This window comes from Arthrobacter sp. S2(2024), from assembly GCF_036662515.1.
In the GTDB taxonomy this organism is placed as follows: domain Bacteria; phylum Actinomycetota; class Actinomycetes; order Actinomycetales; family Micrococcaceae; genus Arthrobacter.
Map to the genome: position 1 here is coordinate 1 of NZ_JAYKZI010000003.1, position 114,021 is coordinate 114,021.

The 114,021-nt window shown below is 64.4% G+C and carries 99 protein-coding genes, 1 tRNA gene and 2 pseudogenes (1 of these 102 only partly in view); 48 read left to right on the top strand and 54 right to left on the bottom strand.

Annotation, left to right across the window (positions count from 1 at the left end; genetic code table 11):
• Positions 1-574 (top strand): annotated as a pseudogene (locus tag VLA65_RS06555) (DUF3417 domain-containing protein); the annotation flags it as partial.
• Positions 575-677: 103 nt separating this feature from the next.
• Positions 678-1,997, top strand: a pseudogene (gene glgC / locus VLA65_RS06560) (glucose-1-phosphate adenylyltransferase); the annotation flags it as partial.
• On the opposite strand, the gene VLA65_RS06565 reads toward glgC, so the two are convergent.
• The 9 genes from VLA65_RS06565 to VLA65_RS06605 all read right to left on the bottom strand — a co-directional run bounded on the left by VLA65_RS06565 (position 1,993) and on the right by VLA65_RS06605 (position 15,009).
• A complete protein-coding gene (locus VLA65_RS06565; protein WP_332602068.1) occupies positions 1,993-5,424 on the bottom strand; it encodes an error-prone DNA polymerase in 3,432 nt (1,143 codons plus the stop codon). The pseudogene glgC and the gene VLA65_RS06565 sit on opposite strands and share 5 nt — an antisense overlap.
• A gap of 35 nt (positions 5,425-5,459) precedes the next feature.
• Positions 5,460-7,082, bottom strand: coding sequence for a DNA polymerase Y family protein (locus VLA65_RS06570; protein ID WP_332602069.1), 1,623 nt, complete (start codon positions 7,080-7,082; stop codon positions 5,460-5,462).
• Positions 7,079-7,735, bottom strand: a complete 657-nt coding sequence (locus tag VLA65_RS06575; RefSeq protein WP_332602070.1) for a hypothetical protein — start codon at positions 7,733-7,735, stop codon at positions 7,079-7,081. The genes VLA65_RS06570 and VLA65_RS06575 overlap by 4 nt, the downstream gene beginning before the upstream one ends.
• 31 nt (positions 7,736-7,766) lie before the next feature.
• Positions 7,767-9,509 (bottom strand): ABC transporter permease subunit, encoded by a 1,743-nt coding sequence (locus VLA65_RS06580; protein ID WP_332602071.1) that lies wholly within the window; start codon positions 9,507-9,509, stop codon positions 7,767-7,769.
• Positions 9,509-11,035 (bottom strand): ABC transporter substrate-binding protein, encoded by a 1,527-nt coding sequence (locus VLA65_RS06585; protein ID WP_332602072.1) that lies wholly within the window; start codon positions 11,033-11,035, stop codon positions 9,509-9,511. Before VLA65_RS06585 ends, VLA65_RS06580 begins: the two co-directional genes overlap by 1 nt.
• A gap of 34 nt (positions 11,036-11,069) precedes the next feature.
• Positions 11,070-12,332: an MFS transporter gene (locus tag VLA65_RS06590; protein ID WP_332602073.1), complete on the bottom strand. Its 1,263-nt coding sequence runs from the start codon at positions 12,330-12,332 to the stop codon at positions 11,070-11,072.
• On the bottom strand, positions 12,329-13,129 hold the full coding sequence (locus VLA65_RS06595) for an ABC transporter ATP-binding protein (protein WP_332602074.1): 801 nt from the start codon (positions 13,127-13,129) through the stop codon (positions 12,329-12,331). The genes VLA65_RS06590 and VLA65_RS06595 overlap by 4 nt, the downstream gene beginning before the upstream one ends.
• Positions 13,126-14,004 carry an ABC transporter ATP-binding protein gene (locus VLA65_RS06600; protein ID WP_332602075.1) on the bottom strand — a complete coding sequence of 293 codons (879 nt, stop codon included), beginning with the start codon at positions 14,002-14,004 and terminating at the stop codon, positions 13,126-13,128. The genes VLA65_RS06595 and VLA65_RS06600 overlap by 4 nt, the downstream gene beginning before the upstream one ends.
• Positions 14,005-14,163: 159 nt before the next feature.
• Positions 14,164-15,009, bottom strand: coding sequence for a phosphotransferase (locus VLA65_RS06605; RefSeq protein WP_332602076.1), 846 nt, complete (start codon positions 15,007-15,009; stop codon positions 14,164-14,166).
• Between the two features lie 87 nt (positions 15,010-15,096).
• Between VLA65_RS06605 and VLA65_RS06610 the strand changes: the two genes are divergently transcribed.
• The 3 genes from VLA65_RS06610 (at position 15,097) to VLA65_RS06620 (ending at position 16,771) form a co-directional block, all read left to right on the top strand.
• Entirely contained in the window at positions 15,097-15,699 is a 603-nt protein-coding gene (locus tag VLA65_RS06610; RefSeq protein WP_332602077.1) for a cadmium resistance transporter, read from the top strand.
• A gap of 88 nt (positions 15,700-15,787) precedes the next feature.
• Positions 15,788-16,351, top strand: a complete 564-nt coding sequence (locus tag VLA65_RS06615) for a hypothetical protein (RefSeq protein ID WP_059389348.1) — start codon at positions 15,788-15,790, stop codon at positions 16,349-16,351.
• Between the two features lie 48 nt (positions 16,352-16,399).
• Complete coding sequence (locus tag VLA65_RS06620; RefSeq protein ID WP_332602078.1) at positions 16,400-16,771, top strand: sec-independent translocase; 372 nt, start codon at positions 16,400-16,402, stop codon at positions 16,769-16,771.
• Positions 16,772-16,775: 4 nt separating this feature from the next.
• Here the strand turns inward: VLA65_RS06620 and VLA65_RS06625 are convergent, their stop codons facing one another.
• Together VLA65_RS06625 and VLA65_RS06630 are read right to left on the bottom strand one after the other, a co-directional pair.
• Positions 16,776-18,497 carry an amidase gene (locus tag VLA65_RS06625; RefSeq protein WP_332602079.1) on the bottom strand — a complete coding sequence of 574 codons (1,722 nt, stop codon included), beginning with the start codon at positions 18,495-18,497 and terminating at the stop codon, positions 16,776-16,778.
• Positions 18,494-19,540 carry an agmatine deiminase family protein gene (locus VLA65_RS06630; RefSeq protein ID WP_307052958.1) on the bottom strand — a complete coding sequence of 349 codons (1,047 nt, stop codon included), beginning with the start codon at positions 19,538-19,540 and terminating at the stop codon, positions 18,494-18,496. The genes VLA65_RS06625 and VLA65_RS06630 overlap by 4 nt, the downstream gene beginning before the upstream one ends.
• 100 nt (positions 19,541-19,640) lie before the next feature.
• Between VLA65_RS06630 and VLA65_RS06635 the strand changes: the two genes are divergently transcribed.
• Positions 19,641-20,306, top strand: a complete 666-nt coding sequence (locus VLA65_RS06635) for a TetR/AcrR family transcriptional regulator (protein ID WP_307052959.1) — start codon at positions 19,641-19,643, stop codon at positions 20,304-20,306.
• Here VLA65_RS06635 and VLA65_RS06640 read toward each other — a convergent pair.
• From VLA65_RS06640 to VLA65_RS06655, 4 genes are read right to left on the bottom strand one after another with little or no spacing between them, the layout of a single operon-like run.
• Entirely contained in the window at positions 20,303-21,142 is an 840-nt protein-coding gene (locus tag VLA65_RS06640; RefSeq protein WP_307052960.1) for a ribokinase, read from the bottom strand. The two genes, VLA65_RS06635 and VLA65_RS06640, sit on opposite strands and share 4 nt — an antisense overlap.
• A gap of 46 nt (positions 21,143-21,188) precedes the next feature.
• On the bottom strand, positions 21,189-21,683 hold the full coding sequence (locus VLA65_RS06645; RefSeq protein WP_284988296.1) for a nucleoside deaminase: 495 nt from the start codon (positions 21,681-21,683) through the stop codon (positions 21,189-21,191).
• A gap of 11 nt (positions 21,684-21,694) precedes the next feature.
• Positions 21,695-22,672, bottom strand: coding sequence for a nucleoside hydrolase (locus tag VLA65_RS06650; protein WP_307052961.1), 978 nt, complete (start codon positions 22,670-22,672; stop codon positions 21,695-21,697).
• A 37-nt stretch (positions 22,673-22,709) separates the two neighbouring features.
• Positions 22,710-24,143 (bottom strand): MFS transporter, encoded by a 1,434-nt coding sequence (locus VLA65_RS06655; RefSeq protein WP_306959475.1) that lies wholly within the window; start codon positions 24,141-24,143, stop codon positions 22,710-22,712.
• A gap of 159 nt (positions 24,144-24,302) precedes the next feature.
• On the opposite strand from VLA65_RS06655, the gene VLA65_RS06660 reads away from it, so the two are divergent.
• Positions 24,303-25,088 (top strand): GntR family transcriptional regulator, encoded by a 786-nt coding sequence (locus tag VLA65_RS06660; protein ID WP_306959477.1) that lies wholly within the window; start codon positions 24,303-24,305, stop codon positions 25,086-25,088.
• Positions 25,089-25,193: 105 nt separating this feature from the next.
• Here VLA65_RS06660 and VLA65_RS06665 read toward each other — a convergent pair whose 3' ends face one another.
• Entirely contained in the window at positions 25,194-25,973 is a 780-nt protein-coding gene (locus VLA65_RS06665) for an SDR family NAD(P)-dependent oxidoreductase (RefSeq protein WP_284988292.1), read from the bottom strand.
• A gap of 91 nt (positions 25,974-26,064) precedes the next feature.
• Positions 26,065-26,682, bottom strand: a complete 618-nt coding sequence (locus VLA65_RS06670) for a TetR/AcrR family transcriptional regulator (RefSeq protein WP_059389342.1) — start codon at positions 26,680-26,682, stop codon at positions 26,065-26,067.
• Between the two features lie 163 nt (positions 26,683-26,845).
• Between VLA65_RS06670 and VLA65_RS06675 the strand changes: the two genes are divergently transcribed.
• Positions 26,846-27,733: a ScbA/BarX family gamma-butyrolactone biosynthesis protein gene (locus VLA65_RS06675; protein WP_284988291.1), complete on the top strand. Its 888-nt coding sequence runs from the start codon at positions 26,846-26,848 to the stop codon at positions 27,731-27,733.
• 1 nt (position 27,734) lies between these two features.
• On the opposite strand, the gene VLA65_RS06680 is transcribed toward VLA65_RS06675, so the two are convergent.
• Complete coding sequence (locus VLA65_RS06680; RefSeq protein WP_332602080.1) at positions 27,735-28,433, bottom strand: ScbR family autoregulator-binding transcription factor; 699 nt, start codon at positions 28,431-28,433, stop codon at positions 27,735-27,737.
• Between VLA65_RS06680 and VLA65_RS06685 the strand changes: the two genes are divergently transcribed.
• On the top strand, positions 28,424-29,374 hold the full coding sequence (locus tag VLA65_RS06685) for an NAD-dependent epimerase/dehydratase family protein (RefSeq protein WP_306959484.1): 951 nt from the start codon (positions 28,424-28,426) through the stop codon (positions 29,372-29,374). The genes VLA65_RS06680 and VLA65_RS06685 overlap by 10 nt on opposite strands.
• A gap of 251 nt (positions 29,375-29,625) precedes the next feature.
• Positions 29,626-29,701: transfer RNA gene (locus tag VLA65_RS06690), tRNA-Ala, on the top strand.
• 73 nt (positions 29,702-29,774) lie between these two features.
• Here the strand turns inward: VLA65_RS06690 and VLA65_RS06695 are convergent.
• Entirely contained in the window at positions 29,775-30,152 is a 378-nt protein-coding gene (locus VLA65_RS06695) for a cupin domain-containing protein (protein ID WP_059389338.1), read from the bottom strand.
• Positions 30,153-30,361: 209 nt separating this feature from the next.
• On the opposite strand from VLA65_RS06695, the gene VLA65_RS06700 reads away from it, so the two are divergent.
• Entirely contained in the window at positions 30,362-31,501 is a 1,140-nt protein-coding gene (locus tag VLA65_RS06700; RefSeq protein WP_442880269.1) for a class I SAM-dependent methyltransferase, read from the top strand.
• 3 nt (positions 31,502-31,504) lie between these two features.
• Here VLA65_RS06700 and VLA65_RS06705 read toward each other — a convergent pair whose 3' ends face one another.
• Positions 31,505-32,395 (bottom strand): aminoglycoside phosphotransferase family protein, encoded by an 891-nt coding sequence (locus tag VLA65_RS06705; protein ID WP_332602082.1) that lies wholly within the window; start codon positions 32,393-32,395, stop codon positions 31,505-31,507.
• Positions 32,396-32,524: 129 nt separating this feature from the next.
• Here VLA65_RS06705 and VLA65_RS06710 point away from each other — a divergent pair, with 129 nt between their 5' ends.
• The 4 genes from VLA65_RS06710 to VLA65_RS06725 all read left to right on the top strand — a co-directional run bounded on the left by VLA65_RS06710 (position 32,525) and on the right by VLA65_RS06725 (position 37,043).
• Positions 32,525-33,778 (top strand): ROK family transcriptional regulator, encoded by a 1,254-nt coding sequence (locus VLA65_RS06710; protein ID WP_284988286.1) that lies wholly within the window; start codon positions 32,525-32,527, stop codon positions 33,776-33,778.
• A 104-nt stretch (positions 33,779-33,882) separates the two neighbouring features.
• Positions 33,883-35,238, top strand: coding sequence for an extracellular solute-binding protein (locus VLA65_RS06715; protein WP_332602083.1), 1,356 nt, complete (start codon positions 33,883-33,885; stop codon positions 35,236-35,238).
• Between the two features lie 111 nt (positions 35,239-35,349).
• Entirely contained in the window at positions 35,350-36,168 is an 819-nt protein-coding gene (locus VLA65_RS06720; RefSeq protein ID WP_332602334.1) for a carbohydrate ABC transporter permease, read from the top strand.
• Positions 36,169-36,188: 20 nt separating this feature from the next.
• Entirely contained in the window at positions 36,189-37,043 is an 855-nt protein-coding gene (locus tag VLA65_RS06725; RefSeq protein WP_284988320.1) for a carbohydrate ABC transporter permease, read from the top strand.
• An 18-nt stretch (positions 37,044-37,061) separates the two neighbouring features.
• On the opposite strand, the gene VLA65_RS06730 is transcribed toward VLA65_RS06725, so the two are convergent.
• Positions 37,062-37,265: a hypothetical protein gene (locus VLA65_RS06730; protein WP_113990700.1), complete on the bottom strand. Its 204-nt coding sequence runs from the start codon at positions 37,263-37,265 to the stop codon at positions 37,062-37,064.
• 451 nt (positions 37,266-37,716) lie between these two features.
• On the opposite strand from VLA65_RS06730, the gene VLA65_RS06735 reads away from it, so the two are divergent.
• Both VLA65_RS06735 and metE read left to right on the top strand, forming a co-directional pair.
• Complete coding sequence (locus tag VLA65_RS06735) at positions 37,717-38,685, top strand: methylenetetrahydrofolate reductase (protein ID WP_332602084.1); 969 nt, start codon at positions 37,717-37,719, stop codon at positions 38,683-38,685.
• A gap of 66 nt (positions 38,686-38,751) precedes the next feature.
• Positions 38,752-41,085, top strand: a complete 2,334-nt coding sequence (metE, locus tag VLA65_RS06740) for a 5-methyltetrahydropteroyltriglutamate--homocysteine S-methyltransferase (protein ID WP_332602085.1) — start codon at positions 38,752-38,754, stop codon at positions 41,083-41,085.
• An 86-nt stretch (positions 41,086-41,171) separates the two neighbouring features.
• Here the strand turns inward: metE and VLA65_RS06745 are convergent, their stop codons facing one another.
• Together VLA65_RS06745 and VLA65_RS06750 are read right to left on the bottom strand one after the other, a co-directional pair.
• The gene (locus VLA65_RS06745; RefSeq protein ID WP_059389332.1) at positions 41,172-41,678 is read right to left on the bottom strand and encodes a DUF2004 domain-containing protein; all 507 of its coding nucleotides are present in this window, start codon (positions 41,676-41,678) and stop codon (positions 41,172-41,174) included.
• Between the two features lie 51 nt (positions 41,679-41,729).
• Entirely contained in the window at positions 41,730-42,707 is a 978-nt protein-coding gene (locus VLA65_RS06750; RefSeq protein ID WP_306959498.1) for a LysR family transcriptional regulator, read from the bottom strand.
• Between the two features lie 486 nt (positions 42,708-43,193).
• Here VLA65_RS06750 and nrdH point away from each other — a divergent pair, with 486 nt between their 5' ends.
• From nrdH to nrdF, 4 genes are all read left to right on the top strand, one after another.
• On the top strand, positions 43,194-43,436 hold the full coding sequence (gene nrdH / locus VLA65_RS06755; RefSeq protein ID WP_028267421.1) for a glutaredoxin-like protein NrdH: 243 nt from the start codon (positions 43,194-43,196) through the stop codon (positions 43,434-43,436).
• 56 nt (positions 43,437-43,492) lie between these two features.
• Positions 43,493-43,963 (top strand): class Ib ribonucleoside-diphosphate reductase assembly flavoprotein NrdI, encoded by a 471-nt coding sequence (gene nrdI / locus VLA65_RS06760; protein ID WP_059389331.1) that lies wholly within the window; start codon positions 43,493-43,495, stop codon positions 43,961-43,963.
• An 11-nt stretch (positions 43,964-43,974) separates the two neighbouring features.
• On the top strand, positions 43,975-46,122 hold the full coding sequence (gene nrdE / locus VLA65_RS06765) for a class 1b ribonucleoside-diphosphate reductase subunit alpha (RefSeq protein ID WP_307053035.1): 2,148 nt from the start codon (positions 43,975-43,977) through the stop codon (positions 46,120-46,122).
• Positions 46,123-46,240: 118 nt separating this feature from the next.
• Positions 46,241-47,215, top strand: a complete 975-nt coding sequence (gene nrdF, locus VLA65_RS06770; RefSeq protein ID WP_059389329.1) for a class 1b ribonucleoside-diphosphate reductase subunit beta — start codon at positions 46,241-46,243, stop codon at positions 47,213-47,215.
• A 97-nt stretch (positions 47,216-47,312) separates the two neighbouring features.
• On the opposite strand, the gene VLA65_RS06775 is transcribed toward nrdF, so the two are convergent.
• The 7 genes from VLA65_RS06775 to VLA65_RS06805 form a co-directional block, all read right to left on the bottom strand.
• Positions 47,313-47,981, bottom strand: coding sequence for a DNA alkylation repair protein (locus VLA65_RS06775; RefSeq protein ID WP_059389328.1), 669 nt, complete (start codon positions 47,979-47,981; stop codon positions 47,313-47,315).
• Between the two features lie 118 nt (positions 47,982-48,099).
• Positions 48,100-49,773, bottom strand: coding sequence for an HNH endonuclease signature motif containing protein (locus VLA65_RS06780; RefSeq protein ID WP_332602086.1), 1,674 nt, complete (start codon positions 49,771-49,773; stop codon positions 48,100-48,102).
• Between the two features lie 76 nt (positions 49,774-49,849).
• Positions 49,850-52,987: an efflux RND transporter permease subunit gene (locus VLA65_RS06785; RefSeq protein WP_442880226.1), complete on the bottom strand. Its 3,138-nt coding sequence runs from the start codon at positions 52,985-52,987 to the stop codon at positions 49,850-49,852.
• Positions 52,988-53,027: 40 nt separating this feature from the next.
• A complete protein-coding gene (locus tag VLA65_RS06790) occupies positions 53,028-53,492 on the bottom strand; it encodes a hypothetical protein (RefSeq protein WP_307052976.1) in 465 nt (154 codons plus the stop codon).
• On the bottom strand, positions 53,489-56,683 hold the full coding sequence (locus tag VLA65_RS06795) for an efflux RND transporter permease subunit (protein ID WP_332602088.1): 3,195 nt from the start codon (positions 56,681-56,683) through the stop codon (positions 53,489-53,491). The genes VLA65_RS06790 and VLA65_RS06795 overlap by 4 nt, the downstream gene beginning before the upstream one ends.
• 275 nt (positions 56,684-56,958) lie before the next feature.
• Positions 56,959-57,951, bottom strand: coding sequence for a hypothetical protein (locus VLA65_RS06800; protein WP_284988270.1), 993 nt, complete (start codon positions 57,949-57,951; stop codon positions 56,959-56,961).
• Between the two features lie 404 nt (positions 57,952-58,355).
• Positions 58,356-62,042 (bottom strand): PAS domain S-box protein, encoded by a 3,687-nt coding sequence (locus VLA65_RS06805; RefSeq protein ID WP_332602089.1) that lies wholly within the window; start codon positions 62,040-62,042, stop codon positions 58,356-58,358.
• 105 nt (positions 62,043-62,147) lie between these two features.
• Here VLA65_RS06805 and VLA65_RS06810 point away from each other — a divergent pair, with 105 nt between their 5' ends.
• A complete protein-coding gene (locus VLA65_RS06810) occupies positions 62,148-63,122 on the top strand; it encodes a dienelactone hydrolase family protein (RefSeq protein WP_332602090.1) in 975 nt (324 codons plus the stop codon).
• A 28-nt stretch (positions 63,123-63,150) separates the two neighbouring features.
• Positions 63,151-63,807 carry a DNA alkylation repair protein gene (locus VLA65_RS06815; protein ID WP_332602091.1) on the top strand — a complete coding sequence of 219 codons (657 nt, stop codon included), beginning with the start codon at positions 63,151-63,153 and terminating at the stop codon, positions 63,805-63,807.
• A 61-nt stretch (positions 63,808-63,868) separates the two neighbouring features.
• Here VLA65_RS06815 and VLA65_RS06820 read toward each other — a convergent pair whose 3' ends face one another.
• Positions 63,869-65,023, bottom strand: coding sequence for a PDDEXK nuclease domain-containing protein (locus tag VLA65_RS06820; protein WP_332602092.1), 1,155 nt, complete (start codon positions 65,021-65,023; stop codon positions 63,869-63,871).
• Between the two features lie 198 nt (positions 65,024-65,221).
• Between VLA65_RS06820 and VLA65_RS06825 the strand changes: the two genes are divergently transcribed.
• From VLA65_RS06825 to VLA65_RS06845, 5 genes are all read left to right on the top strand, one after another.
• Positions 65,222-65,416, top strand: coding sequence for a DUF1918 domain-containing protein (locus tag VLA65_RS06825; protein ID WP_059389323.1), 195 nt, complete (start codon positions 65,222-65,224; stop codon positions 65,414-65,416).
• Positions 65,417-65,488: 72 nt separating this feature from the next.
• Positions 65,489-65,977 (top strand): DedA family protein, encoded by a 489-nt coding sequence (locus VLA65_RS06830; protein ID WP_059389322.1) that lies wholly within the window; start codon positions 65,489-65,491, stop codon positions 65,975-65,977.
• A 32-nt stretch (positions 65,978-66,009) separates the two neighbouring features.
• Positions 66,010-66,813: a thioesterase family protein gene (locus VLA65_RS06835; protein WP_059389321.1), complete on the top strand. Its 804-nt coding sequence runs from the start codon at positions 66,010-66,012 to the stop codon at positions 66,811-66,813.
• Positions 66,813-67,589 carry a lipoate--protein ligase family protein gene (locus VLA65_RS06840; RefSeq protein WP_332602093.1) on the top strand — a complete coding sequence of 259 codons (777 nt, stop codon included), beginning with the start codon at positions 66,813-66,815 and terminating at the stop codon, positions 67,587-67,589. The genes VLA65_RS06835 and VLA65_RS06840 overlap by 1 nt, the downstream gene beginning before the upstream one ends.
• Before the next feature lie 56 nt (positions 67,590-67,645).
• Positions 67,646-69,946 carry an FdhF/YdeP family oxidoreductase gene (locus VLA65_RS06845; protein WP_332602094.1) on the top strand — a complete coding sequence of 767 codons (2,301 nt, stop codon included), beginning with the start codon at positions 67,646-67,648 and terminating at the stop codon, positions 69,944-69,946.
• 29 nt (positions 69,947-69,975) lie between these two features.
• Here VLA65_RS06845 and VLA65_RS06850 read toward each other — a convergent pair whose 3' ends face one another.
• Entirely contained in the window at positions 69,976-70,233 is a 258-nt protein-coding gene (locus VLA65_RS06850) for a mycoredoxin (protein WP_059389319.1), read from the bottom strand.
• 126 nt (positions 70,234-70,359) lie between these two features.
• A complete protein-coding gene (locus VLA65_RS06855) occupies positions 70,360-70,749 on the bottom strand; it encodes a hypothetical protein (RefSeq protein WP_059389318.1) in 390 nt (129 codons plus the stop codon).
• Between the two features lie 205 nt (positions 70,750-70,954).
• On the opposite strand from VLA65_RS06855, the gene VLA65_RS06860 reads away from it, so the two are divergent.
• Complete coding sequence (locus tag VLA65_RS06860; RefSeq protein ID WP_059389317.1) at positions 70,955-72,154, top strand: MFS transporter; 1,200 nt, start codon at positions 70,955-70,957, stop codon at positions 72,152-72,154.
• On the opposite strand, the gene VLA65_RS06865 is transcribed toward VLA65_RS06860, so the two are convergent.
• From VLA65_RS06865 to trxB, 3 genes are all read right to left on the bottom strand, one after another.
• Positions 72,144-73,391 carry an APC family permease gene (locus VLA65_RS06865; protein ID WP_332602095.1) on the bottom strand — a complete coding sequence of 416 codons (1,248 nt, stop codon included), beginning with the start codon at positions 73,389-73,391 and terminating at the stop codon, positions 72,144-72,146. The genes VLA65_RS06860 and VLA65_RS06865 overlap by 11 nt on opposite strands.
• 4 nt (positions 73,392-73,395) lie before the next feature.
• A complete protein-coding gene (locus tag VLA65_RS06870; protein ID WP_059389316.1) occupies positions 73,396-74,646 on the bottom strand; it encodes an Nramp family divalent metal transporter in 1,251 nt (416 codons plus the stop codon).
• Positions 74,647-74,818: 172 nt separating this feature from the next.
• Positions 74,819-75,796, bottom strand: a complete 978-nt coding sequence (gene trxB / locus VLA65_RS06875) for a thioredoxin-disulfide reductase (RefSeq protein ID WP_307052987.1) — start codon at positions 75,794-75,796, stop codon at positions 74,819-74,821.
• A 66-nt stretch (positions 75,797-75,862) separates the two neighbouring features.
• On the opposite strand from trxB, the gene VLA65_RS06880 reads away from it, so the two are divergent.
• Positions 75,863-76,381: a GNAT family N-acetyltransferase gene (locus VLA65_RS06880; RefSeq protein WP_332602096.1), complete on the top strand. Its 519-nt coding sequence runs from the start codon at positions 75,863-75,865 to the stop codon at positions 76,379-76,381.
• 32 nt (positions 76,382-76,413) lie between these two features.
• Here the strand turns inward: VLA65_RS06880 and VLA65_RS06885 are convergent, their stop codons facing one another.
• Positions 76,414-77,106, bottom strand: coding sequence for an NUDIX domain-containing protein (locus VLA65_RS06885; protein ID WP_306959544.1), 693 nt, complete (start codon positions 77,104-77,106; stop codon positions 76,414-76,416).
• A gap of 46 nt (positions 77,107-77,152) precedes the next feature.
• On the opposite strand from VLA65_RS06885, the gene VLA65_RS06890 reads away from it, so the two are divergent.
• Positions 77,153-77,911 carry a DeoR/GlpR family DNA-binding transcription regulator gene (locus VLA65_RS06890; RefSeq protein ID WP_332602097.1) on the top strand — a complete coding sequence of 253 codons (759 nt, stop codon included), beginning with the start codon at positions 77,153-77,155 and terminating at the stop codon, positions 77,909-77,911.
• A gap of 12 nt (positions 77,912-77,923) precedes the next feature.
• Here the strand turns inward: VLA65_RS06890 and VLA65_RS06895 are convergent, their stop codons facing one another.
• The 3 genes from VLA65_RS06895 to VLA65_RS06905 form a co-directional block, all read right to left on the bottom strand.
• Positions 77,924-78,520 carry a TMEM175 family protein gene (locus VLA65_RS06895; RefSeq protein WP_332602098.1) on the bottom strand — a complete coding sequence of 199 codons (597 nt, stop codon included), beginning with the start codon at positions 78,518-78,520 and terminating at the stop codon, positions 77,924-77,926.
• Between the two features lie 73 nt (positions 78,521-78,593).
• Positions 78,594-79,637 (bottom strand): NAD(P)-dependent alcohol dehydrogenase, encoded by a 1,044-nt coding sequence (locus VLA65_RS06900; RefSeq protein ID WP_306959550.1) that lies wholly within the window; start codon positions 79,635-79,637, stop codon positions 78,594-78,596.
• Between the two features lie 125 nt (positions 79,638-79,762).
• The gene (locus VLA65_RS06905; protein WP_306959551.1) at positions 79,763-81,325 is read right to left on the bottom strand and encodes a CehA/McbA family metallohydrolase; all 1,563 of its coding nucleotides are present in this window, start codon (positions 81,323-81,325) and stop codon (positions 79,763-79,765) included.
• A 232-nt stretch (positions 81,326-81,557) separates the two neighbouring features.
• Between VLA65_RS06905 and VLA65_RS06910 the strand changes: the two genes are divergently transcribed.
• A complete protein-coding gene (locus VLA65_RS06910) occupies positions 81,558-81,800 on the top strand; it encodes a hypothetical protein (protein ID WP_284988254.1) in 243 nt (80 codons plus the stop codon).
• Positions 81,801-81,890: 90 nt separating this feature from the next.
• Here the strand turns inward: VLA65_RS06910 and VLA65_RS06915 are convergent, their stop codons facing one another.
• The 4 genes from VLA65_RS06915 to VLA65_RS06930 form a co-directional block, all read right to left on the bottom strand.
• A complete protein-coding gene (locus VLA65_RS06915; RefSeq protein ID WP_306959555.1) occupies positions 81,891-82,502 on the bottom strand; it encodes a DUF305 domain-containing protein in 612 nt (203 codons plus the stop codon).
• Between the two features lie 136 nt (positions 82,503-82,638).
• On the bottom strand, positions 82,639-83,070 hold the full coding sequence (locus VLA65_RS06920; RefSeq protein WP_332602099.1) for a hypothetical protein: 432 nt from the start codon (positions 83,068-83,070) through the stop codon (positions 82,639-82,641).
• 93 nt (positions 83,071-83,163) lie between these two features.
• A complete protein-coding gene (locus tag VLA65_RS06925) occupies positions 83,164-83,991 on the bottom strand; it encodes a slipin family protein (RefSeq protein ID WP_059389307.1) in 828 nt (275 codons plus the stop codon).
• Positions 83,992-84,198: 207 nt separating this feature from the next.
• Positions 84,199-84,384, bottom strand: a complete 186-nt coding sequence (locus VLA65_RS06930) for a hypothetical protein (protein ID WP_059389306.1) — start codon at positions 84,382-84,384, stop codon at positions 84,199-84,201.
• Between the two features lie 98 nt (positions 84,385-84,482).
• Between VLA65_RS06930 and hrpB the strand changes: the two genes are divergently transcribed.
• The 3 genes from hrpB (at position 84,483) to VLA65_RS06945 (ending at position 90,310) form a co-directional block, all read left to right on the top strand.
• Positions 84,483-87,197, top strand: a complete 2,715-nt coding sequence (gene hrpB / locus VLA65_RS06935; RefSeq protein ID WP_332602100.1) for an ATP-dependent helicase HrpB — start codon at positions 84,483-84,485, stop codon at positions 87,195-87,197.
• A gap of 69 nt (positions 87,198-87,266) precedes the next feature.
• Positions 87,267-88,019: a M50 family metallopeptidase gene (locus VLA65_RS06940; RefSeq protein WP_284988318.1), complete on the top strand. Its 753-nt coding sequence runs from the start codon at positions 87,267-87,269 to the stop codon at positions 88,017-88,019.
• Positions 88,020-88,132: 113 nt separating this feature from the next.
• Positions 88,133-90,310, top strand: coding sequence for an elongation factor G-like protein EF-G2 (locus VLA65_RS06945; protein WP_332602101.1), 2,178 nt, complete (start codon positions 88,133-88,135; stop codon positions 90,308-90,310).
• Between the two features lie 21 nt (positions 90,311-90,331).
• On the opposite strand, the gene VLA65_RS06950 is transcribed toward VLA65_RS06945, so the two are convergent.
• From VLA65_RS06950 to kynA, 8 genes are all read right to left on the bottom strand, one after another.
• Positions 90,332-91,009: an alpha/beta hydrolase family protein gene (locus tag VLA65_RS06950; protein ID WP_332602335.1), complete on the bottom strand. Its 678-nt coding sequence runs from the start codon at positions 91,007-91,009 to the stop codon at positions 90,332-90,334.
• Between the two features lie 2 nt (positions 91,010-91,011).
• Positions 91,012-91,632: an L-threonylcarbamoyladenylate synthase gene (locus VLA65_RS06955; protein ID WP_059389303.1), complete on the bottom strand. Its 621-nt coding sequence runs from the start codon at positions 91,630-91,632 to the stop codon at positions 91,012-91,014.
• Positions 91,633-91,659: 27 nt separating this feature from the next.
• Positions 91,660-92,460 carry an ABC transporter permease gene (locus VLA65_RS06960; protein ID WP_306959564.1) on the bottom strand — a complete coding sequence of 267 codons (801 nt, stop codon included), beginning with the start codon at positions 92,458-92,460 and terminating at the stop codon, positions 91,660-91,662.
• Positions 92,461-92,536: 76 nt separating this feature from the next.
• Positions 92,537-93,523 (bottom strand): ABC transporter ATP-binding protein, encoded by a 987-nt coding sequence (locus VLA65_RS06965; protein WP_332602102.1) that lies wholly within the window; start codon positions 93,521-93,523, stop codon positions 92,537-92,539.
• The gene (locus VLA65_RS06970; RefSeq protein ID WP_332602103.1) at positions 93,520-94,605 is read right to left on the bottom strand and encodes a LolA family protein; all 1,086 of its coding nucleotides are present in this window, start codon (positions 94,603-94,605) and stop codon (positions 93,520-93,522) included. The genes VLA65_RS06965 and VLA65_RS06970 overlap by 4 nt, the downstream gene beginning before the upstream one ends.
• Positions 94,606-94,691: 86 nt before the next feature.
• A complete protein-coding gene (locus VLA65_RS06975) occupies positions 94,692-95,546 on the bottom strand; it encodes a PaaX family transcriptional regulator (RefSeq protein WP_332602104.1) in 855 nt (284 codons plus the stop codon).
• Entirely contained in the window at positions 95,543-96,781 is a 1,239-nt protein-coding gene (kynU, locus tag VLA65_RS06980) for a kynureninase (RefSeq protein WP_332602105.1), read from the bottom strand. Before kynU ends, VLA65_RS06975 begins: the two co-directional genes overlap by 4 nt.
• 43 nt (positions 96,782-96,824) lie before the next feature.
• Positions 96,825-97,709: a tryptophan 2,3-dioxygenase gene (kynA, locus tag VLA65_RS06985; protein ID WP_332602106.1), complete on the bottom strand. Its 885-nt coding sequence runs from the start codon at positions 97,707-97,709 to the stop codon at positions 96,825-96,827.
• 119 nt (positions 97,710-97,828) lie between these two features.
• Between kynA and VLA65_RS06990 the strand changes: the two genes are divergently transcribed.
• The 4 genes from VLA65_RS06990 to VLA65_RS07005 all read left to right on the top strand — a co-directional run bounded on the left by VLA65_RS06990 (position 97,829) and on the right by VLA65_RS07005 (position 100,561).
• Entirely contained in the window at positions 97,829-98,326 is a 498-nt protein-coding gene (locus tag VLA65_RS06990; protein ID WP_059389298.1) for an HAD domain-containing protein, read from the top strand.
• 169 nt (positions 98,327-98,495) lie between these two features.
• Complete coding sequence (locus VLA65_RS06995; RefSeq protein ID WP_059389297.1) at positions 98,496-99,710, top strand: inorganic phosphate transporter; 1,215 nt, start codon at positions 98,496-98,498, stop codon at positions 99,708-99,710.
• Positions 99,707-99,928, top strand: a complete 222-nt coding sequence (locus VLA65_RS07000; RefSeq protein WP_059389296.1) for a hypothetical protein — start codon at positions 99,707-99,709, stop codon at positions 99,926-99,928. Before VLA65_RS06995 ends, VLA65_RS07000 begins: the two co-directional genes overlap by 4 nt.
• A 36-nt stretch (positions 99,929-99,964) precedes the next feature.
• On the top strand, positions 99,965-100,561 hold the full coding sequence (locus VLA65_RS07005) for a dihydrofolate reductase family protein (protein WP_284988242.1): 597 nt from the start codon (positions 99,965-99,967) through the stop codon (positions 100,559-100,561).
• On the opposite strand, the gene VLA65_RS07010 is transcribed toward VLA65_RS07005, so the two are convergent.
• Positions 100,514-100,981, bottom strand: coding sequence for a hotdog fold thioesterase (locus tag VLA65_RS07010; RefSeq protein WP_284988241.1), 468 nt, complete (start codon positions 100,979-100,981; stop codon positions 100,514-100,516). The two genes, VLA65_RS07005 and VLA65_RS07010, sit on opposite strands and share 48 nt — an antisense overlap.
• Positions 100,982-101,162: 181 nt before the next feature.
• On the opposite strand from VLA65_RS07010, the gene polA reads away from it, so the two are divergent.
• The 4 genes from polA to rpsA all read left to right on the top strand — a co-directional run bounded on the left by polA (position 101,163) and on the right by rpsA (position 107,820).
• A complete protein-coding gene (polA, locus tag VLA65_RS07015; RefSeq protein ID WP_332602336.1) occupies positions 101,163-103,805 on the top strand; it encodes a DNA polymerase I in 2,643 nt (880 codons plus the stop codon).
• An 89-nt stretch (positions 103,806-103,894) separates the two neighbouring features.
• Positions 103,895-105,199, top strand: coding sequence for a GNAT family N-acetyltransferase (locus VLA65_RS07020; protein WP_332602107.1), 1,305 nt, complete (start codon positions 103,895-103,897; stop codon positions 105,197-105,199).
• Positions 105,200-105,244: 45 nt separating this feature from the next.
• Positions 105,245-106,177, top strand: a complete 933-nt coding sequence (locus tag VLA65_RS07025) for a polysaccharide deacetylase family protein (protein ID WP_332602108.1) — start codon at positions 105,245-105,247, stop codon at positions 106,175-106,177.
• Positions 106,178-106,344: 167 nt separating this feature from the next.
• Positions 106,345-107,820: a 30S ribosomal protein S1 gene (gene rpsA, locus VLA65_RS07030; RefSeq protein WP_284988238.1), complete on the top strand. Its 1,476-nt coding sequence runs from the start codon at positions 106,345-106,347 to the stop codon at positions 107,818-107,820.
• A 181-nt stretch (positions 107,821-108,001) separates the two neighbouring features.
• Here the strand turns inward: rpsA and VLA65_RS07035 are convergent, their stop codons facing one another.
• Positions 108,002-108,691 (bottom strand): IMPACT family protein, encoded by a 690-nt coding sequence (locus tag VLA65_RS07035; RefSeq protein WP_332602109.1) that lies wholly within the window; start codon positions 108,689-108,691, stop codon positions 108,002-108,004.
• Positions 108,692-108,713: 22 nt separating this feature from the next.
• Between VLA65_RS07035 and coaE the strand changes: the two genes are divergently transcribed.
• The 5 genes from coaE to VLA65_RS07060 all read left to right on the top strand — a co-directional run.
• Positions 108,714-109,934, top strand: coding sequence for a dephospho-CoA kinase (gene coaE / locus VLA65_RS07040; protein ID WP_332602110.1), 1,221 nt, complete (start codon positions 108,714-108,716; stop codon positions 109,932-109,934).
• 2 nt (positions 109,935-109,936) lie between these two features.
• On the top strand, positions 109,937-110,254 hold the full coding sequence (locus tag VLA65_RS07045) for a hypothetical protein (RefSeq protein WP_284988235.1): 318 nt from the start codon (positions 109,937-109,939) through the stop codon (positions 110,252-110,254).
• Between the two features lie 41 nt (positions 110,255-110,295).
• Positions 110,296-112,383 carry an excinuclease ABC subunit UvrB gene (uvrB, locus tag VLA65_RS07050; protein ID WP_059389294.1) on the top strand — a complete coding sequence of 696 codons (2,088 nt, stop codon included), beginning with the start codon at positions 110,296-110,298 and terminating at the stop codon, positions 112,381-112,383.
• A gap of 179 nt (positions 112,384-112,562) precedes the next feature.
• Positions 112,563-113,597 carry a TerC family protein gene (locus VLA65_RS07055; RefSeq protein WP_059389293.1) on the top strand — a complete coding sequence of 345 codons (1,035 nt, stop codon included), beginning with the start codon at positions 112,563-112,565 and terminating at the stop codon, positions 113,595-113,597.
• Positions 113,598-113,679: 82 nt separating this feature from the next.
• Positions 113,680-114,021: the start of an MFS transporter gene (locus tag VLA65_RS07060; protein ID WP_332602111.1), read on the top strand. 1,014 nt of this gene lie beyond the right edge of the window; only the first 342 of its 1,356 coding nucleotides appear in the window; it begins with the start codon at positions 113,680-113,682; its stop codon lies beyond the right edge, outside the window.

Here is a 114,021-nt window from a genome sequence, read left to right on the forward strand (position 1 = left end):
CGGCGCGGCCGGGCCCTCGCAGTCCGGCCCGGAAGCCGTGCCGACACACTGGGTCTCGATGATCAAGCACACCCTGGCCCACCTCGGCCCCGCCGTCTCGGCCGACCGCATGCTCCAGGACTACGTCAACACCCTCTACCGCCCCGCGGCTGTCGCCGGGAGGCAGGCGGGAACGGCGTCGTTCAAGGAAGCGAAGGAGCTCGCGGCCTGGACCACCAAGGTCCGCACCGCCTGGCCACAGCTGATCGTGGAACACGTCGATTCCATCGGCGTCTCCGAGGAGCCCCAGATCGGCGACACCCTCCAGGTCAACGCCTACATCGCCCTGCACGAACTCACGCCCGAGGACGTGTCGGTTGAGGTGGCGTATGGCCGGGCCCAGGACGGAGACGAACTGGAAGATGTGGCCCTGGTCGAGCTGACCGAAACGGAGGACCTTGGCAACGGGCGCCACCTGTTCACCGGGTCCATCCTGATCAACCGCTCCGGATCCTTCGGTTACACCGTCCGGGTCTTCCCGAAACACCCCTCCCTGGCCTCCAAGGCCGAACTGGGGCTGATCGCGAACGCCTAGGAATGCGCCCCCGCTGCTGTTCGAGCAGCGGGGGCGCGTTCCACCCCGAGCTTCATCGCAACGCGCGGTGAGTAGTTCCACGGCCAACATCAAACACAAGGGAGTGACGATGGCTTCGAAGAAAGTCTTGGCGATTGTGCTGGCCGGCGGTGAGGGAAAACGACTCATGCCGCTTACCGGAGATCGCGCCAAACCAGCCGTCCCGTTCGCAGGGAGTTACCGGCTGATCGACTTCGCCCTGTCCAATCTGACCAACTCGGGCTATTGGCAGATTGTGGTGCTGACCCAATACAAGTCCCACAGCCTGGACCGGCACATTTCAGAAACGTGGCGGATGTCCGCACAATTGGGCAACTATGTAGCGTCGGTTCCGGCTCAACAGCGCGTCAGTAAAAGCTGGTTCCTAGGCAGCGCAAATGCGATCTACCAGTCGCTCAACCTCATCGAAGACGCCCGTCCTGACATCGTCGTGGTCGTGGGTGCTGACCACGTCTACCGGATGGATTTCGAGCACATGGTGCGTAGCCATATCAGCTCCGGCGCAAAGGCCACTGTGGCGGGCGTGCGTCAACCTCTGGCCATGGCCGACCAGTTCGGCGTGATCGAGGTGGACGAGGCCGCTGGTTCCGATACCGCGAGCGGCGGCGCGGCCAAGAGGATCGCAGCATTTGTGGAAAAGCCGGCTTCGGCGCGTGGGCTTCCTGAAGACCCTTCCCAGTTCCTGGCATCGATGGGGAACTACGTTTTCGACGCCGATGCCTTGGTGGGGGCGCTTGAACACGACGCCACCCGGCAAGACACGAAACACGACATGGGCGGTGACATCATCCCCTATTTCGTTTCCCGTGGCGAAGCGTTCGCCTATGATTTTTCAAGCAATGATGTCCCAGGGGCCACGGATCGTGACCGCAACTACTGGCGCGACGTCGGTACTATCGACTCATACTTTGAGGCACACCTCGATTTGATTTCGCCGGATCCGGTGTTCAATCTCTACAACTCCGATTGGCCGATCTACACACGGCAAAGCGCTTCGCCTCCGGCCAAGATGGTTCGCGGGGAAGGCGGAACCGTCGGCACGGCCCAGGACTCGATTGTTTCCAACGGCGTCATCGTATCGGGCGGTCTCGTGGAAAATTCGGTGCTCTCCAACGATGCGTTCATTTCCAGTGGTGCCCGCGTTATCGACTCGGTGCTGTTGGACAACGTCACCATCGGCGAAGGGGCGGTGGTCAAGCGGGCCATCCTGGACAAGAACGTCAGGGTTCCAGCCGGCGCAACCATCGGCCTGGATCCGGACCTGGACCGACGGCGCGGCTATAACGTCACGGATTCGGGCATCACGGTCCTGAGCAAAGGTCAACACGTACCTCTCCCGGATGAACACGACCGGGAACTCGCCCGTGCGGCACGCCTGGCTACCTGAAGTCGCGGGAGTTGGACTTCACTGTCAGGACCAGGGGTTCCAGCTTGTCCGCCACGAGATTGGTGACTCCTTCCGGCGATCGTTCGAGGAAACCCCGGACGACCAGCGCGGATGATTCCCGGGCGACGCGGCGATGCCTCTTCCAGAGGCCAACGCTGCAGATGACATTGAGGATGCCGCTCTCGTCCTCCAGATTCACGAAGGTGATCCCTTGCGCGGTCTGGGGGCGTTGGCGGTGGGTCACGACGCCGGCCACTTCAACACGCGTGCCGGACTCGACCTGGGAGAGCCGGTCCACCCGCAGCACCCCCCTCGAATCCAGGGCCTCGCGGGCATGGCGCATCGGATGGTCATCGGTGCTGATTCCTGTCGCCCACATGTCGTAGGCAACATTTTCCAGGGGGGAGAGCTCGGGCAGCAGCGGTGGCTGGACGGCGACGTGGGTCCCCGGCAATTGTCCTTCCCGCTCGAGCGCGGCATCTCCGGCTTGCCACAATGCTTCGCGGCGGTTCATTCCCAGCGAATCGAGTGCTCCCGCTGAAGCGAGTGCCTCCAGCTGATCCGCGCTGAGATTCGCGCGGCGGGACAGATCCGCCATGTCCCGGTAGGCGCCATGCTCCGCACGCTCGGTGACGATCCGCTTCGCCACTTCGGCGCCGATGGACGTGACGCCGTCGAGCCCCAACCGCACGGCGCGTGAGCCATCCCGCCGGTGCAGGTGGTCCTCGCGTGGTCGATCCTGCTGGAAGAGGCCGATCTCCGGCTGGTGGAAGTCCAGGCAGGAATCCATGCCGCCCACTTGGCCTGTTTCGGCACTTGCAGCCTCGTCGAGCACTTCGAGGGTCGCCTCGGCAAGGGAATGCAGTACATCCGGGCGCAACACCTGGACCCCGTGCCTGCGGGCATCCGCCACGAGGGTTTGCGGGGAGTAGAAGCCCATGGGTTGTGCCCGCAGCAGGGACGCGAGAAATGCGCCAGGGTAGTGCAGCTTCAGCCACGAGCTTGCGTAGACCAACACCGCGAAGCTCAAGGAGTGGGATTCCGCGAAACCGAAGTTCGCAAAGGCCTGGATCTTGGCGTAGATGGCATCGGCGTCGTCCTTGCTGATCCCGTTGGCCGCCATCCCCGCATAGAGCTTGGCCTCGAGCGACTCGATCTTCTCCCGGCCCCGTTTGGAGCCCATCGCGCGGCGGAGCAGGTCCGCATCCTCGGCGGTGCAGCCGCCCACGGCAACTGCCATCTGCATCAGTTGCTCCTGGAACAAGGGCACACCCAAGGTCCGCTTAAGCACGGGCTCCAGCAATGAATGAAGATACGTGATCTTTTCCGTGCCTGCGCGGCGCCGGATGTAGGGGTGGACGGCGCCACCTTGGACCGGACCTGGGCGGATCAGCGCGATTTCGACCACCAGATCGTAGAATTTCCTCGGTTTCAGCCGCGGCAGTATGCTGATCTGGGCCCGTGATTCCACTTGGAACACCCCGATCGAGTCGGCCCGGCAGAGCATGTCGTAGACGGCCGGTTCTTCCCGCGGGATGGTCTCGATGGTCCAACGCTCCCCGAAATGCTTGTCGATCAAATCAAAGGAGTACTGCAGGGCGGCGAGCATGCCCAGGCCAAGAAGGTCGAACTTGACCAGGCCCATCCACTCGCAATCGTCCTTGTCCCATTGCAGGACCGTGCGGTTTTCCATCCGGGCGCGTTCGATGGGTACCACCTCGCCGACAGGCCGTTCGGTGAGGACCATGCCGCCGGAGTGGATGCCCAGGTGCCGGGGGAAGCCCAGTATCTGGTCAGCAAGGTCCAGGACCAGGGCCGGGATGTTGTTGGTCTTGCCATCGCTGAGATCGCCCCAGTGATCGAGCCGCTTGGACCAGGCGTCCTGTTGGCCCTGGCTGTAGCCGAGTGCTTTGGCAATGTCCCTGACGGCGTTCTTCGGCCTGTAACTGATGACATTCGCTACTTGGGCCGCGTTGAACCGTCCGTACTTGCGGTAGACGTATTGGATGACTTCTTCCCGCCGGTCCGAGTCGAAATCGACGTCGATGTCCGGTTCTTCTTCGCGGAGGCTGGAGAGGAAACGCTCAAACGGAAGGTTGTAGAAGATACTGTCGACCGCGGTGATCCCCAGCGCGTAGCAAACGGCAGAGTTCGCCGCGGACCCCCGGCCTTGGCAAAGGATGCCGCGGGAACGGGCAAACTGCACGATGTCGTGCACAATCAGGAAATAGCCGGGGAAGTTCTTCGCCTCGATCACTGCGAGTTCCTGCTCGATCCGGCGATGGACCCGTTCGTCGGCGTCCGGGTACTTGTCCCTCACCCCTTCTTCAACAAGTTGCCGCAGCCACGTGATGAGACTGTGCCCTGCAGGAACATCGAGCTTGGGAAGCTTCGGGCGGGCGGCCCGTAACTGGAATGCAAGCTCGTCTGCGATCTCGACAGTCCGTTCGACCGCGCCGGGGTAGCGGGCGAACCGCGCTGCCATCTCGGAACCGCTCCGCAAATGGGCGCCGCTGCTTGCGGGCAGCCACCCGTCCAGCTCCTCCAGGCTGCGGCGTGCCCGGACCGCCGCCATGGCCGTTGCCAGCGGATATCCCTCCGGGGACGCATAATGTACGGCGTTGCTGGCGATGAAAGGTATGCCTGCGCGCTCGGCAATCCGGACGAGGGCATCGTTGTGGCTGCTGTCGAGGGGATTCCCGTGATCGAAGAGCTCCACCACCACGTTTTCCCGCCCGAATCTCTCGATCAAGGCCTCCACTTCCAACGCAGCGGCTTGCTCGCCGTCGCTCATGAGGGCCCTCCGGACTGAGCCTTTGCGGCATCCGGTCAGCACCAGGCAGTGGTTCCTCAGCGAATGCGCCAGCTCGTCGAGGTCGTAGATGGGGTGGCCCTTCTCGGCGTCGGCCGCCAGATGGGCGGACGTCATGGCCCCTGCCAAACGGTGGTACCCCTCTTCCTGGCGGGCGAGGACGAGCAAATGGTCACCTTCGGGGTCGGCTTCGCCTTGCTGGGGTTTGCTGAGCCCGAGTGACAGCTCAGCGCCGAACACGGTCTTCAGCTCGTAGGCTTCGGCGGCCTCTGCCATTCGCACGATCCCGTAGAAGCCGTCATGATCGGTCAGTGCGAGGGCATGGAGGCCCAGCCGGACCGCCTCCTCAACCATCTTCTCGGGTGAGGAGGCGCCGTCCAGGAAGCTGTAGTGCGAATGCGCGTGCAGTTCGGCATAAGGCACGACGGCGGCACCCGCCCTCGACGCGACCCTTGCGGGATCGAGGGGGACCGGGCGGTAAGGCCCGCGTTTCCTTGACCAGGCGGGGCTGTCGCCGCCGTCCCCTTTGGACTTGCCGATCTCCGGCACGCGCCGGTCCGACAGCGTGCGTTCGAACTCCGACCACGGGATCGACGGGTTGTTCCAAGCCATCTTTGTCTTCCTGACTAAAGTTCAGTGTCTGGTGTTCAGTCGTAGCGGGCCTCTGCCCACCAGTTCTGCTCGTCCAGGAGAAGGAGCCAAGCCTCTCCGTTTCCGTCCACAAGCTGGAACCGGTCCGCTTCAAGGCGATGATCGGCGTCCCACCACCTCTGCCGCAACGGCCAGGGGCCGGCCCACTGCGCTACCAGTCGCCGTCGTGCAGGGTCTCCGCCAGGACAGAACCACATGGGCGGTGCAATCAATCCGCCGCGATGGTCTGTACGGACTTTTTCCTTGTTCGCATCAAGCAGCAGGACGGGGATGAGGGAAGCGAACACCGTGGCGGGCTGCGGGTCTGGAATCCTGCCCGGCCACGGCCTGGAGGCCAGGGCGGCCGTTCCCGCGGGCAAGGCATCTCCCCAAGGAACCAGGCGGCGCCGCTCGGCCAGCAAGCGACCTCCGGAAACCGCGGGCACTACCACGGCTTCATGCCCCAGCATGCTTTGGATCCGGCTGAGTCCATGATGAATCTGTTCCTCGGCTCCGTCTCCAAAGAGCGCCCGACCATGATGGGCAATGGAATCCACACGGACGGGGACGAACTCGACCCTCGTGACCGGTGACGACAGTCCGCCGCGTGCCATGCCGCCGTCGTGCGTTCCGCTGGCTTGGGCAGTTTTATCGTTGGATACAGGGGGCTGCGACTGAAGCTGCCAACGCACCCTGTCCACGACGTCGCTGGCTGTGAAATGGCGGGGGTGGCCCCACGTCCGCTCGGAGCGGCTCCCTCGTTCGTCAGTGATCAGAACCCTCAGCTCCGTGCAGACCAGGCCTTCCGTCTGCACCCCGGCCACGAAGGCGTCTGCCGTGGCGCGGAGTTGGAAGGCGAGTTGGTCAACCCGGTCCAGGCCGGGTTCGAATTCGACACGTTGATCCAGTTTCCGCGGGGGAGTCCGGGGGATCACCTTGCGGGGATCCTGTCCGCTTGCCAGGGCATGCGCAGTGATTCCGGCAGCCCCGAAACGGGCCCTGACATCTGCGGCGTGAAGATTCGCGAAATTCCCCAAAGTGAGGATGCCAAGGCGTTTGAGCAAGGAAGCCAGCTTCGGCTGCCCCAGTACTTCCACCGGAAATGGAGCCAGGAAATCCCGGGAAGAACCCGTCGGGAGGACCAGGACGGCAGATAGTTCGCTGGTGCTCCGGGCTGCTTGCTCGGCGGCGAACACGGAATCGGCGATCCCCACCCGGGCCTCCACGGCGAGGCGGTCGGCCGATTCAAGCACAGCACCTGCGGCCGCTTCTTCTCCGCCGTAATACCGGGCGGCACCCTTGGCCCGGATAGCGCAGAGGCCGGGTCGAAGCACTTCCACTCCAGGGGTCCGTTCCTCGAGAGACGAGACCACAGGTTCGAATTCCCTCGCATCCCGCACCGGATCAACGGCACACACCACCAGCTCAGGGCAGCGGGTCTGCGCTTCCCGCAGCCGCAAGCCCCGGACCACTCCCTCTGCCCGGGCTTCCGCAGAGCAAGCAGCAATGACCCCTTGGCCGATGACTGCCACAGGTACATCAGGCGGCAGGGCATCTGCCAGGCGGGCGGCGACGAGGGGCCAATCCGGGAACCAAGTCACCAACGCCCGTACCGGGGTTTCAAGCTGAAACAGCATCATGCTCCCATCCGATGGCGGGACAGCTCCACCGGGCCGCTGTCCGCAAGATCCACGGAGGCCCTGCGGGAACTGCCCCGCAGCGCAACCTCGAGCTCGAGTTCCTGCTTGGCGAGATGTCCGTGGCCCTGTCCGAGCCCCGCCCACTCGTATCCATTCACGTGCAAGACGGCTTCACTCTGCGGCCATGGTCCCAAGACAAGGAGGACGGCACTCCGCTCGCGGAGCCTGGCTCCCAAGCGGGCGGCCTCGGCGGGTGCGACTCTCTCCGGAGCCCGAGCAAGGACCACCGAGAGCACGTCCGCCAGGGCGGCGATCACCGGCATCCAACTGGCCCCGGGGTCAGGCACCAGCACCAGCCGGTCGAGCGCAATGCCGAAACCTGCTGCCGCCTCGATCCCGAAGTCAGGCAGCCCAGCTACTCCGCACCATGAGCCATTGCGTGACGGCCCGGCCAACAAGGCCATGGCCAGCGACATGGATCCCTGTACGGAGTACGCCGCTCCCGGTCGCAGTCCGCCCGGGAGAAGCCTGCTGAGCGAGGGGAGTACGGGAAGCGAACGTTCGCTTCCGCGCTTGCCCTGCATGAGATGGATCTGCGCCTGCAAGTCATCGCGCAGCGAAGCCGGCGAAGCGGAAGACAGGCGGGATGACATGCTTCAATTTTCGAACATATATTCGAATGAGTCAATCGGGGGCCGGATCCCCCTGCGAGCGCGACCACGTGACGCTCGACAGTGAAACGGCCAGAATCGAGGCGAGGATCAATGCCGACGCCGGGGCGGCAACGGCCCACGGTGCCCGCTCCACGTAGTTGATTCCTTCGGCAAGGACGAGGCCCCACTCGGGCGACGGCTGATGGGGGCCGAGGCCCAGGAACCCCAGGGCAGCCAAGGCGAGCGCGATTCCCGGTATCCGGAGCATCGAATGCCTGAACACCGGGCCAAGGATGGTCGGGAGGATGTAGCGCCAGAGGATGCGGACCCTTCCCACGCCCAGGACCGGAAGGATCTTCACGTGGGGCTGGGCCCTGGCCTCCTGCGCCAGGGCGGCAGTGTGGGCGGCGAGGGGTGCCCAACTGACCAGGGTGACGGCTATCGCCGCACCTTCAGCCGATGGGCCGGTCATCACGGCAACGATCAGCCCGGCCAGGATAGGCGGAGCGGCGTTGGCTACTTCAAGGGGACCGGTGGCCGCGAGCGGGAAGAGCCCGACGACGATCCCGATCACAAGGCAAGCCAGGACCACGAGCAATGCAGTTCCCAACGTGGACACGGCGCCATGCCCCACCCGGGCAAGGAGGTCCCGTCCGCTTGCATCGGCCCCGAAGGGCAGCTCCAAACCCGGGCCGGCAAGCCGTGCATGGCTTGAGGTGAACGGATCGCGAAGCAAGCCCGCGACGACGATGAGCAGCAACGCTCCCGCAGCGACGAGCGGAACCGCGGCATCCCGCCGTCGTGGTGTTCCCGGGGAGTCCGGAACCGGAACTGTCCCCGAGCGCAGCGCTGCTCCCATGAGAAGGTTCCGGGCCGCGGCGCTGAGGGAACCTGCCCCGATCGCCAGCATGAGGAGGGCCAGTACTCCTGCCTGCAGCGCAGGTATGTCCTGGGCGCTCGCCGCCCCCAGGACCGCACGGCCCAAACCGGGAATCGCGAAGACCTTCTCCACGGCAACTGCCCCACCGGTGAGGCCAATGAGGACAAGCCCGATCTGGCTCATCACCGATGGCAGGGCCCGACGGAGCACAGCCGCGGTGAGCCTGGCGCGGCTTGCTCCGGCCATGGCCCACGTGGCCACCCATTTTTCGGCGAACGCCAGGCTGATGGCGTCGGACAGGAGCCGCCCGATGAGCCCGCCGGCGGGCAGGCCGAGGGCGAGAGCCGGCAACACCGCGTGGTCCAGGCCCTGCCAGCCATACGGCGGGAAGCAGCCCAGCCACACCGCGCCAACGACAAGGAGCATCGCCGCCAGCAGGAACTCGGGGAGCGCCGTCATGGCCGCCGCCACGACGCCGGAGCCCCGCCTGGGGTTCCCGGCGAGCCCCCGCATCACGGAAGGAACGCACAGTGCGGTGGCCACCACCGTTGCAACGGCCACCGCGCAGGCCATCAGGGTGACGGAGACGCCGAGGGTTTCCACAGTGCCGGCGCCAACAGGCGTGTTGGTGATCCAGGAATTTCCCATGTCCCCGCGCACAAGGCCTCCGGCCCAGTCGAAGAAGATGTGTACTGGTCCTCGATCGAGTCCAAGCTCCGCGCGGATCATGCCCAGCGTTTCGTCAGTCGCTTCCCGGTCGGCATACCGGGCCCGCAGGATGGTGTATTCCGGGCTGTGTCCCGAAAGCCACGGCAGGAGCCCGATCAGCACGACTATGGCAAAGAGCGCCACAGCTCTGGAAACAGCAGCTTTGATGAACGCGGGGCACCGCATCAGCCGGAGATTCCTGTCTTGCTGGTGATCAGGGCGCGCTCGCGGGGATCGCGTTCCACGTTGCGGATCCTGGCCGATTCGCCTTGGATGACGCGTTCATGCAGCAGCGGCACGGCCGCGTCCTTCGAGAGGATCAGTGCCTCGGCGGCGGCAATTGCCGCCCGGCGCTCCGGGCCTGCCGGGATGGCTGCGGCCTTGCTCAGTGCCGCGTCCACCTCCGGATCGCAGAACTGGGAGATGTTGAAGGAGCCTTTGCAGGAGAAGTCGCTGAACATGTAGGCGACGGGATCGCCGGAGTCGAGGACCGTGGCCCGGGACAAGATGAAGGCATCGAATTTGCCCGCCAAGGCGTCTGCCTCGATGTGCTGGTACTCGCGGACTTCCTGCTCCACGATGAAGCCGGCGGCTTCGAGCTGCTGCTCAAGCTGCACGGCGACCTCGGGCAGCTCGGCCCGGTCCGTGAACGTGCCAAGTTTGATGCGGCGGCCGTTGGCGGGTGCCGCTTCCGCCCGCTTTTTCAGGGCTTCGATGTAGGAGGCGTTTTGCCGCTCCTTGGCGGCCCAGGGGAGAGCCGGGCCGAGGAGGCCTTCGGCGATGTCCGCCCGTCCTTCGTAGACCCGGTCAACAATGGTGGCCCGTTCGACCGACGTCCGTGCCGCTGCCCGGACCGACGGATCCGCGAAAGGACCCGCCTTGGTGTTCAGGTAGAGGGTGTTGGTGCGGGGCATGGGGACTTCGTGGATCAAGTCCGCCTTGATCTGGGCGACCTGGCCTACGGGAATGGCCTCCACGACGTCGGCCGTTCCGGTCCTGAGGGCGGCAGCGCGTGCCGTGCCGTCGGGAACGTATTGGACGTCGACGCCGCCGCTCGCCGCTTTCTCGCCCCAGTAGTCGGCGAAGCGGTTGAGTGTTGCCGAGCTGGTGCCGTCCGCGGACGCCAGGACGTAGGGCCCCGTTCCGGCGTTGATGGGGCTCACGACGCCACCGGGCTTGTAGGCGGACGCGGCGAGGATGGAAAGCTGGGGACTGGAAAGCCGCTGCGGAACCAGCGGGTCGTCCGTCTGGGTGGTCACGACGACGGCGTTCCCGCCGTCGGTGCGGACGCTGAGCTGCACGCCGTCGAGGATCCGCGGCTTGGGCTTGGCATTGGCTGCTGCCGTTAACGACGCCGCCACTTGCTCCGCCGTCAGGAGCGTTCCGTCATGGAATTTCACGCCTGCACGGAGTTCGAAGCGCCAATTCCTGCCGTCCAGTTGCGTCCAGGCTGTTGAAAGCGATGGCTGGGCATCGCCGAGGGCATCCAGGACAACCAAAGTCTCGGCGGTCTTCCAGCGTGAGAGTTTGAAGGCGTCGTCGCTCAAGGGAGTAAGTCCTGAACGCGGTGGCTGCAGCATGGCTACCTTGATCCGGGAGTCGGTGCTGCTGGCTGATGGCGCGGTGCCTTGGGCGAAGCAAGCGCTGAGGGCGGCGGCCATTGCGGAGGAGAGGAGTATCGCGGCAACTGCTTTTGGGCGTGGAATAGCCATGGATTGGTGCCTGTCTTTCGTGGGTGTGAGTGGATCAAACGGTGTGGAGTTGTTGCGGACGCGGTGCCGGGACGGATGCCGGAAGGAAACGATGTATGAGTGCCGCGGAGCTCGCCGCGAGAATTGCCGACACCAGCCACGGAGAGACCGCGGCCAGGGATGGTGTGGTGGCCTGTTCATAGAGCGGAGCAAGGAGCATATTGCCGAGGAGAACCATGGTTCCGCCGCAACTCGCGAGCAAGCCGTAATAGGCGCCGGTGGAGCGTCCTGCGGCAAATTCGAGGACCAGATCCATGGCAACCGGTGCCACGCACATGTGCCCGACGGCGAGCGCAGTGACCAGCAGGAACGCCGGTAGCGCAGGGAATGCGTCGGGCGGGGGGAAGGCGGCCATGGCTGCGATAGCGACGAACCCCAGGGCCTGAACGGCAAATCCCGCGGCGAGCGCGACGCCCGGTCCCTTCCGTTTCATGAGCCTGGCGATGGGCCATTGCAGGGTGATGATCAAAATGGATGCGTAGGCGAAAATAGCCGAGAGCGCACCCAAACCCGCGTCGCTCCGTTCCAGCTCGATGGGCAACCCGAAGTAGAGCTGGTTGTAGGCAAAGAGGTTGACGCTATAGAAAGCCGCGAATGAGACGAAGCCCTTCTCCCTGAGGCAGGACCAAGCGTCCGACGGCGGCGCGGCGGCCGAGTTCCCGGCGGACGTTGCGACGGCGCTCGCCGTCGTCGCTGGTAGGAAAGTGCCGAAGACCACTGCCATCACGGCGAAGACCCCCGCCCCGACGAGCAGGGCCGCGTCGAAGCCGGTCTGAAGCAGGACGGAGCCGAGCAGGGGACCGGCCACGGCGCCGATTTCCCCGAAAATGACCAGCAGCGCGAAAAGAGTGGTTTTGTGGGGCTGAAGGGTGGCACGTCGTTCTTCGGCCCCACCCACAAGGCTTTCCAAAGCGGGTGAAAAGAGGGCGCCACCCGCCCCTGTGATGATGGCTCCCAGGAGGAAAAGGGGGAAGTCTGAAGCCCACAGCAACAAAAGGTACCCGGAGATCCGGGCGAGGCATCCGGCAATCATGACGGGCCGGGCTCCCCAACGATCCGCGGCGGCTCCGCCCACGAGGAACAATCCTTGCTGGGCGAAAGTACGTGCGCCGAGGACAATTCCCACGGCCATTGCGCCCATGCCAAAGTCCTCGCGCATCAAAACCGCCAGGAAGGGGACAACCGAGTAGAAGCCAAGGTTGAAGATGAGCTGGCTGGCCAGCAGTAGCCGGGGCGTGGGCTCCGCGCGTGAGTTCATGGCTTGTCCTGTCCCACGTCCCTGCCCAGTCCGGGGATGGAGGTGACAAGCTCCCTGGCCTCCCGGGTCTGTGGGTTCGCGTACACGGCAGAGGTGGGTCCTTGTTCCACGATGCTTCCCTCGGAGAGGACCAGGGTTTGGGAGCACAACCGGGCGACGGCGGCCAGGTCATGCGAGACAAACAGGAGCCCAAGCCCGTCCCGATGGACCAGCTGTTCCAAGAGGGCCAAGACCGAGTTCCTGAGGGGAAGGTCGAGTCCGCTCACCGGCTCGTCAGCCAGGAGGATGGTTGGCGCGGGGACCAGGGCCCGTGCAATGGCCACGCGTTGTTTTTGCCCGCCGGAGAGTTCCGAGGGCCGACGCGCAAGCAAGCCGCGATCGAGATCGACCCGTTGCAAGGCATCCAGGATCATCCTGCGGTGATCTCCATTGATGCGCAGTTGCCTCAGGGGTTCAAGGAGCAGCCGCTCCACGTTCATGCCCGGATCAAGGGTCGCCGCCGGATTCTGCGGGATGTATTGCACCGCGCGGCGGTACCACCTCAAGGACGACGCCGGGCCGGGCACAACCGGGGTGTCGTTGAACGTGACGGTTCCGGCGTCCGGCTTCTCCAAAGCAAGCAGGATCCGCAGGAGTGTCGATTTTCCGGCGCCCGAGCCACCCACCAGGCCAACGCTGTCTCCCGTGGCAATCCTGAGGGAAACGTCCTGCAATGCCGGCCGGGCCGGCCGTTGCTTCAGGAGTCTGCGGCCCGGGTAGCTGAGTCCGAGATTGCCAGCGCTCAGGACTGCCTTCATGCTGTGGCTCTCCGGCGGAGGGAATCGAATCCGAGATGGGCGGCTTCCACCAGTTGCTTCGTGTACTGGTGCCGGGGCCGCTCCACCACCGATTCCATGGATCCCTCTTCGACGATCCGGCCGGAACTCAAGACGAGGGCCTGGTGGCAAAACGCCGCAGCCACAGCAAGGTCATGCGTAATGAACAACATCGCGCCGGCGGCCGCGGAACGCGCGGATTCCGGATACACGGATTCCGAGCAAGCTGATTCCGAATACAGGGACAAGGCCTCAAGGACCTTGGCCTGGCTGACCATGTCCAATGCGGTAGTGGGTTCATCAGCTACCAGGACGGAGCTGCGGCAGGCAAGGGCGAGCGCGATGCAGACCCGCTGCAGCTGACCTCCCGACAGTTCGCCGCTGAAGCTTTCCATGGTCCGTTCGGCTTCCTCTATTCCCATCGACGCGAGCAGCTCAAGTGCCCTTTTCCGCGCCGCGGAGCCTGAAAGGCCGGCATGCCGCAGCGGGATCTCCAGCTGTTTGCCCAGGCGCACCAAGGGATTGAGCGCTGACATCGGGTCCTGATGGATAGCGGTGAGTCCCGAGCGGCGGGTTCGCCGGTCGGACAAGGTCACGTCTACTCCGTTGATCTGCAACTGCCCGGAGGCGCTCATCGAAGCCGGGAGCTGTCCCAGGAGGGCAGCCGCCGTCAGGGACTTGCCCGAACCCGAAGCTCCCAAAAGGGCCAGTCTTTGACCCCGGTCGACAGTGAAGCTGACTCCGTCAATCAGGGCGCGTCCATGGAGGGACACCCTCAAGTCTTGAACCAGGAGGGCAGGGTGCATGGTGAACTTTCGGCTAGGGGCGATATGATTACTGATGCTATCAATAATCATTATCATTAAACCAAATGTTTCCGGGGAGCCGCCTGATGATCGTGCCTGGAAACCATGGAGACTACCTTGGGGAACAAGCAGCCAGCGACGGCGATCTCCGGACCATGCGCGCGACCCTTCCTTTTCTGCTCCGTCACCTCGACGACGATTAAGGCCAGGTCACGTTATTGCGGCGTGGAGAACTGCGGCGTTTTCGGCTAGCCACGCTTGGCGGCGAAGAATCTTGTCCCCGATGCCCTCGTCCCACATCCGTTTCCACCCGCCGCCCTGGGTAAGCGCCCTGTGCCGCATTACATGCCAGGAGCGCTCGGCGGCGTTCCGGGTTACGCCAACAATCTTGGCCCGATCGGCCGGGCCCAAGCCGTAGGCGTCCACCAGCATGGCAGCCCGGGAGGCGGCGTCGACTCCGCGCATGACGGGATCGCGGTCGGCGACGGGCATCCACGCGCCCCACCAGAGGAGCAAGTTCGCGACCTCTTCAGACCGGGTCGCGGGGCGCAGCAGATCGAAGTCAATCAGGGCGACGGCGGTGCCGTCCCGGAAGACGACATTCTCCGGGGTGATGTCCATGTGGGCGAGGAATGTCGCCGGTCCCGCGATTGAGCCGGGGCACCCAAGAGGATCAGCGGCGTCGTCCGCGCGTGCCCAGCCGGGTACGCCCAGCGGCTGCACTGCGTCATCGTAGGCCCGCACCAGGCGCGCGACGCTGATGGCACTCGATTCGTCGGCTACCCAGCTTGGCCAGGGACGGCCGGCGGTGTCCCCGGGAACGAAACTCAGGGTGTCCCTGCCGCTGTCGTCGATGCCCAGGAACCGCGGCGCGCCCTGGAAGCCGGCCGATTGGAGGAAATCCAGGAGGCGGCGGACTCGCGCCGATGCGTCGCTCACGGGGCGCCGCACTGTATCGCCCACCCGGACGAGCCCCTCCGTCACATCCCCGCCAAGTAGCGGAACGGCAGGTTCCTGCTGCCCGGGCTCGACGTACGGACGGCTATCGCTAGTCATCGTCCGATGCTGCCATGGCGGGGTCGACTGCGCCAGCCGGTGTGGTCAGGGCAAGGGCACCGGCCCGACGCGGTAGTGTCATCAGCGATGGAAGATCTGGGCGGCACCGTACTGACAGCGGCTGGAGCCTTCGCGGCGACAAATCTTGATGACCTCCTGGTCTTGTCCGTTCTCTTCCTGTCAGCCAGGACGCGCCCGGTGCCCAGACTCTGGAGAATCTGGGTAGGTCAATACCTCGGCATTGGAATACTGACCGGTGTGGCGGCCGCGGCCGCGTTGGCGCTCACTCCCGTCCCGGTTGAGTGGGTTGGTTTCCTGGGTCTGGTGCCGCTTGTCTTGGGCTGCTACGCCTTGATTAAGGTTTCCCGCCCGTCCGGAGATCCACCGAAGCCCCGTTCGCTGACCGTGCCCGTGGTTGTCGCGGTGACAGTTGCCAACGGTGGAGACAACATCTCGGTATACATTCCACTGTTCCATTCGCTGGGACCGACTGCTTCGGTCGTGACGGGGCTGACTTTCGCGGTGCTGGTGGCGGTGTGGTGTGCCGCCGGTTACTGGCTGACAGCCCACCCGAAGGTGGGCGCGTTCTGCCGGCGGGCCGGAAACTGGGCTATTCCCGTGGTGTATGTGGCGCTTGGGCTCACCATCATTGTCCGCTCCGGAATCATTGCGCTGCTGTTCCAGCGCTGATCTTCGTAGCATGCAGGGTTCTCCCATCCGGAACTGATATGACTGCGGGTGGGTTTCATCCGGAAGCGCGCAGGAGGATTGGCAGGATATGTTCCGAGGTTCGTTTGTTGTAGGCGCTCTGGTTCTGCTTTTCGGGGCAGCGGCCGTGTTGGGGTTCGGAGCCATCTTCCGGGCCAAGAGTGTCGCGGCCCGGATTGACGCCGCAGCCGCCGGGATATTGGCCGCCGCAATGGCGGCGGTAGGGCTCGGGTGGGCTCCGCTCGGTGTGGTCCCGCTGGGAGCGGCGACTGGCGTTGTCTTCCTCTTGTCCGTCGTGAGGATCGTGTACCAAGGGCCACGGGCAGCGGGAGCCGCCGGAGCCGGGCGGTGGTCGGCGATCTATGGCGCAGCGGTGGCAGCCCTCTCGGGCTGGGTGCTGCTCTCCGCGTCGAGTGGAGCCGGATCGGTGTCGGATCATCCAGGACACCAACTGGGCATCATTCTCGCCGACATCATGGGCGCGATCCTCATGCTTTTCGCCGCCACGGGTTGGCTGTTGGGCACGTTCGCGATGCCGGCCGAGAGTAAATCGCACGCCGTACCCCGATTGAAGGGTGTCCGCGAGGCGTTGGTGGCAGCTGGACTTGCCGTAGCGTTGTACGCGATCTCCTAAGCCCGGTGCCGCCCCGGAACCACCTGGCGGCGGATTTAGAATGGAGCCATGATCGATATTTCGGTCGAGAAGGTAGCTCTTCTCCTGATCATTGCCGTTTTGGTCCTTGGACCCACCAAGCTTCCGGAGTACGCGAGGAAGCTGGGGCGGCTTATCCGCGAACTGCGGCGCATGGCTTCCGGAGCGCAGGAAAAGCTTCGCCAGGAGCTCGGTCCGGAATTCGAGGACATCGATTGGCGGAAAATGGATCCGCGCCAATACGATCCTCGCCGCATCATCCGTGAAGCCCTCCTCGAGGACGAGCCGCTTCCTGAGCCTGCCATCCCAACCCAGCCGCAGACCCCTGGACAGCCTCCTGCCCGCCCGGTTGTGCGGTTGGCGGCCGGGCAGAAGGCCCCTTTCGACGACGAGTCCACCTGATCCGTTAGTCGAGGCGCGGTGTGCGCGGGGGAGCGGTGCGGCGCTCGCCTGTTCCTTCGAAGGCCGCGGCCAGTGTCAGCAGTGCGGTGTCGTCGTACGCGCGGCCGGCGAACGTGAGCCCCACGGGCATGCCGATATCGCTCATAGTTCCCATCGGTACGGTGACTGTCGGGATCCCCAGGTGCCGGGGGACGAGGTTGCCGTTGGCCACCCAGACGCCGTTGCGCCAGCCGAGATCGGCTGAGGATTCGTTGACGTCCATGTCGGCCGGGCCGACGTCGGCTGCCGCGGGGAAGATGACCGCATCCAGGCGGAGGCCGTCCATCCACTCCTCAAGGTCAACCCGCCGGGTCTCTTCGAGTCCGTGCAGTCCTTCTTCGAGGGACGGGATGTCGGTGACGGAGGCAACCCCGTGCAAGCGGATGTGCGCCGGGTAGTCGGCGATATCGTCGTCGAACCCGTCATAACGGTCCGGGAGCGCGCCTTCCGGATGCGGGAAGATCGCAGCGCCGTCGACGTCGGCCAGGCTGTTGAGCGACGGATCCCCGTTGGCGGAGAGGAAGTCGTCCCAGGCCCAGGCCGAGAGATCGACGATTTCGCGCTTGAGGAAGTCCGGGCTCACCAGTCCGCGGGTGGCGATGGTGGGCGCCCCCGGGCGGTCGCCTTCGTAGTTGGAAACCACGGGGAAGTCCACCAGCACCACGTCGGCGCCGGCGGCTTCGAGGTCGCGCCGGGCTGCCTCCCACAGTGCCATGACGGAATCGCGCGTCTGGATTCGTTGACCGGTGGGTCCGCCGATGCCGGGAGTTTCGCTGGTGCCGGCGTCGGGGTCCGCGTTGATGTACATGCGCGGCACCCCGAAGCGCTTGCCCCTCAACGCTGAGCGGGCGCCGTCTACGTTGGATGGTGCCAGCGCCGGGTAGGAGGCCGGACGGACCTGGGACGCGGCCGGGATCTGGACCCAGGGCTGCACGCGCCAGAAGTCGCCGCGGGTTTCGGCGTCGTCGGCCACAATGACATCGAGCAGCTCCAAAAGATCCGCCATGGACCGGGTGTGCGGCACCACGACGTCCATGGTGGGGACCAGCGGCCAGTTCCCGCGCACCGAAATGACCCCACGAGACGGTGTGTACGCGCACAAGGCATTGTTCGACGCGGGCGCGCGGCCGCTGGACCAGGTCTCCTCGCCCAGGCCGAAGGCTCCGAAGCTCGCGGCGGTAGCGGTTCCGGAGCCGTTCGAGGATCCGGAGCCGAAAGCGGCGGTGAGGAAATCGCCGTTGTAGGGGCTTTCGGCGCGTCCATAGACGCCGCGCTGCATGCCGCCGTTGGCCATGGGCGGCATGTTGGTCAGGCCGATGAGCACGGCCCCTGCCGCGCGGAGGCGTTCGATGGTGAAGGCATCGCGTTGCGCGATGAGGTTTTTGAACGCGGGGGAGCCAGCGGCGGCCGTGAGCCCTTTGGCCAGAAAGCTGTCCTTGGCGGTGTAGGGAATGCCGTCGAGGGGCCCGAGGGCGGTGCCGCTTGCCCGGCGCACGTCGGAGGCCCGGGCATCGGCGAGTGCGTCGGGGTTCATCACCACCAGTGCGTTCAGCGTGATGCCGTTGCGGTCGTAGGCGTCAATGCGGTCAAGGTACGCCTGGGTGAGTTCCCGGCTGGTCACCGTGCCGGCTTCCAGGGCGGTGCGCAGCTGCGCGATGGAGGCCTCGACGACGTCGAAGCGGCTCATCGTGCCACCGGCCCGTTGAGTGTGGGCTGCTGCTGCGTGATGCAGTGGATTCCCCCGCCCCGGGCGAGGATTGGCCGGGCTTCCACGGTCACGACCCGGCGGCCCGGGTAGGCCTCGGCCAGGATTTCCGCGGCCAGGGCGTCAGCGCGCTCTTCGCCATAGCCGCATGCGATCACGCCGCCGTTGACTACGAGGTGGTTGACATAGCTCCAATCGACGAAGCCTTCTTCGTCGCGGAGGGTCTCAGGCGCGGGAAGCAGCGTGGTCTCGAACGGCTTGCCAGCCGCGTCTTGCTGGGTTTCGAAGAACCGCTGCAGGGTGCGGCTGACCTCGAAGTCGGGGTGGCCCGGGTTGGTCTGCGAGTGCAGCAGGACCCGGCCGGGAGAGGGAAGGGTGGCCACCATGTCGATGTGGCCGCGTGTGCCGAGGTCCTCGTAGTCACGGGTGAGACCGCGTGGTACCCACACGGTGTGGGTCGTGCCCAGGGTGCGCGACAGTTCCGCTTCGACCCGTGCCTTGTCCGCGTAAGGGTTTCGGTGTGGATCGAGCTGAACGGTTTCGGTAACGAGGACGGTGCCTTCGCCATCGACGTGGATGGCCCCGCCTTCGTTGACCAGCAAGGAAGTGACCAGTTCAGCGCCGGATTCTTCGGCGACAAAACGGGCCATGCCAGCGCTCTTCTGCCATTCGGACCAGGCCGGGGCGCCCCAGCCGTTGAAGATCCAGTCAACTGCGCCGAGCACTCCGGGCCGTTCGTCGTCGACGACGAAGGTGGGTCCGACGTCGCGCATCCAGAATTCGTCGAGGGGAGCCTCAAGCTGTTCGATTCCGGCGCCGAGCATCCGGCTGGCCCTGTCCCGTTCGCTGGGGTCGACCACCATGGTGACGGGTTCGAACTCGGACACAGCATGCGCGACGGCGGTCCAGGCCGCGTACGCTTCTTCCGCCGAAGCGGCGTCGTCGCCCAAGGTCAGGCCAGTGCGAGGGAACGCCATCCAGGTGCGCTCATGGGGTGCGGTTTCGGCTGGCATTCTCCAGGCCATGGAAGTCTCCTCCGTGTTGTGAGGTGAAATGTGGTGTGAGGTGTCATTTCTTGTTGATCGCATGATCAACAACAGGAAAACTACTTTAGACTGTTGTGTGATGTCAAGCACCATACAGAAACGCGCTGCGCGGAAGACGCCGGCCGAACGCGCGGCCGAAATAGCCGAGGCCGCCAAGGAAATAGCGCTTGAGCAGGGGCTTTCCGCCATTACGCTGCGGAACGTTGCAGCGCGGGTAGGGGTGGCCTCGGGCCTCGTCGCGCATTATCAGCCCAACGCGGAGGCCTTGGTGGCGGGGATCTTCTCGACCATCGTGGCGGCGGAGACCGAGGAGGTTGCCGGCCTTCTGGAGGCGCAGCCGACTCCCTTGGAACAGCTCGGCATGCTCCTTGAAACGCTCATGGACAGCAGCCGCCTGGACGTCACAGCCATCTGGGTGGAGGCGTGGACCCTGGGGCGCCGGAACGAGGCGCTCGCAGCCTGCGTCCGTGAGCAGATGGATGCATGGCAGGCCGTGGTGCAGCGCGTGGTTGAGGCGGGGATCGACGCCGGTGAGTTCGACACGTTCGACGCTCCGTCTGTGGCCTGGCAGATCCTGGGCATGGTGGACGGACTGAACGCCCAGGCGCTGGTGCGCTGGGACGGCGTCAGCGACCGCGGAACGCACTTGGCCCGCGCAGTGGAGGGCATGGTGGGTGCGGCCCGCGGTTCGCTGTTGCCGGGCGGCGTCCAGCACACCGGGATGATCCCAAGTCCGGATTCCTAGTTCGGCAGGTAGTGTTCCAGCCGCGCGAACTCCGGTTGCGAAAGCTCGCTCCCGACGGCGGCGGCCCCCACCGCGCAGGCCGCCGCGAGGCTGCTTTCCTCGTCTAGGCCCGACGCAAGTGCGAGGACGAGCGCCGCACAGAAGGCGTCGCCGGCCCCCACGCTGTTGACGACGCTCGTCCTCGTCGCGGGCGCATGGGCGGTCTTGACCCCTTGCGTGTACATCGACGCCCCGCCCGCACCATACGTCACGGCCACGCGTTTGGCGCTCCGAAGCTGGGGGATGAGCTCGTACTCCGACTCGTTGACGATCACCAGATCGCACCGTTCAAGAAGCTCTGCCGGGAGTGCCTGTGCCGGGGCCGCGTTGAGGGCGAAGAACCCGGTGGTGCGGCGCGCGGCTTCCAGTACGGTTTCGACGGCGATCTCAAGCTGTGCGAGTACCGGCCCGCCATCCGAGAAATCAGCGCGTTCCAGCGAAACCATGGCGTTGGCTCCCGGAGCCACGGCGATCTGGTTTTCGCCCTCGTTGTCGATCACGATCAAGGCGGTGCCGGTTGGTGCGGAAACCTGCTCCACTGCCGAAGTGTCAACCCCTGCCCGGTCCAGGGCCTCCGTCAGAAGCCGGCCATCCGGATCCGCGCCGACTGCGCCCACCATGCGGGCGGCACGGGCGAGCCGGGCAGCTGCCGCGGCCTGGTTGCCTCCCTTTCCGCCGGGCTGGCGGGTGAGCGTGCCGCCGCCGATGGTTTCACCGGGGGACGGCAAGCGATGGACGCGGCACGTGAGATCGACGTTGAGGCTGCCGACAACAGTGAGCGTGCTGGGGTGGGGCATGAGTTGTCCTTCGGATGGTGCTGGATTGCGGGGTCGGGTTTCCGGCCTAGTGCCAGAAGCCACGGTGGACTTCTGTCGCCTCGGGAAGCGGAACCGGGCCGGTCACGGCGACGGTGTTGCCGCCGTGGGCAAGGACTTCGCGGCAGGGCAGGTCAAGGGTGGGCACGCCCGACTGCTCGGTGACGATCGAGGCAAGGTCCTTCTCGGACAAGGCATAGACCACGCGCCCGATTCCCGCCCAATAGATGGCACCGGTGCACATGGCACACGGTTCGGTGCTCGTGTACAAAGTGCTGCCGGCCAGTGCCGCGGCATCGAGTTTCCTGGCGCTCAATCGGACCAAATTGGTCTCGGCATGCCCGGTGGGATCGTGTTCCGTGTTGACGGTATTCATGGCTTCCACGAGGGTTCCGTCCGGGGCCAACAGGAGTGCACCGAACGGGTGGTCGCCGCGATCCCGGGCAGCCCGCGCGAGCGAAATGGCGCGGTGCAGGAACTCAAGGTCGGCCTGGCTTGGCTTGGCGGGTAACGAAGTGTTCATCAAAAGCCGCTTCAGTTCGCTGCCGGCAGGGACAGGATCCGCTCCAAGAGGTGTGCCGCGGCGTCGCCCTTGACGGACAGCACAACCCGCGATGCCCGGTCCGGCACCTCCCGCACGCCGGCGGCTTCGCCGTCGAGCCGCTCACAGCGGGTCTTGCCGTGGGCCTCACCCTTACTCGTATCCACGGAAATTCCAACGTACGGGGCGTCGTCGAGCTCGAGGGCACCCACGGCGATTGCGGCCGCCAGCGGATCGTGGAGGGCGGCGCAGTGTTCACCGAAAATCGTGTTGTAGAAGGCGAAGTACTGGACGAGCATGCCCGACAGTGCGCTGGCCACCGGATGTCCGGCAGTTCCGAGCGCCGCACGATGGGCCTCATCGAAGCGGTGGTTCATGGTGACATCCAGGGGCACCAACGTGACCGGCCAGTCGGCTTCCATCACCACGGCCGCGGCCTCGGCGTCGTTGAAGATGTTGGCCTCGGCGACGGGGCTGATGTTGCCCGGCACAAACGCGGCTCCGCCCATGATCGTGACATCGCGGACGAGTGCCGGGAGGTTCGGGTCCAGCTGCAGCGCGAGGGCCAGATTGGTGAGCGGGCCTACGGCGATGACGCGCAATTCACCCGGATACTCGTTGGCGAGCCGCACCAGAATCTCCGCGGCAGTCTCTGGTTCCACCGTCAGTCCGGCGTCTTCCAAGGTGATCCCGCCGATGCCGTTCTCGCCGTGAACGTGCGGCGCCCCGCCGTCGAACGTCCCCATGAGGGGATCGTGGGCACCCACGGCAACCGGGATCCCGGCCCGGCCCGCAGCATGGAGCAGATTCAAGGTGTTCACGGCCCCGGTTGCGGCGCTGACGTTGCCGCTGACGGTTCCGATCCCGGCCAGCTCCACCTCTGGGCTGGCCAGGAGATAGGCGATGGCCAGGGAATCGTCGATGCCGGTATCGCAATCGAGGTAGAACGGCTGCGGTGTGGTGGTGGTCATGGTGCTCCTTCGGGGTTTTGGTGACGTGGGTTCGGGCTTAAGCATGGGCGGCGACGGCGGCAGGTGCCGCTGCGGCGCTCGCAGCGACGGGGCGGAGGATCAGGGAAGCAGCAAAAGCCGCCAGGGCGAAGCCTGCCGAGATCCACAGGGCAGTTTGGTAACCGGCGATGGTTCCGGCGGCGACGGCGGGTGCGACGACGGCGATTCCCACACTGGCTCCGATTCCAAAGCATGCTCCATTCAGGCCGGGCACGGAACCGGGCGCCGATTTGGGTGAATTCAGCACGGCGATCCCGCTGACGGTGCTCTGGAACTGGCCGAGATAAAGGACTCCCATGATGATCAGCAAGGCGAAGACCATCCAGCGGTCCGCGGCAAAGATTGCCACCGCGACTGCCGCGACGACGATCAGCCCGCTGCTGATCCGCAGGGCCTTGAACCAGCCGATGCGCTGCGCGAACCAGCCGGAGAACACCGCAGTGAGCACACCCACGAACGCTGTAGGCGTCAGGTACAGGAGGGCTGACATGGAGGCGGATAGTCCGTATCCCGCGTGTGCGTCCTGGCTGAGGAGGATCACGGTGAAGTTCAACGCCGAGAAGATACCGGCAAGGGTCAGCACCGTGCTCGCCAAAACCGGCCATACCTGGCGGGATCGCAACTGTTCGATGGCGATCAGGGGACGCGCAACCCTCTTTTCCACGGCCACGAACGCCAGCCCGGCAATCACGGCGCCGGCGAGATATCCAAGGGTCCAGATATCGCCCCATCCGGACGTGGAAGCCTGTCCGATCAGGTTGCTCAAGAGAACCAGGAACGTGCCCAGGGTGCCCGCGCCCCACCAGTCCATGCGTCCTTCCCGTGTCCGGGCGGCCCTTTTCGGGACGACGACGGCGACCAACACGATCGCCAGCACGCCCACACCGAGGACAAGGACAAAGAGGAACTGCCATCCGATCGTGTCGGTGATGAAACCGCCCAGGAAGCCGTCGAGTCCGCCGATGCCGCCGTTGACCGCCGAAATGACGCCGACGGAAATGCCGAAGAGGCGTTTGCTGAAGCGCTCGGACAGAAGCAGGAAGGAAATGGTGAACGTGGCGCTCGTGGCACTTTGCAGGACCCGGCCCACGAGAAGGACGGTCAGGTTCGGCGCCCACAGGCATAGGACCGTGCCGCACAACATCATCGAGAGGACGATCAGCAAGGTGCGGCGGCGTCCCAGGAAGTCGCTCCATCGCGAAAACGCCATGCCCAGGACGGCGCCGGTCAGGAAGAACAGCGACTGGACTTTGGCCACGTTTTCGGTGGATTCCTGGAAATGGGCGGCCATGGCCGGGAGGGCCGCCGAGAACAGGCTGGCGTTGAGCTGGTAACTGAGGATCGAAAGGATGAGCGTGGCGATGAGGACGGGCACTCGCGCTGCTTTTCGCCGAAGGGGGAGCCCTGCGGTGCTGGTGGCTTGGGTGGTCATGGACAAACTTCCTTGTTTGAAACAAAACGGCTTCTGGGGGCGGCTCGATGCAGGTGTGGCGCAGAGCACAGGATGGCTTATATGTGCATCATACACGCTTGTTATACAAGCTCGGAATACCCATCGCGTAAACTCTGAACATCGACGAAGGGAGCCATCTTGGACCGCAGTGCTGAAGCCGTTCTTTCGGAGCCGTTGGATGCTACGGCCAACATCCCGCTCCGTGTTGCCGTGTACTCGCGCATCATGAACGCCATCAGGGCGGGGCATTTCCCTGTTTCCTCGCTGTTGCCTTCGGAAACTGATCTTGGTTCGGCAATGAAGGTCAGCCGGACGGTGGTCCGTGAGGCGCTCATGCTCCTCGAGGAAGACGGCTATGTGCGGTCCCGCCGGGGCATTGGACGTTTTGTGGCCACGCGCCTGCCGCGGGTTGGCCTTGAACGGATCAGGCCCATGGAGGAGATTCTCGCTGAGGCCGGATCGGCTATCCGGGTCAGCCGTACGCAGCACGTATTGCACCCGTCGTCGTCGGTGTTTACCGCAGAGCCCCTCGGAATCCGCGAAGAGGAGCCCTCCTGGTTCTTCGAGAGCGTCCTCACACGGGACGGCTCTCCTATCGCCTTGGTCCAAGAGCACGTCGCAAGCAAGGGGGGTCTCATTGATCGTGACCCTGAAGCGGCACGCGCCATCGTGGAAGACGTTCAGGGAGAGGCCACGCTGCTGGCTAACTTGATCTCGGCTATTGGCCCGGCCTTTGGTCCCGGCGAGACCGACATCGCAGCAGGCACCCCGGGCGTCGCGCGCGGCGAGCTGCTTGAGCTGGATGCCCAGGACCCGGTGCTGATCCTGACCCAGACCGTGGAGCACTCCGGCCAGGTCGTCTACCTGGCCAAGACACTGGTCAACACCGGAGTGGTCCAGATCGGAATCATCCAGGGAACCTAACGGGCGGGCACCCAACTGACTCGCAGTAGATGTCGTTTTGAGGGCCTATAACGACACCTGCTGCTAGTCAGTTGGGGACTTGCGGGGCGAGGGTGGCCGTGGGGACTAGTTGGCTGGGCGGACGGCTCGTCCCGCGGCTGCGATTACCAGCTTCTCCGGGAGCAGCTTGACGGCCACCCGGGCAACAAAGGAGTTGAGCCGGCCATCCACGACGCTCGGCTTGTTCCCGCGGATCGCGGACATGGCGGTGTCCACCACCTGCTCCGGGGTCCGCAAGGATCCGGCGGCTGCTGCCTCGCCGGCGATGTCAAAGAAGGGTGTGTCCGTAGCCCCCGGGCAAACGGCAAGGACCTTCACGCCCGTTCCTTGAGTCTCCGCCCACAGCGCTTGGGTGAAGGAGAGCACAAACGCCTTCGTCGCGCCGTAGACGGCCATGTGGGGTATCGGCTGGAATGCGGCCGTACTCGCGATGTTGATGATGGCCCCCGAGCCGCGCTCAGCCATACCAGGCAAGTAGCGTGTGCTGGTACCGACCAAGGTGGAGCAGTTCAACTGGATCTGTTCGGCGTAGCGGTCGGCGTCCGCTTGGACGACTTGTCCGTGTGTTCCGAATCCCGCGTTGTTGACCAGGATGTCCACTGTGAGTCCCAGCGAATCGGTGGCGAGCTGGAGTTCCTTTGCGGAGTCCGGAAGGCTCAAGTCCATGGCAAGGACGGTCACTTCAGTGCCGTGCCCGCGGAGTTCAGCCGCAAGCGCGTCAAGTTTGTCCTGGCTGCGCGCAACCAGGATCAAGCGTGCGCCCTCAGCGGCAAGTCTGCGGGCGAAGACCGAACCAATGCCCGTAGAGGCTCCAGTGATGAGGGCTGTTTTGGCTGAAATGTTCATTTTCTTCTCCTACGTTCCGACTGTTAATAAACTGACTGTGCGGTTTGTTTTTTGCCCACGAGTCGAAGTCTCAGGCTCGTGGCCTGCTGCATTACTGGCTGGAAATGAACTGCTGCTCGAGGAATTGCAACAGCAGGTTCGCGCGTCTCTCGAAGGCATCGAGATCTTTGGGGTCAAGGGCATCGGTGACCGACTTCAACCCGTCGAATGCGGCCACGATAACCGTTGCCGCGTCGCCGGGATCGCCTGAAAACGCCAGGACGCCGCTTGCGCGGCCCCTTTGAAGGATGCCGGCCACGAGATCCACCCATGCGGCCAGGGGAGAGGCGCCACCGGGGTGCTCCTTCGTGGATGCCAGTTGATTCGCCAAATGCACCACGCCCCACGCGGAAGAGTCGCTCAGGACTGTTCTGACCATGAACTCCCCGAGGCTGCGCAACTCCTCCAGCGGGTTGTTCTTGCTCAGAATTTCTTCTTGCACGCGACGCAGCCAACGTGACTTTTGCTCGTCGACGACGGCCTGGGCCAACATTGCTTTCGAAGAGAAGTGGAAGTAGATGGCTCCCTTCGTGAGCCCGACTTCGCGGATGATGTCGTCCATCCGGGTCTGCTCGAACCCCTTGCGCGCAAAAACGTCCGCGGCAACTCGAAGGATCTCATTCCGTGTGGCCGCGCCCTTGGGCGTACTGCCTGTGTCGCCGAACTCCATATTGCCACGTTACAAACCGACCAGTAGGTATGTCAATCTGGGTAGTTCGCCGGCTTCGATCATCCGATGGGCACAGCGTGCCGATAGGATTTGGTCGTTTAATAAGGGGCGCAACAGTAGCGATCGCTGCTCTGGCAGATTTTGGGAGGAGTGGGGGGACCCAATGCGCGATGAAGCGCTCTTCGAGGCTTCCGTCAAGCGGGAGCTCGTTCATAAGCGCTCCGTTTCGGAAGTCTTCTTGACTGACTTTGTCCAAACAAGTTCAAGGCGGTTCATTGCGGGAGCGCAGTGGCCGCGATGGCACGTTTTTTATGGGTCGCCGGACGGTTCGCCTGATTCGGCGCTCATGGCTGAGACATTGAGGCAGGCGGTAATCTTCATGTCCCATTTGTGCGGAGTGCCCTTGACCCACAAGTTCCTCATGCCGTACATGAGCATCTCGGTAGAAGCCGCGCTCCTGGATCCCCTGGTACCTGCGCAAGTTGCGGTCGAACTTGACGTGAAGGATATGAAGCTCAGTGGAGGGCAGTTGTCCGCCCTGACTGTCACTGCTCGGTTCGTTGTTGACGGCACTCCCATCGGGGAAGGGGCCGCGGCGGCCCGCATTGTGAATCCTGCGACGTACCAGCGATTGCGCGGGGCGGTCCCCACTGTATTGCCGGCCGCTGGAGAAGACTTGCTGGCGTGTGCCGACGTCGGGCATGCCACCCAGCGGAACGTGATGCTCGGGCCAAGCTCGCGCCCCTTCGTCTGGCCGCTGCGGGTTGACCCAACCCACCCCATCTTCTTTGACCATCCGCTGGACCACGTCCCGGGAATGCTCTTGGTGGAGGCCGCAAGGCAGGCTGCGCGCGCAGCGTGTTCCCGGCCGGATGTCGATTTTGCCCTGTTTGAGGCGGAATTCATGAAGTTGGTTGAGTTCAGCTATCCCGTGGATGTTGTTGTGACTCGACTCGAATCACATGCCGCCCATGGTGTGATGAGAGTCCGGTTGTTGCACGAAGAAGAGACTCTGATGTCCTTGGTGGCTCAGGTCAAAACGCCGCATTGATTCAGGGCGTCCCTGGGCCTTGCGGGTGGCTGGGCATTAATGCCGGCATCATGAAACCCCACATGTCGTCAATCCTTTTGAGAACGTCGCGCCGTTCTGTCAGCACGTTGGAAACCATCTGGACGCCCGTGAAAGACGCAACCAAATACCGTGCGAAGTCTGCGGCCTCGACCTCGGGCCGCACGTCACCGTCCAATTGGGCTTGGCGCGTCAGCATCTCCATGGTGGTTACCCAGTCCTGGTAGGGACCTTTGACGTCTCCATTGAACGCCGAAGCTTCGAAGGTCAGCCGGATTCCGGCCCTGACGATTGGCTCATCGAGTAGCTGTTGGCCGAATGTCCGGCACATGGCGATCATGGTCTCGAGCGCTGGCAGTCCCGCGGCGGCGATCTTCTCCCCGGCGACACGCACGATGTTGTGCTGTTCGGCGATGACGGCAAGCGCCAGGTCTTCCTTCGATTTGAAATGGAAATAGAGCGCGCCTTTAGTGACCGAGGCGCGCTCAGTGACGTCGCTCAGGCTTGCATTCCCGTAACCGACCTCTTCAAAGATCGACGCTGCACCCTCGATGACTGCCGTTCGGGTGGCTTTGGCACGTTGTTGCATGATCCGCGTGGAGACCTCTCCGGTTTCTGCGTCCGGGATACTTGAGTACATGAAACTGACGGACCCGAAGATCGGTGGGGGACATGTCAACATGTGTTGACCATGTGCCCCGGGTACTGGTCCTCGGTTCGTCCGGTTTCATTGGAAGCCGGGTTGTAGCCTCACTCGCCGGATCCGGAGGGGCGCACGTTGTTGCACTCTCACGAAAACCGGTTGCAAGACTACGAAACAACAACGCTACCATTGCGACCGCTGACATTTCCGTCCCGGGGAGCCTGATTCCCTTCTTGGCCGGTACGGATGTGGTCATCCACGCAGCATCCTATGTGGGCGCCGAGCCTCGCCTTGCCCATGCGATCAACGAGGCCGGCACCGGTCACGTCGTTGAGCAGTGCCGGGAAGCCGGGGTAGCCCGGCTGATCTATGTCAGTACGTGCAGTGTTTACGGGAGCGGTCCCCACCGCGGCATTCTTGAATCCGAGGTGGGATATCACCCGGCCTCGGTTGCCAGCGCCACCCGTGCCGTTGCCGAACAGCTGGTTCTCGGCTACGGCGGCGAAGTTGTTCGCCCCAACCTCGTGTTCGGTGCGGGAGACCGCTGGTTTGTTCCGGGCCTGCTCAGGCTGATGAAGGTTGCTGGCGGGTGGCCGGGCGATGGTTCGGCGCTGCTTTCGATCATCGGCGTCGAGGCCCTTGGCAGGCTGCTTTCCGGGCTTGCGTTGGCACCCCGGCAACCCGGGCGCGCTTTCCATGCCGCATATCCGGAACCTGTTCCGGTGTCATCCCTCCTGGAGAGCGTTGCCCGGGTATTCGGTGTGGAGTGCCCCAAGTTCCTGGGAGATGACGAACAGGCAGGCCCGGCCTTGCGCGCGGCAGGATTCAGTAGCCATCAGGTTGACTTGGTGACGAGGGATCACTGGTATTCCTCCGGAGGCCTTTGGCGGATCTCCGGGCTCGAACCGGAAACGTTCAGCAGTGCCCTTGGTGAATTTTCTTCCGCCTACCACGTTTCCCGGGAGCCCAACCGGTCATAAACCGGTTGAACGGTTTGTTTAATGGGCGGCCAGTCTCTAGACTTCAGTCCAGCGGCTCGTTGTGTTTGCGGCAACTAGTTGAAGGGCAGTAATGGGGGGAGGTGCGGCCGAGCAATCGACCGCACCTCATCTGTCCTACCGCACATCCTCGGTCCGGGTGCCGACGGCGTTCGATTTCCTATCTCACATCCTTGTGGTTTAGTATTGACGAGTTGCTCCGGCGGGGATGGAAGTCCCGGTGAGCAAAGTTCGGGGCTGTGGCGCAGCTGGTAGCGCACCTGCATGGCATGCAGGGGGTCAGGGGTTCGAGTCCCCTCAGCTCCACCACAAGAAAAGGGAACCACCCAAGCGGGTGGTTCCCTTTTTCGTCTCTCCGTGGAAAGCCGTGGATGCCCCCGTGCTACTCGCGCTTGACTCCATATTCTGCCGCGCTGACAAACTCGATCGCCGAGTAGGTCTCGTCGCCTACCACCCAGGCGTTGTGTCCGGGCGGAATGGTGTACGAATCTCCTTTGGAGATGCTGATCTTCTTGCCGTCGCTGGTCTCGACTTCCAGTGCGCCGGCAATGCAGTAACCCACGTGGTTGAGCTGGCAGGAATCCGTTTGGACCACCGGTTTGATGCAGTCCGCCCAGCTCCAGCCCGGTTCGAAGCTGAGGCGGCCGATCGTGTAGTCACCAACAGTGACGTTTTCCACCACGGTTTTCTCCGGGCGGCGAACTTCATCGGGGGAATTGTGCGACTTTACTTCAAGCTGAGTGACGAGGTTGACAGTCATGGTCTGCTCACAAGGGGAGTGGGAGCCTGGTCTTCCAGGTCCGCAACGTGGCTCGCCCTTCGCAGCGGACCCTGATGTCCGGGCTGCTTGCGGCGCGTGCCGTGCCTTCAGCAGCGGTCAGACGGTCGATTACTTGCAATCTCTACCATCCTCCGCCACCCCCGTGTTGTCGAGGGTTCCTGAGGGGGATAGATTGGTGCACCGTGACCTTGACCGAGCTGGATGCACACCTTGAGACGCTCTTCGGCACCCTGCGCCGCTTTCCCGACGTCGAGGCGGAGAACCTGCAGGCGCATGACGCCACCGACCGGCTCCTCCTTGAGACCGCGGCGGGCTACCTCAGTAATCCGGAATCCCGCGTTGCGGTGATCGGCGACCGCTACGGAGCCCTGACCCTCGGCGCCTTGGCGGCGCTCGGCGTCGGGCACGTCCGGGTGACACAGGACCTCTACGCCGGCAGGCTCGCGCTGCAGCGGAACGCCGAGGCGTCCGGGATGTCCGGCCGCTTTGATCAGTTCGAGCTGGGCGCCGGCCTGCTCGACGGCGCCGAACTGGTGATCATGCAGCTGCCCAAGGCCCTCGCGGAACTGGAAGAAATCGTCGACGCCGTTGCGCGCTTTGCGGCGCCGGGTGCCGTCCTGCTCGCCGGAGGTCGCGTCAAGCACATGTCCCTGGGGATGAACGCCGTCCTTGAACGCCGCTTCGAATCGGTGCAGCCGCAGCTTGCGCAACGGAAGTCACGTGTCCTGCTTGCCGCCGGTCCCAAGCGGCCGGACACTCCGGAGCCCTTCCCGGTCTCGGAACAGAACACGGAGCTGGGGATGACGGTCTGCGCCCACGGGGGTGCGTTTTCGGGCACGAAGCTGGATATCGGCACGCGTTTCCTCTTGGGCTTCCTGGACAGGATCCCTGGAGCGCGGCACGCGGTAGACCTCGGCTGCGGTACCGGGATCCTCGCCACGATCTACTCCCGGAAGCATCCCGACGCCCGGGTTACGGCGACGGACCAATCGGCGGCAGCCGTCGCTTCCGCGAGGGCAACCGCGGCAGCCAACGGACTGGCAGATCGCATCACGGTAGTCCAGGACGACGCCATGTCCACTTTCGAACCGGGCAGCGCCGACCTCATCCTGCTGAACCCGCCGTTCCACCTCGGCGCAAGCGTCCATGCCGGGGCGGCCACGAAGATGTTCGATGCCGCGGCGAGGGTCCTGTCTTCCGGCGGCGAACTCTGGACTGTCTACAACAGCCATTTGCAGTACCGCGCGGCGCTCGAAAGGCTGATCGGTCCCACCACCGAAATCGGCCGCAACCCGAAATTCACCGTGACGCGCAGTATCAAACGTTAACCATCAGAGCGCTTCCGACAGCAACTGCTCCACCCCGAAGTGCCCGATTCCCGCCATCCGCGGATTGTCATCCGAGAAACTGACCATCGCCGTCGCAAGGACCACAGCCCAGCCGCGGGACCGGGCCCACGTAGCGGCGTCCACCGCGCCTCCGAAGGCCGCCATGAAACGGCGCCGCGCACCGCCGTCGAACATCAACCATGCCACGGCGAGGTCGACGGCGGGATCCCCGGCCCCGAGGTCGCCGAAGTCGACGACGGCGGCGAGGCGGCCGTCGGGCCGCAGGAGGACGTTGGCCGGGTGGAGATCTCCATGCAGCCACAGCCCGGGGCCGTCCCACGGCGGCGCCCCGCAGGCCTCGGAAAAGAGCGTCCGCAACCGTGCCGCCTGCGGATAGCGGCTGGAATCGTCGAGCCGCTCCATAACCACGCCGGACCTCGCTGCCAAAGGCACCCCCCGGACGGGATTGACGGGCGCGCCCGGTGGGGCCGGAACGTGGATGGCGACGAGGAACGCGGCAAGGTCCTCGGCTGCCGCGTTCCGTAACTCCTGGGACGCCCGCGCCGCGGAGAGTCCCTCCAACCAAGGAGTCACGCTCCACGGCCATGGATAATCCGCGGATGGCCGCCCCGAATGGATGGGGCTGGGGAGGGGCACTGGCGAACGCTTGGCATACCCGGGGAGATAGTGCTGCTCATGCAGTATCAGCTGCGCTGCCGCCTCCCGGCGCGGCAAGCGGACGGCCCACTCCTTGCCGAGCCGGTACATGACGTTGTCCCAGCCGTTGGCCACCAACTCCAAGGGAAGGTCGGCGAGCCCTGGCAGCTGATCTTCGAGCAAACTCCTCACCAACCCTGCGGTGATGTCCAGCTCGGCCTGCGGCATGAGTGCCATATTCGGGGGCCTCCGATCAGCAATATCCGGGTCCATTACGCCTGGGCAGCGTGTGGGCATACCGGGACAAGCACAGGTGCCGTACGATGCAAATGCAACAGCATTATTCGAATGATTTTAGGGGAATCCGTGACTGAGATCCGCCAGCCGACTCCGAGGCGCGGAACCAATCTGCCCCGCATGGGGGACTTCAACCTGACCGTCATTCTCGACGCCATCAGGCGTTCGTCCGGCGGACTGAGCCGGGTGGAACTCGCCCAGATTGTCGGCCTTTCACCGCAGACCATTTCGAACATCTCCCGCCGCCTCCTGGATCAACATCTCATTGTCGAAGCGGGCAAGGAAGGCAGCGGCCCGGGCAAGCCCCGCACCATCCTGCGCCTGAACCCTTCCGGAATGTACGCGCTTGGCGTCCATCTCGATCCTGCGGTCATCACCACCGTGGTCCTGGACCTGGTCGGAGACGTTGTGAAGCACTCCAGGATTCCCACGCCGGCCGGAAGCAATCCGCAGCGCGTCATCGCCGCCATAGCGGAGGAAATCAAGGCGCTGATCGAAGATTCCGGTGTTGATACGGGAAAGATCGCGGGACTTGGCGTCGCGGCGCCGGGCCCCATAGACCTTGACGAGGGTACGGTCGTGGATCCGCCCCTCATGACGGGTTGGGACCGGGTGCACTTGAGGGACGCCCTTGCCGAAGCCACCGGGCTCGAGACCCTTGTGGACAAGGACGTTACCAGCGCGGCCGTCGCCGAAACCTGGGCGGGCGGGGCCAGCGGCACCGGAAGTTTTATCTTCATGTATATGGGTACCGGTATTGGTTGCGGCATCGTCTTGAATGACGAAGTTGTCCGTGGAACGTCCGGCAACGCCGGTGAGATCGGACACATCATTGTCGATCCGGACGGGCCAGCATGCGATTGCGGCCTGCGCGGTTGCGTCAAGTCCTCCTGCATCCCGCAGGTGCTCGTGGCCGAAGCCGAAGAGCAAGGTGTCCTGAACGGTGGCCGCAAAGGCACCGAAGGCCCGGAGGTCCAGGAAGGCTTTGCCCGGCTTTGCGATGCCGCGGATGCAGGTGACGAACGGGCCATCGCGATCATAGACAAGTCGGCGGTGCTGGTTGCCCGGGCGGTCGCGGTGGTGACCAACACCCTCGACGTCGAACGCGTCGTGTTTGGCGGCCCGTTCTGGGGCCGGATGTCCGAACGTTACCTGGATCGCATTCCGCCCTTGCTCGCGGCCAACAGCGCCGCCAACAGCATCCACGGCATCGAGGTTGTCGGGACCGGAGTGGGCGAAGATGTCGGCGCCATCGGCGCGGCCTGCCTGGTGCTGGAACATACGCTTGCGCCGCGCGCCCAGCGGCTCCTCTTGGAAGGCTGAGGCCTTCACCACGTCCTGCGTCGCAGGGCCGCATTTATCAATATCGGTAACAGGCTGGGCCAGCTGAAGTGTGGGGGCTGCAGCCGCTTGAAGATCGGAGCGTCATGCGTCGCCCAGTCCGGATCGGAGCAGCACTGCTCGGCGTCGTAGGCCTTTTGGCCTCGGCCGCCTGCTCTGCCCAACCGCAAGCCGTTAACAAACAAACCATCAAGATCGTCTATCAAAAGACGGACTCCTTCACCGCCCTGGACAAAGTCTTCCAGGACGCCAAGCAGGAATTCGAGGCGGCAAACGCCGGCGTCACCGTGGACTTGGAGCCCATCCAAGCCAACGACGACGATTACGGCACCAAGCTCGCGCTGGCCCAGCGTTCCCCGGACACGGCTCCGGACGTCTTCTACGAGGACACCTTCAAGGTCCGCTCGGACGTCGACGCCGGATACTTGCTGAAACTCGACTCGCAGCTGGCCGCGTGGGACGAGTGGTCCAAGTTCAACGAGGGTGCCAAGGCCGCGGGACGCGGTGACGACGGCAGCATCTACGCCGTCCCGCTCGGCACTGACACGAGGGCCATCTGGTATAACAAGACAGTCCTCCAGAAGGCCGGCATCTCGGTGCCCTGGCAGCCGAAGACCTGGGAAGACATCCTGGTTGCGGCCCGCACGATGAAGGCCGCGGATCCGGGCGTGATTCCCTTCAGCATGTACGCCGGAAAAGGCACCGGTGAGGGAACCGTCATGCAGAGCTTCTACGAATTGCTCTATGGAACGGGAAGCTCCCTGTATTCGGAAAGCGACAAAAAGTGGGTTGTGGGTTCCAAGGGGTTCACCGACTCGCTCCAGTTCCTGAAGACCCTCTACGACGAGAAGCTTTCCGTGACCCCTGCGGATGCCCTCGATTCGAACGTCTGGAAGAAAGTCTTTGGACAGTGGCTGCCGCAAGGCAAAATGGGTGCCACCGTGGAAGGCTCCTACGCGCCGTCTTTCTGGCAGAAGGGCGGCTCCTACGAATGGGCCGGCTATGCGCAGGACATGGGAGTGGCCATGTTCCCGACACAGCGTGGACAGGATCCCGGTGGCGTGAGCATGTCCGGTGGATGGACGCTCGCCGTCGGCGCGAAGACCAAGACCCCGGACCTGGCCTTCAAGTTCCTGACCACTGCCGTGAACAAGAAGAATGCCTTGGCGTTTGACGTGAACAACTCGCAGATCGCCGTCCGCACCGATGTCGCTTCCGATCCCGGATACCAAGCGGCCAACCCGTTCGTGAAGGATGTTTCCGATTTGGTGGGCGTCACCCACTATCGCCCGGCAACCGCCGACTATCCGAAGATCTCCCTCGCGGTCCAACAAGCCACCGAGGCTGTCATCACCGGCAAACAAAACCCCGCGGAAGCCGCAGCCGAATACGACGCTTCGGTCAAGAAACTCGTCGGCGACGCCAAGGTCATGCAGAAATGACGCATGGCAGTCCCTGATTCCCTCAACCGCGGTTCCCTGCGACGCAGATCGCCCGTCCGAAAGGCTCTGCGTCGCAGGCTCCGCTTGTTGCCGGTTTTGCCGTCAATACTGATGTTGGCCTTCTTCATGGTGGCACCTGTGGCGTGGTCCTTCTACGCCTCCTTCACCAACGCCGCATTGTCCGGCAAGGCGGCCTTGAACCCCCAATGGGTCGGCCTGGACAACTACGCGCGGATGCTGACGGATTCGGTCTTTCCGCTCTCGGCATGGCTGACGGTAATTTTCGTGGGCGTTTCCGCGATCCTCGGACAGAACGCCCTGGGCCTGGTCATCGCCCTGTTGATGACGAGATCCGGGGGAGCGACGGCGTCGCTGGTGGGCACGGTGGTGGTCGCGGCGTGGATCCTGCCGGAGATCGTGGCGGCCTTCGCGGCCTACGCGTACTTCAGCCAAGACGGCACACTCAACCAGCTCTTGGCAATGTTCGGTGTCCAAGGCACCAACTGGCTCTACGCTTTTCCGATGGCCGCCATCATCCTGGCCAATGTGTGGCGCGGCACCGCGTTCTCGATGCTGGTCTACAGGGCCGCGCTTTCCCAGGTCCCGCGCGACATTTCCGAAGCCGCCCTCATGGACGGCGCCAGGGGTTGGCAACGCCTGGCCTTCATCACCCTGCCGATCATCCGGGGAAGCATCGCCACGAACCTCATGCTGATCACCCTCCAGACTCTCGCGGTATTCACCCTCATCTGGGTGATGACGGCCGGTGGTCCCTCCAACGCGAGCACCACCTTGCCCGTGCTGGCGTACCAGGAAGCCTTCAAGCTCGGAGACATCGGCTACGGCACCGCGATCGCTTCGGTATTGATCCTGATCGGCATGGTCTTCGGGGCTGTGTACGTCAGGCTGATCCGCGGGGCGAAGCCGTGACCTCCCTGCGGCGTGCGCCCCTGCTCGCCGGGAAGCGCCCGACGGCGGTACCAGGGCGGCGGCTCCGCGTGCGCTTCGCTGCCAATGCGGCTTTGGCCGTGATTGGGCTGTGCTTTGTGCTGCCCCTTGCGTGGTTGCTTCTCGCCTCCGTTGATCCGAACGCCGGATACGAGACGCGGTGGCCGCAATCGGCGTCGCCCGCCAATTTCGCCGCCGTGATGACGCCCGGGCTGCTCTTCCAGCCGCTCGTGAACAGCTTCCTGCTCTCTGCCGGAACCGCCGTCGTGAACCTCGCGGTTGCCGTGCTCGCGGCCTATCCGCTGTCCCGCTACCAATCGCGATTCAACAAGCCGTTCCTCTACGCGATCCTGTTTGGCACTTCGCTCCCGGTCACGGCGATCATGGTGCCGGTCTACGGCCTGTTCGTACAGTTGCAATTGCTGGACTCGATGCCGGCAACCATTTTCTTCATGGCAACCACCACCTTGCCGATGGCCATTTGGATGACCAAGAACTTCATGGACTCCGTGCCGTTGGAGCTGGAGGAAGCCGCCTGGATGGACGGCGCCTCGGGACTGGCCACGCTGCGGAGAATCGTGGTGCCCCTGATGAGGCAGGGGCTGGGAGTGGTGTTCATCTTCGTCTTCATCCAGGCCTGGGGGAACTTCTTTGTCCCGTTCATCCTGTTGTTGTCTACCTCAAAGCAGCCGGCCGCGGTGTCTGTCTTCAGCTTCTTTGGCCAGCACGGAGCCATTGCCTACGGGGAACTCGCCGCGTTCTCCATCTTGTATTCGGTCCCGGTGCTTATCCTCTACACGGTGGTCGCCAAGGGTTCGGGAAGCGCGTTTGCGCTGTCCGGCGCGATGAAGGGCTGAGCGGCCGACAGCCAGGACTCAGTCGATGTCCTCCACGATGGTGCCGTAGGGGATGGAATCATCCAGGTGTGCTTGGTGGCCGGTGAGGCCGCGGTTGTAAAGCACCCGCACCCCGTGAAGCTTGTCCGCGGCCGATTGCATCAAGATGGGGCGGACGGTTTGGATGAACCGCTCGTCCTTGCCGTCGAGGTATTCCTGATAACTGGCTGGAAGCTGGATCATGGCAAAAGAATAGTCCTGCAGGACCGTCATGGGGAGGGCTCGCAACGGGCTTCTCTGTGGCGTACTGTTTTCGGCTTTAAACCCTGCCGTTAGCCAAAGCGAACAATCTTCAGAAATCAGGCGAAACCTAGCGTAAAAATGCGTCTTAATTCGGCAGGGGATTTGTGGCGCCCGGAACCCCGATCTAGAGTCGTATTCAAGTTACCGCGGTAACGTGTCAGCGATCCTCCGCCGGATCTGCCTCTTGAAGGCAGGCAGGAGGGTGTGGGTGCCCCCATGTGGGCCTGACATTTGCACACGGACAACTTCATTCCAGGCGTAACAGTCGCGGCTGCGCCCTGCTGGAGTTCGTTGCGTGTATCCCCAAACTCAATTCACCGATTCTGCAGTCCATGGACCTGGCTTTCAAGTCCGTGAACGCAGGCCCGCTGACACACAGCCAAGGACGCAAATGTCACCACCAAGCCTCATCGACACCCATCCAAACTTGACCGGCGCGGCGCCCGTTGCCCTGTCCTACGAACTTTTCCCTCCCCGCTCTCCCGCCGCCGCGGCGTCCCTCTGGACGACCATCGGGGAGCTCGAGGCCACTGACCCCGACTTTGTCTCGGTCACCTACGGCGCCAGCGGCTCCAACCGGGACACCGCCGTCGAGCTCATCAACCGGCTGCTGCTCGAAACGACCCTGCGGCCATTGGCCCACCTGACCTGCGTTGGAAACACCCCGGAGGAATTGGCCGAGATCATCGGCGAGCTCCTGGACAACGGCGTGCGCGGCATCCTTGCGCTGCGTGGCGACCTCCCCAAGGACAGCGGCCAACCAGTCAACGGTTCGCTGCGCTACGCCCAGGACCTGATCGAACTGATCCGCCGCGTGGAACAGCGACGTTCGGCCCTGCTGTGCGCGGGCAAGATCGCCGTTGGCGTGGCCGCCTATCCCACCCGCCACCCTGAGTCGCCGAGCGTGGAGCACGACGTCGAGGTGCTGCTTGCGAAGCAGCGTTCGGGCGCAGACTTCGCCATCACGCAGGTCTTCTTCCACACCGAACAATATGCGGACCTGATCTCCCGGGCCCGGCGTGCGGGCGTCACGATCCCGATCATCCCGGGCGTCATGCCGCTGACCAGCCTTCGCCGGCTCAAGCGCCTCGGCGAGCTCACCGGCGTCGAGCCGGCACCGGAGCTCATCGAGCGCCTTGCCGCGGCGGACAGCGACGCCGAACGGCGCAGGATCGGAGTCCGTGCCACCGTGGACCTGGCCAACGCCGCCCTCCAGGCCGGTGCTCCGGGCATCCACCTGTACACCTTCAACGAGCACGCCTGCGCCCTGGACGTGCTGGACAAGCTTGCCTTGCCCCGGCCGGCCAGGCCCGCCAGCAGGCTCAGTGCCATCGCCCGCCGCCAAGAACTCGTCAGCTGATCAGCCAACGCTGCTCCGCACACCCCTAGACATATCGATTTGCACCTACTGCCCCAAGGAAATCCCATGACTGAACAGAACATCACCCAGTTCCCCGCCGCATCCCTCCTCGGCTACCCGCGCATCGGCCGCCGTCGTGAACTCAAGAAGGCTGTTGAAGCGTACTGGGCCGGCAAGATCGACGCCGCTGCCCTTGACGCCGCTGCCAAGGACATCCAGCTGACCACAGCGAAGCGACTCCAGGAACTGGGCCTCAACGAAGCCGCCGCCGTTCCGGGCACCTTCTCCTTCTACGACCAGGTGCTCGACGCCACGGCTCACTTGGGTGCCGTCCCGGCCCGTTTCGGCCAGTTGCTCAACGCCGAAGGCCAGCTCGACATCGATGGCTACTTCACCTTGGCCCGCGGCAACAAGGAACAGCAGCCGCTGGAAATGACCAAGTGGTTCGACACCAACTACCACTACCTCGTGCCGGAAATCGGCCCGGAGACCGACTTCAAGCTCGCCTCCAACCGCATCGTGGAGGAATTCGAGTTCGCCCTGGCCAACGGCATCGAGACCCGCCCGTACATCGTGGGCCCGGTGACCTACCTTCTGCTTTCCAAGGCTTCGGACGACGCTCCTGCGGGCTTCGGCCCGCTGTCCCGACTCGAGGACATCCTCCCGGTCTACGTTGAGCTGCTCGGCAAGCTTGCCGCCGCCGGCGCCAGCTGGATCCAGTTGGACGAGCCCGCCCTCGTCGTCGACCAGGACACCCCGGCCGAAGAAATCCAGGCTGCCGTTGCCCGTGCCTACGAAGTTCTCTCCGGTGCCGCAGCGCGCCCCCAGCTCTTCGTGTCCACCCCGTACGGCTCCCTCGACGGCCAGCTCGGTACCCTTGCCGCCACCAACATCGACGCCCTGCACATCGACGTCTTCAAGGGCGCGGTACCGTCCGCGGCAGCCCTGGCGGGCCTCGGCAACAAGACCCTGGTTGCCGGAGTCGTCGACGGCCACAACATCTGGCGCAACGACCTCGCGGTCTCGGCCGCAAAGCTCGACGAATTGAAGGCCGCGGCCGGCAAGCTCGCCGTCAGCACCTCCACCTCCACCCAGCACGTTCCGCACGATACTGCCGAGGAAACCCAGCTCTCCGCGCAGCTCCGCAGCTGGCTCGCCTTCGCTGACCAGAAGGCCGTCGAGGTCAAGACCCTCGCCGACTACCTGGCCAACCCGGCTTCCGCGAAGGCCGCCATCGACGAAGCTTCCGCAGTGATCGCCTCCCGCGCTACCGCCGAAGGCGTCCAGCGCGCCGACGTCCGTGCCCGCACCGCTGCCCTCACCGAGGCCGACTTCAACCGCTCCGAGTACTCGGTCCGCGAAGCCGCACAGGAAGCAGCGCTTCACCTGCCGCCGCTGCCCACCACCACCATCGGTTCCTTCCCCCAGACCTCGGAAATCCGCTCCGCCCGTGCCCGCAACAACAAGGGCGACCTCACCAACGAGCAGTACGAACAGCTCATGAAGGATGAGATCAAGCGCGTTGTCGAGCTGCAGGAAGAGCTCGGCTACGACGTCCTGGTGCACGGCGAGCCCGAGCGCAACGACATGGTCCAGTACTTCGCCGAGAACCTCGAAGGCTTCGACGTCACGGTCCACGGCTGGGTCCAGTCCTACGGCTCGCGTTGCACCCGTCCGTCCATCCTTTGGGGCGATGTCACCCGTTCGGCTCCCATCACGGTTGCTTGGGCCGAATACGCGCAGTCCCTCACCAACAAGCCGATGAAGGGCATGCTCACCGGTCCGGTCACCATCCTGGCCTGGTCCTTCGTCCGCGACGACCAGCCGCTGGGCGAGACCGCCAACCAGGTGGGCCTGGCGCTGCGCGACGAAATCGCCGATCTCGAGGCTGCCGGCATCAAGGTCATCCAGGTGGACGAGCCCGCCCTGCGCGAACTCCTGCCGCTGCGCAAGGCCGACCACGCAGCCTATCTGAAGTGGTCGGTTGACTCCTTCCGCCTGGCCACCGCTGGTGCCGCCGACGCCACCCAGATCCACACCCACCTCTGCTACTCGGAGTTCGGCGTGATCATTGACGCGATCGACGGCCTCGACGCCGACGTTACGTCCATCGAAGCAGCACGTTCACGCATGGAGGTTGTCCACGACCTCGAGGCGCACCACTTCGGCCGCGGCGTTGGTCCGGGCGTCTACGACATCCACTCGCCGCGTGTTCCGGGCGAGGCCGAAGTCACCGAGCTGCTGTCCACCGCCGTCAAGCACGTTCCGTCCCGCCAGCTCTGGGTCAACCCGGACTGCGGCCTGAAGACCCGTGGCTACGCCGAGACCGAAGAGTCCCTGCGCAACCTGGTCAAGGCCACCAAGACGGTCCGCGCCAGCCTGCTCGAAGCAGCCAAGTAGACATCACGTAGTACGAACGGCGGCGGCCGGTCACCTCGAAAGGTGACCGGCCGCCGCCTTTTTAATCTTCGGGAGGGATTAACTCTTCAGGATTCCCAGAGGATCTCGTCGTCCACCACGCCGTCCTCGTCCGCCGCGACTACCAGGAGTTCGTCGGTGAAGTGCGAGCCCAAGGTGAAGTCGAGGACGAAATAGCGCTCCGGCTGGCCGGGGTAGATCGCTACATGGCCTAGTTTGAGGGCCTTGAGGAAGACGTCCTTGGTGAGCTGCGTCTTGTCGCGGACGCCGAACACTGCCTCCAGTTGCTCGTCCTTGAGCTGGTTGGAGTGGAAGTGGAGGAATTGCTGGGAGTTGGTGCCGTCCTGGTCCAGCTCCTCGGCGATCATGTCCCGGACCTGGTCCACCAGCTCGGGGAGGTAGCCCAGGCGGTAGTCCACCTTATGGAGTGCCTTCTCGTCGAAGTGGTCGTGCGCGGCGACGTTCAGGTCCAGTTCCAGGGGATTTCCGGCGAGCTCGTGCGAAGCCACGTAACAGTGCTCCCGCCCGTGGTTGAGCTCGATCTCCCCAAAATGTTTGCTCGCTACCTTGCTCATGTCTTCAAGATAGTCCCAAACAAGCGGCGTGTTCCAGCATCCTGGAAGATTTCAGGTGCGTGGTTTGGGCGTTGACTTTTGAGTCGATTTGGGCATCGTAGCGGCACTGCCGGCGTGGACGGTTGCGGTGCTCCCGCGAAGGGTATCGGCCAGCAATTCCGTGAAGAGCTGCACCTGCGCTGTGCGCTTCTCGTTGATGAGCAGGGCGAACACGTTGCGGGCTAGCCGGATGTCCGGAACGTCGAGGACCACGACGCCGGGCGGCCGGTGCCGCAGCGCGAGTTCCGGCACCAGTGCGGCGCCGAGCCCCGCTGCCGCCATCTCGAGGCTGGCGTGGAAGTCGTCGCTATAGGCCGCGACGCGCGGGTGCAGATTGCAACTGGCGAACAAGCGTTCAATCACCACCGCGTCGCTGGTGCCCGGGTGGTGCATGATCCAGGGCATGTCCGAGAGTTGCGAGGCCTGCATTTCGGCGTCCTCCCGGATGCCCCAGGACGCGGGGAGCACCACCCGGAAGTCGTCGTCGCCGATCCATTGCCGGTCCAGGGTGTGGGGCCACGCGAGTCCGGACTGGCCCACTTGGTACACCAGCGCCAGGTCCAGTTCGCCGCCGGTGCGCAGCCCTTGGATGGTTTGGGAAGGTTCGGCCACCCATACACGGAGTTCTATGCCAAGCTTTTTCCAGCGCGGGTTCCGGAGAATGTCCGGCAGGACGTAGGTTGCCAGGCTGGGGAAGATGCCGAGCCGCAGTTCCTGGACGGGGGAGTCCGCGCTCCTCGATGCGGCGGCCAGCAGGGTCTCGACGTCGGTGAGCACTTTGGAGGCATGCCGCACCATGGTCAGGGCGGCTTCGGTGGGAACCACGCTCCGTGGGGAACGGTGGAAGAGTTCGACGCCGGTGTCCCGTTCCAGGGATGCCATCTGTTGGGATACGGCTGAGGCTGTGTAGCCGAGCCGTGCGGCGGCTGCCGCGAAGGAACCGAGCCGCGTGACTTCAAGCAGTGTCCGCAGGTGGAGAAGGTTGACCATCAGTGATCCTTAGGCTCGATGCCGGCCGAAATCCGTGCCCAGCCAGCATAGCGGTGTGAATTCGGTCTCCGCTGCTGCCCGGGGGAGCCACGAAACCGTGTTTGCAGGATGCCGCGACACGCCGGGATCCAAGCGACACGCTGAGGATTAAATGTGGCTAAGTAGTCCACAGGGTGTGGATTACGTCTCCGGATTTGGCGGATTCCCGGACATTTTTACCTCCCTTGCCTGTGGACTACCGGTGCGTAAAATGACATACTTGTAATACATCATCTTGGGGTTCCGCTGAGGCGCTTGCACTACATGTAGTATCGATTTACGGATTGAGCGGGAAACCAGCACAAGACATGCAAGACATGAATGCAAGACGTGAATAGAAGAGTTCGGCCGCCTAGGCGGTCAGCGGGCCAGCATCGGAGTCGGAATCAGTTCCGGTCGGGGCCTGCCAAGCGAAGAGCAAAGACTTCAACAAAGGGGACAGGGACCATGACTGTTACGGTTTACACGAAGCCGGCCTGTGTTCAGTGCAACGCAACCTACCGTGCACTCGACAAAAAGGGCATCGCCTACCAGAGCGTTGACATCTCACAGGATGCCGAGGCCCTTGAGCGCCTGAAGGCCCTTGGATACATGCAGGCCCCCGTCGTGGTGACCGAGCAGGACCACTGGTCAGGTTTCCGTCCGGACAAGATCGAAGAGCTGGCGCTGGCTGCCGCTTCGGTAGCGTAGTTTTTCAGGACTCCGCCACAACAACAAAGTATTCCAATGTAGTCGAGGTGACTCCTATGGCAGCGCTGGCAACAGCAACTGCTCAACTGAACGCTGAAGCCGTCAGCACGCGGAGTCACCTCATCTACTTTTCCTCCACATCTGAGAACACCAAGCGCTTCGTCCAGAAGCTCGGCGTCGACGCGGAACGCATCCCGCTCCATGCCAAGGACGCACCGCTGCTCGCACTGGAACCTTTCGTCCTGGTGCTGCCCACGTATGGCGGCACGAATGGCGAAGGATCGGTGCCCAAGCAAGTCATCAGGTTTCTGAACAACCCGCAGAACAGGGAACTGATCCGCGGCGTCATCGGAGCAGGAAACACCAACTTCGCGGAAAACTACTGCATGGCGGGAGACATCATCGCCACCAAATGCCGGGTTCCGCTTCTTTATCGATTCGAACTCATGGGGACTCCGGAAGATGTTGACCGGGTCAATCAAGGATTGGAAAAGTTTTGGACACGACTGTCGCAGATACAGAAGTAACCAAGGGCGCTATGGACACCGCCAAGGTCAAGAAGCCATTGCCGGAGGCCTACAAGGGCCTTGGCTACCATGAGCTCAATGCCATGTTGAACCTCTATGGTCCGAACGGGGAGATCCAGTTCGAAGCCGACCGCGAGGCCGCGCACCAGTACTTCCTGCAGCACGTGAACAACAACACCGTTTTCTTCCACGACCTGGAAGAGAAGCTGGACTACCTGGTCAAGAACCAGTACTACGAGCGCGAGACCCTCGATCAGTACACGATGAACTTCATCCGTGACCTGTTCAACCGCGCCTACAAGAAGAAGTTCCGCTTCGAGACCTTCCTCGGCGCCTTCAAGTTCTACACCTCCTACACGCTCAAGACCTTCGACGGCAAGCGTTTCCTGGAGCGCTACGAAGACCGTGTCTGCATGGTTGCCCTGCACCTTGCCCGCGGCAATGAGGAGCTGGCCAGCCGCCTCGTCGACGAAATCATCGACGGCCGCTTCCAACCCGCCACGCCCACGTTCCTCAACGCCGGCAAGGCCCAGCGCGGCGAACTGGTCTCCTGCTTCCTGTTGCGCATCGAAGACAACATGGAGTCGATCGCCCGCGGCATCAACTCGGCGCTGCAGTTGTCCAAGCGCGGCGGTGGCGTGGCCCTCTCGCTGACCAACATCCGCGAGCACGGCGCCCCCATCAAGCAGATCGAAAACCAGTCCTCCGGCGTCATCCCGGTCATGAAGCTCCTCGAAGACAGCTTCTCCTACGCCAACCAGCTCGGTGCCCGCCAGGGTGCGGGTGCCGTGTACCTGCACGCCCACCACCCGGACATCTACCGATTCCTGGACACCAAGCGTGAAAACGCCGACGAGAAGATCCGCATCAAGACGCTGTCCCTCGGCGTCGTCGTCCCGGACATCACGTTCGAGCTGGCCAAGAAGAACGAGGACATGTACCTCTTCTCCCCGTACGACGTCGAACGCGTCTACGGCGTCCCGTTCTCCGACATCTCGGTCACCGAGAAGTACTACGAGATGGTGGACGACTCCCGGATCAAGAAGACCAAGATCAGCGCCCGCGAGTTCTTCCAGACCCTCGCGGAGATCCAGTTCGAGTCCGGCTACCCGTACATCATGTTCGAGGACACCGTGAACCGGGCCAACCCGATCGCGGGCAAGATCACCATGAGCAACCTGTGCTCGGAGATCCTGCAGGTGTCCACGCCGTCCATCTACGCTGAGGACCTCAGCTACGAGACGGTCGGCAAGGACATCTCCTGCAACCTTGGTTCGATGAACATCGCCAAGACCATGGATTCCCCGGACTTCGGCCTCTCGATCGAGACGTCCATCCGGGCCCTCAGTGCGGTGTCGGACATGTCCTACATCAACTCGGTGCCGTCCATCGCGCAGGGCAACGCCCAGAGCCACGCCATCGGCCTCGGCCAGATGAACCTGCACGGCTACCTTGCCCGTGAGCACGTCCACTACGGTTCCGAAGAGGGCCTGGACTTCACCAACATCTATTTCTACACGGTGCTGTTCCACGCTCTCCGTGCCTCGAACAAGCTGGCCATCGAGACCGGCCAGCCCTTCGGCGGCTTCGAAAACTCGACGTACGCCAGTGGCACGTTCTTCGACAAGTACACCGAGCAGGAATGGGCCCCGGAGACCGGGCGCGTCCGCGAGCTCTTCGCAGGCATCCACATTCCCACGCAGGACGACTGGCGCGAGCTGAAGGCTTCCGTCATGGAGCACGGCATCTACAACCAGAACCTGCAGGCCGTGCCTCCCACGGGTTCCATCAGCTACATCAACAACTCGACGTCCTCGATCCACCCCGTCGCGTCGAAGATCGAGATCCGCAAGGAAGGCAAGATCGGCCGCGTCTACTACCCGGCCCCTTACCTGACGAACGACAACCTGGAGTACTACCAGGACGCGTACGAGATCGGTTACGAGAAGATCATCGACACCTACGCCGCGGCCACGCAGCACGTGGACCAGGGCCTGTCCCTGACTCTGTTCTTCAAGGACACCGCCACCACGCGTGACATCAACAAGGCGCAGATCTACGCATGGCGCAAGGGCATCAAGACGCTCTACTACATCCGCCTCCGCCAGCTCGCGCTGGAAGGGACCGAAGTTGAGGGCTGCGTTTCCTGCATGCTGTAACCGATAACGGTTGCTTATTTGCGGCAGCTGCCGCGCCTCAAAACTGAAGAGTACGACGCCGGGTGAGCGCCCGGCGTCGTACGCTTACCTTAAAGAACACATACGTTAAGGGGACGAAATGACCGAGAAGGTCAAGCTGCTTAGCCACGTCGAAGCGATCAACTGGAACCGCATCCAGGATGACAAGGACGTGGAGGTCTGGAACCGCCTGGTCAACAACTTCTGGCTGCCGGAGAAGGTGCCGCTGTCCAACGACGTCCAGTCCTGGCACACCCTGACGCCGGACGAGCAGCAGCTCACCATGCGCGTCTTCACGGGCCTGACCCTGCTGGACACCATCCAGGGCACGGTTGGCGCAGTTTCCTTGATCCCGGACGCGATCACCCCGCACGAAGAGGCCGTGTACACCAACATTGCCTTCATGGAGTCGGTGCACGCGAAGTCGTATTCCTCGATCTTCTCGACCCTGTGCTCCACCAAGGAGATCGACGACGCCTTCCGCTGGTCCCTCGAGAACGAGAACCTGCAGAAGAAGGCACAGATCGTCATGGACTACTACCAGGGCGACGATCCCCTGAAGCGCAAGGTCGCTTCCACGCTGCTGGAATCGTTCCTGTTCTACTCCGGGTTCTACCTTCCGATGTACTGGTCTTCCCGGGCCAAGCTCACGAACACGGCAGACCTCATCCGCTTGATCATCCGCGACGAAGCCGTGCACGGCTACTACATCGGCTACAAGTTCCAGAAGGGCCTCGAAAAGGTCTCCGAGGAAAAGCGCCAGGAAATCAAGGACTACACGTTCGAGCTGCTCTTCGAGCTGTACGAAAACGAAGTCCAGTACACGCACGACCTGTACGACGGCGTCGGCCTGGCTGAGGACGTCAAGAAGTTCCTGCACTACAACGCCAACAAGGCCCTCATGAACCTCGGCTACGAGGCGATGTTCCCGGCGTCCGTCACCGACGTAAACCCGGCCATCCTGTCGGCCCTGTCACCTAACGCTGACGAGAACCACGACTTCTTCTCGGGGTCGGGGTCGTCTTACGTCATTGGTAAGGCTGTTAACACTGAGGATGAGGACTGGGAGTTTTAGTTCCTTTTCCTCGGCGTCGGTCGTCTTAGCCGTCAACGAAGCTGCCCCCGCACGGAAATCCGTGCGGGGGCAGCTTCGTTATTTCCTTCCCCAATACCTACTTATCTAGTCGGCGCACCATTTCAGTGATCCAGATGGGCGCGAACGGAGAGGTGCAGTTCGGGGGAGTCGGGTAATCCTTGAGCACCTCCAGGCGCTCACCGATGTCGATGGCGCGGGCGCGGTAATCGGCGTGTTCGATTCCGATCTGGGCCAGGCAGTGGTTCATGGCCCATTGCAGGCGGTCCGGGGCGTCTTTCATTTCGGCCTCGATGACGTCGAGCAGTCCTGCGAGGTCCAGGCCCTCGGGATTCTTTGAAACGCGTTCAGTGGTCAGAGCCCAGCCGGCACTCGCGACCACTGGATCGGGATCGGTGAACCAGGCAAGGCGGAGCTCTTCGCAGTGCGGATTCTTCTTCACCACGTAGTTGACGAGCCAGTCGTGCACTTTGGGTACACGTGCAGCACGCAACATGACGTCCAGCTCATCGCGCTCGAACGCCTTCGGACGGCAGATAAGGATCGCGAGCAGTCTGGCTGCCGTGTCTTCGGTCGCCCAGAGCTGGTGCGCGAGTTCCTGCTGCGTCTTCAACCGCTTCGCGAGCGCGCGCAGTTTGCCGAGGTTCACACCGTGATCGTCACCGTGTTTCTCGTTCACCGCGCGTGCTTTCGGGTCCTCGAGCGCGGCCAGCTCGGCAACTATCTCGTGCACGGACGTCTCTGCCACCTCAGCCTCCTGTTCATCATTTGTGGCTTGAGCTTACTAGGACGCGCAGCCTCGCCGCGCCGTCACGAGGGCGTGCAGAGGCTGCCGGCCGGTGTCCCCTCTCCGGACTTCCACGTGGTCAGGCGCTTTGGTGCGCGGCGGATTCCGGGAAGGGGTCGTCGAGGAAGGTGGGCTCGCTTAGCCAGCCCGGATCGCCTGGATCGCCTGGATCGTCGGAATCGGCGTCGGGCCATGGGTGCGCGGCCGTGAAGGAGTTCCAGTCCGGGAACGGATCCGCGGGCAGTTCCGGTTCCTGAAATGCGGGCGGGTCCAGGTCAGGGAGGGTGTCCGATTCCTGGCCGGTCGGCAGGTGGTGTGGCCAGTGGGGTGGTTCCCAGTCCTGGTGTTCACTGGGGTAGTGCCGGTGTGAGGGTGAGGTCCACCCGGGGGGATTGTCTTTGCTGGCGGGGGTGGGGGTCCATGCGGTGGTGTGTTTGAGGCGGTGGTGTTTGGGGCAGGCCTGGCCGAGGTTGGAGATGCCGGTGGTGCCTCCCTCGGCCCAGGCCAGGAGGTGGTCTGCTTCGTTGTCCAGGGAGTGGTTGTTGCAGCCTGGGAAGGGGCACTTGCCGTCGCGGAGCCGGAGCCATTGGCGCTGGGCTGTGGTGAGGCGGTAGCTGGTGCGTCCGATTTCCAGCGGGGCGCCGTCGCGGGGGTCGGTCAAGACCCGGTGGAAGGACTCGGCGCCGTCGGCGACCAGTGCCCGGGCCATGGAGGGCGGGATCGGCCCGTACCCGTCGAGCGTGGCCGGTTCGTCCGTGGCGCCCAGCAGGGACAGGACCGGGACGGTGATCAGGACCTGCGCCCTCGGGGATGGAACCGGCCCTGCCAGCCCCGGTTCAACTCGTCGGGCGCCCGTGCCGCTGGCTCGCGAACCGCCGTCGCCCGTGCCGCCGTCGGGCAGTCCGCCGTCGACCGTCGCGGAGCCGGTGTTGGCGAGGAGCCAGGTGGCGGTGATGTCGGCGCGGAGTTGGGCGAGGGTCCGGGCCTCGTGGGGGCCTTGGAGGGCGCGGGCGGCGGCGGTGGTCCGTTCCCAGATCCCGGCCGCGGTGTCGGCGGGAAGGTGGGCGGAGAGCCAGGCCATGCCGTCGCGGTCCGGGAGGTATTCGACCCGCCGCTCCGCGGCTCGTGTGGTGTGGCGTTCTTCGATGCTGACGGGGTGGTGGCGTTCGCGCCAGGTGCGTGCTTTGGCCCGGAACCGGGACGGGACGAGCTCCCCGGCGGGGCAGCCCCGGGAGGGGTTGGGGGCGTCGGGGTCCAGGAAGTGCGCTTCAAGGGCCGCTGCTGCGGCCGGGCCCAGGCCGTCGGTTTCGTCGACGATGATCCGGGCGTGCTGCCAGGAGATCGTCCCGGCCTGGAGGGCCTTAAGGGTCAGCGCCAGTTCCGTGGTCAATGCCCGGGATTCGGCCAGGAGGGTGCCGGCGGTTCGTTCGCTGACGGTCAGGACACAGGCGAGCTCGGCGACCAGGGCGAGCTCGTGGGCGGTGGACTCCCGAGGCGAGGACGCCGGCGGCGCCAGGGCCCTGGCCGCCTGGGCGTAGTCCGCGGCGAGCCTCGCTTTCAGCGCGGCGGTCCGGGCCTCCAGCCGGGCCACTTCGGCGAGGCCGTCCAGGCAAGCATCCGCCCGATCCCGGAGCGGATCGGCGGTCTCGGAAGAACCGGCGTCGCGGGTGAAGGAGGCAAACGCGGCGACGGACGCGGCAACGGCCTCCACGGCCGCCCTGCTCTCCGCACTCCACGTTGTCCTTCGATCCATACCCACAGCATCGCAGGAGGCACCGACAATTTAGCCTTGGCGACAGGGCTGGGACGCGTGCGCGAGGCAGAATCGGCTAGCTAGGTTCCTGCGCTCGGGAAGGAACCACTCGCCTGAATCTCCGGAAAAGGAACGTGAGTGCCTCCCGTGGATCACGGGACCCTGCTTTTGCGAAGCGGAGGTAGAGCGAGGGGACAATGAACAAATTGAGCAGGGTGGACGTGACGAGTCCGCCCAGAATGACCACGGCCATGGGGTGTTCAATTTCGTGGCCCGGGATATTTCCCATAACCACCAAAGGCACCAAGGCAAGTCCGGTAGCCAAGGTGGTCATGAGGATCGGGGAAAGCCGTTCCGCCGCTCCGCGCAACACGAGGGCGCGGCCGAAGGCTTCGTCCTCGTTCCTTTCCAGATGCTGGCAGTGGCTGATGAGCAGGATCCCGTTGCGGGCTGCGATGCCCATCACCGTGAGGAAACCGACGAGTGAGCCAAGCGAGAGGACCCCGCCGGTCACGTAGGCAGCGAAAACCCCGCCGACCAGGGCGATGGGGAGCGTCAGCAGCGCGAGCAGGGCCAGCCGCCAGCTCCGGAACGACGCTTGCAGGAACAGGAAGATCAGGGCCAGGGCCGCCACGGCGAAGATCGTCAGGCGTTCGGTGGCCGCCTGGCGTTCCGTGTACTCACCGAGGAGTTGGACGCTGCAACCCGGCGGCAGCTTCATGTCTTCGAGGCGTTCCTGGAGCGTGCGGACAACGGTCCCGAGGTCTGCCCCCTGATCGATAAAGGAACCGACCTCAACCCGGCGGGATCCGTTGGTGCGGTCAATGAGGTTGGGTGTCGATTGCACGCTGACGGAGGCGACGTCGGCCAGCCGGACGCGCTGTCCCCCGGGGGTGTCGATCGGCAGGTCCTCGATACTGGTGACGCTGGCGCGGGTCTCCGGGGTGCTCCAGACTTGGACGTCGTAGGCGCGTCCGTCCCGGAAGACGTCGCCTACTTCTTCCCCGGCCACGAGTGTCGCGGCGGCCCGCCTCACGTCGCCGGGTTTCAGCCCGTACTTTTGCGCTGCGGCAAGGTCCACCTTGACCGTGATCTGCGGTACCTCGACTTCCAGGGAAACGTGGGGTTCATTGGTGCCCTGGATATGGTCAAGGATGGACTTGATCTTCTGGGCCTGGTCCCGCAGCACGTTCAGGTCGTCCCCGTAGACCCGGACCAGGATTGGTTCGCTGGAGCCGGTCAAGACCTCTTCGATCCTCTCTTTCAGGTAAGTCTGGACGTCGCGGTGCAGGCCCGGATAGCCGTCGACAACCTCCTGGACAGCTGCCACCGTTTTTTCGTAGTCGGCGTGGCGGTCGATGCTGATCCAGTTTTCCCCGGCGTTGACGCCGACGATTTCGTCTGCGGTGAACGCCTGGCCGATGTGGGTACCGCAGTTCAGGACCCCGGGCACCTTGAGGAGCTCCTCACAGCCCCTTTGTGAGATGCGGTATTCCTCCGCTGCCGAAGTGCCGGGCTCTGCGACCCAGTGCATCAGGAAGTCCCGTTCCTTGAAGGTGGGGAACAAGGACTGGCCCAGCAACGGAGCGATCACCAGCCCCGCGAGAGCGACGGCGCCGAAACCGGCGTAGCCGTAGCGGGGCCGGTTCATGGTCCGGGACAAAATGGCGTGATATCCGCGCTTGAGCACCCGGACCAGTGGAGGATCGCGCTGCTCCAGTTTCGCGTTGCCGAGCAGGATCAGGGCCAGGGCCGGTGTCACCGTCAGCGCGACCAGCATCGAGGCGAGGACGGCCAAGGTATAGGAGACAGCCAGCGGCCGGAAAAAGACACCGGTCAGTCCGTCGAGGAAGAAAATGGGAACGGCCGCGACGACGATGATCAGGGTCGCGTAGACAATGGGACTTCGCATTTCCAGGGAGGCCCTGAGCACCACCGAGGCCGTTGGTTCGCCGCTGCCCAGGGCCCTATGTTGTCTGAGCCGGCGCATGATGTTCTCGACGTCGATGATCGCGTCGTCGACGACCACACCCACGGCGATGACAAGCCCCGCCAAGACCATGGTGTTGATGGAGCTCGCCGTGAAGTACAGCACGAGCGCCGCCGTCAGGAGGGAGAGCGGAATGGCCACAAGGCTGATCAGGGCGGTGCGCCACTGGAAGAGGAAGGCGCCGAGGATCATCACAACCAGGAGGCAGCCCAGGAGCAGCGCGAGGCTGAGGTTGGAAATCGCCTCCTCGATGAAGCTCGCCGGACGGAAGATGGTGGTGTCAAAGGTGATTCCACTCAACCCTGGCTGGAGCTGGCGGAGGGCGTCCTCAACTCCCTTGGTCACATCGAGGGTGTTGCCCCAGGGGAGCTTTTCGACGATGAGCATGAGCCCGTGCCCGTTGTTGATGACAGCGTCGCCGATGAGCGGCTGATGGTCTTCAACGACCTTGGCCACGTCGCCCAGGTGCAGCGCGACGCCGTCCTTTTCCCTGATGGTGACCTGTGCCAGGTCCGCTGGGCTCGAAACGGCCTGGACATGCTGGACGCCCATTCTTTGATTCGGACTGTCGATGAAGCCTCCCGTGCCGATGAACCGGCCGGGCGAGTACTTCAGGAGGCCGGCGTCCACGGCTCCGGCGGTGACTTCCATGACCTCGTTGAGCGAGACATTTTCAGCCTTGAGCCGGTCCGGCTGCACCTGGACCTGCAGCATCTGGAGCCTTTCACCCCAGATGGCGACGTTGGCCACTCCGGGTACCCGGAGCAACCGGGCGCGGATCGTCCAGTAGGAGAGCATGGACATCTCGATCAGGGACCGGCTGGAGGAGGTCATGCCAATCTTCATCACGCGGCTCGTCGACGACAGCGGCTGAAGCATGACCGGCGGAGCCGCCCACGTCGGCAGAGCGGATGTCACTGCCGCCATCCGTTCCGAGACCACCTGGCGGGCGTTCAGCAAATCGGTACCCTGCTTGAAGATGAGCACGATCGAGGACAGCTGCGGGACGGACTTGGAGCGCAGCTCATCAAGGCCGGGCATGCCGCTCAGGGAAGCCTCGATCGGTACGCTGACCAGTTCTTCCACTTCCTGCGCGGTCAGGCCGAGGCAGGCCGTCTGGATTTCCACGCGCGGGGGCGCGAATTCCGGAAAGACATCGATGGACGCCGAGCTCAATTGCACTGAGCCCAACAGCATCACCGCGCAGGCCAGTGCAACAACCACTGTCCTGAATTTGAGGCTGATGCCTATGATCCAACGCATCTCAGTGGGCCGTATCGAATTCCTCGCCGAACAATTCCTCGGCCCCTAGCGTGACCACCACCGTGCCGATCGGCGGACCCTCCTTCAGCAATGCGGCTTCGCCGGCGATTCGCTCGATACTTACCGACTGGCGGACATACACGCGGAGCTCCGGATTCGTGTAGACCCAGGTCCTGCCCTGGCTGTCGTACAGGATCGCCCCGTAGGGGACGGTCAGCTTCCCTTGCGGACCCGACGACGCCGTCCCGGTCTTTAGCCCCAGACGTTCGACGGCGCGTTCCGTCAGGGTGACGCGGTGCAGGTCCGTCCCCGGGACTTCCTCCACGGTGGCAGGAGCGTCAGCGGCAGGCACGGCTTCGGCTTGCGGCTGGGAACAGGCCGGCAGTGAAAGCGTCAGGAAAGCGGCGACCACCAGGGCGATCAGGACTTTCGTGCTGCGGCCCTGCCGCGAAGCTAACTTCTTCATGGTGCGTCCTCGCTCTGTGCCCGGAGCAGCGGATCGTTCCGGGGTGCGGTCCTGGGCGCCGGTTCCGGTCCGAATCCAAGCAACAGCGCGGGCAAGACAAATAGCAGGAAAAGGGTCGTGGTTAGCAGCCCGCCCCAAATGATGATGACGAGCGGTTGGATGATTTCCGTTCCGACCACGCCACCCATGAGCACGAGCGGCAGCAGGCCAAGAGCCGTTATCAGGGCCGACATCAGCACGGGCATCAACCGGTCCCGCGCGCTTCGGATCACGAGCGCGGGGCCAAAGGCAGGACTGTCCTCGGACCCCAAGCTTCGGGCGTGCCGAATGAACAGGATGGATCCACGTGCGGCAATGCCCAGGAGGGCCGAGAATGCAGGAAGCGAGACCAAGGAGTTGATTCCGCCCGTCATCTGCGCAGCGAGCACTCCGCCCGAGAGCGCGGCAATCAAGCCCAGGAAGACCGTCGCACCTAGCCGCCAGCTTCCCAGCGCCGTCTGGAGAAGCACCAGGATTCCGGCCGCGGCGACCGCCGCCAGCAGCCACAGCCACCGGGCGCTGTTCTGCTGTTCTGCGTACTTGGTGAGGATTTCCGCATGGTACGAGAGCGGGAACTGCAGTTGCTGGAGGCCCTTCTCGATATCCTGCTGAACGTCGTTGAGGGCGCGCCCTTGAATATCAGCCTTCACATCGATCCGGCGCGAAGTGTCATCGTGCAGAATCACAGCCTCGTTCCCGACCATGTTGACGTGTGCAACGTCGCCGAGGCGTACGTGACCTCCGCCGGGGGTATCGATCAGCAGCTCGCGGACGCTGGTAAGGCTGTTCCTGGTGGACGGAGTTCCTTTGACGATCACCGAGAAGACTTTTTGTTGCTGGTATATGTTGCCGACTTCGATTCCCTGCAGCAGCGCTGCGGCGGCGCGCCTGACATCGCCGGGTATGACGCCCGCTTTCTGGGCCGCGGTCAGGTCAACCTGGACCTCGACGATCGGTTGTTGGGTGGGCGCGTCGACATGGGGATTGACGACGCCGTCGGTCCGGGCCAGGATTTGCCGCACCTCCTCTGCCTTCTGACGGAGGGTGGCCATATCCAGGCCGTAAACCCGGACGGTGAACCCGGGGTCGGCGGCCTGTTGGATCTGCTCAATCCTCTGTTGCGGGTACGTGGATACTTTGCTGGTCAGCCCCGGGTACCCATTCACCACGTGCTGGACGGCCGCCGCCGTGTCGCGGTAGGAGGCCTCCGCGGAAACTGTCACCCAAAGCTCCCCGGCGCTGATGTCGCCCACCTGGTCCGAGGTGATGGCGCGCCCGATGTGTCCCCCCACATTGACCACGCCCGGGAGTGTCCGGAGCTCTTGGGCGGCCGCATCAGTGATCCGCGTCATTTCCTGGTCTGAGGTGCCAGCGATCGCACTCCACTGCACCACGAGGGTCTTGTCCGGCAGGACAGGCACTGTCGGACGGTCGCTGGCTAACTGGGGGGCGAGGGCAAGTCCGGCGAGGGCGAAGGCTGCGGCGCCCGCGAGTACCCACCGGCCCTTTCCCGCTGTCCCGGACAACGCACGGCCGTACCCGGTGTGGACCCGGCTCAGGGTGCGTCCTTCGCGTGCGGTGGTCCGGCCGACAGGCAGGACGAAGACCAGCGCCGCGGTTACCGTTAGAGCCACGATCATCGCGACAGCCAAGGTGAGCAGGTAGGAAAGGAGCAGCGGGCCGAAGAGCGCTCCGTCCTCGCCCGGCACGAAGAACACGGGGAGCACAGACAACGCCATGATGAGCAGGGAATAGAGAATCGGCGTTCGCACTGCGCGCAGGGCCGCCGTCACCAAGGTGTCACTCAATAGCGCGGTCCCGACGCCGGACGCGCCGGACGCGGCGCCGGACCCGACGTCGGACGCGACGCGTGCCCTGCCAGTTCGGACTGCGCCAAAGAGGTCTTCGGCGACGTCTCCGACGATGACGGCCAAGGCCAGGACCATGCCGGCGAGGACCATGGTGTTCATCCCGGTGCCTCGTAGGTACAGCACCAAGGCCGCCGCCGTCAGGGAGACCGGAATCGTGATCAGGCTGATGACGGCGGTGCGCCAGGAGCGGAAGAACGCGCCAAACATGGTGGCTGTCAACACGAGCGAGACAAGCAGTGCGACACCAAGCGTGCCTACCTCTTCTTCGATGAACGCTGCCTGCCGGTAGACGGTGGTGTCGATAGTGACACCGGACAAGCCTGGCTGGAGGGCGTGGAGAGCATCATCGATGCCCCGGGTCACATCCCTTGTGTTCGTCTCCGGGAACTTTTCGATGACCAGGAGCAGTTCGGCATCCTTGCCGGAGAGTGCATCCCCGATCAGCGGCTGGTGATCGGTCACGACGTGTGCAACATCGCCCAACACCAGCTTTCCGGCCGGCCCTTCCAGACTGACTTGGCCCAGATCCTCTGGCGTGGTGATTGGCAGGACGTGCTGCACTCCAAGCCGCTGGTGGCCCGTCTCCAGGAAGCCGCCGGTGCCGGGTGTGGACGCCTCAAGGTAACTCAAGGGGGATACCCAGACGGCATTGCCGGTAGTCGTAATGACCTCGTCGAGCGTCACGCCCTTGGCCTCAAGTTCCCCAGGATCGACCAGGACCTGCAGTTGCTGGTCGCGGAGGCCCCAGATGGCCACGTTCGCGACGCCGGGCACCGCCAGGAGTCCGGGCTTCAAGGTCCAGCGGGCCAGAACAGACATGTCTATGGCCGACATCTCTTTGGAGGTCAGCCGGATCATCATGACCCGGCTCGTCGATGAGAGGGGCTGCATCAGGACGGGTGCGGCAGACACGTTCGGCAAGGCGCGTGCTTGGGTCAAACGCTCAGACACAAGCTGGCGGGCCCGGAAAAGGTCGGTCCCCGGCTTGAACACCATCTGGATTGATGACAGGCCGGGGACGGATTTGGAATGAATGGCTTCCACCCACGCCACACCGTTCAACAGGTCTGCCTCCATGGGGGAGGTGATCAGTTGTTCAACCTCCGCGGCGGAGAGCCCCAGGGCCTCAGTCTGGATTTCGACCTGTGGAGGTGCGAACTCCGGGAAGGCATCCACTGCCATGCCCGGCAGGCTCGTGAAGCCGAAACCCAGGATCCCCACCGCCACGGCCAGGACCAGAAACCGGAACTGGAGTACCCACCGGAGGACCGTGCCCATCATGGCCGGTCACCCGGCTCCTTGGGTGTGAAGGTGGAGAAGCCGTAGCGGGGAGGAGACACCCCAGAATCGATGTCCGGTGAGTGCCCGCTGAAAATGTTAGATCCCCGGTACCTGTCCACCACGCCGCTCCTTGGAACAGTGCCAAAGCGCCCCCAGACGTGTACGTCAATCATGAGCCCCGGCCGAACCTTGGGTCAACGCTCAATGCAAGGATTCTCAGGATAATGACAGGGAATTTTTCGTCCATTCACAAGTGATAGTGGTATACGCAAGAACTAGCCGCTGGAGCCCGGTGTCGCAACCTCGGCGCGGGGGGTCGTTCCGTAAACACTCGCACTGACCTGGTAGGCGTGCCCGTCCAATTCCAACGCCTGCCGATTGATCTCAGTCAGGGCGGAGTCCGCGAGCGCCTCCGCTTTGATGAGGTCCAACGACTCCTGGTCCGCGCCGCCAACCGCTGTCACTTTCACCAGCCCCGTGCCCGCTGAATAGAGTTTTTGCTGGTGGCCAACGGACGGTTCCAGCGGATTGTACTCATCAACGGTCAACACATCGTCGTAGCACGCGGCCGGTACGCATACCCGCTCATGCTGCTTGAAGACAGTTCCACAATCCAGGAAGCCCACATCGGGTGCGTGGGCTTGGACGTACCCCGGGGTACCGGTCACCGGCTGATCCTGCATGGCGATCCCTGCCTGGGCCTTGGAAATGCCGTGAATGAAAGTGCGGGGCGCGCCGGTGAAAGTGCCGTTCTCGTACTCTTCCGGATACTCCCCGAAGAGCCAGACAGCTCCCTTTTCCGTCTGGGCAAAGAAGGCCAGCTCGGATTCCACGAGCTGCCCGTCGTAGTAGTCACGGTCCCACATCACGAGGGTCTTCACGCCGTCAATCACTTTTGTCAGTCCGGTCACCGAGTGGACCACCGTGCGCTCGGTGGTGCCGTCGGCACTCTTCACCATGCCCTTGGTCGTGTACTGCATGCCGGGCTTCAGTGGAAACCACTTGTTGTCAATCCTTGGCGCCGGCTGGAAGGCCGAGCGGTCGTAGTGGATGGCGGACCCGGCCCCGCAGAACTCTGCGGCGTCCGTGGTCGCCGTCGGGGTAGCAGTCGGCGGGGCAGATCCCGACGTCGGCCCTGTCAGGGGCCCGTTCGACGTGGCCGGGGAAGGCGTACCGCTTGGCCCGGAACACGACGCCACCGCGGACATTGCCAGAAACAGCACGAGTGCAGAACCCAACGCTGTGAGTCGTTTGCTTGGCTGGAACATCTCGGTGTCCTTTCACAACAGGCTGATGAAAGGAGGGCCGGGACAGCGGGAGAGGTTTTCATGCCGCACCGCCCACGGTCCAACATTTCTCAATTGTGCTCCGGCCGGCACGGAAAAAGAACAGACGGCGCACAAACCCGATGTGGCGAAGGGCGTTCCCTTGGGCACCCGGGGGGCCGGCGGCGTCTGGGGTAGAGCGCCCCGAGCCCCGGGCTCCAGGGGCACTCCCGCCGTCGGCCCCGTCCAACGCCGGTCCCGGAGGGCCGGCTGGTCTGTTTCAAGCCGCGGATGTGTTCCTGTATTAATTCAACATCTTTCCCGGCCCGTAGGCACGAGTGCCGCCTACTCGTTTTCCAGGCACGGGCCGCCGAACACGCGGAGAATCCTACGTAAGCACCCCGTGATCAAAGGCCCGATGAAGGGACCGCACGGGGAACCCAGCGATTGAGGGCTTCTTCCAGGCCGGCCAGATCGACTGGTTTGCTGAGGTAATCATCCATGCCGGCTGCGAGGCAGCGCTCGCGGTCTTCGTCCTGGGCTCCTGCGGTCATGGCGATGATGGGCAGGCGGACAGAGCCGTTCTCCTGCACCCGGATGCTCCTGGTGGCCTCGAAGCCGTCCATGACGGGCATGTGGCAATCCATGAGCACAGCCGCATAGGAGCGGGCGGCGATGGCGGAGACAGCCTCGGCGCCATCGGCAGCGACCTCGGCTTCGTAGCCCAGCTTGGCAACCATTTCGCAGGCGACGAGCTGGTTCACCGCGTTGTCCTCCACCACAAGGATCCTACCTTTGGAGGGCCTGTCCGGCCTCGGTGGCCGTGCAAGTGCGGACGCCGGTCCGGTCGCCGCATTGCCCGCTGCCAGTCGCACCAGGCGGTCGTAGAGTTCCGAACCGCGTACGGGTTTCGTGAGCCATTCGCTGATTCCCGCGCCGGCCATATCGGGCTTGGATACCTGGGACGCGGAGGTCAGCATCATAAGGCGGATGCCCCGCAAGCCTGGATCCTTCGAGAGCTCGTGGGCAAGCTCGAGGCCGTCCATGTCCGGCATGCACATGTCGAGCACGGCAATGTCGAAGGGTTTCCCTGCGGCGGCTGCCTTCCGTGACCGGTCGAGCGCCGTACGCGCGTCGGCAACCGGGTCCGGTCGCAGCCCCCATGTGTTCAATTGCGATTCCAACACCAACCTGTTGGTGGCATTATCGTCGACCACCAAAACGCGCAGACCCGCCAGTGGGCCAGGGACAGTGCGGGCGGGAACCCGCCCGGGTTCCTTGGCGAGCGGCAATCGGAGGGAGAACCAGAACGTGCTTCCCTCACCAGGGGTACTGGTCAAGCCGATGTCCCCGCCCATCACTTCCGTCAGGCGCCGGCAGATGGCCAACCCCAGCCCGGTTCCACCGTACCGACGCGTGGTGGATGCATCTGCTTGGGAGAACGAATCGAACAAGCGCAAGTGATCCGCGGCGTCGATACCAATGCCGGTATCGCTGACTTCGAATCGAACAAGCGCTGTTCTTGCGTCTTTGTCTGCGATGGTTACCCGGATGGCAACTTCACCGGACGCGGTGAATTTTACGGCGTTCGAAGCCAGGTTCAATAGGATTTGCCGGATCCGGCCGGCATCACCGGCCAATTGCGCGGGAACATCGGGGTGGCAGTACGCGATGAGTTCCAAGCCTTTGCCCTGGGCTGCTTCGGCCAGTAGCGACGCCACTTCCTCCATCACGTCCTGCGGATCGAAGGGCGTGATGTCCAGGTCGATCTTCCCCGCTTCCAACTTCGAGAAGTCCAGGATGTCGTTAATCAGGGTCAATAGAGCTCCGGCAGCGGTCTGGACACCTTCGGCGTACTTGCGTTGCGTTTCATCCAGCGGCGTGTCCAACAACAGCGTTGTCAAGCCGATGACCCCGTTCATGGGGGTGCGGATCTCATGGCTCATCGTCGCGAGGAACTCGGACTTCAACCTGCTCGATTCCAGGGCCGCCTCCCTGGCTGCCAACAGGTCCGATTCGGCGGCACGCCGGGCGGTAATGTCCTGCCCGATGCTCGCAATTCCGGTGACTCCGTGGTCGCCGCGGATCGGGGAGACCGTGAGGGACACAGGCACGATGGACCCGTCCTTGCGCATCCGGTCCGTCTCGAAGCTACGGGCCTGGCCACCATTCTGGACGGCGGTGAACACCTCGTCCTCGGCTTGGAGGTAGTCCGGAATGAGGAGCTGTACGTTCTGCCCGGTCGCTTCAGCGGCAGTGTATCCGTACAGTTTCTCCGCCCCAGGGTTCCAGCTGGTGATGACGCCCGCGGGGGTCATGCCGATGATCGCGTCGGCCGAAGACTCAACAATTGCGGCCAGGCCCTCCACTTGGGCGAGTGCCTCCCGCGCCTGGTCCTGTGCGCGCTGACGGGAAGTGACGTCGCGGAAACTCCAGACCCGTCCCACGATCTCATCCCCGACCTGTTGGGGCCGGGAATACCGTTCAAACGTCCGCCCGTCACGGAATTCCAACATGTCCAGGCTCTCCGCCCCCGGATCGGCGTACAGTTCCTGGACCTTGCCTATGAACCCGTCGGGATCCGTGAGCTGGTCGAGGACGAAAGCCAACAGCCGGCCGTCGTCGTGCGACTCCAGGAGATCCGCGGGGATGCCCCACAACTCGGCAAAGCGCTCGTTCGCCCCCGCGATAGTCCCGTCCGCCGCGACAACCAGGATGCCATCGGCCGTGGACTCAAGGGTAGCGCTGAGAAGGGAGAGGGCATCGCGGAGTTCGGCATCAACGCGGACGCGGTCACTTACTTCGCGGATAGAGGCAACGAGCTGCATGGCCGGTCCGACGCCGAGGGGAGCAAAGCTGACCTCAATGGGAAACTCGGCGCCGTCGCGGTGGCGGCCGAACAGTTTCAGGTCAGTCCCGGCCCGGCGTATTCCCGGATCACGGGCAAAGAGGTCCCGGATGGCGCCGCCTTGGCCCTCGAACCGCGCCGGAAGCAGCACCTCATAATGCTTGCCCAGCAGTTCGCTACGCGAATAACCGAAGAGCTGCTCTGAATAGGCATTGCCGAACGTGACCTGACCGTCTGCGTCGATCACCAGCAAGGCGTCCGGTACGGCGTCGACCAGGCCGCCAAAAAAGCCGAACTGATCCAGCGGCCGTATTTCGTTTGTCATTTCGGCCCCCAGAGCTGAATGGATGACAAGCCTACAACCACCGCTGCCGTTTCGGGAAGGGAACCCGGTCCAGGTCGTTCGCGGCCATGACGGAGGCCCCGCCGGACCGCGCCCGGGCTTGCTCCGCGAGCAGTCCGACGTCGGGATAGCGCGACGAGAAATGGTCAGGATGAGCATGCCCGCTTCGGCGGTGGCAGCCAATGCCCCCGCCTGCCCGGCGGTGAGGTGGCGGTACTGCGCGGCGAGGTCGCCGTCGTCGTCGCTGAAAGTGGACTCAGCCACAAGAAGGTCCACGCCGTTGGCGAGTTCCCCAGCGCCGTCGCACGGCGCCGTGTCCATCACGAAGGCGAAGCTCTGTGCTGGCCTCGGCACGCTCACGTCTTCCAGGCGCACACCGCCCAGGCTCCCGTCCCGCTGCAGGAGGCTGATATCGGATCCGGTAATCCCGGCCGCCGCAAGCCGCTCCGGCAGAAGGCTGCGGCCTTCGGGCTCCACAACCCTATAGCCGTAGGTCTCGATCCGGTGGAGCAGCGGGCGCACCTCGACCCCTTCGGCGACGGGACCGGGACCACCGTGCGGATGAAGCCGAAGGTCGACGCCGGGCGACGCGACAGCGACGAGGGCGCGGATCATGTCCTCGCCGGACTCGGGATAGTGCAGGAGGATCGGATGCTCCACCCGGTCCAGGGCCATGCGCGAAAGCACGCCCGGCAGCCCGAAACAATGGTCGCCGTGGACATGGGTAACACAGATCCGCGTGATCTGGCTGGCCGAGACGCCGGCTTGGATCATCTGCCTCTGGGTACCTTCGCCAGGATCGAAGAGCAGGCCCTCGCCATCCCAAAGGAGCACGTATCCGTTGTGGTTGCGGGTCCTGGTCGGGACCTGGGAGGCGGTGCCGAGAACCACGAATTCACGCATGGAACCGAGTGTCTCATTACTTGGCGGCTACGCCCATCATCCAGGGCGCCCTTGCCCGGTAACGGTCTTGGGAGGAGGATATGCGGCAGACTCAGGAGGCCTTCCATGATCCAGCTCGGGAAATTTGAAAAGTACCTGGTCGAGGAATTCTTCGACGACTACCGCTCGGGAGACATGTCGCAGCGAGCCTTCATTCGCCGGCTCGCATTTATCACCGGGAGCATGGCTGCCGCCTCCTCGACGATGCTGCAGCTCGGATGCACTCCGGATGAGGTTCCGCTAAGCACCGATCCCATGCCAAGCCCCGAGGCCTCGGCCGCCCGGCCCGCAACGACGGCGGCTTCCGGGCCAGTACCGGGGGCGAAGAGCCCGCTTTCCGTACCTGAGGGCGCGTTCGGCCTCGTGACGGCCACCGTCCGGTTCCCCTCCGGCGGAACCGGGATCAGCGCCTACCTTGCGAGGACCGACGGGGCCGGTGCGGGACCCGCGGTCCTTGTCTGCCACGAGAACCGCGGACTGACCCCGCACATCCAGGACGTGGCCCGCCGTTTCGCCAAGGCCGGGTACGTTGCTTTGGCGCCGGATCTCCTGAGCCGGGAGGGAGGCACACCGGGCATGGATCCCGACGCCGTGCCCGGGGCGCTGACACGGGCGGGAGCTGAGCGACATGTTTCCGACTTTTCCGCGGCCTTCGATTACCTCCGATCACTGGAATTCGTGGACGGCGAGCGGATCGCCATGAACGGCTATTGTTTTGGCGGCGGCATCACCTGGCAATCCGCCACCGAGATACCCAGGTTGAAAGCCACAGCGGCCTTCTACGGACCGGCGCCCGACCTGGATAAAGTCCCATCCATCAAACCTGCCGTCTTGGGCGTCTATGCCGAACTCGACCAGCGCATCACCGGCGCAATGCCGGCACTTCGGGATGCGCTCGCAGCCACCGACGTCCGCCACCAGCTCACTGTCTATCCCGGCGTCGACCATGCCTTCCACAACGACACCAGCGAGCGGTACAACGAAATGCAGGCGACAGCCGCCTGGCGGGACATGTTGGCCTGGTTCGGCGAGTACGTCTGAACGGACAGTATTGCGAAAGAATGTTCGCATGAGTGACGCCGGCGAGTTCATCGATGAGGCCTTGCGCCGTGAAGGCTCGTGGATCCGTGCAGAGCAGGCCCAGGCACGGCTGGGAAACGGGCTCCAGCATTACGGATCGTCGATCGGTGCTATCCGTGGGACAGTCCGCGATGCCCTCCGCCGCCACCCGGGACTCGAACATGACGAGGTCACTGCCTTGAGTTCGGAATTGTGGGAGGTTCCCGTTTTCGAACGCCGGCTCGCGGCAATCGTCCTTCTGCAGTCCAAGGTCCATCTGCTGACGAATACCGATCTGACGCGCCTTGAGGGTTTTGTCCGCGAGGGAAGGCTGCGTGAACTCGTAGATCCGCTCGCGGTGGACGTGATCGGACCTTTGATCGCCGGACTGGAAGGGCAAGCCAAGGCGCGGGCTGGAAGCGTGATGGATCGATGGGTGCGGGAGCATGACGAGTGGCTATGCCGCGCTGCCCTGATGTCGCCCCTGCGGGCGCTCCGTGGCGGTGGAGGCGACTGGGAAGCGTTTGTGAGCCACGCCACCGTGGCGCTGGACGCCGCTCGGGAAATGGGCGCCGAGGCGGAGGTGGTCAGGGAAGCGGTCTCCACCGTTCTCAACGACGTTGCCAAGCGACGGCCTGAGCTGCAGTTCCCCTCGCCAGTCCCTTGAGCCGCCAGTCCCTTGAACCGCCAGTAGCTTGAGCTTGTTGCCCCAGCGCCGGGGCCACTGTTCACGGATTGGGTTCAGCTTCCACGGCAGGCGCGCGTCCCTTGGACGCGGCGTTCGCCCGTTCATCGGCCAGTTCGGCCTCGAGGAGTTCGATGCTTGGCAGGCTCGAGGCGAGTTCCTCCGGCAGCGATTCGATGATTTTGCTCTGCCATTCCGAGACACCGATGGGCAGGTTGATTCCCCGCAAGGCGTACTCGGCCACCACGTTGTTCTTCTCCTTGCAGAGCAGGAGGCCGATGGTTGGCTTGTCATCGGGATGCGCCAGGAGATCGTCCACGGCCGACATGTACATGCCTAGCTGGCCGACAAACCCGGGCTCGAACTTCACCGCCTTAAGCTCGATCACTACGTAGCAGCGGAGCTTCAAGTGATAGAAGAGGAGATCGGCGAAGAACTCGTCGCCGTTGATTTCCAGCCGGACCTGCTCGCCGACAAAGGCGAAGCCTTGGCCCAGTTCCAGGAGGAACTTCTCCACATGTTGGACGAGTTGAAGCTCCAGTTCCCGCTCGTTGCGGCGGTCTGTCATGGCGACGAAGTCGAACACATACGGGTCCCTGGTGGCTTGTTGGGCAAGGTCCGAGTCCGCCGGCATCATGGTGGAGCTGAAGTTGGTTATTGCTTGCCCGGAGCGCTCATGGAGGCGCGTTTCGATCTGATGGGCAAGGACGTTGCGCGACCATCCGTGTTCGACGGCGGCCGCCGCGTACCAGAGGCGGGTCGCGGCGTCGTCGAGCTTCTCAAGCAGCGCGATCTGGTGGTACCAGGGCAATGTTGCAAGCGGCACTTGCAACATTGGGAACTCCGGCCAAGCCTGGGCGAAAGTCTTCATGTAGCGGAGGTTCCTTGGCGAGAATCCCTTGGATCCAGGAAAGCGGGTTTGAATGTCCGCCGACAGGCGGGTGACGACTTTCGAGCCCCAGCCTTGCTCCGATTCCCGCTGCGCCAATTGCCTGCCGATGGACCAATAGGAAGCAAGCAGCGCCTTGTTCGCCGCGGAAATGGCCCGTGAACGTCCCGTGCCGACTTCCTTGGAGACACTGGCAAGCAGCTCGGGGTACCAGTCCGGCATGGAGGTGCGCGCCGGGGGAGCAGCGAACGACGCCGCGGCTTCCGCCGCCGTCGTGGTCTGTTCCGGTTTCAGTTCTTGGCTTCGCACTGGCTGTCCTCTTCTTAGGCGGTTGGGCGACTTGGGCGCATGGCGACCGGTTCGGCGACCATTTCGTCGAACGTACGGGAGAGGGCTGACAATTTAGGAGCTGGGACGTGCCACCGCTCAGCCGGTTGGGTGGGCCGCCTGCACCCTGTTCCCACGACGGCCCAACACTCGTAATCTGAATGCTGGGAGGTGGTTCCTGTGGAAGCAGCCCAGGGAGATCGGATCATCATTCATGGCAGGACGGTCGGGGCGTCCGACCGGCACGGCGAGATCATCGAAGTCCGCGGTGCAAATGGTGCGCCGCCGTATTTCGTCCGTTTTGACGATGGCCACGAGACCATCCTGTATCCGGGTGGTGATTTCACGATCGATCGCACAGGCGGGAGCTCGTAGCCGCCCGGCCGGCCGTGTTTCCTCGTGAGCTAAGGTAAGACTTAGCTGTGAAGGAGACCGGGGAGGGCGCGCGTGGACCAGATCCTCGACCTGCCCTTTGAAGTGGCGCTTGCGGCGCTCTTCGCCGTCGTGATGGTCCGGGTCAACGCGACATACTGGATCGGCCGCGGCGCAGCGGCCGGAATGGAACGCACGCGGTTCGCACGCGCCTTGCATCGCCCCAAAGCAAGCAAAGCGCAGGCCCTGATTCAGCGCTTTGGTCCCTACGCGGTCGTGCTGACCTTCCTGACTATCGGACTCCAAACCGCCGTGAACCTGGCCGCGGGGGCTGCGAGAATGCCACTCAGCCGGTATCTCCCTGCGGCAATTGTAGGCTCCGGTATCTGGGCCCTCGTCTACGCGACCATCGGCCTCGCGGCGATGGATGCCTGGCTCGCCGTCATGGCGGCCTCCCCTTTTGCCGCCGCGCTCCTGTTCCTCATCCTTGCCGGATTGGCGGTCTGCCTGGTCATGCGGCGTCGGCGTCGGACGGCTGTGGCGCCAGAAGATACAGTGGTCTGAGTTCCATTACCGGACCGGCGAAAGGGCAGGCGTTGAGTATTGAGCTTCCGGACCTTGCGGAAGGCGACTTCTACTACGAATCGCTCGGGAATGGGCGCTTCCGCTCAACCATCCACGCCCAGGGGGCGTGGAATCCGCACGAGCAGCACATGGCGCCTGCATCGGGCATCCTGGCTGATGCCCTGCTCCGCCATGAGCCGCGCGACGACGTCCGGATGGCCCGCCTCAGCTACGAAATCCTCGGATTGATCCCCGGCGGCGAATTCGACATCACCACGGCCACGGTCCGCCCCGGCAGGACGATTGAATTGATCCAGGCGGAACTCTCGGCGGCAGGACGCGTGGCTATCCGTGCCACCGCCTGGCGCATGGCGACCAGCGACACGAGTGCCGTCGCCGCCATAGAAGACGTTGAAATGCCGGCCCCGGACGAATGCAAGCCGTGGGACGGCGCGAGCGTATGGCCGGGTGGCTACATCCGGTCCCTCGAAATGCGGATAGCGGAAGGACACCGGGCAGGCTCGGGCAAAGTCTGGATCCGCACGGAGCATCCGCTCACCGATGCTGCGGACAGCCGCGATCTCGCGCGGCTGGTCGGACTCGTGGACACAGCCAACGGTATTGCCGCGCGCGTTTCACCCGGAAAGAACAGCTACATCTTCCCCAACCTTGACCTGCAGATCCACATGTACCGCGAACCTGCGGGCGAATGGCTGGGCCTGGACAATATGGTCTCCTTCGGAAACGACGGCATCGGCCTCACATCCACCGTGCTTCACGACATCAGTGGCCCTTTCGGCCGCGCGGAGCAGATCCTCACGCTGAGGAAGAGCTGATGGTTGAGGACCCCGCCCGGACACAGCGCACGCTGACGGTAGTGCGCCAGGAAGAATCCCTCGGAGTCGCCGATGACCTGGACTTCGGGATCGAACTCCTCAACCGTGCCCGCAGAGGGCTGCTCGGCCCGACGCTCCGAATGTACAGGCCCCGGCCTACGGTGGCGTTCGGGCAACGCGATGCCAAGCTGCCGGGATTCCAGGCCGCGTCCGAGGCCTGCCGGAACCTGGGTTTCGAACCCCTGATCCGCAAGGCGGGCGGGCGTGCCGCGGCATACCACCGGGGCACCCTGGTGATCGACCATGTGGAGCCTCACGCCGACGCGATTGCCGGGGCGAAGGCCCGATTCTCCTTCTTTGGCGAGATACTCGCGGGTGCGCTCCGCCGTGTTGGGGTGCAGGCCGCCGTCGGGGAGATCCCCGGGGAGTACTGCCCGGGCGAGTTCAGCGTCCACGGCCTGGACCCCGATTTTCCAACGCACCGGATCAAGCTGGTCGGGACCGCCCAGAGGGTGGTCTCCGGGGGATGGCTGTTCAGTTCGGTGATCGTCGTCGAGAACTCGGCGCCCATCCGCGAAGTCCTCACTGCCAGCTATGGCGCCCTCGGACTCGAGTGGGACCCAGCCACTGCCGGGGCGGCCAACGACCTCTTGCCGCAGCTGGACGTACCCACGGTGGAGGGAGCCGTCGTCGCGGCTTACGCGGAATATGCCGAACTCGTCGACGGCGATTTCCAGAGCCTGCTCCCCGTGACGAGCACCAGCACGGCGTTGTAGACGAATACTGCCAGGACTACGCTTGAGGCCACAAGCAAGTGGACCGAGGTAGAACAATGGACAAGAAGCCATCGGTTGTTCACGATTCCGATGCGGACCTCACCGTTGGACCGCCGAAGCGATCGGCCGCGGGTTTGCCCAGCCTGGTGGACTCCTTGCCGCGTGCGGTGAGCCAGATGGGGCCGTCCCGCACCTGGAAGTCCCTGCTGGCAATGAACCAGAAGGACGGCTTCGACTGCATGAGTTGCGCCTGGCCGGATCCTCCCGAGCGGAAGCTGGCCGAGTTCTGTGAGAACGGTGCGAAGGCCGTCGGGTGGGAGGCTGATCCGCTCAAGGTTCCGTCCGGTTTCTGGGACGAGAACGACGTCGAATCCCTCGCCCAGCGCTCGGAATACTGGCTGGGACAGCAGGGCAGGCTCGTTGAACCCGTCTACAAACCCGCGGGTTCCAGCCACTACCGTTCCATCAGTTGGGACAATGCGTTCCGGATTGTGGCCCGTGAGCTGAACGCCCTGGAATCGCCTGACGAAGCGACCTTTTACACGAGCGGGCGGACGAGCAACGAAGCCGCGTTTGTCTACCAGCTCTTCGTCCGGGCGTTCGGAACCAACAACCTGCCCGATTGCTCGAACATGTGCCACGAGTCCACGGGGCTTGCCCTCGGTGAGACGCTCGGCGTCGGAAAGTCCGCCGTCAGCTACACGGACTTCGCCAAGGCGGATTTGATCATCATCATGGGCCAAAACCCGGGGACCTGCCACCCCCGGATGCTCACCGCGTTGGAGGAGGCAAAGCTCGCTGGTGCCAGCATTGTGGCGGTGAACCCGCTCCCCGAAGCCGGACTCATCAACTTCAAGAACCCGCAACGTCCCCGTGGGCTGGTGGGCAAAGGAACGGACTTGGCGGACCAGTTCCTGCAGATCCGCCTCGCAGGAGACATGGCGTTGCTTCAGGCAGTCTCCAAGCGGGTTCTGGACGCGGAGAAGGCAGCGCCGGGGGCGGTACTCGATCATGCGTTCATCGAGGAGCACTGCCAAGGACTCGAAGAGTTCCAAGCCCACATCGACGAGCTGGACGAGAAGGACGTCCTTGCCGCGACGGGCCTAAGGACCGAGGAAATCGACGAGCTCGCATCCCGCTACCTGCGTGCGGAGAAAGTCATCATCACCTGGGCGATGGGCCTGACCCAGCACAAGAAGGCCGTGTCCACCATCAAGGAGATCGTCAACCTGCTGTTGCTCCGTGGAAACATCGGCAAACCCGGCGCCGGACCGTCGCCGATCCGTGGGCACAGCAACGTCCAGGGCGACCGCACCATGGGCATTTGGGAGAAGATGCCCGAACCATTCCTCAACGCCCTGCAGCAGGAATTCGGCTTCGACCCGCCGCGGCACCCCGGCGTCGATTCCGTGGACAGCATCCGCGGCATGCGGGACGGCAGGATCAAGGTGCTCGTAGCGCTCGGTGGAAACCTCGTGCACGCAATGTCTGACACCACTGCTGCCGAGGCGGCCGTCCGCAAGACCCGATTGTCAGTCCAGATCTCCACGAAGCTCAACCGTTCCCACGCCGTGGTGGGGGAGCAAGCGATGATCCTGCCGACCACCGGCCGTACGGAAATAGACCGCCAGGCCGGCGGAGAGCAGTTCGTCACCGTCGAGGACACCGTCTGCGCGGTTCACCGCTCGGCGGGAAGGCTGGAGCCGATTTCGGACAAAGTCTTGTCCGAAGTGGCGATCGTATGCCGCATGGCCGCCACGGTACTCGGCGACAAAGTCCCTGTGGACTGGCGAAGTTTCGAAGCGAACTACGACTCAGTGCGCGAACACATCTCCCACGTGGTGCCTGGCTTCGAGGACTTCAATAAGAAAGCCCGGAGCCGTGACGGTTTCGTCCTGCCCCACGGCCCCCGGGACGAGCGGAAGTTTCCCACCGCCACCGGGAAAGCGATGTTCACTGTCAACGACCTTGAGACCATCCATGTCCCGGAGGGGCGCCTGCTGCTCCAGACGGTGCGCTCCCACGATCAGTTCAACACGACCACCTACAGCATGAACGACCGCTACCGCGGCGTGAAGAAGGGCCGCATGGTGCTCTTTGCGCACAGCGACGACCTGGCTGACCTGGGCCTTGCCGACGGCGGCTATGTGGACGTCCACAGCGAAGCCGACGACGGCGTGGACAGGGTCCTGCGCCAGCTGCGGTTGATCGCGTACCCCACGGCCCGCGGTTGCGTGACTGCCTATTACCCGGAGGCAAACGTCCTTGTACCGCTGGATTCGACCGCCGAGGGCAGCAACACTCCTGCGTCCAAGTCCGTGGTGGTGCGCCTGGAACCAGCCGCACCACCGGGATAACTCAGCCCGGATAACCCAGCTCTGGAGGTTCAGGCGGCGAGGCGCGCTTCGACCTCGGCTGCGGACGGGTTGGTGGCCGCGGTTCCGTCCGGGAAGAGGACCGTGGGGACGGTCTGGTTCCCGCCGTTCAGCTTCTCCACGAGTTCGGCAGTGCCCTCGACCTCTTCGATGTTGATCTCGTTGTAGCCGATGCCCTTGGCGTCCAGCTGCTTCTTCAGGCGGTTGCAATAACCGCACCAAGTGGTCGAGAACATAGTGATGGTGCCGGATTCGGGGGTGAAGTCCACGGATTCTCCTGCCGTCGTTGTTTTGAACTACTCGCATCAACGGTAACCCGGCAGGCACTATTCCTTCGCGCGCATGTGTCACATGACACGCAAGGGCGAATCGGTCATGGATTTGGGCGCGCGGTCCTAGAGCGACTCTTCGACGGTGACGCCGGACTGGAACTCACGGCCGTCGGCTTCACTGAAGGCCGTCATCACATGTCCCTTGCCAAGGCCGTTGATCGCCGAGAGGGGGAAATGGCCGGTAATAGTGTTCCCCGAGTGCTCGACACCCTTCAGGTCGTAGTTCTCTTCGGCGCTTTGGTCGTGGTTAAAGGAGAAGAAGGCGATCGCCTCCCCGTTCATGAACTCGATACCCAGTCTTCGCTGAGAGGAATAGTCCGGAGTCGCCGCGACCAGGCCTACGACATAGGCGCCGGAACCAGGGATGTTGCCCTCGATCTCGAACTTCGCCACGAGCGTGGCTTCCGTGGCGGTTACGCTGGCCTGCTTCAGAAGTGCCTCATGGATGCTCATGGCTCAATCCTGCTCTGTGCGACCTCCGCCGTCCACCCCTGATTCGGGTTTTGTCAGAGCCCCGCCGCCGGCCGGATCCTCTCGGGCCCGCGGCCAAAATCCGTCTTGACAAGCCGGAAGACCTGCCGATACAGGTACCGGCAGGGCCTCCCTCACGGCCGGGAAGGCTTCTAGGGTTGAGGGCGTGGATAACCCGAATGGAAGCATGAAGCGATTGCTCGTCCCGTCTGCGGCGCTGTTGTGGGGGTTCCAGTTCGCGTTTCTCAACCCCGCGCTGGCACTCCTGCTGGTGGCGCTCTTCAACGCCACCCCGGCCGAGGTGGGGTGGGTCCTCGCGGTCTACAATGCCAGCGGCTTCGTCGCTTCCCTTCTTGTGCCGGCGTATGCCGACCGTGCAAACGACTACTTGCGCCCCATGCTGGCCTGTGGCGTCCTGACCCTGGCGCTGTCCACCCTCCTGGCCATGAGCACTTCGCTGCCGCTCGCCGTCGTGGGCTTGATAGTCCTTGGCGGCCCGGCAGGGGTCGGAAGCTCGCTCTTGTTCGCCCACCTCAGGCACTCAGGCGCCGGAATGAGCGACGTGATGAACACCCGCGCGATTGTCTCTTTCGCCTGGGTCGCGGGACCGCCCCTCGCGACATTCATCATGGGCGCGCTGGGCAATCGGGCCATCCTGCTCGCGCTTGGTGTGGTGGCCGTCCTCAACGTCACCACGACTGCTGCCATGATTTCCCGACGGCGCGCTGCCTCCGACGAGAATCGTCCCAAGGCCCATGCCGAAGAGGATGGGCACCCGTTCTCGAAATTCGGGGTCGCTGCCGTCGTCTTCGCCTTTGTCGCCTTGCAGGCCACCAACAGCGCCGCTGTGTCCATCATGAGCCTGTTCGTGACTCAAGGGCTCGGTGTGGATGTCATCTGGGCGGGCATCGCGCTTGGCGTGTCGGCCGCGCTTGAGATACCTGCGCTCTTCCTGATCGGGCGGCTGGCGCGCCGCTACTCCAGCCGGGCGCTCATCGCCTCCGGATGCGTGGCCGGGATCGCCTACTACGCGGGCATGGCCTTTGTCTCCAACCCCGCCACCCTGATTGCGCTCCAGGTCCTGAATGCCTGGTTCTTCGGGATTGTGGCGGGCGTGGGGTTGACGTTGTTCCAGCGGCTGATTCCCCGTCCCGGCCTGGCTTCGGGGCTCTACACCAACACGCGCCGCGTCGGCGCTATCGTCTCGGGCCCCATCATCGCCTTGGGATCGACGACGGCGCTCGGCTACCAGGGCATCTTCGCGGCTTGCGCCGCACTCACGGTCTTGGCCCTGCTTGTCATTGTCCTGGCCGGGCGGACGTCGCGGCGAACGCTGCCGAAGGAACTTCCTGCTGGCCCTGCGCCAACCCATGACGCTATCGCTTGAGCCTCGCGACGCGCAGGAGGATGCCTGCCGCGAACATGAGGACGCCCACGGCCGCCGATAGCGGCGGGAGCGTGCTCACGAGGACCACACAGGCCAGGGCTCCGAACACCTGGAGCGCTTTGGGGTATCGGCGGTCTTCGGCCGGTTGGGTATACGCCGCAATATTGGCGACCAGGTAGTAGATGAGGACGCCGAACGAGGAGAAACCGATCGCGCCGCGCAAGTCGGCGAACGCGACGATCACGCAGATCACGACGGCGAGAGTGACCTCGGCCCGGTGCGGGACACGGTACCGGGGGTGGACGGCGGCGAGCCAGTGCGGCAGGTCGTGGTGCCTGGCCATTGCCAGGGTGGTCCGGCCCAAGCCCGCGATGAGGGCCAACAGTGCACCGAGGGAGGCGACGGCGGCTCCCGCGCGGACCGCCGGGACGGCCCAGGCTAAGGTCCCGGCTCCGACCGCGGCAGCGAGCGGCGTCGGGGTGGCAGCCACACCGTCCGGGCCGAGCGCGGCAAGGAGAGTCACGGCGATGATGGCGTAAATGACGACGGCGATGCCCAAGGCGATCCCGATGGCACGCGGAATCGCCCGGCGGGGGTCCCGGACTTCCTCTCCCATCGTGGCGATCCTCGCGTAGCCTGCGAAGGCGAAGAACAGCAACCCTGCGGATTGGAGGATCCCGTACCAGCCGTGCGCAAGCAGTCCGTCCCCGGGGATGTTGGCCGGAGACGGGGCAGAGCCGCCCCAACACGCTGCCACCCCGACGGCGAGGGCCGCCAGCACTGCGAGAACCAGAATGCGGGTCAGGCCAGCCGTGCGGGTCACCCCGTGATAGTTCACCGCGGCGAGGACGACGACGGCGGCGATGGCCACGGGACGTTCCCACCCGGGAGGGGCTGCGTAGGCGGCGAATGTCATGGCCATGGCCGCCGCGCTGGCGGTCTTGCCGATGACGAATCCCCAACCGGCCAGGTATCCGGCCCAGGGTCCCAGCCGTTCACGGCCGTAAATGTAGCTTCCGCCCGACGTCGGGTACGCGGCGGCGAGCTGGGCGGAGGACGTCGCGTTGCAGAATGCCACAGCCGACGCGATGACGAGCCCGATCAGCAACCCTGATCCTGCGGCGGAAGCGGCAGGAGTGAAGGCGGCGAACACGCCGGCGCCGATCATCGAGCCCAATCCGATCACGACCGCGTCGAAGGTACCCAGCCGACGGGCCAGGCCCTGGGGGTTGCTCATGGGACTAGGACTTCCCCGTGACTGTCAGGACGATGAGGACGCAGTTGAGTCCCACGATCAGTGCAGCGCTGGTCCACCCGGCAATCCTCAATGGCGTGGAATCCGTGTGGATGCCCATGACCTCGCGCTTGCCGGTGAGCCGGATCAGCGGAATCAAGGCGAAAGGAATGCCGAAGCTCAGCAGGACTTGGCTCAGCACGAGTGCCAGCGTGGGTTCGATGCCCGCGCCGAGAATGACCAGCGCCGGGACCAGCGTAACCACCCGGCGGAGCAGCAGGGGTATTCGGATCTTAAGGAGCCCGCCCATGACCGTTGCTCCGGCGTAGCATCCGACGGACGTTGAAGCGAGGCCTGAGGCAAGCAAACCGATACCGAAAGCCACGCCGATGATCGGACCAAGGGCAGATGTCACAGCGGCATGGGCACCGGCGATCGTGTCGGTTCCTTCGACTCCCCGCAGGCTGGACGCGGCCAAAAGGAGCATGGCGATGTTCACGACCCCGGCAAGCACCAAAGCCCCCACGACGTCCACGCGGGTGATCTTGATGAGCCGCGTCCGTTCAGCGGGGTCCTCCGAGAAACCATGCCGGTCGCGGGCCAGCGCTGAATGCAGGTAGATCGCATGCGGCATGACCGTGGCGCCGAGCATGCTCGCGGCAAGAAGGACAGTGTCCGTGCCCTCGAATCGCGGCACCAGACCCGCCAATACGCCGCCGGTCTCCGGGGGATTGACGAAGAGACCCGACACGAAACCAACGGCGATGACGGCCAAGAGCATCATGATGGCGTATTCAAAGGACTTCTGGCCCCGTGACGACTGGAGCGCCAGGAGCAACATGGAAGCCACTCCGATGATGATGCCGCCCATGAGAAGTGGCAGTCCGAAGAGGAGGTTGAGGGCCACGGCTCCGCCGATGACTTCGGCCATGTCGGTAGCCCCGGCCACCACCTCTGCCTGGACCCAGAACAGTCTGCGACGGTGGGTTCCCAAGCGTTTGCCCAGGAGCTCAGGAAGGCTGTGCCCGGTGGCCAAACCAAGTTTCGCCGATTGGTACTGCACCAGGACCGCCATGATGTTCGCCGCTACCAGGACCCACACGAGGAGGTAGCCGTAATTCGCTCCCGCGGTGAGGTTTGCCGCGACGTTGCCCGGATCGACATAGGCGATCGCAGCCACGAAAGCCGGCCCCAACAGGAGCAGCCGGGACTTCCACCGGGGTTTGCTCGCCGGTCGCTCAACAATCGTGGCAGCCATGGTTTCCTCAACAGCGGGGATACGGACATGATGAGGATACCGTTAAGTTAGGCATACCGAAAAGTAGCTTTTAGGTGCAGCTTGATAAGCTCGCGCTTTGCCCAACTAACTAGCAGTAAGTGTCGCTTTGAGCCCTCAAAACGACACTTACTGCTAGTTAGTTGGGTGCGGCTCAGGCGTGGGTGGGTTCTTCCACCAATGCCGTGGCGATGCTGTCCGCGTCATCGAGTGCGGCGAGGTACCGTTCGGCATCCAGGGCCGCGGCGCAACCCGTGCCGGCGGCCGTAATGGCCTGGCGGTAGCGGTGGTCCACGGCGTCGCCGCAAGCGAAAACTCCGGAGAGGTTGGTAACAGTGGTGGGGGAATCCACCTTGATGTAGCCCTCGGCGTCGAGTTCCACCTGTCCTGCGACAAGGTCCGTCCGCGGGACATGTCCAATGGCCACGAATATGCCCGTAGCCGCATGTTCACGCGATTCACCGGATCGTGTGTCGGCCAGGGTAACCCCGGTAACCTTGGCGTCGCCGTGGATCGCCGTGATCGCCGAGTTCCATGCGAAGCGGATTTTCGGATTGTCCTTGGCCCGTTGGGCCATGATCCGGGAGGCCCTTAGCTCTTCCCTACGGACGACGACGGTCACGGTCTTCGCGAACCGGGTCAGGAACATCGCCTCTTCCATGGCGGAGTCGCCGCCCCCCACCACGATGATTTCCTGTTCGCGGAAGAAGAAGCCATCGCATGTGGCGCACCATGAAACGCCGTGTCCGCTCAGCCTCTTCTCTTCGGGCAAGCCGAGTTCTTTGTAGGCGGAACCGGTCGCAAGGATTACGGCCGGTGCCTCGTGGGTGTCGCCGGAGCCGGTGACCACGCGCTTGAGGTGCCCGGCCAGCTGGACTTGAGTGACGTCGTCGAACACTATCTTCGCGCCGAAGCGCCCGGCTTGTTCCTGCAGGCCATCCATGAGCTCGGGTCCCTGGATTCCGGCGGGGAATCCGGGGAAGTTTTCCACCTCCGTGGTGTTCATCAGCGCGCCGCCGGCGGTGACTGATCCAGCAAGGACGAGGGGGCTCAGGCCCGCCCGGGCGGCATAGATTGCCGCGGTGTAACCGGCGGGGCCGGATCCAATGATGATCAGTTGTTCTTTGCTCATGGGACAAGTGCAACAAGGTCGGGGGATTCAATCAAGGGCTCGTCAATCCATGTGCATAATGGGTGAATGTTCAGCGAAGCCGGAGCCGTCCTGATCCGGCCCATGAATCCCGAGGATTGGCCCTCGGTCCGTGCGATTTTCACGGAGGGTATCGAGACCGGGCAGGCAACCTTTGAAGCGGCAGCCCCGGACTGGGAGCAGTTCAACGCGGGCCGCCTTCCCGATCACCGATTCGTCGCTGTTGCATCCGGCCTCGTGGTGGGGTGGACTGCTGTTTCCCCTGTGTCTGCGCGCCCGGCATATGCCGGTGTCGTCGAACACTCTGTCTATGTCGCCGGTTCTGCGCGCGGACGGGGAGTTGGAGGCCTGCTGTTGAAAACGCTGGCTGCGTCGACCGAAGAGCACGGCATCTGGACCATCCAGTCGAGCATTTTCCCCGAGAACCAGGCCAGCATCCGCCTTCACGAGGCCAACGGATTCACCATTGTTGGCCGTCGCGAACGCATCGCACGCATGAGCACAGGGCCCCTTGCCGGCCAATGGCGCGACACGCTCCTGCTTGAACGGCGCTCACGCCGGGTCTGAGCGGCGCGGTCTGAGGGGGGGCCGAGGGTGGCTTATGGCACTTGGCAGAGGCCGTTGAGGGCCGCCCACTGAAGGAGCATGATCGACTTTCCGTCCACGATGCGGCCGTCGTCGATCATGGCGAGGGCATCGGAGAAGGCAATCTCGATGGTTTCGATGTCCTCGCCCTCCGCGGCTACTCCGCCGCCGGGGCCTGTCTGGTCCGCCGGGGTGTAGGGCGCGACGTAGAAGTGCAGCCGTTCGGTGACAGATCCGGGGCTCATGTATGCGTCGAAGACGTGCCGCAGCGTTCCGACGTCGACGCCGAGTTCCTCGCTTGCCTCGCGCCGGATGGCCGTTTCGGGATCGTCGTCGTCCAGCAATCCGGCAGCAGCCTCGATCAGCATGCCGTCCGGATGATCGTTGACATAGGCCGGAAAGCGGAACTGCCGCGTGAGCAGAACCGTGCCCCGGCCGGCGTCGTACAACAGAATCGTTGCTCCGTTCCCCCTGTCGTAACTTTCGCGTTGCTCGGTGACCCATCGGCCGTCCCTGCGGCGGTAGTCGAAGGTGGTGCGACGCAGCACGTGCCAACCGTCGGAAGTCACTTCGACGTCGCGCACCACCACGGCGGGATTGCGGTCGAGGCCCCGGCCTGCCTGGTCGAGGCCGGTGCGGCCGCGGTGGTCGGGGACATCAATTCCAGGACGCAACGTCGTGGGAGGGGCATCGATTCTCGGAGTCATCCCGCTAGAATAGTGCATGATCGTGCAACATCAGGAAGGAACGCGCATGCTTGCTGCCGAACGGCACCAATTTCTCCTCTCGCGGCTTGCGGCCGATGGCAAGGTGATCGCCAAAGACATCGCCCGTGAACTCGGCCTGTCCGAAGACAGCGTGCGCCGCGATCTGCGCGAGCTTGCCGCGGCCGGGCTCTGCCAGCGTGTATACGGCGGTGCGCTGCCGGCTTCTCCTGCGATTGCCGACTATGCCACCCGCGCTACGGTCGAGCCGGAGAGCAAGGGGCGCATTGCTGCCTGCGCCGCTTTGATGATCCAGCCGGGTTCCGCCGTGATCCTCGACGGCGGCACCACCACCCTCGCGGTGGTCCACGCGCTGCCGGCGGAGCTCGACTGCACTGTGATTACCCACAGTCCGACCATCGCCTCGGCGCTTGTCGAGCATCCCCTCATCGAGGTGTTCCTCCTCGGGGGCCGCTTGTTCAAGCACTCTGCCGTGACCTGCGGGGCTGCGGCCGTCGAGGCCACCCAGGCCGTTTCCGCCGAGTTGTTCTTCCTCGGTGTCACGGGAGTCCACCCAGACCACGGGCTGACCACCGCCGACGCAGACGAAGCCGCGATGAAGCGTGCCCTCGCCGCCCGTGCGGCAGATACGTACGTCCTTGCGAGCGCCGAGAAGATCGGGGCCGTTTCGCGCTACTCGGTGTTGCCTTTCGCCAGCGTCGCCGGCCTCATCACCGATGCGCCAGCCAACGATCCCACCATGGGGGAGCTCTCGCGCCTTGGCGTCGCCCTTGTGGGCGCTGGATAAGCGGGCTTGCCCCTACCCGGACCGGTCCTCGTGTGCACGGGTGACGAAGTGTTCAACGCGCCGGTCCGGAACCAGCCAGATCATGGCCACGACGGTGTACGCGGCGACGGCGAGCAAGGGATGGAGGAAGCAGAGGCCAAGGCCGGCCACATAGATGAGCGGCGACGTCTTCCCCTTCCAGTCCCGGCCGATCGCCTGGGCGAGCGCACCCTGCCGGCCCTGGCGCCGGATCAACGACTGCTGCAGGACGTAGTAGGCAACGGCGGCGCAAAGCAGGTTGAAACCGTAAGCCAGCACCGGGACCTCGGCGAAGCCCGACTCATCCATCCAACGTGTGCTGAACGGGAAGAGGGATATCCAGAACAGCAAGTGCAGGTTCGCCCAGAGAATTCGGCCGTTGACCCGATCCGCCAGATGGATCATGTGGTGGTGGTTGTTCCAGTAGATCCCCACGTAGACGAAACTAAGCAAATAGCTGAGGAACGTGGGAAAGACGCTCAGCAAGGCATGCCATGTCGGTTCCGCGGGCACCCGCAGCTCAAGCACCATGATGGTGATGACGATCGCGAGGACGCCGTCGCTGAATGCCTCAAGCCGGTTCTTGTTCATCGCATTGCCTTCATGGGGACATCATCGTTGCTGCGGACTCCCGCGGCCAAGAGATTACGCCCGCCCTTCCCGCCTAGCCCAGCGTGGAGGCATCAATGACGAAGCGGTACCGCACATCGGAGGCGAGGACCCGCTCGTAAGCGTCGTTGATCTTCTCGGCCGGGATGACTTCGATCTCGGCCCCCAGCCCGTGTTCGGCGCAGAACTCGAGCATTTCCTGGGTCTCCCGGATGCCCCCGATCGCCGATCCGGCGAACGAACGCCGGCCCCCGATGAGTGCGAAGGCGTTGACCGGCAGCGGTTCCGCCGGTGCGCCCACGTTCACCAGCGCGCCGTCGAGCGCCAGCAACTGAAGGTAGGAGCTGATGTCGATCGGGGCGCTGACGGTGTTGATGATCAGGTCGAAGGTCCGCGCGAGCTTTTCGAAGGTGGCCGGCTCGCTCGTGGCGAAGTACTGGTCCGCGCCCAAACGCAGGCCGTCTTCCATCTTCTTGAGCGACTGGGACAGCACCGTCACCTCGGCGCCCATGGCGTGCGCGAGCTTGACGGCCATGTGGCCCAGCCCGCCGAGCCCGACGACGCCGACCTTCTTGCCCGGTCCGGCACCCCAATGCCGGAGAGGCGAATAGGTGGTGATGCCTGCGCACAGCAGGGGAGCGGCGGCGTCGAGCGCTATCCCTTCGGGGATCCGCACCACGAAGTCCTCGGTCACGACGACGTGGGTGGAGTAGCCGCCCTGGGTGATGGTGCCGTCGCGGTCAACGGCGCCGTAGGTCCCGGTCATGCCTTTCAGGCAGTATTGCTCCTCGCCCTTGCGGCAGTTCTCGCATTCGCGGCAGGAGTTGACCATGCAGCCGACGCCGACGCGGTCGCCGACCTTGTGGCGGGTCACGTCGGAGCCGATTTCGGTGACGATTCCGGCGATTTCGTGGCCGGGGGCGAGCGGGTAGGACTGCGGTCCCCAGTCGCCGCGGACTGTGTGGATGTCTGAATGGCAGATGCCCGCGTACTTGATCTCGATGAGCACGTCGTGGGCACCGACGTCGCGGCGCTCAATGGTGGTCGGAACGAGGGCTTCGCTTGCGGACGGGGCGGCGTAAGCATTGACGGTCAGCATTATTCTCCTGTTGGTGGACGGAGGATTGGCACTATCCATCCAACAGGAGAATTCCGACATGAGGGAGTCCCTGCTGGTAGGGGTACTGGCAGGGACTCCCTCAACGGAATGGGATCCGTTGCGGACTAGCTGGCGCCGAGGAAGATCGGGTTCGTCAGCGCTGCCATGGGACCGAGCGGGATGACTGTTCCCATCTCCGTGCCGCTGCCGGATGTTCCGTCGATCTTCGGATGCCGGACCTCAACGCGCACGTAAGCCGCGAGCTGCGGGGTGGTGACCCAGGTGCTCGTCCCCTGGCCCGACGCGGGAAGCGTGACCTGCTGGGTCTGTCCTTCATCCGTGATGAAGCGTACGACGCCGTTCGGCACGCCGGCGATTTTCGCCGTCACCGTGACGGGGGCACCTGCCGCGACGTTGAGCCGCTCGCCCACGGTCGCGCTCTTGCCGCCGGACGTGACCTGGAAGTCCACTGAGACGTCAGCCGACTCGGCGATCCAGTTCCGGCCATTGCGGATGCCGTCCAGCAGGGCATCGCGGGACAACGCTGCGGCGTTGACCACGTTGTGCGGGAAGCCAATGACCTGCGGGACGCTGTGGGCGTCGCTGTTGCCCATCGCCGGGAGCCACCGGCCACCGGTACGGACGGAGTGCGCGAGCATCGAATCCCAGGTGTTGACGGAGGACTCGTCGTCCAGGGTCCACGGGCCCGTCCATACCTCAACCGCATCGGCGTCGTCATAGCCGAACTTCCAGCGGCAGGCGACATACGGGCAGTACGGGTGAGCCGGAACAACAATTCCGCCCGAGGCGTGGATCCGCTGGGCTTCCTGCTCGAACCCCTTGTCGCGGGCACGGTAGCGCCAGTCGATCCATTCGCCCGGCTCCAGGCCGAGCGCGAGGTAGTGGCCGTTGCGCGTGGTGACTTCCTCGCCCGTGAGGATGAGCAGGTCGTTGCCGGCAAGCGGCCCCCAGACGCCGTGCGATGCCGGCGTGTTGTGGTCCGTCGAGATCATGAAGTCGAGGCGCGCGGCGCGGGCGCCGGCTGCGACGTCCTCGGGTGTGCGCTTTCCGTCCGAGTAGACGGTGTGCAGGTGGGCGTCCCCGCGGTACCAGCCTGCGCCGCGGCCGGCAATCTGCTGCGGCGGATACTGGGGCTTGAAAGGGGCGACGTCGGGTCCGTACTCAAGCGTAACGTTCACCGTGTAGTCAAGGCCCTGCTCGGCCACCTGGTACGGGCCAAGAACGACATTCCACGTGCCCTTCCCAATCGGCCCCGGCAGGTAACCCGGCGTCGTGTCGCCGGCGCTGATGCTGAATTCGGTGCGGAAACCACCGGACCAGCCGCGGAATCCCTTCCCGGCGAGGTCGGTACCCTTCTCATCGAAGATTCCGATGTCGCAGGCGTTCGTGAGAAGTCCGGAGGCCACCTGGGGCTTGCTGTAGGTGTACGAAACGCTGATCTTGTTGACGCCGGCCGGGACCTCGATCGGCAAATAGACGAAGTCCGCTGCTCCCGGATCCAGATGGCCGGTGATCGTCTTGCTCTTGCTGGTTCCGGTAGCGGCTGCCGCGAACGAAACCGGGGCCAGGGTCAGAGCCGCGCCGGTCAGTGCGGCGGCCAGGAAGCCGCGCCGGGTAGAGGAAAAGGAGACATTGTCGCCCGAATGGGCTTTGCATGGTGAAGTCACTCACTCGATGTTGCACACCGTTACTGAACAGTAGGCAACGGAACCAAGAACGCAGCATGAAAGCGGGAGTGTCAGCAAGCGGAGTCCATTCAGTGGACCCGTCGTCAATTGGCCCTTGCCACGAGCCATGCCCGGCCTTACTGTTCTTGGCATGCACCAAGGGCTGGGGCGACGGCGCAACCATTCCCATGTACCGAACAGGACGGTGTTTTAGATGTGCGATATTCCGGGTTTGATCAGTCGCCTTGAAGCCCAAGACCTCGCTCGATTGCGCGAGGCAGGCAAAGAAAAGCCCCTGGAACCGGGGATGATCGCCGCTATTGATGCCGCGGCCGGCGGGCCGGGCGAGGGCCGCGGGTACTACGTGGTCAGCGGTTCCCTGTATCCGATCGAAGCCAGGGACTACCACCTCAGGGAAGATGTGGCGGAGGCGCTGTTCGCGGCGGAAGGAACATCCGTAGGCGCCACGGCCTAGGCCCGGGGACGCCGTAACCCAAGCCGCAGGCACCGGCCCACACTGGAAAAAACAGGTGGGCCGGCGGTGTGGTCTGGAGGGTGCTTGTGACTACAGCGCGCCCAACAGCTCCTGCATTTCCTTGATCTCGGCCTCCTGCGCCGTCACGATGTCCTTGCCGAGTTTGAGGGCATCGGCGTTCTTACCGTCGGTGCCTTCCTTCTGCGCCATGGCCACGGCCCCTTGGTGGTGGGCGATCATGTGGGTCAGGAACAGCCTGGCTGCATCCCGGCCTTGGGCGGCCTCGAGTTTCGTCATGTCCTCGTTGTCCACCATTCCGTTCATGGTGTGGCCGCCCGACATCCCCGCGGGCTCGTTCCAGTCCTTGAGCCAGCCGGTCATCTTCTCGATCTCCGGGCCTTGGGCTGCCTTGATCCTGCCGGCGAGCGCAGTCACTTGGGCAGGGATGCCGTTCTTGGCGAGTATGACGTCGCTCATCTGGACGGCCTGGGCATGGTGGGGGATCATCATCCGGGCAAACTCGGCATCCGCCGCGTTATGGTCTCCCGCGGTCGCCGCGGCCGGGGATGCGGCCGAACCAGACGAAGAGGCGCTTCCGTGGTCCATTCCCGGCATGCTGCTGCCGCCGGTTCCGGCCGAGCAGCCGGCGAGCGCGATTGCTGTGGCCACGGTAAAGGTGGCGAGGGTCAGGTTTTTTCTCATGGTTTTGGGGTCCTTCAATCAATCAGCCTGCAGAAGCGCGGCTGCGTGGGACGCGCACAGCAAGCCCACTGTGTGGGGCGGCGCGTCAGGGTGGAGTCTTGTGCAGCGGGCCGGCAGCCCGGTGCGGCGGTGGATTTTACGTGCGGCTGATGCAGAGATCGCCCGGGGAAGGACTACCCGGGCGGTGCGAATATCCGGAGACCAGGGTACCGGCCTCTGACGTGCCCGCATTGGCGTAGGGCGGGACACCTGGTAGGGGTGCTGTCAGGGTGTTATGGCCCGGAGCGGGGACGCAGACGGCGTGCAGGGCCGACATCGTGGTGCACGTGCCCGGGCTTGCGCACGACTGCGCCGGAGATGAATCCGCGTGCTGAACTATGTGCGACGGGCCGATGACAGTGGCGGGGCCCACGACGGCGGACTGGCCCATAGCCGGGGTGGCGTGCATGCTGTGCCCACCCGCCATGACATGCATCCCGACGATTCCGCCGATGATCGCGAGCAGTCCTGCCAACAGGCCCGTGCGGAGGAGGAAGGCGGTGGCGCGGCCCCGTGAGGGGTCGGTCATGGTCTTCCTCCTTCCGTAGCTTGTTCGCCCGGTTCGCGGGCTTTACGACGGCTTCAACGAGTATAGGCGCCGTTCAGTTTCATTCTGCCGCACTCACCCTGCCATCGTCCGTCCTGTCATGGTCCTTGGTGGTTGCGCGGCTTTCGCGGCGGCGGCTTCGCGGGCCAGGAATGCTCCGAGCTCGCCGATGGTGCTCATCAAGGGAGCCGGGAAGACGACCGTGGTGTTCTTGTCCACGCCGATCTCCACCATGGACTGCAGGTTGCGCAACTGCAGGGCCAGTGGATGGGCCATCATGGTGTCAGAGGCCATGCCCAGCGCGGCAGCGGCCAGGGACTCGCCTTCGGCGGCGATGATCTTGGCGCGCTTTTCACGCTCGGCCTCGGCCTGGCGGGCCATGGCGCGCTTCATGCTGTCCGGCAGTTGGATGTCCTTGAGTTCCACGAGGGTCACTTCGACGCCCCATTCCAAGGTCAGTCCGTCCAGGATCTGGCGGATGTTGGCATTGATGACGTCCGTTTCTGCGAGCGTTTCGTCGAGCGTGTGCTGACCCACCACCTTGCGCAGCGTGGTTTGTGCGATCTGGTCGATCGCGGCGTAGACGTTTTCGATGGCCAGGACGGACTTGATGGCGTCCACCACCCGGAAATACGCGACGGCGGAAATGTCCAGGCTGACGTTGTCCCGGGTGATGATGCCCTGGGACTGGATCGGCATGGTGACGATCCGCAGGGAGACCTTCCTCAGGCGGTCGACGAACGGGATGATGATCACAAGGCCCGGGGTCCGGAGGCCCTGGATCCTCCCAAGCCTCAACAGGACACCGCGCTCATACTGCGTGACAATGTGGACGGCCATCGCAAACCAGATGACCAGCAGGACAATCAAGACAATCAGCCAGGTGATGGCGTCCGCTGTCATGGCCGCACACCGGCTTCGTCGCTAAGTGCTAATGCGTTCATGGCGGAGATCCTTCGGTGGCAGTGGAGGGAAAAGGGAGCCCACTTTCCGCAACGAGGCAGGCGAACCCGCTTACGTTGTATCTCCAGTAAATACCTTGGATTCGCCGAGTTGTAGGGCCACAAATGAAAGGAACGCCCTCTGGGACGTTCCTCTCAATTTCGTGGCTTAGACCCTTTCGCGGGTCCGGTCGATAACCGGCTCCGGATCGTTCCTGAACTCACGGTAGCGGCGTGGGAAGGCCCAGAACATGAAGTCCTTCGCGTCGACCTTGGGCTCAGGGCGTTCCTCGGGTTCCTGTGAGGCATCTTTCCTGGTGTCCCGCCGGAAATCCTTGTTGTAGCCGTAGCACATCACAGACCTCCTTCTAGCAACTGCCCTTTAATCGTCCTCCCGATTCGGCAAGCAGTCCACCTTTCAACGGCTGATCCGCTTATAGGCACAATGGAGGAGTGAAATCCCCACCCGTTCCCCGGAATGCCGCGCTCGCATGCCGCCCTTTCGACCTGGACACCATCGGCGAGGGACTCGTCTTCGGAGAATCGCTGGGGGAACTCGCCAAAGCCCTCGATACAAGGGGAACGGCAGGAACCGCCGTCGTGCAAGCGCCCCCGGGGACCGGCAAGACGACGCTCGTGCCGCCCTTGCTTGCCAACATCCTGCTCGCCGACGGCGCGGCCGGCGCGGTGACCGGAAGGCAGCGCCCCCGGGTGATCGTGACCCAACCACGGCGGGTCGCCGCACGCTCAGCGGCACGGCGCCTCGCCGCCCTCGACGGCAGCCGGCTCGGCGAACGGGTCGGATACACGGTCCGCGGCGAAAGCCAGGCGGGCCCCGGGACCATGATCGAGTTCGTGACTCCCGGAATCCTCCTGCGCCGCCTGCTCGCGGATCCGGGGCTTGAGACCGCCGGGGCTGTGATCCTGGACGAGGTCCACGAGCGCGGCCTGGAGACGGACCTGTTGCTCGGAATGCTCATCGAGGTCCGCGAACTGCGGGAGGACCTCACGCTCGTCGCGATGTCCGCAACCCTCGACGCGCCACGGTTTGCCGCGCTGATTGGAGGCGCCGGAGAAGGCACAAGCGGAAAGCACGACGGCGGCGGGCCGGCACCCGTCGTCGACTGTCCGTCCGCGCTGCATCCCTTGACGGTGGACTGGGCGCCCGCGGCAGGTCCACGGTTGGACGGACGCGGCGTGACCCGCGCCTTCCTGGACCATGTGGCGGACACTGCCGCGGCGTCGTACGCGGACACCCTCGCAGCTGATCCGGACATCGACGCCCTGGTGTTCCTTCCTGGTGCGTGGGAGGTCTCCCACGTCGCGTCCCGGCTGCGCGCCAGACTGGCTGCGAGGGCCAGGGACGTGGAGGTATTGGAGCTTCACGGCCAGGCAAGCCCGGCCGAACAAGACCGGGCGGTCTCCGGCAGGGAGCCCGGCGGATCTCCCCGGATTATCGTCTCGACTGCCCTGGCCGAATCCTCCCTGACCGTTCCGGGAGTGCGGCTGGTCATCGACGCGGGGCTGTCCCGTGAACTGCGGCGCGACGCCAACCGCGGCATGTCCGGCCTGGTCACGGTCTCCTGCTCCCGTGCCTCCGCCGAACAACGCGCAGGACGCGCTGCACGCCAAGGGCCAGGACGAGTGGTCCGCTGCTACGAGCACAAGGCATACGGCGCCGCACCGGCCCACCCCACACCGGAAATTGCGGCCGCCGACCTGACGGGCGCGGCCCTCGTCCTCGCGTGTTGGGGATCGCCGGGTGGCCGGGGGCTCGCACTTCCGGACTCCCCGCCCCAAGGTGCGATGGACGATGCCATTGAAGTGCTGCGGGAACTTGGCGCCATCGACGCGGACGGACTTGCCACGGACGTGGGGAAGACCCTGGCCCGGATCCCCGCCGATCCACGACTGGCCCGCGCATTGCTGGATGGTGCCGCCACTGTCGGGCACCGGGCGGCTGCCGAGGCTGTCGCCCTCGTGGCAGGGGATCAACGGGCTCCCGGAGCTGACTTGACGCGCCTGCTGGCCACACTCCGGGCAGGCAAGGACCCCGCGGCCCGGCGTTGGGCCGAGGATGTCCGCCGCATGGAGGCGATCGCACGCCAGGAGCGATCCGGCGTCGGGCCTTCCCTGACCGCACCGCCGAGCCTGCCTTCACTGGCGAGTCCTGCCGAAGCCTTGGGGTTCGTGGTCGCGCTTGCGTTCCCCGACCGTGTTGCGCGCCGCGTTCCAGGCACCGGCCCTGAACGCTACCTGCTGACGTCGGGAACACGTGCCGGGCTGCCGGCGGGCAGTCCGCTCGCCGGCCACGATTGGCTCGCTGTGGCCGAGGTATCCCGTGCGGACGGCCGGGATGCGGCAGGCACTGGCGCCGTCATCCGTTCCGCTGCACCTTTGGCGGCGGATGCGGCGGAAGCTGCCGCCAGCCACCTCCTGAGCGATACGGTGGAAGCCGAATTCACGCAGGGCCGCGTCACCGCCAGGCGGGAACGGCGGCTGGGTGCGATTCTGCTTTCGTCGACGCCCGTACGGCCCACCATCGACGACGGTCGCGCTGCCGTAGCCCGCGCCCTGGCGAAAGAAGGCCTGGGGACCATTGGCTGGTCGATGGCAGCCGATACCTTGCGCCGGCGACTGGCTTTGCTGCACAGGGAACTGGGCGATCCATGGCCGGACGTCTCCGAGCCCGCCTTGCTGGCCAGGCTGGAGAAGTGGCTGGCACCGGAGCTCGAAGCGCTCGCAGGAGGCGCTGCGACGAACGGGATCGACCTGGCCGAGCCGTTGCGGCGGCTTTTGCCGTGGCCCGAGGCGGCCCGGCTCGGTGAGCTGGCGCCGGAATGGCTTGAGGTGCCGAGCGGTTCCCGGGTGCGGATCGACTATCCGGACGTTGCCGACGACGACGGCCGGCCGGTCGTGGCGGTCAAGTTGCAGGAGTGCTTCGGCTGGGCTGCGACGCCGCGCTTGGTAGGCGGACGGGTGCCGGTGCTGTTCCACCTTCTTTCTCCGGCCAGGCGACCGCTGGCCGTGACAGATGACCTGGCCTCTTTTTGGTCCGGCCCGTACGCCCAGGTCCGTGCGGAGATGCGCGGGCGCTATCCGAAGCATCCCTGGCCCGAGGACCCGTGGACAGCGCCAGCAACGGCCAAGACCAAGCGGAAGATGTGACCCCGGCTTGCCGGTGGTTCCAGCTGGCTGGGAGGCGTTCACAGGCTTTTTCTTTAGGATGCCACGGTGATGAACATGGAATTGCGTCCCGCTGACCTTGCCAACGACTGGTGGCAGGCCGTGCTGCGGGGATTCACCACACAAGAGGTCCCGAACCTTGCGACCCCTGTTGTGCTGGGCATCCTGGCTGCTGCCGTCGTACTGAGCATCCCGCGCGCCACCTGGCGCTGGTTTGGCCTTTATGTGACCTTCGTGCATGAACTGGGCCACGCGTTCGCTGCCCTCATGACGGGGCGGGTCGTCCACGGGCTCCGGATCGGGCTGGACCACTCCGGACAGCTCCTGAGCAGCGGGCGCGGCAAATTCGGCGCAGCCTGGTCCGGGTTCTGGGGATATCCGAGTCCCGCCGTGGTAGGCGTGGCGCTCATCTGGTCCGTGTCGGCAGGGCGGTCCGGGGCAGCCATGTCCATCGGCGCGCTGGTGTTGCTGCTCGCACTGATCTTTCTGCGGAACTTCACGGGAATCTTCGTGGCGCTCCTCAGTGCCGCGATTGCCCAGTTGCTTGTCATGTTCGCCACTCCCTCGACGGTAAGCCATGTGGTACTCGGACTTGGCATAGCCCTCGAGGTGGGCGCCGTGCGGGATTGGTTCAAGGTGGCTTCGGTCCACACCCGTCGGCGCGACCGGCTCGCGTCGTCGGATGCCTACATCCTGGCCCGGTCCACGGGGGTGCCGTCCTTGCTGTGGCTCGTGGCTTTCGCCGTTGTCATCGCAGCAAGCGCGGTGTTTTCCCTTCGCACGGTGTGGGGCATGCTCTCCTAAGGCTGCGGTTTCGGCACGGACTGGGTCGATTGCTCTTGCCGTGCGCCAGTCCAGGGTGTGGAATCGGTTAGCAAAGGACGCGGGGGATTCGGCTTCTACTCCAGGAGGTGCTCATGTCGGTGAAAGGCCCAGGCAGTGCGACGAAGGGGTCGAACCGGACCAACCCCGATCTTCGACGGGCGGACCCGTCCTCGGCGCCAGCCGATCGGCCCGAAAACATCCGCAACGTCGTCCTGATTGGCCGCTCGGGCGCGGGAAAGACGATGCTGCTCGAATCACTCCTTTACGCTGCCGGGGTGGTGAACCGCATGGGTTCGATCGTGGATGGCACCACCGTGAGCGACTCGGAAGCGACGGCCATCCACCAGCAGCGATCCATCGGGCTGTCCGCGGCGCCCTTGGTCTTCGACGACATCAAAGTGAACCTTCTCGACACCCCGGGCTACGCCGATTTCATGGGAGAGCTGCGCGCGGGGCTGCGTGCCGCGGATGCGGCTCTGTTCGTAGTGTCGGCCGTTGACGGCGTCGACGCCGGAACCACCGCCCTGTGGGGTGAATGCGAGCGCGTTGGCATGCCCAGGGCCGTGGTCATCAGCCGGCTTGACCATCCCCGGGCGAACTACGATGCCGTCCTGGCCGAATGCCGGTCCGCCTTCGGCGATTCTGTCCTTCCCCTTCATTTGCCGGTCCGCAACGCGGACGCTGTTTCCGGAGTGCTCGGGCTGCTTTCGGGCTCGGTGTCGGAGTACACCCCCGGGGAACCACGGCCCGCGGTCCGGGCGGCGACAGCGGCGGAACTGACCGGCGCGGAAGGTGTCCGGGGGGAACTCATCGAGGGCATCATTTCCGAGAGCGAGGACGAGACCTTGATGGACCGGTACCTCGGCGGCGAGGACGTCCCCATCGATACCCTCGTGGAAGATCTGGAGACCGCGATCGTCCGGGGGACGTTCTTTCCGGTCCTGGCCAGCTCTTCCGTGACCGGAGTCGGCACGGCCGAACTCTTGGAAGTGCTGACCCGCGCCTTTCCGCCTCCGACCGAGCGAAGCCTCCCGACGGTGACTGACCTGGGCGGGACACCCTTGGAACCCCTGGCATGCGATCCGGACGGTCCGCTCCTTGGCGAAGTGGTGCGGACTACTGTTGACCCGTTCCTGGGACGGGTGTGCCTTGTCCGGGTCTTCTCAGGGACGCTGCGAGAGGACTCTGCCGTGCATGTGGGTGGACACGGCCTGGCTGAGCGCGGGCACCCCGACCACGACAGCGACGAGCGGATCACCCACCTGTACTCCCCGTTGGGCTCAAGCCTGCGGCCGGTGCAGTTCGCCGTGGCCGGAGACATTTGCGCGCTGGCGAAGGTGGCGAGCGCCGAAACGGGAGACACGGTCTCCGCGCGCGAGGCTCCACTGCTCGTGGAAACCTGGGACATGCCCGAGCCGCTGATGCCTGTGGCGATCGAAGCAGCCTCGCACGGCGATGAAGACGCGCTGTCCAAGAGCCTGGCCAAGGTCGCGGCGGGAGATCCGACCCTGAGGGTGGAGCGCAACTCCGAGACGCACCAGCTGGTCCTGTGGTGCATGGGCGAGGCCCACTCGGAGGCAGTCCTGGACCGTTTGCGCGAGCAGGGGGTGAAGCTGCAGACCGTGGATGTCATTACCCCGCTCCGGGAGACCTTTGCCGCCCAGTCCGCGGGCCACGGACGCTATGTCAAACAATCCGGCGGCCACGGACAGTACGCGATCTGCGATATCGAAGTGGAACCCCTTGAACGCGGGGGAGGCTTCGAATTCGTGGACAGGATTGTTGGCGGGGTCATCCCCGGCACGTATGTTGTGTCGGTCGAGAAAGGCGTCCGGGCCCAGATGAGCAAGGGGGTGCGGGCAGGTTTCCCGGTGGTCGACATCAGGGTGATCCTGGTGGGCGGCAGGACCCACAGCGTCGATTCATCGGACGCGGCTTTCCAGGCCGCTGGCGCTTTGGCCTTGCGGGAAGCCGCCGCGGCGGGCAGCATTCAACTGCTCGAACCGATTTCGGCCGTGACGGTCCTTGTGGCCGACGAGCACGTGGGCGGGGTCATGAGCGATCTGTCCTCCCGCCGCGGGCGCGTCACCGGGACGACATCCGTGGGCGGAGAGCGCACGGAGATCAGCGCCGAAGTGCCGGAGCAGGAACTGCTGCGGTACGCGATCGTGCTGCGGGGACTGACGGCGGGCAGCGGTCGATTCCGCCGGGAGTACTTGCGGCACGAGCCGTTGCCGCCCGGCATAGCCGTCGCCTCGGCGAAAGCCTGAGGCTCGGAGTCTCCTTCCAGGTCAGCGGTTCTTGCGAAGGAACGCTGAAACGGGAGGTGCCAATGAGGCCCCCACCTCCGCAGCGCTCTTCTTGACTCCCGCGTTGACTCCCGCGCGGCCAAAGGAATGGTCGCCGCCCTCCCACCACCCGATGGTGGCGGCGGGGCCGATCCGGGCCACCACGTTTTCGAGCAGCTCGGGCGTCGCGAAAGTGTCCCGCGTGCCCTGCAGGAAGAGCATCGGCAGCGTGAGCCCGTAAAGGTGCTCGTCACGGAGCTTCTCGGGTTTTCCGGGCGGGTGCAGCGGGTAGCCGAGATAGATGAGTCCCTCGGCGGGCATGCCTTCGGCCACTGCCATCGACGCCATGCGTCCACCGAAGGACTTGCCGGCCGCCCACAGCGGTTCTCCCTCCGAACGGGACGCGGCTTCCGCCATGACGGCCCGCCAGGCCGCGATAGCCGCGGGAGGCCGGTCGGGGAACTTCTTGCCGGCTTCCCGGTAGGGGAAGTTGAAGCGCAAGGTCGCGACGCCGTCGTCGTTCAAAGCGTGCGCGAGGCCGCCCAGGAACGGATGCTCCATGCCCGCCCCGGCTCCGTGGGCGAGAACGAGGGTCGCGACCGGGTTGTCCGGCCGGCCGTAGATACCGGAGACCGGTGTGCCGTCGACGTCGATCGTGACACTGGATTCGGCGGTACGCATGCTCACTCGAATCGGGAGGGATCGCCGGTGCCGCGCCTGACCACTTCCGCGGTGCCGCTCGAGAAGTCCACCACCGTGGTGGGCTCTGCGCCGGTGTCGCCGGAGTCGATCACGGCTTCCACCAGATTGTCCAGGCGTTCCTTGATCTCCCAGCCTTGGGTCAACGGCTCCTCCTCGTCGGGGAGCAGCAAGGTGCTGGAAAGTAGCGGTTCGCCCAGTTCGGCCAGGAGGGCCTGGACAAAATTATGGTCCGGAATCCGCACGCCTACCGTTTTCTTCTTGGGGTGCAGGAGGCGGCGGGGGACTTCCTTGGTGGCAGGCAAGATGAACGTGTAGCTACCCGGCGTCACGGCCTTGATGCTTCGGAACACATCGTTGTCGATCATGACGAACTGACCGAGCTGCGCGAAGTCCTTGCAGACCAAGGTGAAATGGTGCTTGCTGTCCAGCTGCCGGATCGAGCGGATCCGGTCGAGGGCTTCCCTGTTGCCGATTTGTGCGCCGAGCGCGTAGCAGGAATCGGTGGGATAGGCGATGAGCCCGCCGGACTGGAGGATATTCACCACCTGGGCAATTGCGCGTGGTTGGGGGTCCTGCGGGTGGACATCGAAGAATCTTGCCATGCCACGAGCTTACGGGCAGGCCGTACTTCAGGACAGGACATCCTTGCTGGTGAACTTGCCATAAGCCAACGCGCCGGCCGCCACGACGTAGGCCGCCTGCAGCAGGGCATTGTCGCCGAAGCTCGTCCACGAGATGGGTTGGCGCAAGAGGTCGGCGAAACCCAACCAGTAGTGGCTGAACAGCCACGGGTGCAGCCACTCCAATTGCGGCAGGTTGTCGGCCACTTGTGACACCACGGACAGGACGATCGTTGCGGCCATGGCCCCGACCGGCACGTCCGTGAAGGTGGATATTGCCAGCCCGATGGCGGAGAGCCCCAACAGTGACACAGCAATGTACGCGGCTATCAGCAGGGAACGCACCACTGATTCGCCGACGCCGATCGTGTCGCCGGAGAGCAGGGTAACGGGACCTACCGGGAAGAGCGCGACGCCGGCCAGGGCACCGGCGGCGGCCACCGTAAGGGTCGCTGCCAGGCAGAAAGCCGCGGCGGACGCGTACTTGATCAACAAGAGGCGGACGCGTCCCGCCGGGGCGACGAGCAAGTACCTGAGCGTGCCAAGGTTCGCTTCTCCGGCAATCGTGTCGCCTGCCACCACTCCGATCGTGAGGGGAAGGAACAAGGGCACGGAGACGATCATTGCCGTGACGCCGACGAAAAGCCCGTTCTGGGTGATGCGATCAAGGAACGGCGGACCGCGCCCTGGCGCCACGGGATGCGAGCTCAGCTTGACCGCCGCGGCGATGAGGATGGGGATCGCCGCGAGCGCGAGGAGCATGGCCCATGTCCGCAGCCGCCTGAACAGCACCGAGAGCTCGGAGGCCATGAGTGACAACGAGCTTGATAGCCGGGTGTTTGTTACCAGGGCGCCCTGCGCGGCAGCCGTGACGTCGGTTCCGCGTTCAGCCGGCAATGTCGAAACCCTCTCCGGTCAGGGAGACGAAGCGCTCCTCCAAGCTGGCGTCCTCCACGCCGAAGCCCCGCACCCGGACGCCGTCGGACACGAGGGCAGCCACGATCGCCTCGGGAGCCACCCCGTACCCCGGCGGCCCGGTGCTGACGAGGCTCTGGCCATCGGCACCGTGCGATCCGGGCAGCGGCACTGACAGTTCCGATTGCAGGCCCAGCCTGGAGAGGACACGGACAGCGGCCTCAATATCGGGCGTGTGGAGCCGGATCGTGGCCGTTCCCGCGGCGCGCAGTTCGTGCAGGGTTCCTTGCGCCACGAGTTTGCCTACGCTCATGACACCCACATGGGTGCACATCTGTTCCACTTCCGCGAGGAGGTGGCTGGAGACGAACACGGTGGTGCCCCCGGCGGCGAGGGAGCGGACCAGGCCGCGCACCTCCCGGGTCCCTTGCGGATCCAGGCCGTTGGTGGGTTCATCGAGGACAAGCAGTTCCCTCGGCCGCAGCAGGGCATGTGCAATTCCCAGCCGCTGCTTCATCCCGAGCGAATAGGCGCGCACCTTTTTGCCCGCGGCATGGGACAACCCCACCCTCTCGAGCGCTTCATCCACCCGTGCGGCCCTGGTCCGCGGGGATGCGTGAAGATCGGCGCTGTCCAATCGCCGAAGGTTCGCCGCCCCGGATAGGAAAGGGTAGAAGGCCGGGCCTTCCACGAGCGAGCCCACATTGGGCAGGACCGTTGCCAGTTGGCGCGGCATATCGCCACCCAGAACCCGGATGCGGCCGTTCGTGGCGGCCGCCAATCCAAGCAGCAACCGGATGGTGGTGGTCTTGCCCGAGCCATTTGGACCGAGGAAGCCAAAGACTGAACCGCGCGGAACCGCCAAGTCGACGCCCTCGACGGCGGCCCGGTGACCAAAGCGCTTGCTGAGGCCTTGCGTCTCTATCGCCAGTTCAGCCGGCGGGGATGCCTCCGTCATTTCGTGGCGGCTGCGGCCTGCAACCGCTCAAGTGGCACCATTCCCGCGAAGACGCGGCCGTCGTCGAGCATCAAGACAGTTACCAGGCTGGTGGTCACTGCACGGCCGCCCGCTACCGGCTGGGTGAGCTGGGCCACCATCGGAGCCGAGCGGACATCGGCGGGCACGGTCCCCGAGGGCATGGCGATCACTGCGTCCCAGCCGGTTCCCGTGACTGTTGGCCGGCCCCCGGTTGCCTTTACCTGCGGTGCTTGCCCGGTCTTACCGGGGAGGGTACGCGGTTGCGGGGTTGCCTTCTCTTCCACGGCGGCACCGCGGGGCGGAGTGAAACTGAACAGGGCGGCGTCGGGCGCCGACAAGCTCACGTCAGTGAACGCGAGCGAAAAGGCCGCCGCGGCCTGGCCCCGTGCCCGCACCTCGACGCCGAGCGGCAGGCCGGAGGCGGAGTCGACGGCGATTGTCACGGAATCGACCAGCGTGCCGGTACTCCGCGGCCTGATCACCAGTTGGTAGGCCGTGCGGCCGGCCACCGCGGTTCCGTCGCCCACGGTCACGTCTGTTGTAGGCCCGACGGCGGCGAGGAAGTGCTGCGCGACGACATCAGGCGTGATCGCTCCGGGAGTAGGCGTCGCGCGCGGGGCCGCAGCGCGGGCCGGTTCGGCGGGCATCGTCATGTGCGCCGCACTGTTGTCGGCCGAGTTGTAGAGCCAGAGATCGTTGCCGTTGCGGACGAGGTCGCGCTCGGCGAGCATGTCCATCACCTGGAACCTGGCCTTGGCGGGGCCGTCCAGGTAGACCCGGACCGTGTGGGATCCGCTCAACAGTTCCATGACCGAAGCGGGGCCTTGGGTTGCCGTTGGCCCGACGGAGGGGAGCTGGGGGAGTCCCAGATCGGAACTCTGTTGAAGGGTTCCGGACAAAGCATGGACGTCGGCCCGGCCGATCATCGCGATGACTTCCTCTGCCGTTTTAGGAGGCAGGCTCGTCGCAGCTCCCGCCTGGTAGGAACCAGCGAGGGCCGCCGCAGCAAGGGCTACCGGAACCAGCGCGGCCGGCAACCAACGCAACCAAGGACGGGTCATGACAACCTCGCGAACCATCCACCATCGGCGAAGTTCATGCTTCCAGCGTACGCCTGCTGCCCGGAGTGATCACCCGTTCTTGGCCCCTAAGCTTCCAGCGTCCTCCGCACGAAGTCCGCGCTGGGCCGTGAATAGGCGGCCCCCAAGCGCTCGAACAAGGCGATTCCCGCCATGCCCGGCCAATCCTCGGGAAGGAATTCCGCCGGCAGCCCCGGATCAAGGTACGGAATGATCCGCCAGCGGTCGATGCAACGGACGTAACGGGCGAAGGTTTCGGCCGAGGCCGGGCCGCCGTCGGAACCGCTGTCTTGGCCGCCGTCGTCCGCCGCGGAACCATGATGCCGGATGAAGTCGCGATGCAGTTCTGCCACGGTGTCCAGGTCCCACCATGCGGATGCGGCCTCGCGGAGGCTGCCGCCCACCAAGGGGGTGTCCGTCACGAACACCGTGGCCATTCCGCGCAACCCCAGGTCCTCGAGGATCTCCTCCACTTCCACCCTGAGCGAATCCGGGCAGATCCACAGCCCTGCTGCCACCGTGCCGCAGCCGATCCAGTGCAATCTCCGCCGCAATTGGTGCCGCTTTTCCCGCTCCGTTTCCGGAATGGAAAAGGACACGAGGCACCAGCGGTCCGCGGGGGACATCAGGCGGGGGTTGAAGATCCGGCGGTCTCCGCGGGCAAGCATCGTGGCGGCGCCCTCGGTGACGGCGAAGCCGGGAACACCTTCACGGAGCTGAGGAAGGACGATTTCCTTCTTTTTCAACCGTGACAAGGCCGTTCGGGACACGGCAGCGGTCACGCCAAGGGCCTCCATGAGGACGATGATGTGCCTTGAGGACATCCATCCGCCGGCATCGCGCAGGTATAAGCCGATGACGGTCCGCAGCAACGACGTGGTACTCCCGGGCCGGGAGTCCATGTCGTCGAGGACGGCACTCACAGGAGTTCGGTCAGGGCGTCCCGGATGGCGGTCACTCCCAGCTCAACCTCCGCGTAGCTGGTGCTGAGCGGCGAGAGCCCGATCCGCAATCCGTGCGGCGGACGGAAATCCGGAATGACACCCCGCTCCCAAAGCGTCCGGGTCACCTCGCCGAACAAGGGATGGTCCACCGTGATGTGCGAGCCACGCTCTGCGGTGTTGCGCGGGCTGACAATCTCGACGCCGAGGGGGGCCAGCATGTCCTCAGCCAAGGCGACTGCGTACTCCGTCAGCTTGATGGACTTCTCCCGCACCGCATCCATGCCCACTGATGCGATCAGCTCAACCATGTCCTTGAGCGGCTGCATGGCCAGCACCGGGGGAGTTCCGGTGATGAAGCTGCGGATCCCACGGGCCGGGGTGTAGCTTTCCGTCATGCCGAAGGGGTTGTCGGCGCCCATCCAGCCCCAGATCGGCTGTTGCAGTCGGTCCTGCTGCGACGCGTTGACGTACGCGAACGCGGGGGAGCCCGGGCCGCCATTGAGGTATTTGTAGGTGCAACCAACAGCAAGGTCCACACCCCAGGCGTCCAGTTCGAGGGGCACCGAGCCTACCGAGTGGCACAAGTCCCAGAGCATGAGCGCTCCGGCTTCCTTGACCATCGCGGTGATCGCCGCGGCATCCGCCAGGAAACCCGAACGGTATGCCACGTGGCTGAGTACGACGACGGCGGTCCGCTCGCTGAGCAGTCCCTCGAGGTCCGCGGTCCGGACGCCGCTGGCCGGGTTGGAAGCGACCCACTTGATGGTGGCGCCCTTCTCCGCGGCGATGCCCTCGATGATGAAACGGTCCGTGGGGAAGTTGTCCCGGTCCACCACAATCTCATCGCGGCCCGCTTGGGCGTCGACCGCTGCCCGGATGAGCTTGTAGAGCATCACGGACGTGGAGTCTCCCACGGTCACCTGGCCGGCGGCCGCGCCCAGGGTCACGACGCCGATGCGGTCGCCCACTGCGGTGGGCTCATCCATCCACTGTTCGTCCCAGCCGCGGATAAGGCGGCTGCCCCAGGCGTCCTCGACGAAGGACGCGAGCTTCGCCGATGTCGCCTTGAGCGGCCTGCCGAGCGAGTTCCCGTCAAGGTAGGCCGTGAGCTGGCCGTCCGACGGGGCGTAAAAGGCCTCACGCTGCCCGGCGAGGGGATCCGCGGCGTCGAGCTCTGCCGACGTCGGCCGTTGCATTTGCTGCACGCTGTTCATGTCTCTCCTGAAGAAAGCGATGGGGTTGCTTGGAATTTGCTGTTCAGTTGCCGATTTCGGTACGGACGGCGTAGAGCTCCGGGAAGAAAGTCAGGTCAAGGGCCCGCTTGAGGAAGTCGACGCCGGAGGAGCCTCCCGTGCCCACCTTGAATCCGATGGTCCGCTGCACGGTACGCAGGTGGCGGAAGCGCCACGCGTGGAAGTTGTCCTCGATGTCCACAAGGTCTTCGCACGCTTCGTAGAATCCCCAGGGTGTGGCTTCCGATTCGTAGATCTCCTGGAAGACCGGTACCAGATCCTTCTGGAACGTCCACGGTTCGCTCGTGTCACGTTCAAGGATTTCGGCCGGAACGGCATAACCGGCCCGCGCCAGCACTGCGAGGAAGGCGTCGTAAAGGGTCGGCTCCTCCAAGAGGGTACTGAGCTGGCTGTGCGCCGCCGGATCGCTCTCGAAGACCCGGAGCATGCCGCGGTTCTTGTTGCCCAGGAGGAACTCGACGCCGCGGTACTGGTGGGACTGGAAGCCTGACGAACTGCCCAGGAAGCGCCGGAATTCGGAATACTCGCGGGGAGTGAGCGTGCCCAGGACAGACCACTGCTCGGTCATGGTCCGCTGGATCGCCTTGACGCGTGCGATGCATTTGAGGGCTTTGGCAAGGTTGTCCACATCAAGGAGCCGGCGGGCTTCAAGAAGCTCATGCAGGATCAGCTTGAGCCATAGTTCGCTGGTCTGGTGCTGGATGATGAACAGCAATTCGTCATGGTGTTCCGGGGTGCTCAACGGGTGCTGGGCCGTGAGGAGGCGGTCAAGGTTCAGATACCCGCCATAGGACATGGCCTGGCTGAAGTCGGTGCGGACCGAATCCTCGATGGGCCTGATTCCTCGGGCCCTGATGGTCTCTTCGGAGTGGCCGGTGCGGTTTTCCATGCATTGAGATTATCACTTATGTGACGAACGTCAAGATAATGAATTTCCGGACGGTCCCGGTGGCGTTCCAAAGCGCTTGCCTTACGCTGGCCTTGTTGGCACGTCCGGGAGGGGGCTGCATGACCACCGTGTCGCTGTATCTGGATGTCGACGGCGTGGTGAACCCCTTCGGTCCCCTGGGCTTCACCGATTGGGGTACGGAATGGAAAATCGCCGACGCCGGAATCCTGGACGTCGTCTACGCCTCCGAACTGGTTGACGAACTCAATGACCTGGCCGCCCACCCCGCGGCGAGGTTTGTATGGTTGACCACGTGGCAGCGGCTCGCGCCCGAGTTCCTATGCCCCGCCATCGGTCTCCACGGCGAGCATTGGCCCGTCTTGACCAGCGATGGTTGGGACCAGACTGCCGATTGGTGGAAGCTGGACGTCTTGCAGAAGGACGTCCAGGAGTCCGGAGCCGAACGGATCGTGTGGATGGACGATCAGCTGAACCATGAAGCCGCTGCCCGGTCCTGGGCCGAGTTCCTCGGCAACCGTGTGCTGTGGATCTCACCGGATCCGCGGCGGGGCCTGTCACGCAGCGATATCGCGGCTGTTCGGCAATTCCTTGGATGATTCGATGTTTGGCCATGCCGGCAATGGCACGTAAGATTCTTAAGGTTTCACGCCCGCCATAGTTAATTCCGCCAGTACAGTCAGATGAACGCGTGCTGAACTGTTTTTTGTTGGGCAGGCCCCGGGGAAGTGGAACTGCGCATCATCGACTCTGCAGATTGGGCACCAGGTGGGAATCACCTTCATGGTCGCGCTTGTCATAGCGCTGGCCTTATTTTTTGACTTCACCAACGGCTTCCACGACACTGCGAACGCCATGGCGACTCCGATCGCCACGGGTGCCATCAAACCCAAGACGGCTGTTGCCTTGGCCGCGGTGCTCAACCTCGTGGGCGCGTTCCTCTCGACCGAAGTGGCAAAGACCATTTCGGGCGGCCTGATCCGCGAGGGCACGGACGGTATCCACATCACGCCGGAGATCATCTTCGCCGGGCTGATGGGGGCCGTCCTGTGGAACATGTTCACGTGGCTCAAGGGGCTGCCGTCCAGTTCTTCGCACGCGCTTTTTGGCGGCCTCATCGGCGCTGCGATCGTCGGCATCGGATTCCACGCCGTCAACTTCGACACCGTGCTCCAGAAGGTGATCCTTCCGGCCGTCTTCTCGCCACTGCTCGCCGGTGCCGTGGCCTATCTGTGCACCAAGCTGGCCTACCTCCTGACGTCCCGGCATGACCCCGAAACCGGCGACAAGCTGACCCAGAAGCGCGGCGGATTCCGTACCGGCCAGATCTTCACTTCGAGCCTCGTCGCCTTGGCCCACGGTACCAACGACGCGCAAAAGACCATGGGCATCATCACCCTCGTCCTGATCGCCGCCGGAACCCAGCCGGCCGGCAGCGGCCCGCAGCTCTGGGTCATCGGGGCCTGCGCACTCGCCATCGCCATCGGAACCTATGCGGGTGGCTGGCGCATCATCCGGACCATGGGCTCGGGGCTGACCGACGTCAAGCCAGCCCAGGGCTTCTCCGCGGAAGCCAGCACGGCATCAGCCATCCTCGCTTCCTCCCACCTCGGCTTCGCGCTCTCCACCACGCAGGTGGCCTCCGGTTCGGTCATCGGCTCGGGACTCGGGCGCAAAGGCACCACGGTGCGCTGGGGAACGGTGGGGCGCATCGCCACCGGCTGGCTCTTCACCCTCCCTGCGGCTGCCATCGTGGGCGCTTTGACGGCGTTCCTCATCGGCACCGGTACCGTCGGCGTGGTCATCGCCGCAGTCGTGGGCACCGCCGTCGTCGTCTACATGTTCATTTACTCGAGGAAATCGCACGTGGGCCACCACAACGCCGTCGAAGTCGAGGAAGCCGGCACCGCAGTCCGCTTCCGCAAGAAGAAGGCTAGAAAACAGAACCTGAGCAAAAGCGCGAGTAAGGACATCCAGGCATGAAGTGGTTTGATCTGGTGGAGGTAGCCGGCGCGACCCTTGTGGCGGCCGTTCTCCTCGTCGTGCTGTATTCGCTCGGTGTCCGCCTCACCGCCATCGCGGGCGACGCCCGGCAGAAATCGCCGGGCATGGTCCGGTCGCTCGCCTACGCTTGTTTTGCGGCCTGCGGCATCGCCGTGCTTTTCGGGATCTACCTGATCGTTCCGTACTTCTCGAAGTAGCTGTGAACGCTGCTGCCTGATGGGTAGGGTGGGGCCATGGCGGATTTCCAGTACTACGTGGCATCCTCGCTTGACGGGTTCATCGCCACGAAAGAAGACGATCTTGGCTGGCTGCTCCAGTTCGAAGAGGCCGAGGGCGTCACCGAAAGCTATGAAGACTTCATGGCGGGCATCGGCTGCATTGTCATGGGCGGCCAAACGTACCGCTGGCTCATGGAACACGAACCGGGCAAGTGGCCCTACCAAGGTGTTCCATGCTGGATCTTCACCCACCGCGAATACGCCGCGCCGCCCGGCGCGGACGTCACATTCGTCCGTGGCGAGGTTGAGGAATTCGCGCCGGACCTGATTGCCGACGCCGGCGACAAGAACGTGTGGCTGGTTGGCGGCGGAAACCTCGTGGCCCAGTTCGCCAAGGCCGGCCTGCTGGACGAGATGATTGTCACCCTGATCCCGGTCGCTTTGGGTTCCGGCAAGCGCTTGTTGCCTGTTGAAAGCCCGACGGCGCCGCTTGAGTTGGTCTCCTCCCGCACCCTGGGTAGCGCGGCAGTAGAGGTGCGCTACAGGTTCCCCGCGCGTGCCGGTTCAGCGGGCCCTGTTCTCCCGGATCATGTTGGTGATCCGGGCAGTTGAGAGTCGCCGGCCGTGATCGTCGGTCATGACAATTTCATGGGTGGCGAGCGTGCCGCCCAAGTGGATGGCCGTGCAAGTGCCGGTGACCAGGCCGCTCGCAATGGAGCGATGGTGGGTTGCGCCCACCTCGATTCCCACCACGTGGCGCCCGGCTCCGGCATGCAGGGCTGCCGCGAAGGAGCCCAGGGTTTCGGCGAGGACCACGTGGGCTCCGCCGTGGAGGATGCCGGCAACCTGGGTATTGCCTTCGACCGGCATGGTGGCAACGGTCCGTTCAGGGCTCAGTTCCAGGAACTTGATGCCCATCTTCGCTACGAGGGAACCCACGCCATAGCGGGAAAGCCAACCGTGCAACTCTTGCGGAACGCCGGCCGCATTGAGTTCGTCGGTGAACGGGCCCGGCGTGAAATTGTCCATCATGGCAACTAGGCTGGCACCTGTGAGCGAAACAACCAAACCGGACTCAGTTCCAACGGCAACGTCAACGGCAACCGCAAGCGCAGTGTCAACTGCCACCGCAACGGCACCAGACCCTTCAACAACCACTGCGGGCACGGCGGCCGGTGGCCGGCCGAGGCTCCTGGTCCTCGACGGTCACTCGATGGCTTTCCGGGCGTTCTATGCCCTGCCGGCAGAGAACTTCGCCACATCCTCGGGCCAGCACACCAACGCCGTGCATGGCTTCACCTCGATGTTGATCAACCTCATCAAGGACCAGAAGCCCACCCACGTTGCGGTGGCCTTCGACGTCTCGGACGACACGACGTTCCGCAAGGCGGAGTACAGCGAATACAAAGGTGGCCGCAACGAGACGCCGCAGGAATTCCGCGGGCAGATCGATCTCATCGACCAAGTCATGGAAGCGTGGGGCATCAAGACCATCAAGATGCCCGGGTACGAGGCAGACGACATTCTTGCCACACTCGCGGCCCGGGGAGAGGCCGCAGGTTACGAAGTCCTCCTGGTTTCAGGGGACCGTGACGCTTTCCAGCTCATCACGGACAACGTGTTCGTCCTGTACCCGAAACAGGGTGTTTCCAATATTCCCCGCATGGACTCGGCAGCGATCGAAGAAAAGTACTTCGTTCCCCCGTCCCGCTACTCCGATCTCGCGGCGCTGGTAGGGGAGTCGGCCGACAACCTCGCCGGCGTTCCCGGCGTCGGCCCCAAGACCGCGGCCAAGTGGATCAACCTGTACGGCGGCCTCGAAGGGATCCTGGAGAACCTGGATTCGATCGGCGGCAAAGTCGGTGGAGCCCTCAGGGAAAACATCGACGCCGTCAAGCGGAACCGCCGCCTCAACCAGCTGCTCAAAGACCTTGAGCTCCCTGTGACGCTCGCGGAACTCGAGGAGCCGCGCCCGAACCGCCAGGAGGTCGAGACACTCTTCGACACCCTTGAATTCAAGACCCTCCGCGCCCGGCTGTTCGCACTCTATGGCGACGACACCGCCGGCGCGCCCCCCGAAACCATCGACGCGCCCGACTACAAGATCCTGGACGACGCCGCCGCCCTGGAGGAGTTCTTCGCCGCCGGTACGGGGAGCCGTGCCGCCGTCGCCGTGCAGTTGGTTCCCGGGCGGATCGGTGACGACGCCTCTGCCCTCGCCATCGTGCGTGCCAACGGGGCGGCCTACATCGAGTTGTCATCCTTGGACGCGGCGGCCGATGCCGTCCTTGCCAAGTGGCTTCAAGACCCCGAAGAAGCCAAGGTCATGCACGAGTTCAAGGACGCGTTGAAGGCCCTGAACCACCGTGGACTCGGCCTGGAAGGCGTGGTGGACGACACTGCCATTTCGGGCTACCTGATCCAGCCGGACCGCCGCAGCTACGAACTCGCCGAGCTCGCCCAGCACCACCTGAGGATCACCGTCGCGGCTGCGGCTGTACAAGCCGGCCAGCTGGAACTCGATCTTGGTGATGGGCCGGACGGGGCCGCCGCCAGCGCGCTCGTCCAGCAGGCCGCCGTCGTGCACACACTGAGCAAGCACTTCGAAAGCGAGCTCGCCGAACGCAAGGCCGAGGCGCTCCTGACCACCTTGGAGCTGCCGGTCGCACGGGTCCTGGCCCAGATGGAACTGTCGGGCATTGCCATCTCCACGGAACGCCTGAACGAACAGCTCGCGGACCTGGCGAAGGTGATCGACAACGCCCAGGAGCAAGCATTTGCCGCGATCGGCCACGAGGTCAATCTTGGCTCGCCCAAGCAGCTCCAGACCGTCCTCTTCGAAGAGCTCGGCCTGCCGAAGACCAAGAAGATCAAGTCCGGCTATACGACGGACGCTGCCTCGCTGAAGGCCCTATTGGAGAAGACCGGCCACGAGTTCCTGGTGCAGCTCATGGCCCACCGGGAATCCTCCAAGCTGGCCCAAATGCTGGAGACCCTCAAGAAATCGGTGGCTGAGGACGGCCGCATCCACACCACGTACGCGCAGAACGTCGCGGCCACGGGGCGTATTTCCTCGAACAACCCCAATCTGCAGAACATCCCGGTGCGCAGCGAGGAAGGCCGGCGGGTCCGCGGAATCTTCGTTGTCAGTGAGGGCTACGAATGCCTGCTGTCTGCCGACTACTCGCAGATTGAAATGCGCATCATGGCCCACCTGTCCGGCGATGAAGGCCTCATCCAGGCGTACAAGGACGGCGAGGACCTGCACCGCTATGTGGGCTCGCACATTTTCAACGTGGCACCGGAAGACGTCACTAGTGCCATGCGCTCCAAGGTCAAGGCCATGTCCTATGGGTTGGCCTACGGACTGACCTCGTTCGGCCTGTCCAAGCAACTGGAAATCTCGGTCGACGAAGCCAGGACCCTCATGAAGGACTACTTCGACCGCTTCGGCGCCGTGCGCGACTATCTGCGCGGCGTGGTGGAGCAGGCCCGGATCGACGGCTACACCGCCACGATCGAAGGCCGCCGTCGCTATCTTCCGGACCTGACCAGCACGGACCGCCAGCACCGCGAGATCGCCGAGCGCATTGCACTGAACTCGCCGATCCAGGGTTCGGCGGCGGACCTCATGAAGCGGGCCATGCTCGGCGTTTCGGCCGAGTTGACCAGCCAGGGGCTGAAGTCCAGGATGCTGCTGCAGGTCCACGACGAACTCGTCCTCGAGGTCGCCCACGGCGAACGCGAAGCCGTCGAAAAGCTCGTCACCGAACAAATGGGGACGGCGGCCCAGCTCACGGTACCGCTCGACGTGCAGGTAGGCGTCGGCTCCAGCTGGTACGACGCCGGGCACTAGCGGGCCCGCCGGCCTCTATAGCCGTTCTGCATGGGGGCACGCCGCCGATATGGTGGCGTGCCCCCATGCTGTCTGGCTAGGCTCGGGAGGTGGCTGATCCCAAGGAAACAAACGAAAAGTACAACGTCAAGCGCTTTCGTTCCGTCGGCAAGGAGAACCCGGACTACGGACAAGCCCGTGATTGGCTCCGCGCCGTCGGCTTCGGATTCCATGACGAGCAGCGAAGCGATGAGCTCATCGACAAGATCCTCGCGATGTACCAAGCGGACAACCGTGAGTTGACCGGTGTTTACGTCAACGAAGAACCTCCGTTGCATGCGCTCAACCCGGGATTTCCGGTGGCGACATTTGGAACGCTGGAAAACAAGCTGAATGTTGGCTTCGGCGAAGAGCTGCGGACGCGCCAGATCACCGCGGTCACCGTGCGCGGAACGCACCGGCGGCATGGGATCCTGCGCGGGATGATGACCGCCGACCTCGCCGATGCCAAGGACGGCGGCTTCGCCATGGCCGCACTGACCGCATCCGAAGCGTCCATTTACGGCCGCTTCGGTTTCGGCGTCGCGACCTTCGAGCGAAGCATCAAGGTGGACACCGGTCCGAAGTTCCGCATCCGTCATGAGCCCGTTGGCCGGGTGGAGATCGCCGATCCACGCGTCCTCCTTGACCTAGCGCCCGAGGTATTCGAACAGGTCCACCACCGTACGCCGGGGTCCATCGTCAGGCAGGACTCCTACCGCCATCACGTGTCCGGGGCGATGACGCGCGACGGCAGCGAAGACAAGGCCATCAAATGTGCGCTCCACTATGCACCGGACGGCATCATCGACGGCTACGTGTCATACAAGTTCGCCGGCTGGGACACGAAGCCGTACACGGTGGAAATCGTGGACCTTATCGCCGCGAGGGACTCCGCGTACCTGGAACTGTGGCAATTCCTGGGCAGCATCGATCTCGTCGAACAGGTTTCCTGGCCCGACGCTCCCGTTGAAGACCCCCTTGTATGGGCGCTCGAGGACGGACGCTGCATTGCGTCTTCCGACTACCGCGACATGTTGTGGTTGCGCGTCCTGGACGTCCCTGCAGCCTTGTCAGCCCGCCGCTACAGCGCCGATGGACGGTTGGTCCTGCAGTTCCGGGATGCGCTCGGTTTTGCCGACGGTACCTGGGAATTGACGTCCGACGGCGGCGTTGTCACCGTCAATGCGGCGGATGGCGGGAGCCCTGACCTGAGCATGGACGTCACCGATTTGGGGTCTGTCTATTTGGGTGCCGTCAATCCTGTAACCTTGGCTTCGGCTGGCCGGATCCGCGAGCACACGGCAGGAGCAGCATTGGCTGCCCGGCACATGTTCGCCGTCGAACGTCCAGCCCATTGCCTGACGCACTTCTAGGCGCATCTCCACCCACACACTCGATCTACAACAGAAGAGGATTCCATGGGGGAATTCCAGCCGGGGGGCCACTCCTCCGGCCCATCAGGGCTGCCGGGCCGGCGGTCCTTGCTGGCGGCTGCCGCCGGACTCGCGATGACCGGCCTGGCGGCCTGCGCCCAACAACCGGCAGCCGCCCCCGCGCCACGCCCCGCAACGGTTTCAACGCCGGTCGTGGACGAGGCCGGCCAGAATCCGGTGGTGCCCGAAACGCGGCCGGTGCCGCCGTCGAGGTCCCAGGTTGTAGCTGAATTTTCCGCGCGCAAGCCCGTCGAATGGGGTCTTGCGGTCCCCGGCGTGGTCTCGAAAACGGCGTCGACGCATGCGGTCCTCACGTTCGATGCTTGCGGTGGCCCCCAAGGCTCGGACTGCGATCAACGATTGCTCAAGACCCTCCGCAAGCTCAACGTTCCCGCCACCTTGTTCGTCAATGGCCGGTGGATCAAGGCCAATCCCGGGCTGGCGGCCGAGCTCGCGGCCGATCCTTTGTTCGAGCTCGGCAACCACGGCTTCCGGCACCAGCCCCTATCGGTCAACGGACGCTCGGCGTACGGAATCCCGGGCACCGCCAATGCGGGTGAAGTGTATGACGAAATCATGGGCAACCAAGAGGTCATGGAGCGGCTTTCCGGCAAAGCCCCACGCTTCTTCCGGGCCGGAACCGCCTACTACGACGACGTCGCGGCGGCGATCACCAATGCCCTCGGACTGGTACCCGTGAGCTTCACGGTGAACGGCGACGGCGGCGCGACCTTCCCGGCACCGACGGTCGCGGGCGAAGTGGGGAAAATTGCCGCAGGTCACGGCGCCGGCCAGATTGTGATCTCGCATTTCAACCAGCCCGCCGGCGGTACCTCGGAGGGCTATGCCCGCGCCCTTCCGGGCCTGCTGGACCGTGGCGTGACGTTCGCGCGGCTTGGTGACACGCTGCCGCTTTGACCCTCCTTGAGGCAAACGACTAGAATGAACGGGCGCATGCTACGTGCGCGCAAATTTACAATCCACAATTCAGGATGACCCGGCGTTTTGCCGTGTCCTGCGGACCGGCAACGGGAAGCGGGCGGTTTGCCTGACCGATACTCTATCCACAACGGAGCCCCTACTACATGACCATCACCTCCACCGAGAAGCCCGGTACCCCCGTAGTCGCGATCAACGACATCGGTACCGCTGAGGACTTCCTCGCAGCTGTCGACGCCACCATCAAGTACTTCAACGACGGAGACCTCGTCGAAGGTATCGTCGTCAAGGTTGACCGCGACGAAGTTCTGCTCGACATCGGTTACAAGACCGAAGGTGTCATCCCTTCCCGCGAGCTTTCCATCAAGCACGACGTTGACCCCGGGGACGTCGTCTCCGTTGGCGATCAGGTCGAAGCCCTGGTGCTCACCAAGGAAGACAAAGAAGGCCGACTGATCCTCTCCAAGAAGCGTGCTCAGTACGAGCGTGCCTGGGGCGACATCGAGAAGGTCAAGGAAGAAGACGGTGTTGTCACCGGTACCGTCATCGAGGTTGTCAAGGGTGGTCTTATCCTCGACATCGGCCTGCGCGGCTTCCTGCCCGCATCCCTCGTCGAGATGCGCCGCGTCCGCGACCTTGCTCCGTACATCGGTCAGCAGATCGAAGCCAAGATCATCGAGCTGGACAAGAACCGCAACAACGTTGTTCTTTCCCGCCGTGCATGGCTCGAGCAGACCCAGTCCGAGGTTCGCTCCACGTTCCTCAACAAGCTGGAAAAGGGCCAGGTTCGTCCCGGCGTCGTTTCCTCCATCGTCAACTTCGGTGCATTCGTGGACCTTGGCGGCGTAGACGGCCTCGTTCACGTTTCCGAGCTGTCCTGGAAGCACATCGACCACCCGTCCGAGGTTGTCGAGGTTGGCCAGGAAGTCACCGTCGAGGTTCTCGAAGTGGATCTGGACCGCGAGCGCGTGTCCCTGTCCCTCAAGGCCACGCAGGAAGACCCGTGGCAGACCTTCGCCCGCACCCACGCCCTCGGCCAGGTTGTTCCGGGTAAGGTCACCAAGCTGGTTCCGTTCGGTGCGTTCGTCCGCGTCGAAGACGGCATCGAAGGCCTCGTTCACATCTCCGAACTGGCTGTCCGCCACGTTGAGCTTGCTGAGCAGGTCGTCTCCGTTGGCGACGAGCTCTTCGTCAAGGTCATCGACATCGACCTCGAGCGCCGCCGCATCTCGCTCTCCCTCAAGCAGGCTAACGAGGGCGTTGACGCTGAGAGCACCGAGTTCGACCCGGCTCTGTACGGCATGGCCGCTGAGTACGACGAAGAGGGCAACTACAAGTACCCCGAGGGCTTCGACCCCGAGTCGAACGAATGGCTCGAGGGCTACGAGACGCAGCGCGCCGCTTGGGAGCAGCAGTACGCTGACGCCCAGGCACGTTGGGAGGCTCACAAGAAGCAGGTTTCCCAGCACGCTGCTGACGACGCCGCTGCTGCCGCTTCCGGCGAGAGCGACTCCGGCACCACCAGCTACTCCTCCGAGCCGGCTGCCACCGAGTCCAACGCGGGCACCCTGGCATCCGACGAGGCACTCGCCGCCCTGCGCGAGAAGCTGACCGGCAACTAATTGCCACTGGCCCGGGTTTCCGGGCCGGATCAAAACGGCTCCTGCGATTCATTCACGAATCGCAGGAGCCGTTTTGTTTAACCCCCTTGCACTGGTTGCCTGCTTGCCTGTGCCTCTCACCCGCGTCCCTCTTGCCCGGCTCCCCACGGGACAGGGGAGGGCATGTCCCTAGCGCGAGTGCTCAGGCCTGGACGTCGACCCATTCCGTTCCCCGCAACTGGAGGCCCGAGGCGCCGCCGGTCAGGGATGCCAGCCGCTCACCGGCGTCCGCGATTGCGCCAGGATCATCGGGTAGCGCCACGCGCAGGATTGTCTCCGAGGGCTCGTAGCTAGTTTCGGCCATGACGTAGCCCGCGGAGCGCAGATCGTTTTCCAGCCTCCCGGCCGCTTGGTGGGGCACGGGGATGTCGCACATCCGCAGGCGGCGGCGCTGGACCAGGGGAGCGGAGTCCAGCGCGGCCGAGATCGATTCGGAGTACGCACGGACCAGTCCGCCCGCGCCCAGGAGGATCCCACCGAAATAGCGCACGACGACGGCGCTCACGTCGCTGAGGTCAGCCACCCCAGGCAAGGTCTCGCGTTTGATGAGCGCCTCAAGCATGGGGATGCCAGCTGTTCCGGAGGGTTCGCCGTCGTCGTTGGACCGCTGGATGACGCGGTCCGGACCGAGGACGAATGCCGAGCAGTGGTGCCGGGCGTCATGGAATTCCTTGCGCAGTTCCGCCACCAGGGCGCGGGCGGCGTCCTCGTCGGAAGCGCGGCGCAGCACCGTGATGAAGCGCGAACGTTTGATCTCGAGTTCGTGGCGGAAATCCTCTCCCGGCGCCAATGTTGTGTACGCGGTCGCCCGGCTTTCTTCCTGTTCTGCCACCGACCCAGTCTAGTGTGGAGGGGTGCTGAAGATTGGACTTACCGGCGGGATCGCCTCCGGCAAATCGCTCGTGTCCGCCCGGCTGAGGGAGTTGGGCGCTGTCTTGATCGACGCCGACGCGCTGGCCCGCGAGGTCGTGGAGCCGGGCACTCCGGGCTTGGCGGACGTCGTGGCCGAGTTCGGTAAAGACATCGTCGACGCCGAGGGGCGCCTTGACCGGGCACGCCTCGGCGCGATCGTGTTCGCCGAGCCGGATCGCCGCGAAGCGCTCAACGCGATCATCCATCCCCGGGTCAGGGAGAAGGCTGCGGCGATGCTCGCGACCGCGAAACCCGGCGACATCGTCGTCCAGGATATTCCACTCCTGGTCGAAACCGGGCAGGGCAGCAGCTTCCACCTGGTGCTCGTCGTCGATGCGCCGGACGAGGAACGGATCCGGCGCATGACGGAGATCCGAGGCATGACAGCGGAGGACGCGGTGTCCCGGATGGCCGCGCAAGCCAGCCGGGAGGAACGGCTGGCCGCGGCCGACATCGTGTTGGAAAACTCCGGAACCGTGGAGGAAGTCACCGAGCTGGTGGAAACCCTCTGGGAAGAACGATTGGTGCCGTTTGCCCGCAACCTCGCGGCGGGCCGTCCGGCCCCACGAGCCGGCGGACCTGTATTGCGGCCGCCAAACCCCGACTGGCCGGCCCAGGCCGGGCGGCTGCTTGCCCGGATCCGGCGGGCATCCCCGGAGGTGTTGGGCGCAGACCACATCGGTTCGACGTCGGTACCCGGCCTTCCTGCAAAAGACATCATCGACCTGCAGGTCAATGTGTCCTCGCTTGAAGCCGCAGACCGGATAGCGGGGGTCTTGGGCGAGGCAGGATTCCCGTTGCGGGAGGCCTCTGCCCGTGACACACCCAAGCCACCGGACTTGGATCCATCGGCTTGGCAAAAGCGCTTCCATGCCAACGCGGACCCCGGGCGGGCAGCCAATGTCCATGTCCGGGTGCTTGGAAGCCCGGGCTGGCGTTATGCGTTGTTGTTCCGGGATTGGCTCCGCGCCAACCCCGAGGCCGTGGCAATGTATGCGGCCCTGAAGCAAGAGCTTGCCGCGCAGTACGCCGGTGACGGCCGGACCCTGGCGTATGCGGAAGCCAAGGAGCCCTGGTTCACCGAGGTCGCGTGGCCGCTCATGGATGCCTGGGCCAGCAGCAGCGGTTGGCAGCCGCCGTCGTACTCCATGGCGCAAGGCTAGGCATGGCCCCGAAACGGAGAATCACGCCGCACCTTGAGGGACAGCGGCTCGGCGCCGTTCGTGCGTTGGCGTGGGGCGGCGTCGTCCTCATGGCCGGGGCCGCGCTGCTGTGGTTCCTGGCCGGCGGCCGCGAGGAGTTCGTCGCTGGAACGCAGCCGGCGACGTGGCGCGTCCTCGTGCCGGGCACAGCTTTCTGGTTGGCATGGACCGCCTGGCTTGGGGCAGGAGTGTGGTTCGCCGTCAAGATGTTCCGTTCCATCATGGGGCGGCTCGACGACGGTTGGACCAGGCCAGGCGGAGGTGACGGTTCCACCGGATAACGCGGACAGTAACTGTCCGCGGGCGGGGGTACATTGGATTCATGAGTCTTGCCCAGGAGATCAACCGTGTCGTCGCGCCCTTCGAGGTCATCAGCGAATTCAAGCCGGCAGGTGACCAGCCGGCCGCAATCGCCGAGCTGACCGAAAGGATCAACAACGGCGAGAAAGACGTCGTCCTGCTCGGCGCCACCGGTACGGGCAAGAGTGCCACCACTGCCTGGTTGATCGAACAAGTGCAGCGGCCCACCTTGGTGATGGTCCAAAACAAGACCTTGGCCGCGCAGCTCGCCAACGAGTTCCGGGAGCTGCTGCCCAACAACGCGGTGGAGTACTTCGTTTCCTATTACGACTACTACCAGCCTGAAGCCTACGTCCCCCAGACGGATACCTTCATCGAGAAGGACTCCTCCGTGAATGAGGAGGTGGAGCGGCTGCGGCACTCGGCCACCAATGCGCTGTTGACCCGCAGGGATGTCATCGTTGTGGCTACCGTGTCGTGCATCTACGGCCTGGGCACCCCGGAAGAATACATCGCCGGGATGGTCACGCTCACCAAGGGCGCCGAAATGAACCGGGACGATCTCCTGCGGAAGTTTGTCGGCATGCAGTACACCCGCAACGACATGGACTTCCACCGCGGCACGTTCCGGGTCCGCGGAGATACCGTGGAGATCATCCCCATGTACGAAGAGCTGGCCCTGCGCATCGAGTTCTTCGGCGACGAGATCGAGAACATCTATACTCTGCATCCGGTAACGGGCGACGTCATCCGCGAGGAAACCGAGATGTACATCTTCCCGGCCTCGCACTATGTCGCCGGTCCGGAACGCATGTCCCGCGCCATTACCGCCATCGAGAACGAGCTCGGGGAGCGGCTCAAGGTCCTCGAAGGCCAGAACAAGCTGGTGGAGGCCCAGAGGCTGCGCATGCGCACCACCTACGATCTCGAGATGATGCAACAAATGGGTTTCTGCAACGGCATCGAGAACTACTCACGCCACATCGATGGCCGCGGCTCCGGCACGGCCCCGCACTGCCTCATCGACTACTTCCCGGACGACTTCCTGCTGGTCATTGACGAATCCCATGTCACGGTTCCACAGATCGGCGCCATGTACGAGGGCGACATGTCGCGCAAGCGCACACTCGTGGACCACGGTTTCCGGCTTCCTTCGGCCATGGACAACAGGCCGCTCAAATGGGATGAATTCCTGGAACGGGTGGGCCAGACCGTCTATCTTTCCGCGACCCCCGGCAAGTACGAGCTGGGCAAGGCCGACGGGTTCGTCCAACAGATTATCCGCCCTACCGGACTGATCGATCCCGAAGTCATCGTGAAGCCGACCAAAGGCCAGATCGACGACCTCCTTGGCGAAATCAGGACGCGCGTGGAGCGCGACGAACGCGTCCTGGTCACCACCTTGACCAAGCGCATGGCCGAGGACCTGACCGACTACCTGCTGGGCCATGGGGTCAAGGTCCAATACCTGCACTCCGACGTCGATACCCTCCGTCGCGTGGAACTGCTCCGGGAGCTCCGCATGGGCAGCTTCGACGTCCTGGTGGGCATCAACCTGCTCCGAGAGGGCCTCGACCTGCCCGAAGTGTCACTTGTCAGCATCCTCGACGCCGACAAGGAAGGATTCCTCCGCTCGGCCACCTCCCTCATCCAGACCATCGGGCGCGCCGCCCGAAACGTCTCGGGCCAGGTCCACATGTACGCCGATCGGATCACGGACTCGATGGCGAAGGCCATTGAGGAAACCAACCGCCGCCGGGAAATCCAGGTCAAGTACAACACGGACAACGGGGTCGATCCACAGCCGTTGCGCAAGAAGATCGCAGATATCACCGATCAGCTTGCCCGCGAAGACGCCGACACCCGCGAGTTGTTGGCCGCAGCCGGAAAGGGCGGCCGGACCGGTAAGGGCAAGGGCGCTTCGAAGGTCCGGCAAGATGGCCTGGCCGCGGCGCCGGCCGAAGACCTCGTGGGCCTGATCGAACAGCTGACCGAGCAGATGCACGCGGCTGCCGCTGAGCTCCAATTCGAGATCGCTGCGAGGATCCGTGACGAGGTGGGCGACCTCAAGCGCGAACTCCGCCAAATGCAGTCCGCCGGGCACGCTTAGGGTAAAGTTGGGGCTACGTAGGGGAGTATCCCAAGCGCTACGTCCGTCAACACGCAAGGCACAGACGCCTCGCCGGGCCTAGCGGATCGCCGTTTGAGCGTTGTTGCCTTCGGGCATGGAGACGCAGGCAGGTCGGAGAGACTTACGCCGTTTTGGCGTACCTGCGAAAGGCATTTTAGATGCAACTCCCCGCCTGGTTTGAGATCGGCTCCTTCGTCGTTCTCGGAATCATCCTCCTTGTCGACCTTCTCCTGGTGGTCAAGCGTCCGCACGAACCCTCCATGAAGGAAGCAGGCCTCTGGGTCGCTTTCTACGTCACCCTCGCCTTGGTGTTCGCCGGAGCGATGTTCGCCTTTGCCGGCCCGGAGCATGGCAGCCAGTTCATCGCCGGTTGGGTGACCGAATACAGCCTGAGTATCGACAACCTCTTTGTCTTCATCATCATCATGGCGCGGTTCTCGGTGCCCCGTAAGTACCAGCAGGAAGTGCTCATGGTGGGCATCATCATCGCCCTCGTCCTGCGCGGTATCTTCATTGCCCTGGGTGCCGTGGTGATTGAGCAGTTCAGTTGGGTCTTCTACATCTTCGGCGCGTTCCTGCTCTGGACCGCGTGGAAGCAAGCCACGGACAACGGCGAAGACGAGGAAGACGGTGCCGAAAACCCGCTGATCGCCCGTATCCGCAAAGTTGTCCCGATGTCGGAGAAGTTCGACGGCGGCAAGCTTCGGACAACGGTCAACGGCAAGAAACTGTTCACTCCCATGCTGATCGTCTTCGTGACCATCGGCATGACGGACCTCCTGTTCGCCGTGGACTCCATTCCGGCCATCTTCGGACTGACGCAGAGCGCCTTCATCGTCTTCACCGCCAACATCTTCGCCCTCATGGGCCTGCGCCAGCTGTACTTCCTGCTTGGCGGACTCATGAGCCGGCTGATCTACCTCAAGCACGCATTGTCGATCATCCTCGCCTTCATCGGCGTCAAGCTGGTCCTGCACGCCATGCACGTCAACGAACTGCCCTTCATCAACGGCGGCCACCACATCGAATGGGCTCCGGAGATCCCGACCTATGTGTCCCTCGCGGTCATCCTCGGCACCATCGTCGTGGCGGTTGTCGCGAGCCTCCTGACCCCGGCGGGCAGCAAGTCCAAGCTGGATGCCCGGCTCGAAGAAGATTCCCGCAAGAGCATGAACAAAGTCAGCGGCAACTAACACGGGTCAACTGCGGAACGTTTCGGAGCCCCGGCCCTTACTGTGGCCGGGGCTCAGCGTTTGGCGGAGATATGCTCTTGGCATGGCGTTGACCTCTCCGATGACCCTCGATCCGGCAGCAGTACAGCGACGCACAGTCCGATTGCTGAGCACCGCACAACTGCTGAGCGGTGTGGGCAACGGCGCCACCCTGTCCATCGGATCGTTGCTTGCCGTCCAGCTCAGTGGATCGAGCGCCTGGGCGGGATCGGTCACCACTATCCTCACGCTCGCCGGTGCCGTCACTGCTTTGCCCCTGGCCGGTCTTGCCGAGCGCAGGGGGCGCCGTGCCGGACTCGTCACCGGTCTCCTGGCCGCGATGCTTGGGGCAATCTTCATGATTGTCGCGGCGGCTACGGGGGCTTTCGCGGTGCTCCTCCTTGGT

What these genes read in the sequence shown, in the direction of transcription:
- VLA65_RS06630 (WP_307052958.1), bottom strand. Translation starts at nt 19,540, where the DNA reads ATGGCCTGGAGAATGCCAGCCGAAACCGCACCCCATGAGCGCACCTGG.
- VLA65_RS06845 (WP_332602094.1), top strand. Translation starts at nt 67,646, where the DNA reads ATGGACAAGAAGCCATCGGTTGTTCACGATTCCGATGCGGACCTCACC.
- VLA65_RS06665 (WP_284988292.1), bottom strand. Translation starts at nt 25,973, where the DNA reads ATGAACATTTCAGCCAAAACAGCCCTCATCACTGGAGCCTCTACGGGC.
- VLA65_RS06625 (WP_332602079.1), bottom strand. Translation starts at nt 18,497, where the DNA reads ATGAGCCGCTTCGACGTCGTCGAGGCCTCCATCGCGCAGCTGCGCACC.
- VLA65_RS06860 (WP_059389317.1), top strand. Translation starts at nt 70,955, where the DNA reads ATGAAGCGATTGCTCGTCCCGTCTGCGGCGCTGTTGTGGGGGTTCCAG.
- VLA65_RS06575 (WP_332602070.1), bottom strand. Translation starts at nt 7,735, where the DNA reads ATGTCATCCCGCCTGTCTTCCGCTTCGCCGGCTTCGCTGCGCGATGAC.
- VLA65_RS06570 (WP_332602069.1), bottom strand. Translation starts at nt 7,082, where the DNA reads ATGATGCTGTTTCAGCTTGAAACCCCGGTACGGGCGTTGGTGACTTGG.
- polA (WP_332602336.1), top strand. Translation starts at nt 101,163, where the DNA reads ATGGCTTTCCGGGCGTTCTATGCCCTGCCGGCAGAGAACTTCGCCACA.
- VLA65_RS06815 (WP_332602091.1), top strand. Translation starts at nt 63,151, where the DNA reads ATGAGTGACGCCGGCGAGTTCATCGATGAGGCCTTGCGCCGTGAAGGC.
- VLA65_RS06960 (WP_306959564.1), bottom strand. Translation starts at nt 92,460, where the DNA reads ATGGCCTCCGAGCTCTCGGTGCTGTTCAGGCGGCTGCGGACATGGGCC.
- VLA65_RS06680 (WP_332602080.1), bottom strand. Translation starts at nt 28,433, where the DNA reads ATGTTGACATGTCCCCCACCGATCTTCGGGTCCGTCAGTTTCATGTAC.
- VLA65_RS06585 (WP_332602072.1), bottom strand. Translation starts at nt 11,035, where the DNA reads ATGGCTATTCCACGCCCAAAAGCAGTTGCCGCGATACTCCTCTCCTCC.
- VLA65_RS06900 (WP_306959550.1), bottom strand. Translation starts at nt 79,637, where the DNA reads ATGCTGACCGTCAATGCTTACGCCGCCCCGTCCGCAAGCGAAGCCCTC.
- VLA65_RS06615 (WP_059389348.1), top strand. Translation starts at nt 15,788, where the DNA reads ATGTTCCGAGGTTCGTTTGTTGTAGGCGCTCTGGTTCTGCTTTTCGGG.
- VLA65_RS06970 (WP_332602103.1), bottom strand. Translation starts at nt 94,605, where the DNA reads ATGACCCGTCCTTGGTTGCGTTGGTTGCCGGCCGCGCTGGTTCCGGTA.
- VLA65_RS06955 (WP_059389303.1), bottom strand. Translation starts at nt 91,632, where the DNA reads ATGGCAAGATTCTTCGATGTCCACCCGCAGGACCCCCAACCACGCGCA.
- VLA65_RS06640 (WP_307052960.1), bottom strand. Translation starts at nt 21,142, where the DNA reads ATGCCCCACCCCAGCACGCTCACTGTTGTCGGCAGCCTCAACGTCGAT.
- nrdI (WP_059389331.1), top strand. Translation starts at nt 43,493, where the DNA reads ATGGCAGCGCTGGCAACAGCAACTGCTCAACTGAACGCTGAAGCCGTC.
- metE (WP_332602085.1), top strand. Translation starts at nt 38,752, where the DNA reads ATGACTGAACAGAACATCACCCAGTTCCCCGCCGCATCCCTCCTCGGC.
- VLA65_RS06885 (WP_306959544.1), bottom strand. Translation starts at nt 77,106, where the DNA reads ATGACTCCGAGAATCGATGCCCCTCCCACGACGTTGCGTCCTGGAATT.
- VLA65_RS06870 (WP_059389316.1), bottom strand. Translation starts at nt 74,646, where the DNA reads ATGGCTGCCACGATTGTTGAGCGACCGGCGAGCAAACCCCGGTGGAAG.
- VLA65_RS06720 (WP_332602334.1), top strand. Translation starts at nt 35,350, where the DNA reads ATGTTGGCCTTCTTCATGGTGGCACCTGTGGCGTGGTCCTTCTACGCC.
- VLA65_RS06645 (WP_284988296.1), bottom strand. Translation starts at nt 21,683, where the DNA reads ATGAACACTTCGTTACCCGCCAAGCCAAGCCAGGCCGACCTTGAGTTC.
- rpsA (WP_284988238.1), top strand. Translation starts at nt 106,345, where the DNA reads ATGACCATCACCTCCACCGAGAAGCCCGGTACCCCCGTAGTCGCGATC.
- nrdE (WP_307053035.1), top strand. Translation starts at nt 43,975, where the DNA reads ATGGACACCGCCAAGGTCAAGAAGCCATTGCCGGAGGCCTACAAGGGC.
- VLA65_RS06735 (WP_332602084.1), top strand. Translation starts at nt 37,717, where the DNA reads ATGTCACCACCAAGCCTCATCGACACCCATCCAAACTTGACCGGCGCG.
- VLA65_RS06890 (WP_332602097.1), top strand. Translation starts at nt 77,153, where the DNA reads ATGCTTGCTGCCGAACGGCACCAATTTCTCCTCTCGCGGCTTGCGGCC.
- VLA65_RS07055 (WP_059389293.1), top strand. Translation starts at nt 112,563, where the DNA reads ATGCAACTCCCCGCCTGGTTTGAGATCGGCTCCTTCGTCGTTCTCGGA.
- VLA65_RS06750 (WP_306959498.1), bottom strand. Translation starts at nt 42,707, where the DNA reads ATGGTCAACCTTCTCCACCTGCGGACACTGCTTGAAGTCACGCGGCTC.
- VLA65_RS06620 (WP_332602078.1), top strand. Translation starts at nt 16,400, where the DNA reads ATGATCGATATTTCGGTCGAGAAGGTAGCTCTTCTCCTGATCATTGCC.
- VLA65_RS06810 (WP_332602090.1), top strand. Translation starts at nt 62,148, where the DNA reads ATGATCCAGCTCGGGAAATTTGAAAAGTACCTGGTCGAGGAATTCTTC.
- VLA65_RS06580 (WP_332602071.1), bottom strand. Translation starts at nt 9,509, where the DNA reads ATGCGGTGCCCCGCGTTCATCAAAGCTGCTGTTTCCAGAGCTGTGGCG.
- VLA65_RS06920 (WP_332602099.1), bottom strand. Translation starts at nt 83,070, where the DNA reads ATGACCGACCCCTCACGGGGCCGCGCCACCGCCTTCCTCCTCCGCACG.
- trxB (WP_307052987.1), bottom strand. Translation starts at nt 75,796, where the DNA reads ATGAGCAAAGAACAACTGATCATCATTGGATCCGGCCCCGCCGGTTAC.
- VLA65_RS06965 (WP_332602102.1), bottom strand. Translation starts at nt 93,523, where the DNA reads ATGACGGAGGCATCCCCGCCGGCTGAACTGGCGATAGAGACGCAAGGC.
- VLA65_RS06915 (WP_306959555.1), bottom strand. Translation starts at nt 82,502, where the DNA reads ATGAGAAAAAACCTGACCCTCGCCACCTTTACCGTGGCCACAGCAATC.
- VLA65_RS06790 (WP_307052976.1), bottom strand. Translation starts at nt 53,492, where the DNA reads ATGAAGAAGTTAGCTTCGCGGCAGGGCCGCAGCACGAAAGTCCTGATC.
- VLA65_RS06655 (WP_306959475.1), bottom strand. Translation starts at nt 24,143, where the DNA reads ATGACCACCCAAGCCACCAGCACCGCAGGGCTCCCCCTTCGGCGAAAA.
- VLA65_RS06650 (WP_307052961.1), bottom strand. Translation starts at nt 22,672, where the DNA reads ATGACCACCACCACACCGCAGCCGTTCTACCTCGATTGCGATACCGGC.
- VLA65_RS06940 (WP_284988318.1), top strand. Translation starts at nt 87,267, where the DNA reads ATGAACATGGAATTGCGTCCCGCTGACCTTGCCAACGACTGGTGGCAG.
- VLA65_RS06675 (WP_284988291.1), top strand. Translation starts at nt 26,846, where the DNA reads ATGCGCGATGAAGCGCTCTTCGAGGCTTCCGTCAAGCGGGAGCTCGTT.
- VLA65_RS06800 (WP_284988270.1), bottom strand. Translation starts at nt 57,951, where the DNA reads ATGTTCCAGCCAAGCAAACGACTCACAGCGTTGGGTTCTGCACTCGTG.
- VLA65_RS06635 (WP_307052959.1), top strand. Translation starts at nt 19,641, where the DNA reads ATGTCAAGCACCATACAGAAACGCGCTGCGCGGAAGACGCCGGCCGAA.
- VLA65_RS06880 (WP_332602096.1), top strand. Translation starts at nt 75,863, where the DNA reads ATGTTCAGCGAAGCCGGAGCCGTCCTGATCCGGCCCATGAATCCCGAG.
- VLA65_RS06715 (WP_332602083.1), top strand. Translation starts at nt 33,883, where the DNA reads ATGCGTCGCCCAGTCCGGATCGGAGCAGCACTGCTCGGCGTCGTAGGC.
- VLA65_RS06990 (WP_059389298.1), top strand. Translation starts at nt 97,829, where the DNA reads ATGACCACCGTGTCGCTGTATCTGGATGTCGACGGCGTGGTGAACCCC.
- VLA65_RS06685 (WP_306959484.1), top strand. Translation starts at nt 28,424, where the DNA reads ATGTCAACATGTGTTGACCATGTGCCCCGGGTACTGGTCCTCGGTTCG.
- uvrB (WP_059389294.1), top strand. Translation starts at nt 110,296, where the DNA reads ATGAGTCTTGCCCAGGAGATCAACCGTGTCGTCGCGCCCTTCGAGGTC.
- VLA65_RS06780 (WP_332602086.1), bottom strand. Translation starts at nt 49,773, where the DNA reads ATGGATCGAAGGACAACGTGGAGTGCGGAGAGCAGGGCGGCCGTGGAG.
- VLA65_RS06895 (WP_332602098.1), bottom strand. Translation starts at nt 78,520, where the DNA reads ATGAACAAGAACCGGCTTGAGGCATTCAGCGACGGCGTCCTCGCGATC.
- VLA65_RS06925 (WP_059389307.1), bottom strand. Translation starts at nt 83,991, where the DNA reads ATGACAGCGGACGCCATCACCTGGCTGATTGTCTTGATTGTCCTGCTG.
- VLA65_RS06695 (WP_059389338.1), bottom strand. Translation starts at nt 30,152, where the DNA reads ATGACTGTCAACCTCGTCACTCAGCTTGAAGTAAAGTCGCACAATTCC.
- VLA65_RS06745 (WP_059389332.1), bottom strand. Translation starts at nt 41,678, where the DNA reads ATGAGCAAGGTAGCGAGCAAACATTTTGGGGAGATCGAGCTCAACCAC.
- VLA65_RS07045 (WP_284988235.1), top strand. Translation starts at nt 109,937, where the DNA reads ATGGCCCCGAAACGGAGAATCACGCCGCACCTTGAGGGACAGCGGCTC.
- kynU (WP_332602105.1), bottom strand. Translation starts at nt 96,781, where the DNA reads ATGAACAGCGTGCAGCAAATGCAACGGCCGACGTCGGCAGAGCTCGAC.
- VLA65_RS06730 (WP_113990700.1), bottom strand. Translation starts at nt 37,265, where the DNA reads ATGATCCAGCTTCCAGCCAGTTATCAGGAATACCTCGACGGCAAGGAC.
- VLA65_RS06855 (WP_059389318.1), bottom strand. Translation starts at nt 70,749, where the DNA reads ATGAGCATCCATGAGGCACTTCTGAAGCAGGCCAGCGTAACCGCCACG.
- VLA65_RS07025 (WP_332602108.1), top strand. Translation starts at nt 105,245, where the DNA reads ATGGGGGAATTCCAGCCGGGGGGCCACTCCTCCGGCCCATCAGGGCTG.
- VLA65_RS07005 (WP_284988242.1), top strand. Translation starts at nt 99,965, where the DNA reads ATGGCGGATTTCCAGTACTACGTGGCATCCTCGCTTGACGGGTTCATC.
- VLA65_RS06805 (WP_332602089.1), bottom strand. Translation starts at nt 62,042, where the DNA reads ATGCGTGAATTCGTGGTTCTCGGCACCGCCTCCCAGGTCCCGACCAGG.
- VLA65_RS06565 (WP_332602068.1), bottom strand. Translation starts at nt 5,424, where the DNA reads ATGGCTTGGAACAACCCGTCGATCCCGTGGTCGGAGTTCGAACGCACG.
- VLA65_RS06605 (WP_332602076.1), bottom strand. Translation starts at nt 15,009, where the DNA reads ATGACTAGCGATAGCCGTCCGTACGTCGAGCCCGGGCAGCAGGAACCT.
- VLA65_RS06705 (WP_332602082.1), bottom strand. Translation starts at nt 32,395, where the DNA reads ATGGCACTCATGCCGCAGGCCGAGCTGGACATCACCGCAGGGTTGGTG.
- VLA65_RS07000 (WP_059389296.1), top strand. Translation starts at nt 99,707, where the DNA reads ATGAAGTGGTTTGATCTGGTGGAGGTAGCCGGCGCGACCCTTGTGGCG.
- VLA65_RS06590 (WP_332602073.1), bottom strand. Translation starts at nt 12,332, where the DNA reads ATGAACTCACGCGCGGAGCCCACGCCCCGGCTACTGCTGGCCAGCCAG.
- VLA65_RS06950 (WP_332602335.1), bottom strand. Translation starts at nt 91,009, where the DNA reads ATGCGTACCGCCGAATCCAGTGTCACGATCGACGTCGACGGCACACCG.
- VLA65_RS06670 (WP_059389342.1), bottom strand. Translation starts at nt 26,682, where the DNA reads ATGGAGTTCGGCGACACAGGCAGTACGCCCAAGGGCGCGGCCACACGG.
- VLA65_RS06610 (WP_332602077.1), top strand. Translation starts at nt 15,097, where the DNA reads ATGGAAGATCTGGGCGGCACCGTACTGACAGCGGCTGGAGCCTTCGCG.
- VLA65_RS06600 (WP_332602075.1), bottom strand. Translation starts at nt 14,004, where the DNA reads ATGATTATTGATAGCATCAGTAATCATATCGCCCCTAGCCGAAAGTTC.
- VLA65_RS06795 (WP_332602088.1), bottom strand. Translation starts at nt 56,683, where the DNA reads ATGATGGGCACGGTCCTCCGGTGGGTACTCCAGTTCCGGTTTCTGGTC.
- nrdH (WP_028267421.1), top strand. Translation starts at nt 43,194, where the DNA reads ATGACTGTTACGGTTTACACGAAGCCGGCCTGTGTTCAGTGCAACGCA.
- VLA65_RS06840 (WP_332602093.1), top strand. Translation starts at nt 66,813, where the DNA reads ATGGTTGAGGACCCCGCCCGGACACAGCGCACGCTGACGGTAGTGCGC.
- VLA65_RS07010 (WP_284988241.1), bottom strand. Translation starts at nt 100,981, where the DNA reads ATGATGGACAATTTCACGCCGGGCCCGTTCACCGACGAACTCAATGCG.
- VLA65_RS06930 (WP_059389306.1), bottom strand. Translation starts at nt 84,384, where the DNA reads ATGTGCTACGGCTACAACAAGGATTTCCGGCGGGACACCAGGAAAGAT.
- VLA65_RS06945 (WP_332602101.1), top strand. Translation starts at nt 88,133, where the DNA reads ATGTCGGTGAAAGGCCCAGGCAGTGCGACGAAGGGGTCGAACCGGACC.
- VLA65_RS06865 (WP_332602095.1), bottom strand. Translation starts at nt 73,391, where the DNA reads ATGAGCAACCCCCAGGGCCTGGCCCGTCGGCTGGGTACCTTCGACGCG.
- nrdF (WP_059389329.1), top strand. Translation starts at nt 46,241, where the DNA reads ATGACCGAGAAGGTCAAGCTGCTTAGCCACGTCGAAGCGATCAACTGG.
- kynA (WP_332602106.1), bottom strand. Translation starts at nt 97,709, where the DNA reads ATGGAAAACCGCACCGGCCACTCCGAAGAGACCATCAGGGCCCGAGGA.
- VLA65_RS06595 (WP_332602074.1), bottom strand. Translation starts at nt 13,129, where the DNA reads ATGAAGGCAGTCCTGAGCGCTGGCAATCTCGGACTCAGCTACCCGGGC.